Annotated in this window: 109 protein-coding genes and 5 pseudogenes; 61 read left to right on the top strand and 53 right to left on the bottom strand. The window is 67.0% G+C overall.

All coding sequences use genetic code 11. The features are described from left to right. Positions 1-404, bottom strand: a 404-nt coding sequence (locus tag Pka01_RS36660) for an SMI1/KNR4 family protein (RefSeq protein WP_203887588.1), incomplete at its 3' end; no start/stop codon positions are given. A gap of 607 nt (positions 405-1,011) precedes the next feature. After that, positions 1,012-1,431: a VOC family protein gene (locus Pka01_RS36655; RefSeq protein WP_203887587.1), complete on the bottom strand. Its 420-nt coding sequence runs from the start codon at positions 1,429-1,431 to the stop codon at positions 1,012-1,014. An 833-nt stretch (positions 1,432-2,264) separates the two neighbouring features. Here Pka01_RS36655 and Pka01_RS36650 point away from each other — a divergent pair. Next, positions 2,265-2,834 (top strand): TetR/AcrR family transcriptional regulator, encoded by a 570-nt coding sequence (locus tag Pka01_RS36650; protein WP_203887586.1) that lies wholly within the window; start codon positions 2,265-2,267, stop codon positions 2,832-2,834. Between the two features lie 79 nt (positions 2,835-2,913). Further along, positions 2,914-4,092 (top strand): GDSL-type esterase/lipase family protein, encoded by a 1,179-nt coding sequence (locus tag Pka01_RS36645; RefSeq protein ID WP_203887585.1) that lies wholly within the window; start codon positions 2,914-2,916, stop codon positions 4,090-4,092. Between the two features lie 429 nt (positions 4,093-4,521). Here the strand turns inward: Pka01_RS36645 and Pka01_RS41700 are convergent. The 3 genes and pseudogenes from Pka01_RS41700 to Pka01_RS36630 all read right to left on the bottom strand — a co-directional run. Next, positions 4,522-4,725: pseudogene (locus tag Pka01_RS41700) on the bottom strand (tyrosine-type recombinase/integrase); the annotation flags it as partial. Positions 4,726-4,755: 30 nt separating this feature from the next. Continuing rightward, on the bottom strand, positions 4,756-5,502 hold the full coding sequence (locus Pka01_RS36635) for an SDR family NAD(P)-dependent oxidoreductase (protein WP_203887584.1): 747 nt from the start codon (positions 5,500-5,502) through the stop codon (positions 4,756-4,758). A 100-nt stretch (positions 5,503-5,602) separates the two neighbouring features. Further along, entirely contained in the window at positions 5,603-6,511 is a 909-nt protein-coding gene (locus tag Pka01_RS36630; RefSeq protein ID WP_203887583.1) for an alpha/beta hydrolase, read from the bottom strand. Positions 6,512-6,993: 482 nt separating this feature from the next. On the opposite strand from Pka01_RS36630, the gene Pka01_RS36625 reads away from it, so the two are divergent. Next, positions 6,994-7,515 carry a MarR family winged helix-turn-helix transcriptional regulator gene (locus Pka01_RS36625; protein ID WP_203887582.1) on the top strand — a complete coding sequence of 174 codons (522 nt, stop codon included), beginning with the start codon at positions 6,994-6,996 and terminating at the stop codon, positions 7,513-7,515. Positions 7,516-7,625: 110 nt separating this feature from the next. On the opposite strand, the gene Pka01_RS36620 is transcribed toward Pka01_RS36625, so the two are convergent. Continuing rightward, positions 7,626-8,282 carry a TetR/AcrR family transcriptional regulator gene (locus tag Pka01_RS36620; protein WP_203887581.1) on the bottom strand — a complete coding sequence of 219 codons (657 nt, stop codon included), beginning with the start codon at positions 8,280-8,282 and terminating at the stop codon, positions 7,626-7,628. 51 nt (positions 8,283-8,333) lie between these two features. Between Pka01_RS36620 and Pka01_RS36615 the strand changes: the two genes are divergently transcribed. From Pka01_RS36615 to Pka01_RS36595, 5 genes and pseudogenes are all read left to right on the top strand, one after another. Beyond that, complete coding sequence (locus Pka01_RS36615) at positions 8,334-9,374, top strand: aldo/keto reductase family protein (protein WP_275414536.1); 1,041 nt, start codon at positions 8,334-8,336, stop codon at positions 9,372-9,374. Between the two features lie 40 nt (positions 9,375-9,414). Continuing rightward, positions 9,415-10,245: an SDR family NAD(P)-dependent oxidoreductase gene (locus Pka01_RS36610; RefSeq protein ID WP_203887579.1), complete on the top strand. Its 831-nt coding sequence runs from the start codon at positions 9,415-9,417 to the stop codon at positions 10,243-10,245. 198 nt (positions 10,246-10,443) lie between these two features. Further along, positions 10,444-10,911, top strand: a pseudogene (locus Pka01_RS36605) (transposase); the annotation flags it as partial. Between the two features lie 542 nt (positions 10,912-11,453). Next, a complete protein-coding gene (locus tag Pka01_RS36600; protein ID WP_203887578.1) occupies positions 11,454-12,005 on the top strand; it encodes an HAD family hydrolase in 552 nt (183 codons plus the stop codon). Between the two features lie 153 nt (positions 12,006-12,158). Beyond that, positions 12,159-12,626 carry a YkgB family protein gene (locus Pka01_RS36595; protein WP_203887577.1) on the top strand — a complete coding sequence of 156 codons (468 nt, stop codon included), beginning with the start codon at positions 12,159-12,161 and terminating at the stop codon, positions 12,624-12,626. A gap of 8 nt (positions 12,627-12,634) precedes the next feature. On the opposite strand, the gene Pka01_RS36590 is transcribed toward Pka01_RS36595, so the two are convergent. From Pka01_RS36590 to Pka01_RS36570, 5 genes are all read right to left on the bottom strand, one after another. Then, positions 12,635-12,856 (bottom strand): hypothetical protein, encoded by a 222-nt coding sequence (locus tag Pka01_RS36590; protein WP_203887576.1) that lies wholly within the window; start codon positions 12,854-12,856, stop codon positions 12,635-12,637. After that, entirely contained in the window at positions 12,853-13,515 is a 663-nt protein-coding gene (locus tag Pka01_RS36585) for a sigma-70 family RNA polymerase sigma factor (RefSeq protein WP_203887575.1), read from the bottom strand. Before Pka01_RS36585 ends, Pka01_RS36590 begins: the two co-directional genes overlap by 4 nt. 216 nt (positions 13,516-13,731) lie before the next feature. Continuing rightward, a complete protein-coding gene (locus Pka01_RS36580; RefSeq protein ID WP_203887574.1) occupies positions 13,732-14,850 on the bottom strand; it encodes a lactonase family protein in 1,119 nt (372 codons plus the stop codon). Positions 14,851-14,933: 83 nt separating this feature from the next. Then, complete coding sequence (locus Pka01_RS36575; RefSeq protein ID WP_203887573.1) at positions 14,934-15,455, bottom strand: hypothetical protein; 522 nt, start codon at positions 15,453-15,455, stop codon at positions 14,934-14,936. Positions 15,456-15,466: 11 nt separating this feature from the next. After that, positions 15,467-16,804, bottom strand: a complete 1,338-nt coding sequence (locus tag Pka01_RS36570) for a molybdopterin-dependent oxidoreductase (RefSeq protein WP_203887572.1) — start codon at positions 16,802-16,804, stop codon at positions 15,467-15,469. Between the two features lie 170 nt (positions 16,805-16,974). Between Pka01_RS36570 and Pka01_RS36565 the strand changes: the two genes are divergently transcribed. Beyond that, entirely contained in the window at positions 16,975-17,652 is a 678-nt protein-coding gene (locus Pka01_RS36565; RefSeq protein WP_203887571.1) for a glycosyltransferase family 2 protein, read from the top strand. A gap of 54 nt (positions 17,653-17,706) precedes the next feature. Here Pka01_RS36565 and Pka01_RS36560 read toward each other — a convergent pair whose 3' ends face one another. Continuing rightward, positions 17,707-18,180 carry a peroxiredoxin family protein gene (locus Pka01_RS36560; RefSeq protein ID WP_203887570.1) on the bottom strand — a complete coding sequence of 158 codons (474 nt, stop codon included), beginning with the start codon at positions 18,178-18,180 and terminating at the stop codon, positions 17,707-17,709. A gap of 224 nt (positions 18,181-18,404) precedes the next feature. Here Pka01_RS36560 and Pka01_RS36555 point away from each other — a divergent pair, with 224 nt between their 5' ends. Then, the gene (locus Pka01_RS36555; RefSeq protein ID WP_203887569.1) at positions 18,405-19,397 is read left to right on the top strand and encodes an NAD-dependent epimerase/dehydratase family protein; all 993 of its coding nucleotides are present in this window, start codon (positions 18,405-18,407) and stop codon (positions 19,395-19,397) included. An 18-nt stretch (positions 19,398-19,415) separates the two neighbouring features. Here Pka01_RS36555 and Pka01_RS36550 read toward each other — a convergent pair whose 3' ends face one another. Further along, positions 19,416-20,762: a hypothetical protein gene (locus Pka01_RS36550; RefSeq protein ID WP_203887568.1), complete on the bottom strand. Its 1,347-nt coding sequence runs from the start codon at positions 20,760-20,762 to the stop codon at positions 19,416-19,418. A 92-nt stretch (positions 20,763-20,854) separates the two neighbouring features. On the opposite strand from Pka01_RS36550, the gene Pka01_RS36545 reads away from it, so the two are divergent. Together Pka01_RS36545 and Pka01_RS36540 are read left to right on the top strand one after the other, a co-directional pair. Continuing rightward, positions 20,855-21,574, top strand: a complete 720-nt coding sequence (locus Pka01_RS36545) for a TIGR04282 family arsenosugar biosynthesis glycosyltransferase (protein ID WP_239115990.1) — start codon at positions 20,855-20,857, stop codon at positions 21,572-21,574. Continuing rightward, on the top strand, positions 21,571-22,182 hold the full coding sequence (locus Pka01_RS36540) for a class I SAM-dependent methyltransferase (RefSeq protein WP_203887567.1): 612 nt from the start codon (positions 21,571-21,573) through the stop codon (positions 22,180-22,182). The genes Pka01_RS36545 and Pka01_RS36540 overlap by 4 nt, the downstream gene beginning before the upstream one ends. A 43-nt stretch (positions 22,183-22,225) precedes the next feature. Here Pka01_RS36540 and nhaA read toward each other — a convergent pair whose 3' ends face one another. After that, on the bottom strand, positions 22,226-23,479 hold the full coding sequence (gene nhaA / locus Pka01_RS36535; RefSeq protein ID WP_203887566.1) for a Na+/H+ antiporter NhaA: 1,254 nt from the start codon (positions 23,477-23,479) through the stop codon (positions 22,226-22,228). A 306-nt stretch (positions 23,480-23,785) separates the two neighbouring features. On the opposite strand from nhaA, the gene Pka01_RS36530 reads away from it, so the two are divergent. Further along, positions 23,786-24,304 (top strand): Rv1733c family protein, encoded by a 519-nt coding sequence (locus tag Pka01_RS36530; protein ID WP_203887565.1) that lies wholly within the window; start codon positions 23,786-23,788, stop codon positions 24,302-24,304. 46 nt (positions 24,305-24,350) lie between these two features. Here the strand turns inward: Pka01_RS36530 and Pka01_RS36525 are convergent, their stop codons facing one another. From Pka01_RS36525 to Pka01_RS36510, 4 genes are all read right to left on the bottom strand, one after another. Continuing rightward, entirely contained in the window at positions 24,351-25,643 is a 1,293-nt protein-coding gene (locus Pka01_RS36525) for an ArsB/NhaD family transporter (RefSeq protein WP_203887564.1), read from the bottom strand. After that, on the bottom strand, positions 25,640-26,137 hold the full coding sequence (locus Pka01_RS36520; RefSeq protein ID WP_239115988.1) for a CBS domain-containing protein: 498 nt from the start codon (positions 26,135-26,137) through the stop codon (positions 25,640-25,642). The genes Pka01_RS36525 and Pka01_RS36520 overlap by 4 nt, the downstream gene beginning before the upstream one ends. A 71-nt stretch (positions 26,138-26,208) precedes the next feature. Then, positions 26,209-27,081 (bottom strand): alpha/beta hydrolase, encoded by an 873-nt coding sequence (locus Pka01_RS36515; protein WP_203887563.1) that lies wholly within the window; start codon positions 27,079-27,081, stop codon positions 26,209-26,211. A 108-nt stretch (positions 27,082-27,189) separates the two neighbouring features. Further along, positions 27,190-27,768: a class I SAM-dependent methyltransferase gene (locus Pka01_RS36510; protein ID WP_275414537.1), complete on the bottom strand. Its 579-nt coding sequence runs from the start codon at positions 27,766-27,768 to the stop codon at positions 27,190-27,192. An 18-nt stretch (positions 27,769-27,786) separates the two neighbouring features. Between Pka01_RS36510 and Pka01_RS36505 the strand changes: the two genes are divergently transcribed. Continuing rightward, positions 27,787-27,945 (top strand): hypothetical protein, encoded by a 159-nt coding sequence (locus tag Pka01_RS36505; RefSeq protein ID WP_203887561.1) that lies wholly within the window; start codon positions 27,787-27,789, stop codon positions 27,943-27,945. A gap of 47 nt (positions 27,946-27,992) precedes the next feature. Here the strand turns inward: Pka01_RS36505 and Pka01_RS36500 are convergent, their stop codons facing one another. Further along, a complete protein-coding gene (locus Pka01_RS36500) occupies positions 27,993-28,322 on the bottom strand; it encodes a hypothetical protein (RefSeq protein ID WP_203887560.1) in 330 nt (109 codons plus the stop codon). 99 nt (positions 28,323-28,421) lie between these two features. Here Pka01_RS36500 and Pka01_RS36495 point away from each other — a divergent pair, with 99 nt between their 5' ends. The 3 genes from Pka01_RS36495 to Pka01_RS41040 all read left to right on the top strand — a co-directional run bounded on the left by Pka01_RS36495 (position 28,422) and on the right by Pka01_RS41040 (position 30,876). After that, on the top strand, positions 28,422-29,390 hold the full coding sequence (locus Pka01_RS36495) for an RNA polymerase subunit sigma-70 (RefSeq protein ID WP_203887559.1): 969 nt from the start codon (positions 28,422-28,424) through the stop codon (positions 29,388-29,390). 109 nt (positions 29,391-29,499) lie between these two features. Further along, entirely contained in the window at positions 29,500-30,444 is a 945-nt protein-coding gene (locus Pka01_RS36490) for a TIGR03086 family metal-binding protein (protein ID WP_203887558.1), read from the top strand. A gap of 180 nt (positions 30,445-30,624) precedes the next feature. Next, positions 30,625-30,876, top strand: coding sequence for an ATP-binding protein (locus tag Pka01_RS41040; protein WP_345338220.1), 252 nt, complete (start codon positions 30,625-30,627; stop codon positions 30,874-30,876). Here the strand turns inward: Pka01_RS41040 and Pka01_RS36480 are convergent. Continuing rightward, positions 30,873-31,280, bottom strand: a complete 408-nt coding sequence (locus Pka01_RS36480) for a DUF417 family protein (RefSeq protein ID WP_203887557.1) — start codon at positions 31,278-31,280, stop codon at positions 30,873-30,875. The genes Pka01_RS41040 and Pka01_RS36480 overlap by 4 nt on opposite strands. A 417-nt stretch (positions 31,281-31,697) precedes the next feature. On the opposite strand from Pka01_RS36480, the gene Pka01_RS36475 reads away from it, so the two are divergent. The 3 genes from Pka01_RS36475 to Pka01_RS36465 all read left to right on the top strand — a co-directional run bounded on the left by Pka01_RS36475 (position 31,698) and on the right by Pka01_RS36465 (position 33,156). Then, positions 31,698-32,123: an ester cyclase gene (locus Pka01_RS36475; protein ID WP_203887556.1), complete on the top strand. Its 426-nt coding sequence runs from the start codon at positions 31,698-31,700 to the stop codon at positions 32,121-32,123. A 370-nt stretch (positions 32,124-32,493) separates the two neighbouring features. Further along, entirely contained in the window at positions 32,494-32,862 is a 369-nt protein-coding gene (locus Pka01_RS36470) for a hypothetical protein (protein ID WP_203887555.1), read from the top strand. A gap of 57 nt (positions 32,863-32,919) precedes the next feature. Further along, positions 32,920-33,156, top strand: coding sequence for a tetratricopeptide repeat protein (locus tag Pka01_RS36465; RefSeq protein WP_239115983.1), 237 nt, complete (start codon positions 32,920-32,922; stop codon positions 33,154-33,156). A gap of 670 nt (positions 33,157-33,826) precedes the next feature. Here the strand turns inward: Pka01_RS36465 and Pka01_RS36460 are convergent. Continuing rightward, positions 33,827-34,579 (bottom strand): hypothetical protein, encoded by a 753-nt coding sequence (locus Pka01_RS36460; RefSeq protein ID WP_203887553.1) that lies wholly within the window; start codon positions 34,577-34,579, stop codon positions 33,827-33,829. Between the two features lie 251 nt (positions 34,580-34,830). Between Pka01_RS36460 and Pka01_RS36455 the strand changes: the two genes are divergently transcribed. Together Pka01_RS36455 and Pka01_RS41415 are read left to right on the top strand one after the other, a co-directional pair. Further along, entirely contained in the window at positions 34,831-35,730 is a 900-nt protein-coding gene (locus Pka01_RS36455; protein ID WP_203887552.1) for a helix-turn-helix transcriptional regulator, read from the top strand. Positions 35,731-35,904: 174 nt separating this feature from the next. Beyond that, positions 35,905-36,027, top strand: a complete 123-nt coding sequence (locus Pka01_RS41415; RefSeq protein ID WP_275414535.1) for a hypothetical protein — start codon at positions 35,905-35,907, stop codon at positions 36,025-36,027. Positions 36,028-36,566: 539 nt separating this feature from the next. Here the strand turns inward: Pka01_RS41415 and Pka01_RS36450 are convergent. Then, entirely contained in the window at positions 36,567-37,154 is a 588-nt protein-coding gene (locus Pka01_RS36450; protein ID WP_203887551.1) for a uracil-DNA glycosylase family protein, read from the bottom strand. Between the two features lie 127 nt (positions 37,155-37,281). Then, positions 37,282-37,926 (bottom strand): RNA polymerase sigma factor, encoded by a 645-nt coding sequence (locus Pka01_RS36445; RefSeq protein ID WP_203887550.1) that lies wholly within the window; start codon positions 37,924-37,926, stop codon positions 37,282-37,284. Positions 37,927-38,217: 291 nt separating this feature from the next. Here Pka01_RS36445 and Pka01_RS36440 point away from each other — a divergent pair, with 291 nt between their 5' ends. The 9 genes and pseudogenes from Pka01_RS36440 (at position 38,218) to Pka01_RS36405 (ending at position 44,121) form a co-directional block, all read left to right on the top strand. Beyond that, positions 38,218-38,814 carry a sulfite oxidase-like oxidoreductase gene (locus Pka01_RS36440; protein ID WP_203887549.1) on the top strand — a complete coding sequence of 199 codons (597 nt, stop codon included), beginning with the start codon at positions 38,218-38,220 and terminating at the stop codon, positions 38,812-38,814. Beyond that, on the top strand, positions 38,807-39,628 hold the full coding sequence (locus Pka01_RS36435) for an FAD-binding oxidoreductase (protein WP_203887548.1): 822 nt from the start codon (positions 38,807-38,809) through the stop codon (positions 39,626-39,628). The genes Pka01_RS36440 and Pka01_RS36435 overlap by 8 nt, the downstream gene beginning before the upstream one ends. Then, the gene (locus Pka01_RS41695; protein ID WP_373318231.1) at positions 39,625-39,945 is read left to right on the top strand and encodes a DUF6510 family protein; all 321 of its coding nucleotides are present in this window, start codon (positions 39,625-39,627) and stop codon (positions 39,943-39,945) included. The genes Pka01_RS36435 and Pka01_RS41695 overlap by 4 nt, the downstream gene beginning before the upstream one ends. A gap of 241 nt (positions 39,946-40,186) precedes the next feature. Beyond that, positions 40,187-40,627, top strand: coding sequence for a thioredoxin family protein (locus Pka01_RS36430; RefSeq protein WP_425571058.1), 441 nt, complete (start codon positions 40,187-40,189; stop codon positions 40,625-40,627). 25 nt (positions 40,628-40,652) lie between these two features. Next, positions 40,653-40,793, top strand: a pseudogene (locus Pka01_RS41035) (helix-turn-helix domain-containing protein); the annotation flags it as partial. Between the two features lie 149 nt (positions 40,794-40,942). Continuing rightward, complete coding sequence (locus Pka01_RS36420) at positions 40,943-41,842, top strand: NADP-dependent oxidoreductase (protein WP_239115978.1); 900 nt, start codon at positions 40,943-40,945, stop codon at positions 41,840-41,842. Between the two features lie 525 nt (positions 41,843-42,367). Beyond that, positions 42,368-42,700 (top strand): TraR/DksA family transcriptional regulator, encoded by a 333-nt coding sequence (locus Pka01_RS36415; protein ID WP_203887545.1) that lies wholly within the window; start codon positions 42,368-42,370, stop codon positions 42,698-42,700. A gap of 101 nt (positions 42,701-42,801) precedes the next feature. Further along, complete coding sequence (locus Pka01_RS36410; protein WP_203887544.1) at positions 42,802-42,963, top strand: hypothetical protein; 162 nt, start codon at positions 42,802-42,804, stop codon at positions 42,961-42,963. Positions 42,964-42,996: 33 nt separating this feature from the next. After that, complete coding sequence (locus Pka01_RS36405; RefSeq protein WP_203887543.1) at positions 42,997-44,121, top strand: aminotransferase class V-fold PLP-dependent enzyme; 1,125 nt, start codon at positions 42,997-42,999, stop codon at positions 44,119-44,121. Between the two features lie 29 nt (positions 44,122-44,150). Here the strand turns inward: Pka01_RS36405 and Pka01_RS41030 are convergent, their stop codons facing one another. After that, on the bottom strand, positions 44,151-44,435 hold the full coding sequence (locus tag Pka01_RS41030) for a hypothetical protein (RefSeq protein WP_239115975.1): 285 nt from the start codon (positions 44,433-44,435) through the stop codon (positions 44,151-44,153). A 68-nt stretch (positions 44,436-44,503) separates the two neighbouring features. Next, a pseudogene (locus tag Pka01_RS41690) lies at positions 44,504-44,731 on the bottom strand (Na+/H+ antiporter NhaA); the annotation flags it as partial. 148 nt (positions 44,732-44,879) lie between these two features. Here Pka01_RS41690 and Pka01_RS36395 point away from each other — a divergent pair. Next, a complete protein-coding gene (locus Pka01_RS36395) occupies positions 44,880-45,347 on the top strand; it encodes an SRPBCC family protein (protein WP_203887541.1) in 468 nt (155 codons plus the stop codon). Positions 45,348-45,454: 107 nt separating this feature from the next. On the opposite strand, the gene msrA is transcribed toward Pka01_RS36395, so the two are convergent. Continuing rightward, positions 45,455-46,009: a peptide-methionine (S)-S-oxide reductase MsrA gene (gene msrA / locus Pka01_RS36390; protein WP_203887540.1), complete on the bottom strand. Its 555-nt coding sequence runs from the start codon at positions 46,007-46,009 to the stop codon at positions 45,455-45,457. Continuing rightward, on the bottom strand, positions 46,006-46,167 hold the full coding sequence (locus Pka01_RS36385; RefSeq protein ID WP_203887539.1) for a hypothetical protein: 162 nt from the start codon (positions 46,165-46,167) through the stop codon (positions 46,006-46,008). Before Pka01_RS36385 ends, msrA begins: the two co-directional genes overlap by 4 nt. 323 nt (positions 46,168-46,490) lie before the next feature. On the opposite strand from Pka01_RS36385, the gene Pka01_RS36380 reads away from it, so the two are divergent. The 4 genes from Pka01_RS36380 to Pka01_RS36370 all read left to right on the top strand — a co-directional run bounded on the left by Pka01_RS36380 (position 46,491) and on the right by Pka01_RS36370 (position 48,686). Then, positions 46,491-46,730 (top strand): hypothetical protein, encoded by a 240-nt coding sequence (locus tag Pka01_RS36380; RefSeq protein WP_203887591.1) that lies wholly within the window; start codon positions 46,491-46,493, stop codon positions 46,728-46,730. A gap of 180 nt (positions 46,731-46,910) precedes the next feature. Next, positions 46,911-47,042 carry a hypothetical protein gene (locus Pka01_RS41410; RefSeq protein WP_275414534.1) on the top strand — a complete coding sequence of 44 codons (132 nt, stop codon included), beginning with the start codon at positions 46,911-46,913 and terminating at the stop codon, positions 47,040-47,042. Then, positions 47,039-47,425, top strand: a complete 387-nt coding sequence (locus Pka01_RS36375) for a hypothetical protein (protein WP_203887538.1) — start codon at positions 47,039-47,041, stop codon at positions 47,423-47,425. Before Pka01_RS41410 ends, Pka01_RS36375 begins: the two co-directional genes overlap by 4 nt. A 748-nt stretch (positions 47,426-48,173) precedes the next feature. Then, a complete protein-coding gene (locus Pka01_RS36370; protein WP_275414533.1) occupies positions 48,174-48,686 on the top strand; it encodes a YkgB family protein in 513 nt (170 codons plus the stop codon). A 129-nt stretch (positions 48,687-48,815) separates the two neighbouring features. On the opposite strand, the gene Pka01_RS36365 is transcribed toward Pka01_RS36370, so the two are convergent. Beyond that, a complete protein-coding gene (locus Pka01_RS36365) occupies positions 48,816-49,280 on the bottom strand; it encodes a hypothetical protein (protein ID WP_203887536.1) in 465 nt (154 codons plus the stop codon). A gap of 201 nt (positions 49,281-49,481) precedes the next feature. Continuing rightward, positions 49,482-49,826, bottom strand: coding sequence for a hypothetical protein (locus Pka01_RS36360; protein ID WP_203887535.1), 345 nt, complete (start codon positions 49,824-49,826; stop codon positions 49,482-49,484). Between the two features lie 1,011 nt (positions 49,827-50,837). Between Pka01_RS36360 and Pka01_RS36355 the strand changes: the two genes are divergently transcribed. The 3 genes from Pka01_RS36355 to Pka01_RS36345 all read left to right on the top strand — a co-directional run bounded on the left by Pka01_RS36355 (position 50,838) and on the right by Pka01_RS36345 (position 54,004). After that, positions 50,838-51,170, top strand: coding sequence for a 2'-5' RNA ligase family protein (locus tag Pka01_RS36355; RefSeq protein WP_203887534.1), 333 nt, complete (start codon positions 50,838-50,840; stop codon positions 51,168-51,170). A 325-nt stretch (positions 51,171-51,495) separates the two neighbouring features. Beyond that, complete coding sequence (locus Pka01_RS36350) at positions 51,496-51,681, top strand: hypothetical protein (RefSeq protein ID WP_203887533.1); 186 nt, start codon at positions 51,496-51,498, stop codon at positions 51,679-51,681. Between the two features lie 871 nt (positions 51,682-52,552). After that, complete coding sequence (locus Pka01_RS36345; RefSeq protein ID WP_203887532.1) at positions 52,553-54,004, top strand: serine/threonine-protein kinase; 1,452 nt, start codon at positions 52,553-52,555, stop codon at positions 54,002-54,004. A 256-nt stretch (positions 54,005-54,260) separates the two neighbouring features. Here the strand turns inward: Pka01_RS36345 and Pka01_RS41020 are convergent. After that, positions 54,261-54,468 (bottom strand): annotated as a pseudogene (locus Pka01_RS41020) (SDR family oxidoreductase); the annotation flags it as partial. A gap of 174 nt (positions 54,469-54,642) precedes the next feature. Here Pka01_RS41020 and Pka01_RS36340 point away from each other — a divergent pair. From Pka01_RS36340 to Pka01_RS36325, 4 genes are all read left to right on the top strand, one after another. Beyond that, on the top strand, positions 54,643-55,485 hold the full coding sequence (locus tag Pka01_RS36340) for an alpha/beta fold hydrolase (RefSeq protein ID WP_203887531.1): 843 nt from the start codon (positions 54,643-54,645) through the stop codon (positions 55,483-55,485). A gap of 395 nt (positions 55,486-55,880) precedes the next feature. Continuing rightward, on the top strand, positions 55,881-56,837 hold the full coding sequence (locus Pka01_RS36335) for a branched-chain amino acid ABC transporter permease (protein ID WP_203887530.1): 957 nt from the start codon (positions 55,881-55,883) through the stop codon (positions 56,835-56,837). Next, the gene (locus Pka01_RS36330) at positions 56,834-58,564 is read left to right on the top strand and encodes a branched-chain amino acid ABC transporter ATP-binding protein/permease (protein ID WP_203887529.1); all 1,731 of its coding nucleotides are present in this window, start codon (positions 56,834-56,836) and stop codon (positions 58,562-58,564) included. The genes Pka01_RS36335 and Pka01_RS36330 overlap by 4 nt, the downstream gene beginning before the upstream one ends. A gap of 19 nt (positions 58,565-58,583) precedes the next feature. Next, on the top strand, positions 58,584-59,312 hold the full coding sequence (locus Pka01_RS36325) for an ABC transporter ATP-binding protein (RefSeq protein WP_239115971.1): 729 nt from the start codon (positions 58,584-58,586) through the stop codon (positions 59,310-59,312). A gap of 52 nt (positions 59,313-59,364) precedes the next feature. Here Pka01_RS36325 and Pka01_RS36320 read toward each other — a convergent pair whose 3' ends face one another. After that, positions 59,365-60,579, bottom strand: coding sequence for an ABC transporter substrate-binding protein (locus tag Pka01_RS36320; RefSeq protein ID WP_203887527.1), 1,215 nt, complete (start codon positions 60,577-60,579; stop codon positions 59,365-59,367). 133 nt (positions 60,580-60,712) lie between these two features. Here Pka01_RS36320 and Pka01_RS36315 point away from each other — a divergent pair, with 133 nt between their 5' ends. Both Pka01_RS36315 and Pka01_RS36310 read left to right on the top strand, forming a co-directional pair. Next, positions 60,713-61,204 carry a hypothetical protein gene (locus tag Pka01_RS36315; RefSeq protein WP_203887526.1) on the top strand — a complete coding sequence of 164 codons (492 nt, stop codon included), beginning with the start codon at positions 60,713-60,715 and terminating at the stop codon, positions 61,202-61,204. 258 nt (positions 61,205-61,462) lie between these two features. Continuing rightward, on the top strand, positions 61,463-63,853 hold the full coding sequence (locus Pka01_RS36310; protein ID WP_203887525.1) for a WD40/YVTN/BNR-like repeat-containing protein: 2,391 nt from the start codon (positions 61,463-61,465) through the stop codon (positions 63,851-63,853). 667 nt (positions 63,854-64,520) lie between these two features. Here Pka01_RS36310 and Pka01_RS36305 read toward each other — a convergent pair. After that, on the bottom strand, positions 64,521-64,964 hold the full coding sequence (locus Pka01_RS36305; protein WP_203887524.1) for a YkvA family protein: 444 nt from the start codon (positions 64,962-64,964) through the stop codon (positions 64,521-64,523). Between the two features lie 3 nt (positions 64,965-64,967). Then, a complete protein-coding gene (locus Pka01_RS36300) occupies positions 64,968-65,579 on the bottom strand; it encodes a Chromate resistance protein ChrB (RefSeq protein WP_203887523.1) in 612 nt (203 codons plus the stop codon). A 27-nt stretch (positions 65,580-65,606) separates the two neighbouring features. Here Pka01_RS36300 and Pka01_RS36295 point away from each other — a divergent pair, with 27 nt between their 5' ends. The 4 genes from Pka01_RS36295 to Pka01_RS36280 all read left to right on the top strand — a co-directional run bounded on the left by Pka01_RS36295 (position 65,607) and on the right by Pka01_RS36280 (position 69,855). After that, a complete protein-coding gene (locus tag Pka01_RS36295; protein ID WP_203887522.1) occupies positions 65,607-66,836 on the top strand; it encodes a sensor histidine kinase in 1,230 nt (409 codons plus the stop codon). Between the two features lie 2 nt (positions 66,837-66,838). Continuing rightward, the gene (locus Pka01_RS36290; RefSeq protein WP_203887590.1) at positions 66,839-67,507 is read left to right on the top strand and encodes a response regulator; all 669 of its coding nucleotides are present in this window, start codon (positions 66,839-66,841) and stop codon (positions 67,505-67,507) included. 197 nt (positions 67,508-67,704) lie between these two features. Beyond that, positions 67,705-68,457, top strand: coding sequence for a hypothetical protein (locus Pka01_RS36285; RefSeq protein WP_203887521.1), 753 nt, complete (start codon positions 67,705-67,707; stop codon positions 68,455-68,457). Positions 68,458-68,610: 153 nt separating this feature from the next. Then, positions 68,611-69,855 carry an MFS transporter gene (locus tag Pka01_RS36280; protein ID WP_203887520.1) on the top strand — a complete coding sequence of 415 codons (1,245 nt, stop codon included), beginning with the start codon at positions 68,611-68,613 and terminating at the stop codon, positions 69,853-69,855. On the opposite strand, the gene Pka01_RS36275 is transcribed toward Pka01_RS36280, so the two are convergent. Beyond that, a complete protein-coding gene (locus Pka01_RS36275; protein WP_203887519.1) occupies positions 69,833-70,165 on the bottom strand; it encodes a YnfA family protein in 333 nt (110 codons plus the stop codon). The genes Pka01_RS36280 and Pka01_RS36275 overlap by 23 nt on opposite strands. A gap of 328 nt (positions 70,166-70,493) precedes the next feature. On the opposite strand from Pka01_RS36275, the gene Pka01_RS36270 reads away from it, so the two are divergent. The 7 genes from Pka01_RS36270 to Pka01_RS36240 all read left to right on the top strand — a co-directional run bounded on the left by Pka01_RS36270 (position 70,494) and on the right by Pka01_RS36240 (position 76,232). Further along, complete coding sequence (locus tag Pka01_RS36270; protein ID WP_203887518.1) at positions 70,494-70,814, top strand: ArsR/SmtB family transcription factor; 321 nt, start codon at positions 70,494-70,496, stop codon at positions 70,812-70,814. A 1-nt stretch (position 70,815) separates the two neighbouring features. Then, positions 70,816-71,238, top strand: coding sequence for a VOC family protein (locus tag Pka01_RS36265; RefSeq protein WP_203887517.1), 423 nt, complete (start codon positions 70,816-70,818; stop codon positions 71,236-71,238). A gap of 546 nt (positions 71,239-71,784) precedes the next feature. Next, a complete protein-coding gene (locus tag Pka01_RS36260) occupies positions 71,785-73,185 on the top strand; it encodes an FAD-dependent oxidoreductase (protein WP_203887516.1) in 1,401 nt (466 codons plus the stop codon). 26 nt (positions 73,186-73,211) lie between these two features. Further along, positions 73,212-73,487, top strand: a complete 276-nt coding sequence (locus Pka01_RS36255; RefSeq protein WP_203887515.1) for a hypothetical protein — start codon at positions 73,212-73,214, stop codon at positions 73,485-73,487. Then, positions 73,484-74,734 (top strand): MFS transporter, encoded by a 1,251-nt coding sequence (locus tag Pka01_RS36250; RefSeq protein ID WP_239115968.1) that lies wholly within the window; start codon positions 73,484-73,486, stop codon positions 74,732-74,734. Before Pka01_RS36255 ends, Pka01_RS36250 begins: the two co-directional genes overlap by 4 nt. Before the next feature lie 12 nt (positions 74,735-74,746). Continuing rightward, entirely contained in the window at positions 74,747-75,094 is a 348-nt protein-coding gene (locus Pka01_RS36245; RefSeq protein ID WP_203887514.1) for an ArsR/SmtB family transcription factor, read from the top strand. A gap of 37 nt (positions 75,095-75,131) precedes the next feature. Next, entirely contained in the window at positions 75,132-76,232 is a 1,101-nt protein-coding gene (locus tag Pka01_RS36240) for an ArsO family NAD(P)H-dependent flavin-containing monooxygenase (protein WP_373318230.1), read from the top strand. Here the strand turns inward: Pka01_RS36240 and Pka01_RS36235 are convergent. The 6 genes from Pka01_RS36235 to Pka01_RS36210 all read right to left on the bottom strand — a co-directional run bounded on the left by Pka01_RS36235 (position 76,195) and on the right by Pka01_RS36210 (position 81,387). Then, positions 76,195-77,616 (bottom strand): FAD-dependent oxidoreductase, encoded by a 1,422-nt coding sequence (locus tag Pka01_RS36235; protein WP_203887512.1) that lies wholly within the window; start codon positions 77,614-77,616, stop codon positions 76,195-76,197. The two genes, Pka01_RS36240 and Pka01_RS36235, sit on opposite strands and share 38 nt — an antisense overlap. 4 nt (positions 77,617-77,620) lie before the next feature. Beyond that, the gene (locus Pka01_RS36230) at positions 77,621-78,025 is read right to left on the bottom strand and encodes an arsenate reductase ArsC (protein ID WP_203887511.1); all 405 of its coding nucleotides are present in this window, start codon (positions 78,023-78,025) and stop codon (positions 77,621-77,623) included. A gap of 28 nt (positions 78,026-78,053) precedes the next feature. Then, on the bottom strand, positions 78,054-78,704 hold the full coding sequence (locus tag Pka01_RS36225; protein WP_203887510.1) for an arsenate reductase ArsC: 651 nt from the start codon (positions 78,702-78,704) through the stop codon (positions 78,054-78,056). 12 nt (positions 78,705-78,716) lie between these two features. Next, entirely contained in the window at positions 78,717-79,475 is a 759-nt protein-coding gene (locus Pka01_RS36220) for an MIP/aquaporin family protein (protein WP_203887509.1), read from the bottom strand. Between the two features lie 80 nt (positions 79,476-79,555). Continuing rightward, positions 79,556-80,236 (bottom strand): arsenate reductase/protein-tyrosine-phosphatase family protein, encoded by a 681-nt coding sequence (locus tag Pka01_RS36215; protein WP_203887508.1) that lies wholly within the window; start codon positions 80,234-80,236, stop codon positions 79,556-79,558. A gap of 161 nt (positions 80,237-80,397) precedes the next feature. Beyond that, positions 80,398-81,387 carry a helix-turn-helix transcriptional regulator gene (locus Pka01_RS36210; RefSeq protein WP_203887507.1) on the bottom strand — a complete coding sequence of 330 codons (990 nt, stop codon included), beginning with the start codon at positions 81,385-81,387 and terminating at the stop codon, positions 80,398-80,400. Positions 81,388-81,478: 91 nt separating this feature from the next. Between Pka01_RS36210 and Pka01_RS36205 the strand changes: the two genes are divergently transcribed. Together Pka01_RS36205 and Pka01_RS36200 are read left to right on the top strand one after the other, a co-directional pair. After that, positions 81,479-81,877 carry a VOC family protein gene (locus tag Pka01_RS36205; protein ID WP_203887506.1) on the top strand — a complete coding sequence of 133 codons (399 nt, stop codon included), beginning with the start codon at positions 81,479-81,481 and terminating at the stop codon, positions 81,875-81,877. Between the two features lie 383 nt (positions 81,878-82,260). After that, positions 82,261-82,683, top strand: a complete 423-nt coding sequence (locus Pka01_RS36200) for a hypothetical protein (RefSeq protein ID WP_203887505.1) — start codon at positions 82,261-82,263, stop codon at positions 82,681-82,683. Positions 82,684-82,901: 218 nt separating this feature from the next. Here Pka01_RS36200 and Pka01_RS36195 read toward each other — a convergent pair whose 3' ends face one another. Together Pka01_RS36195 and Pka01_RS36190 are read right to left on the bottom strand one after the other, a co-directional pair. Beyond that, entirely contained in the window at positions 82,902-83,540 is a 639-nt protein-coding gene (locus Pka01_RS36195; RefSeq protein WP_203887504.1) for an HD domain-containing protein, read from the bottom strand. A gap of 36 nt (positions 83,541-83,576) precedes the next feature. Beyond that, on the bottom strand, positions 83,577-84,605 hold the full coding sequence (locus Pka01_RS36190) for a sulfite oxidase (protein ID WP_203887503.1): 1,029 nt from the start codon (positions 84,603-84,605) through the stop codon (positions 83,577-83,579). A 242-nt stretch (positions 84,606-84,847) separates the two neighbouring features. Between Pka01_RS36190 and Pka01_RS36185 the strand changes: the two genes are divergently transcribed. Further along, complete coding sequence (locus tag Pka01_RS36185; RefSeq protein WP_203887502.1) at positions 84,848-85,192, top strand: YidH family protein; 345 nt, start codon at positions 84,848-84,850, stop codon at positions 85,190-85,192. Between the two features lie 238 nt (positions 85,193-85,430). Here Pka01_RS36185 and Pka01_RS36180 read toward each other — a convergent pair whose 3' ends face one another. The 4 genes from Pka01_RS36180 to Pka01_RS36165 all read right to left on the bottom strand — a co-directional run bounded on the left by Pka01_RS36180 (position 85,431) and on the right by Pka01_RS36165 (position 87,168). After that, positions 85,431-85,583: a hypothetical protein gene (locus Pka01_RS36180; RefSeq protein ID WP_239115994.1), complete on the bottom strand. Its 153-nt coding sequence runs from the start codon at positions 85,581-85,583 to the stop codon at positions 85,431-85,433. Between the two features lie 87 nt (positions 85,584-85,670). Beyond that, complete coding sequence (locus Pka01_RS36175) at positions 85,671-86,165, bottom strand: hypothetical protein (protein ID WP_203887500.1); 495 nt, start codon at positions 86,163-86,165, stop codon at positions 85,671-85,673. A 27-nt stretch (positions 86,166-86,192) separates the two neighbouring features. Beyond that, positions 86,193-86,549, bottom strand: coding sequence for a hypothetical protein (locus Pka01_RS36170; RefSeq protein ID WP_203887499.1), 357 nt, complete (start codon positions 86,547-86,549; stop codon positions 86,193-86,195). Positions 86,550-87,006: 457 nt separating this feature from the next. Then, entirely contained in the window at positions 87,007-87,168 is a 162-nt protein-coding gene (locus Pka01_RS36165) for a hypothetical protein (protein WP_203887498.1), read from the bottom strand. Between the two features lie 100 nt (positions 87,169-87,268). Between Pka01_RS36165 and Pka01_RS36160 the strand changes: the two genes are divergently transcribed. Both Pka01_RS36160 and Pka01_RS41685 read left to right on the top strand, forming a co-directional pair. Beyond that, positions 87,269-87,976 carry a hypothetical protein gene (locus Pka01_RS36160; protein ID WP_203887497.1) on the top strand — a complete coding sequence of 236 codons (708 nt, stop codon included), beginning with the start codon at positions 87,269-87,271 and terminating at the stop codon, positions 87,974-87,976. Beyond that, on the top strand, positions 87,977-88,339 hold the full coding sequence (locus Pka01_RS41685) for a polymorphic toxin type 27 domain-containing protein (protein ID WP_203887496.1): 363 nt from the start codon (positions 87,977-87,979) through the stop codon (positions 88,337-88,339). Here Pka01_RS41685 and Pka01_RS36150 read toward each other — a convergent pair. The 7 genes from Pka01_RS36150 to Pka01_RS36120 form a co-directional block, all read right to left on the bottom strand. Next, entirely contained in the window at positions 88,239-89,009 is a 771-nt protein-coding gene (locus tag Pka01_RS36150; RefSeq protein WP_203887495.1) for a DUF4179 domain-containing protein, read from the bottom strand. The genes Pka01_RS41685 and Pka01_RS36150 overlap by 101 nt on opposite strands. Before the next feature lie 71 nt (positions 89,010-89,080). Then, entirely contained in the window at positions 89,081-89,854 is a 774-nt protein-coding gene (locus Pka01_RS36145) for a hypothetical protein (protein ID WP_203887494.1), read from the bottom strand. Next, the gene (locus tag Pka01_RS36140) at positions 89,851-90,642 is read right to left on the bottom strand and encodes an ABC transporter permease (protein ID WP_203887493.1); all 792 of its coding nucleotides are present in this window, start codon (positions 90,640-90,642) and stop codon (positions 89,851-89,853) included. The genes Pka01_RS36145 and Pka01_RS36140 overlap by 4 nt, the downstream gene beginning before the upstream one ends. Beyond that, positions 90,636-91,349 (bottom strand): ABC transporter ATP-binding protein, encoded by a 714-nt coding sequence (locus Pka01_RS36135; RefSeq protein ID WP_203887492.1) that lies wholly within the window; start codon positions 91,347-91,349, stop codon positions 90,636-90,638. The genes Pka01_RS36140 and Pka01_RS36135 overlap by 7 nt, the downstream gene beginning before the upstream one ends. An 83-nt stretch (positions 91,350-91,432) precedes the next feature. Then, on the bottom strand, positions 91,433-92,095 hold the full coding sequence (locus tag Pka01_RS36130) for a response regulator (RefSeq protein WP_203887491.1): 663 nt from the start codon (positions 92,093-92,095) through the stop codon (positions 91,433-91,435). After that, a complete protein-coding gene (locus Pka01_RS36125; protein ID WP_203887490.1) occupies positions 92,092-93,228 on the bottom strand; it encodes a sensor histidine kinase in 1,137 nt (378 codons plus the stop codon). Before Pka01_RS36125 ends, Pka01_RS36130 begins: the two co-directional genes overlap by 4 nt. 288 nt (positions 93,229-93,516) lie before the next feature. After that, positions 93,517-94,138: alpha/beta fold hydrolase (locus Pka01_RS36120; RefSeq protein WP_203887489.1), on the bottom strand; the 622-nt coding region annotated here is incomplete at its 5' end.

The following is a 94,138-nucleotide window of genomic DNA, read 5'->3' as shown; positions in this document are numbered from 1 at the left end:
GGTCTCGGACGCAGATCGATGATGTGGGCGTTGCCGTCAGCACTCGCCGCCCAGGGAACCCACAGCGGATGCCACCACGGCTCGTCCTCCCAAGGCGGCACCACAAAACCATCATTGTTCGACGCAGTCTCCATGCAGATCCGCCAGTGCTCCGCGATACCCGACGCGGACAGCGGTGACGACTCCGGCAACAAGCTGGTCCAATCGCTCAGTCCGTCATTGCACTTCAACGACTCACTCAGCTCAACGGGGAACCGCATGCCCACCACCTGCTGCGCAGACTCCAACGCTTCTGCGGTCACCGGAGGATTGAGCAGCTCTAAAGTGGCCGGCGCATGCGCTTCCAGCCAGTCGTCAATTCGGCGCCACGACAACGACACTGAACGCAAGGTGCCCTCACCCATGCGGACATGTTGGCCTACACCTCAGACACGGCCAAACGCTCCCCGAACACCGCGTGATTGCCGTGCCAGATGCGTGCCAGATTGAACGGCGATCAGCGGGGACTCACGGGAAGTCACGGAGACTCAACCAGCGCTGAGCTGCACCCCCTGTTTCCCAGCTCAGAGAGGGTAAATCACTAGCCGATTCCCAAGCTGACAGCGCGGGTTCGATTCCCGTCACCCGCTCCAAGCGAGAAGGCCCTGGTCAGAGGATGATTCCCGACCCGGGCCTTGATCTTTGTTGGGCTTGTTCCTCACTCGCGTGCCAGATAAGTTGATCTTGGTTCCAATGAGTGGCGGATCATCGTCGTCGTCCTCCGCGCCGAGTCCCTGCTTGACGATCTCACCCGTTGCGTCAGCGATGGCACGATCTCTGTCCTTGGCGGCGTGCAGATAGACGGTGGCCGCTTTCGTGCTGGAGTAGGGCGACCAGCACGCATGGAAGGTCACCGGGATAGCCCCGTGCCCGCCAGCAGGTGGTCCCCTCGCCTACATCTCGCCTCCGCTGTTCTCGATCAATCCAGCGCGACAGCGCTCGACCTCTGTACCTCCACCAACCCGTGACCAGTCAGCCGTTCCGGATGTCGTGTTTCCTGAGCGGGGATCTGTCGCCGACAAGCCACAGATGGCCGAACGGGTCGATGAAGCCGCCCTGCCGGTGAACGCCCCATGGCGCCTCGTGGTCGCGAATCTCGTCAACACTGCCGTCCGCTCCGGCCGCAACGGCGCGCTCGATGAAGCTGTCGGGATCATCCACGAAGACCTCGACGCGTACCGTTCTGGAGCCGAGGACGGCAGGGGTGTCCCATTTGTTGTTCGTAGGTTCACCGAGAAAGAATGGGGCGCCCTCGACGGTCAGTCCCACCACGCCGCCAAGGTTCCACAACTCGTTGGCCCCGAGCGCCTGGGCATACCATCGCGCCGCGGCTGAGGCGTCAGGCACGGCGAGCATCAGCGAAATCACGGGAGGGTGGTCGTCGGCTGCCATCGGGTGTCCTGCCTTGTCTGTAAGGCGCCCTGATCACGCCAGTTGAGTCTGACACGATTCGATCCACCCGTGCACAAGGATGCCGAGTCCGACGAGCCGGCCACGACCGCACCCGCAGACGCCGTACTACTCTTCGACGGCGTCTTCGTGCTCGGCACACGAGAAGCGTTCGGCGTGCCCGTTGCGTGCCCGTACGGTCGGCAAGCAGCGGGGACTCACGGTCACTCGACCGGCATACGCGCAGGTCACCGTTTCCCCAGGTCAACCGGCATGATGTCGAAAGACTTCCCAAGCTGACAGCGCGGGTTCGATTCCCGTCACCCGCTCCAACGACGAAGGCCCAGGTCAGAGGATGATTCCCGGTCCGGGCCTTGATCTTTTTCGGCGCCATTTCGATCTTCCGTGCCCGATCCGCTCTCCCGTTTTGCGTCGAAGCGACTCTGGGGCACGCGTCTCAGGCAGTTCAGTTACAACCCCCGAAAGATTGGGTTCTCTTGCTTGTTCCTTGTCGGGGCGTCACTGGAGACAGCACAGTGATGGTCAATGTCAGCTTGGTGCGTCGGCCGTTTTCAGACGTGAAGAACGTTCAGGAGCGATTGAACGCGCGTGCGGCTGCGGCGGCGTGGTGACCAGGACCCAGGGCTGCCCGTCGCGGGGCCCGGGGCCGGGGGGCCCGGGGGCATATCCGTTTTTTCCCGTCTCCCGGTAGGTGCGGCGGTGCCAGGCGCGCGTGATCCGCGTCACGGCTCTCCCCTGAAGCGGTCCATCGATTTGCCTACAGGGTTTAGGTAGACGCATACTTCGTGTAGGGAAATCGATAGTAGGTGATGGTTGTGGTTCGGGCTGGACTGAGCCCGGAGCGGCTGACGCTCGCCGGTGCGGAACTTGCCGATGAAGCCGGTTTCGACCAAGTGACTCTGTCGGCGCTCGCCCGGCGCTTCGACGTGAAGGTTGCGAGCCTGTACTCGCACCTGAAGAACTCCCAGGAGCTCAAAACCCGGATCGCGCTGCTTGCACTGGAGGAACTCGCCGACCAGGTCGCCCATGCCGTGGCCGGACGTGCGGGCAAAGACGCCCTGATGGCCTTCGCGAACGCCTACCGGGACTACGCCCGCGCGCACCCCGGCCGGTACGAAGCAGCCCGGTTCCGGCTCGACCCGCAGACGGCCGCAGCCAGTGCCGGCGTCCGGCACGCGCAGATGACACGGGCGATTTTGCGCGGCTACAACCTCACGGAGCCGGACCAGACGCACGCGGTCCGCATGCTCGGCAGCGTCTTCCATGGTTACGCCAACCTGGAGGCAGCCGGTGGCTTCAGCCACACGGACGTCGCCTCACAGGAATCCTGGGTGTGGACCCTGGACTCCCTCGACGCCGCATTGCGGAACCGGGCCACCCCCTGACCAGCGGCACGCACCCTTCGAACGGTCCCCGCGTACTGACCCGATTCCCCCACCCACCCAGAACCAAAGGCTTGAGGCAATGAGCACCGATCACAACTGGATCACCACCCCCATCACCGCCGACTTCCTGCGCGGGCACCTCGAGGTGGAAGAAACCGCGCACGGTCTGCTGCCGCACCGGCTGCCCGCCTGGGCGCGCCGCCAGATCCCCGACGACCGGCTGGCCGTGGCCGAGGCCCAGCCCTCCGGCGTCCGACTGGCTTTCCGCACCCGCGCCACCACCATCGAACTGGACACGCTGCCCACCAAGCGGGTCTACCTGGGCTTCCCGCCTCCGCCGGACGGCGTGTACGACCTCCTGGTCGACGGCCGGCTCACCGCCCAGGCCACCGTGGACGGCGGAAACCTCAGCACGATCATTGACATGCAGACCCAGACCGCGGAGTTCACCGAGGGACCGGCGGGCACCGCCCACTTCACCGACCTCCCCGAGGGCGAGAAGAACATCGAGATCTGGCTTCCGCACGCGGAGATCACCGAGGTGATCGCCCTGCACACCGACGCCCCCGTCGAGCCGGCCCCGGACAACGGACGCCGGGTGTGGCTGCACCACGGCAGCTCCATCAGCCACGGCTCGAACGCCGCCTTCCCGAGCACCATCTGGCCCGCCCTGGCCGCGGCCGCGGGCGGCGTGGAACTGATCAACCTCGGATTCGGCGGCAGCGCACTGGTGGACCCGTTCACCGCGCGTGCGATGCGCGACACCCCCGCCGACCTGATCAGCGTCAAGCTCGGCATCAACGTCGTCAACAGCGACGCCATGCGCCTGCGCGCCTTCGCCCCCGCCGTCCACGGCTTCCTCGACACCATCCGCGAGGGCCACCCGACGACACCCCTGCTCCTCGTGTCGCCGGTCCTGTGCCCGACCCACGAAAACACCCCCGGCCCCCTGATGCCGGACCTCGAAAGCGGAACCCTCCAGTTCAAGGCCACCGGCGATCCGGCCGAAACCGCCGCCGGACGGCTGACGCTCACGATCATCCGTGAGGTACTCGCCAACGTCGTCAAGCAGCGAGCCACCGAGGACCCGAACCTCCACTACCTTGACGGACTCGACCTCTACGGCGAGAGCGACCACGCCAAGTTCCCGCTGCCGGACGGGATCCACCCCAGCCCCGAAGGGCATCGCCGCATCGGCGAGAACTTCGCCAAGCTCGTGTTCGCGAACAACGGCCCCTTCACCACCAAGACCGGCTGACCCCGTACAGCCCCGGCCGACGAGGAGACCGTGCCCGTCGGCTCCCCCCACATCGGCGAGCATGGCGGAGAGGTCGAACACCGGCTGCGCCTCGCGTTCGACAGCGACGACCTCGAAGTTCACTCGCGGCTTCGAAGCTGGCGGATCTGGGAGCGGCTCGAGCGCGACCGCTACGTGCACCAGTCCGCCGCACACGCCACCGACGCCGAGATGCTCATCCGCATGGCCGAGACGTTCGGCTTGCCGTTCCGCAGGGCGTCCCGTAGGGCGGCCGCAGGAGCCGAGTTCAACGCGCCGCTTGTCGAAGTGGTCTCGGAAGTCGGACCACTCCTCGGCGGTGGGTTCGCGGTATTCCTCCACCGGGCACATGGACCGGCGCTGTGCGAGGAACTGCTGGTAGCGGGTGATGACGTCTTCTTCGAAGACGGCGACGTAGCCGCGGGTGGTCCGGATATCGAGGTGCCCGAGCACAGCGGCACCGATGTGGATCGGCAGACCATTGTTGACCAGCTCGGTGGCGAAGAGTCGACGGGAGTCGCGGGGTGCGAACTTCACGTTCTCGAACTCGGGTCGAGTGGCCGCGAGTTCCTCGCAGGCGCGGCGGATGACACGCCAGACAGTGGTCGAGGACAGGGTGCTCGTCGGGGACGAACTATCCCACTCTCATACGACCGTACGGCCACCGTTCACATCGAGCACGGCACCGGTAATGAAGCGGGCCTGATCGCTGACGAGGAACGCGATGGCCGCGGCGATGTCTTCCGGATCCGCAACGAATCCCAGCGGGGCCTGCGCCGCGAGCTGCTCCAGCGCCTCCCCCAAGGCCTCGGATCCCGGGGTACGGGTTGGGCCGGGGCTCACGGAGTTCACGCGCACCCCGGCGGGACCGAACTCAGCCGCCCAGCTCTTGGTCAGCAGGTCCAAGGCCGCCTTGCTCGCTCCGTACACCGACAGCCCCGGAAGCGCGACTTCGGCGGCGAGCGTGGACACATTGACGATCGCGCCCCCGCCACGTGCCGCCATCGCCGGTGCGATGTTCGCGACCAAATAGAACGGGACCTTCAGGTTAGTGGCCAGCACCGCATCGAAAGTCGACTCCTCGGTGCCCGCCGTAGGCCCACCGGATCCGATCGCCGCGTTGTTCACCAGAATGTTTAGGACGCCACCAGCAGACTCGGCGACCTTGGTCGCCTTGGCCGCGAGTTCCGCCGCGGACTGGGCATCACGTAGCTCGGCACCGACGAACTCGGCCCCTCCTCCTTCGGCGCGGATCCGCTTCACAACTTCCATGCCTCGGTCAGCGTCGCGGCCGGAAACCACGACGCGGACGCCGTCACGGGCGAGCTTGAGCGCAGTGGCACGACCGATTCCACTTGTCGAGCCGGTAATGAGGGCAGTCTTGGTCTCCATCGGATATCTCCTCAGATGAATGAGTTCAGGCGGGGCGGATGGGGTTCGGCTGAGTTGACGCGGTTGTGTGCAGGGGGTGGGGCCGCGTCGCCAGCTCCGATCACAAGCTCTGCAGGAAGGCGACACGATCGGCGAACGCATGTCGTGCCAGCCCGGAGCCGGGCGCGAACTGGTCGAAGCCGTGGATCGCGCCGGGGCGGACTGACAGATGTACGGCCACGCCGTGTTCCATGAGCCGCTCGGCGTAGGTCACGGTCTCTGCGCAGAAGAGATCCAACTGCCCAACCTCGAGGTAGGCCGACGGCATGTCATGGAGCGAGTCCGCACGAGCGACCGAAGCCGAAGCAGGCACCTCGTCCGTGCCGTACCTCTCGCCGAGATATGCCTGCCAGCCGGTGATGTTGTCGGCGACCGACCAGGCGAGGAACGGCTCAATAGCTGAGTCGGCGATCGCCGTGCGGTCGTCGAGCATCGGGTACACGAGGATTTGCGCGGCCAAAGGGCCGATCTGACGGTCGCGGCATACCAGCGCCGTTGCGGCCGCAAGGCCGCCCCCGGCGGAGTCACCCATGATTGCGACGCGCGCTCCGGGCGCATGTTCCGCAGCATGCCTGATCGCCCACTCGACCGCTGCGACGCAGTCGTCGACGGCTCCCGGGAACGGTGATTCGGGCGCGAGACGGTAGTCGACTGCGATCAACGCCACCCCGGCCTCTGATGCGTATCGGCGGCAGACGTGGTCGTATCCGTCGAGGCTTCCCGCGATGAGGCCACCGCCGTGCACGTAGACGACAAGGGCATTCGGCGCATGCGTCGGCTTGTACATGCGCAGCGGGACGGCGTGCCCTCCGGATGACGGCACAGTGAAGTCGGCCGCTTCGATGCGGTCGTCCCGTGCTGCGGCGGCGGCCAGCGCGCCATAGACGGAATCGATGGTCGCCCGCCGCGTCTGCCAGTCCCCGATGGCCGCCGGCATCTGCGGAGTGGCGGCTGCGATCGCGCCGACCACCTCGAGAAGTTCGTTGTCGATGCTGAGCACTGTGATCCTCCATGTTGTGGTGAGAGTTGTTCCGGGGTCGCCCGCGGCCACAGCCGCGTGAGCGGGTCTCCGGCAGCGGCGGGCGTCGTTGTTCAGCGAGCGGCAGCTGATCGATGGCATCCGCTGACGGGCCGGGCCGGTGTGCCTGGCTTTCAGCGACGGGGCCAGCTGTGGATCCGAAGCGCAAACCGGCCTAATGATTCGAACGTCGAACAGGCCTAGGACTGGCCCATTGCCCCCGGAGACGAACAGTTCGGTGCCGCTGACGCCCGTGGAGCTTGCCTGACATGCACTTCTCCTTCTTTACGGGGCCGGTTGGCCGTCCGGCGCGGGCGACGTACCTGCGTCACGGGTTGCCGGGCGAGTACTCATGCCCCTAGCCGGGTTGCATCGGCACACTATCTGATGCGTGCGCAGGCACCTAAACCTGGGGGCATGTAGACGCTGATAGTATGGATTTCGTGAAGGCGCCCCGAACAACGTCCGCGGTCATCTCCCAGCCGGAACAGGACGGCTGGTTCGGGCTGATCTACGCCCAGGCGGCCATGCGGTCACGGATCGAGGCCGTACTGATGGAACGCCACCGGCTCTCGTTCAGTGCCTTCGAGATCCTCTGCCGCCTCAAGGATTTCGAACCCCAGCCAGTCCGCTCCCTGGCGAGTGAGCTGGTGACCGTCAGTCCTACCCGAGCGTCCCGGCTCGTGCAGGATCTGATCGACGCTGGCCATCTCGTACGCGGCGCTAACCAAGCTGATGGCCGGATTTCTTTGATCAGCCTGACCGAGGAGGGGCGCCGCTACATCCAGATCGTGGCGCGGACCTTCGAAGAATCAATTAAGCAGTTCTTCGTCGACGTCCTCGATGCGGACGACATTGCCGCGCTGGCGCGGATCTGGCGGAAGCTGGAAACAGCTGAGAACTCACCGGAAAGTCACAGAAAAGACCTCCACTCGTCCGATGTCGACAGGTCGTGACTCGCACTCATCCGCTGAGCGCCCTCGGCAGGGTCGCACCGTAGGTGTCCGCACTACGAGGGAGCTTCAGAACGACACAGCTCTGGGCGTAAAGCAGGCGTAGGTCAGCCCTAGGCTCCAAGAAGCCGGGTCAGGAACTGCTCCCGGCTGAGCGCCTCACCGGGGAGCGGACTCGGCGCATCCGCCCGCAGCCCGTCGAGCAGGATCGGCACGAAGCGGCGCCACAGTTGCGGGTCGGCCTCGCCAAAGGTCTCGATCAGGTGGGTCATCACAGACATCAGCACGCCGATGTCTGTCGCTGCAAGATCGGCGCGGATCACCCGCTGCTCGCGGCCACGCTGCAAAAGCAGCTCGATACAGCGTTCGACTCGGCTCTGCACATCGTTGGCGTCGGGCTCTGAGGTTTGCGTGCTCCTCAGAAGTTCCCCAAGAGCGCGCTTGCTCGCCTGAGGCTCGAGCACGGCCTCGAAGAAGGCCGTGAGTCCAGCGGCCGCATCCTCCATCCTCGCCGCCCTCTCCGCGGCGTCAAGCATCGCTTCCATCGTCTCGGCCAGCACTGCCTGCGCCAGAACGTACTTGTTGGGGAAGTGGCGATAGGCGGTCCCCACGCCCACGCCGGCTCGTCGCGCCACATCGTCCAGCGTCGGCATCATGCCGGCCGCGTCGAACAGCTCGGCACCGGCCGCGATCAATGCCGCACGGTTCCGCGTCGCGTCCTTGCGCCGTGCCCGCTGATCAGCCGACTGGTTCGTCGCGTTCTCATCCATGCGGCTCCTCACCTCACAGCATCAGACCGGAATCGGAGATCGGTCTCCGCTATGCTAGCTTCCACGTACCGGAGATACATCTCCGGTACAGACGTTCGCTTTGCTTTGAGGAGGATCGCCGTGCCTGTTGAACGGATCATCTTCGGCACCATGACGCTCGGCCATCACGGGCGCGGCGCGCGTGTTCGCGATGCGTCCACAGCTCGCTCGATGCTCGATCTGTTTCATGATCGCGCCTACCGCGAGGTCGACACCTGCTACGTGTACGGCGACGGATCCTGCGAGCAGATGCTCGGCGATCTGGATGCCCCCGACACGTTCGAGATCGCCGTCAGATACGACCCCCTCGCCACCGAACGAGGACACGAGCCGGACGTGCTCCGCGCCTGCCTGCGGGCGAGCCTTGACCGGCTTCGGGCAGAGCGCGCCGACCTGCTCTACCTCAATGTGCGCGCACAGGACACGCCATGGGAGAACACGTTGCGCACCGTTCATGAGCTCCATGACGAAGGCGCCATCGCCGAGTTCGGACTGAGCAACGTCGCCGCTGACGACATCGAGGAGACGATGGCCATCGTCGAGGACAACGGCTGGCTCCGCCCCACGGTCTACCAGGGTCTCTACAACGCCGCGACCCGTGCGGCGGAGACCGAACTGATGCCGGTCCTTCGGCGGCACGGGCTTCGTTTCCATGCCTACAACCCGCTCGCGGGCGGGGCCTTCGCTCCGTCCTTCGGCGACGAAGCCGCCGTGGACTCCGGATCGCGGTTCGACGGAAGTCATGCCCAAGGCGCGCAGTACCGCCGCCGTTACTGGAACGAGCCGTACCTGCAGGCGATGCGCACATTCAAGGCCAGTTGCGAATCGTCTGGGATCTCGCCGACCGATGCGGCCCTGCGCTGGCTCGTGCATCACTCGCACCTCGACGGCGTACACGGCGACGGGATCATCCTCGGCGCATCCCGCCTCGAACACCTCGCCCAGAACCTCGATGCGGTGCAGGACGCGCCACTGCCTCCCGAGCTACTCAGAGCGATCGACGAAGCGAGCGAGACCGCTCGCTTGGCCTGGCCGTCAGTGCGTCCAGCCTGACTCTCACAGACAACGAAAAGACACGAAGGAGATCACTGATATGTCGAACACACCAAAGACCTGGTTCATCACCGGAGCATCGCGAGGCTTGGGAGCCCAGTGGGCGGAAGCCGCGCTCTCTCGCGGCGATCGTGTTGCCGCGGCCGCCCGCTCCGCCGGCACGCTGGACTCACTCGCTGAGAACTACGGCGACCTGGCCCTTCCCCTGGAGCTCGACGTCACGGACGAGGCCGCAGTACATCGGGCGGTCGCGGCTGCCGAAGAGCGGTTCGGCGGGATCGACATCCTCGTCAACAACGCGGGGCAGGCCGTGATGGGAGCGGTAGAAGAAGTCACGGCCGCCCAGGCCCGTGAGCAGATGGAGGTCAACTACTTCGGCGCCTTCTACACGTCGCAGGCAGTCGTGCCGCACATGAGGAACCGTCGCAGCGGTCGGATCATCCAGATCTCCTCAATGGGCGGGGTCGTGGCGCTCCCAACTATGGGGACGTACCACGCGACTAAGTGGGCACTGGAGGCGTTGAGCCAAGCGTTGGCGGCGGAGGTCGCGGAGTACGGCGTGCATGTCACGCTCGTCGAGCCGCTCATGTTCCCGAGCGAGCTCGGGAACATGGCGCCACAGATGCCCGAATACGACCACGCACGCGCGCTGGTGATGGCCGGGTTCGAGGACACGGGAATCGCCCCAGGAGACCCTGCGGCGGCTGGGCGAGCAATGCTTACCCTCGCCGATGACCCCAATCCTCCGCTGAGGACTCTGTTCGGCGCGAACGGGCTTCCACTCATCCGCCCGGAGTACGCCCGCCGGATTGCCCTCTGGGAGGAGTGGGACCACCTCGCACAGCTCGCACAGGGGACCTCGCCAGCCTGAAATCCGCGAGGCCTCGAGCACCATACAGAGTCGGTGTCGAGCATCCACAGGGATGCTCGACACCGACTTGCAACCGTCCACCATCTCACCGGGCGACGGTCACAACCGCACCGAGTTTCGTGGACACTCTGATGTTCACCGGCTTTCGTAGATCCTCAGGAGAGGTCAGCATGCCGAGGAGCTAAGCCCCCCGAGTTCCGTCGTAAGGTTCTGGACCTGCTCCAGGGTGGCCGGACCGTTCAGCAGTTGGCCGCGGACCTGCAGACCAGTGACCAGACGATCTACAACTGGCGCAAGCAGGACCGCATCGACGCAGGGCTCGACCCCGGCATTACGTCTTCAGATCAGGTCGAACTGGTCGCCGCCCGGCGACGGATCGCCGAGCTGGAGGCCGAACTGGCGCGGCACGGTTCACAGCGGAGAGCGGGGCCTCCTGGCTGGCCAGCAGAATCCGCAACGGCGTCGATGGGCTGCACTCGTAACCTTTGCGGGCGGTGTCGGCGGACACCTGGATCGGTTGCGCCATCTTTCTGTCTTCGCCTGGGCACTCAGCGCCGCCGCCTGGTTGGCGCCGGCCTCTTCCGCACACAACGCCGCGGCGATGCCGTGCGTGATCGCTGCGCTGTCGTTGTGGAGATCGCCGAGGAGGATGTGAGTGGGCCATGAGATCGGCCTGGATGCGAAACAGTTCGCGCGTCTGGTGAAGCGAGCGATCCTGATCTTCTCGTGGATCAGCGTCAGGCGCGTGGCCAGGGCGGTGAGGGCCTGATTGGTCTGCGTTTCCGGATACCAAGCTGACGGGTGACCATCCGCCTCATTTCCGAGCGCCGTCGAAGCGTCGCGCGCTTGCGGTCGAGGTGTAGCGGTTACCGAATGGGTAGGCCAGGGGGAAGCCGGATCTCAAGGGGCTTACGGCCCAGGTCAGAGACATCCTGGCCGCTCCATGGATGGACACGTCTCCGCAGATCGAAGGCACCGCACAGGATGTCGGCACTGAGGTCCTTCAAGGCCCGATTTGCGACGTCGTACCAAGGGGCTCTTGTGAAGACTGAGCACACTGCGAAACCGAAACTCGTCACCCAGCATGCCGACGCCATACCCGGTTACACCCATGGCGCGGCGGAGGCTGCCGCCTCCGCCGCTGACCATGCAGGACCTGGACCGGCTCAAGGAGGTGGTGGGGCTCACCGAGGAGGACCACATACTCGATGACGACCACCCTGTCCGGCCTCTGGGAGGGCTACTTCACCCTGGGGCAGGGGCTGCTCAAGATGGTCGGCGAGATCCACGGCGTTCAGGTCTCCGACGACGACGTGGAGGAGATCAGACAGGCCATGCTGACCATGCCCGCCCATCCCGACGTGGAGCCGGGTCTGACCAAGCTCAAGAACCCGGGCTTCCGCCTGGTCACGCTGACCAACTCCCCGGCCAACCCCGGCGGGCAGAGCCCGCTGGAGCACTCCGACCTAGCGCCGTTCTTCGAGCGGCAATTCACCGTCGAGACCGTTCGCGCTTACAAGCCCGCCCCGCAGGTCTATCACCTGGTCGCCCAGGAACTGGCGGTGCCGCCATCGACGTGTTTCATGGTCGCCTGCCATGTCTGGGACACCGTGGGCGCTCAAAGCGCCGGCTACACCGCGGGCCTGATCACCCGGCCGGGCAACGCACCTCTGCCTATCGCCTCGTTGCCCCAGCCCAACCTTGTCGCACCGGACCTACCCGGCCTGGCCGACCAGCTCATCCGGCGATGGCGCTCGTAGGCCACGCACGGATGCGCTGGGACCACGTGCCCGTCGCCGGCGGCGAGCCCGGGAGACGGCCTGTCAGCAGTTGCCCTGGCCTCGCATCGCAGAATTTAGTGATCACATAGGCCAGTGAGTCGCCCGAAACCCATTGCGAAGGGGGATCGCAGCATGGGACCACGAGACACCACAATCCAGAACCTGCAAACCGCGGGAGCCGCGACGCTCCGATTCGGACTGGTCCTCAACCTGCTCTTGATCGGACGGCTCAAATTCGAGGACTACGAGGTGGACAACATCCGCCCCATGATCGTATCCAGCCCACCATTCGCGCGCCTTGCCACCAGGTACGGCGAGCGGCGGCTGGCCCGGCTCATCGGCATCAGCGAAATCCTGTTCGGATCCCTGATCGCGGCTAGGCCGTTCGCCCCCAGAGCCTCCGCCTTCGGCAGTCTGGCCGCTGCGGGGATGTTCGCCGTCACGCTCAGCTTCCTGGCCACCACACCAGAGGCGTGGCAGGAAAAGCGCAGGGAACCGAAGCTGTCTCTTGTCGGCCAGTTCCTGGTCAAGGACATCGTGTTGCTGGGCGCCGCCGTGGTCACGGCAGCAGAGGCGTTGCGGGAGGGCTGGCGCTCGTAAGCCAACGTTCAGTCGTGAGGGTCATTCAACGCGGCCAGCAGGCCCTCGAGGTCTTCCGCGCATGGGCCGCATGCACGCAGGTGTGCCGCCACGCCCGGATATCGCGCCTCAGGATCAGCGCCGGCCTGCACCAGGTCGGCGTACACGTGCATGATTTCCATCGCCTCGCCGCATCCCACGTCCTCAGGATCGGTCTGCAGGAAACGTTCGAGTTGTGACCACTCGCTCATGAACGCCTCGCGTAGTGATTCAGATACCCCCGGGCGGCCAGAGAGGCGGCCAGTTTGCGCCGGGCGTCGAAGAGGGTCTTGTAGATGGCGTTGCGGTTGGAGTCCATCTCGGCCACCAGGGCGTCGAGAGGGATTCCGTTGAGCACGATCGCGATGAACACTCGCCGTTGGTGAGGGGTCAGGTCGTCGTCCACCGCACGGTGCAGGGCGACGATCAGATCGTGCCACTCCGCCTGGTGGGCCGGATCGAACCCCATCCGGTCAGGCAGCCGCTCCCAGTCTTCGGTGTCCAGCCGCACGTCCGGTTTACGCCAATAATGGCGGCCGATCTTGCCGGACACCTCGAAGATCACGAATTTGTACGCCCAGGTGGTGAAGCGGCTTTCCCCGCGGAACTGCTCAAGTTTGCCGGTCAGAGCCATCATGGCGTCGGCGGCGGCTTGATGGGCCAGGTCGTCGAGTTCAGGGCCGCTGATGCTCAGCCGGGGTGCCCGCCTGCTCACCTCGCCACGTGCGACGCGAAGCAACATCTCGTGCAACCGCAGGAGCGCGCGCTCGCGCCCCGCACCCCCGCCAGCGAGCGCCCTCACCCATTCGGCGGATTCAGGATCGAGTGTCGCCGTCGTGTCGCCGTGAGCGGCGGGTTCGACAGATCCCATTCCTAAAACCTATCAAGGGGCCAGTTGACCGCCCTGGGGCGGTGACGATCGCCGACCGGCGCGGACGAGCCCGCGCACGATCGACCGGGAGCTATGACGGGGTGGCCGTGGCGGACGCCCGACTCAGCAACGGGCGCCCACCACGGGGTTGGTGAGGCATTCTCGAGGGTCGTGGTCACGTTCCGCGAGTGTGCCTGATCACTGGAGCGACGCCGTTCAGAGTGCCACGATCCCCTCGCCGCCGATGGCTCCTGGCACGGTCACGGTGCCGACCCGGGTGAGGGAACCGCCGGAGTTCACGCGGAAGGCGTCGACGTTCCCGTCCTTGCCGGTCTGCACGTAGAGGTAGCGGCCGTTGGAGGAGGCGGCGGCGTCCACGGTGCCCGCGTCGGTCGCGGTGGTGCCGAGCGCCTTCACCGAACCCGTGCCGGTGTCCCGGTACCCGGAGAGGGTGCCGCTGCCCGCGTTGGAGACGTACAGCCACGGGCCGGTCTTCACGATCCAGCAGGTCGCCGCCTGACCGGTGAGGAGCTGCTGGATCCGGGTCGCGTTGCCCGTGCGGCCGATCGTGTAGGTCGCGACGGCATTGGGCCCCGCCTGGGCGACGACCATCCGGCCGCCGTCGTCGAAGGTGAAGGCGAACGGGGCGGTCCCGTTCTCGGTCGTGGTGACCGGCTTGGGGGAGGGGACGCCGAGGGGGTTCACGCCGAACACCTTGATGGCGTCGCCGTTGGCCTTGGTGACGACCACGACGCGGTCGCCGCCAGGAGTGAAACCGACCTGGCCGGGGGTTCCGGCGGCCGGATCGAGGCCGAGCCCGCGGTTCCAGGAGGGAACCCGCACCACACGGTCGCCGACGCGCCGGTAGCCCTGGATCGATCCGCCGCCCAGGGCGTTCAGCACGTAGACGAGGTCTCCGTGCACGGCGACGCTGACGGGGAACCTTCCGCCCGAGGACACGACCTGGGTGCGGGTGAGCCGGTCGCCGTGGACGGCGAAGACGGTGATGGTGTCGCTGCCCGCGTTGACCGCGTACAGCAGGCCGTGACGCCGGTCGTAGGTCAAGGAGCCCTGGGAGGCAAGGTGGTCGACGACGGTGCCGTCGAGTACGCCGCCGAGGCCGCCGGTCGCGAAGGCTCCCGCGCGGGTGAGAGAGCCGTCAGATCTGCGGTCGTACGCGACGACCGTGTTGCCCTGCGGGTTGTCGGTCTGCACGAACACCGGGTGGGCGGACTCGTTGCCGGACCGGGCCGATGCGAAGGCCGGAGAGGTGATCGCGGCGGCCGCGGTGACGGCGACGCCGGCCAGGCTGAGGACACGGACGGTGGTCTTCATGGTCTCCTCATTCAAGGAAGGGTAAAGACGAACGGTCCGTTAGCGGCCCCGTGGCCCGAGAGGCTTACCGGCGAGGCGCCGAATCAACGACGTGTTCTCCGGTTCGTAAGATTTGCCCGCCGGTGCTCGCGGCGCGACGCCCTGCGCACCCGCACGGCATAGGACAGCGCCGAACCCGCGAACAACACGCCGGTCACCAGCAGCCAGTGGCCCAGGTAGGGAGAGGTGTCGAGCCCTACCGCCTTCCGGTATTCGTGCTGGGAGCCACGCAGGATCAACGGGAACCAGACGAGCAACAGCAGCCCCGACAACCCCAGAGGCACACGCACGTAATTGGTCCACCGCGGCCATCCGGCGCCGCCCGCCGGCAAGCGGCGGGAGACCGAGCGCGTGGCCACGTCGGCGACGGCGTAGAGCGGGAGCAGCACGAGGTCATGGAAGATCGCGGCACCGACGAACCAGATGAGGAAACCGACCCAGACGCCTGCGACCACGACCCGGCTCGCCGCGTATCCGGCCAGCGCGAAGCAGGCGATCAGCGCGAGCAGGTGCAACGGGTCGGCGCCGTAGTGCGCGGCCGCCCACCGGTGGAGATCACGCCACATCCGTCCTCCCCTCACGCCGTCACCGGGCCGAACTCGAGCATGCGGACCCACTTGGTGTTGTGGACGCCGGGCGCGTTCGGGACGATGATCCGCGCCGGGTATCCGTGGTCGAGGGACAGGTCGGCCCCGCCCACACGGAGAGCCAGCAGCGAGCGGGGATCGGCAACCTGCCTCGCGCTGAGCGTGACCCGGCTGAACACCCCGCCCCTCTGCAATGATCGGACGACGACCTGTGTGTCACCGGGAGCCGCCCCGGCCATTCGGGCCAGGTCGGCCAGGCGCACACCGGTCCATTCCCGCTGGGTGGACCAGCCCTCGACGCACGCGATGGGCAGGGCGTAGGTGTACAGCGGCATCGCCAGCAGGTCGGCTCGCGACAGCCGTACCGGGTGCGGGCCCATGACCTCCAAACGCCAGGCGTCGCCGGTCTGCGCCGTGACGATGCCGACGGAGGCCGCGGTCTTGTTGACCTGGAAGTCGTTCGGGCCTGTGCCGTAGACCCGGCCGTGGGGAGCCAGCAGGGCGGTGCGGCGGAGCCATCCGTCGATGCTCTGCCCGACCGACAGCGCGAAGACCGTGAGCGCTCCGCCGCCGGCGAAGGCGAGCAGGCCGCGCCGCGAGATGGTCGGCGGCGCGGGGGCGGGACTGACCAGCCCGCTCGTGTCGGGCGGCTCGGGCCGCGTGTCCGCAAGGTTGGTGCGCAGGTCGCGCAGGCCGCGCGTGCGTAGCGTGCTCACGACGCGGGGCATCTTGAGGGCGACGTGGACGGCCAGTGCCCCGAGGAAGATCCATGCGCCGTAGAGATGGGCCGGATAGAACGAGAAGGGAAAGACGTAGAACAGCTGGATGTTGAGGATGCCGGTGACGAACTCGAACACCGCGCCCCCGACGAGCAGCAGCAGGCTGGCGCGCTCCAGCGCCTGGGCGGCGGACCGCACGGGCGGCCAGGCGAAGAGCTTGGGGATGACCGACCACAACTTCGCCAGCAGCACCGGAAAGAGCGTCAGCCCCAGGACGACGTGAGTGCCCTGGGTCAGCCGATAGAGCCATGGCGGGTTCGTGGGCCAGTCGAACAGGTAGAAGCCCAGCAGCCCCTTGCCTGGAGTCAGGTCGTTGAGCGGCAACCAGGGGTTGTATGCGGCGTACGACAGTAGCCCGGTGATCGCCACAATGGGCACGCCTACCAGCAAGATCAGCCCGAGCACTGACGTGAGCCAGGGACCGCGGATCGGGCTGCGCCAGAACTCCGGCCGGAAAGGACCGGGCGGTGGGTCTTCCGGCAGGGTCGGAATGCGCGGACGCCACGACCGGGATCGCCGTCCCTCAGTGGGTGCGTTCTCGCGTGTCATCTTTCAACTCCTGACCCAATATGTCATTGGAAGCGTAAGTAATGCTCATAAATGCTTTTAAGGTAATTAATGTGCATTTCTGCGAAGCCTAGGGCGGCGCCGTGAATCTGGGAACGCATGTCACCGGCTCGTAAGGAAGTCATTCCCTGCGCCGTCCTACGGTCGGGACCATGGACATCGATGTGGTGCTGCCTTGCCTCGACGAAGAGGCCGCCCTGCCGTGGGTGCTGGAGCGCATGCCAGACGGGTTTCACCCGATCGTCGTCGACAACGGCTCGACGGACCGGACCCCCGAGGTCGCGGCCTCGTTCGGGGCCCGTGTCGTGCATGAACCGCGGCGCGGGTTCGGCGCCGCCTGCCACGCAGGGCTGACGGCCGCGAGCTCCGACCTCGTGTGCTTCATGGACGGCGACGCCTCGCTGGATCCCCGGCAGCTGCCCCGGGTCGCCGACCCCGTCATGGCCGGTGAGGCCGACCTTGTGCTGGGCCGCCGCGTGGCCCGGTCCCACTCGGCCTGGCCCCTGCACGCCCGGCTCGGCAACGCGGTGCTGGCCGGGCGCCTGCGCCGCCGTACGGGAGCGCCGTTGCGGGACCTCGGACCAATGCGGGCGGCCCGCCGCCTCGACCTGCTCGCGCTGCACCTCGCCGACCGCCGGTTCGGCTATCCGCTGGAAATGGTCCTGCGCGCCGCCGCCTCCGGATGGCGCATCGCCGAGACCGACGTGGACTACCTACCGCGCACGGGGCGATCGAAGGTAACCGGGACGGTGCGCGGCACCATACGGGCCGCCGGGGACATGCGCCGGGTCATGGCGGAACAGAACCGGATGGCGGCCGACCGCTCGTGACCCCAGCCGCCGCGGGGTCGCGTGCCCGCGGCGGCGGAGACGAGTCGGGCAGCGTCAGTGCTCGCGTACGTAGCGGATGAGGCCGATGACGTCTTCGGGCACGAGTCGGCCGATGGCACCGCTCGAATACACGCTGACGATCACCTTGCCGTCGGGGTCGAGCACGAACCCCGTCGACTGGAGGAATTCCGGATCGGGGTTGACGAAGGCCCCCACGGCCTCCGCCACCTTCCGGGCGTCGGCGCCGTACCCGACGGGGAACGTGAGGTGGTGCTTGTCGATGGTCGCCTGCGTGGTGGCCTCGTCGTCGACGGAGAAGGCCACCACACGCGCCCCGACCTCGGTGAGCGCGTCCAGGTTGCGCTGGAACGCCCGCAGCTGGCCGTTGCAGTAGGGGCACCACGAACCCCGGTAGACCAGAACTACGCCGAAGTCGCCGGACAGGGCATCGGGCACGGTGATCTCGCCGCCTCCGGGCAGGGAGACGGTCAGCGCCGGGAAACGGTCGCCGGGGTTCAGGACGGTCATCAGGACTCCTCATGGTCATGCCACACGCGATCGAGACACCCGCATGGCAAGGAAACGGGCTACGAGGGGCTCCAGCTCTGGCTGCAGCTCCTACATGCTTGGCGACCGCTGAGCCTGGGTTCTTACCTTGATCACGCCAAGGGACGGCTGCGAAGGTCTTACGTGACGCGAACACCGCGTCCGGACGCGCCGTCACAGGCGGATGACGGATCTACGGTGGGCGAGTGAAGGTCCTGCTCACCGGCTCGGCCGGATTCATCGGAAGCCACGTGTCCGAGACGCTCGCCGCGGCCGGTCACGAAGTCATCGGGTTCGACGCGCGGGCGGGTGACGATGTGCGTGATCAGTCGGCGCTCGACCGGGTGCTGCCAGGAACGGAGGCGGTGGTCCACCAGGCGGCCAAGGTCGGGCTGGGGGTCGACGTGGCCGATCTGCCGGACTACAGCTCGATCAACGTGTACGGCACGGCCGTGCTCCTCGCCGCGATGGCCAGGCACGGTGTCGGCCGTCTCGTGCTGGCCTCCTCGATGGTGGTGTACGGCGAAGGCGCCTACTCCTGCCCTGAACATGGGGCCGTCCGCCCCGGGCCCCGCCTCGAAGCCGACCTGGTGCGAGGGCTCTTCGAGCCGCGCTGCCCGCTGTGCGGGTCACCGCTCGCGCCCGAGACCATCGGTGAGGACGCGCCCACGGATCCGCGCAACGCCTATGCCACGACCAAGCTGGCGCAGGAGCACCTGTCCGCCAACTGGGCGAGGGAGACCGGCGGGACCGCCGTCGCCCTGCGCTACCACAACGTCTACGGCCCGCGGATGCCCAAGGACACGCCGTACGCCGGGGTAGCGGCCATCTTCCGGTCGGCCCTGGAGGCGGGGCGCGCTCCTCGCGTCTTCGAAGACGGCGGGCAGCGGCGCGACTTCGTGCACGTCCGCGACGTCGCCGTGGCCAACCTCGCCGCCCTCGAGGCGACCGGCGGGCGGGCGGGAACCCTGACCGCCTACAACATCGCCAGCGGCCGCCCCCACACCGTTGGGGAGATGGCCGCCGAGCTGGCGGGACAGCGGGGCGGCCCCGCTCCGGTCGTCACCGGTGAGTACCGCCTCGGCGACGTACGGCACATCGTCGCCTCACCGGCCAGAGCGGCCGCGGAGCTCGGATTCCGGGCGGCGATCACGTTCGCCGACGGGATGAAGGAGTTCGCCACCGCCCCGTTGGGGTGACCCGGCCGACGGGCGTGATCACCAGGGGGAGGCGACCAGGCCCTGCAGGAGCAGGCCGGTGACCACCTGCGCCGCCAGCCACCGCCGGTCCCCTGCATGACCGCCTGCACGGCCGCCCGCGAAGCCGCCCGCGACGGACACCCACACCGCGAACGGCACCCAGATCCGCTCGACCTCGCCCCTGGTGACGCCGCTGACGTCCAGCGCGGCCACCGCCACCAGGGTCGCGGCCACGACGGTCCGGACCCGCGCAGGAATCGGCCCCACCAGACCCGCCGTCGCGGCGGGACCCGTCACCAGTGCGAGCACGGCGATGTTCGCGAACAGGAAATACAGGTACGGCCGGGCGGCACCGGGGTCCGCGGCCCACTGGGCATGCGTGGCGAGCACGCCGTCCGGCCAGAAGAACCCGCCCGCGGCGAACGCGGCGGTCACGGACCCTGCCCCCGCGAGGATCGCCGCTACGGTGAGCCGCGAAGGCCGGACCATTACGGCCACCACGACCGGGATGAGCAGATAGGGCACCAGCCCATAGCTCAGGTATGGCAGTGAACCGAGCAGAACGCCGGCTCCCGCCCCGCTCAGGAGACGGCTCCAGCGCTTTCGCCCGAGCACGAGCAGGGCCACCCCCCAGGCCCCGACTCCGGCGAAGAAGGCATCCATGCTGGTGGCGATCCAGACGGACGCGGGCGTGAGAGCCAGATAGGGGAGTGCTCGGCGGGCCGCGTCCTCCCCGCCCAGCCGGCGAACGGTCAGCGTTATCGCCACCGCCGCCGAACAGCCGACCAGCACGACCAGCAGGGCGGCCCACAGCGGTCCGGGCAGCCCGAGCGCCTGCAACGCCCACACCACCAGGACGGGCAGCGGAGGATGCCCGCGCACGTGCGTCGGATATCCCGGCAGATGCTCGGTGAAACCGGCCAGCCACCCCGAAGGGTCGTCGCCGACGGCCGGCAGCACGGCCAGGTACTCCTCCTTGTGGGTGAACGGCGCGGCCAGCCCGTCGCCCGAGACGGCGAGCAGCACCGTCCAGGCGAGAGCCGTGCCGTACCCGAGGGCGATGGCCCTGCCGAAACGCAGCCTCGCGAGCGCACCGGGCAGCATCCATGCAGCGGCCAGGCCGAACACGGCAGCAGGGAGCAGACGGAAAGTCGGCACCCGGAAGTGCGCGTGCAACGGGGGAAGGTGATCGATCCGGAGGATGCCCAGGTGGTGGAGCAGACCACCTACTGCGAAGGACAAGGCGATGAGCACCGCCCATCCGATGAGTGCCCGCCGCACGCGTTCGCGGCGCGAGGAGTCACCGGCCCCCTGGCCCCCGGGCCCTCCCGGAGCGTCCCCAACTGCCCAATCTCGGGTGATCACCCCCCCACAGTAGGCTTGAACTGCGGGTATGCCCGGTTCACATCAGCACTTCGTAAGGTTTTCGCGGCGGCCGCGCCCCTAATGTCGGAGCCATGAAGATCGTGGCTGCGACAGGTCCCCGGGCCGCCGGGCCGACCGGAACAGGCGGGGCCGGCATGATCGACGCACAGATCGTGGTCATCGCGAAGGAGCCGGTGGCGGGCCGGGCCAAGACGCGTCTGACACCGCCGTACAGCCCCGCGCAGGCGGCGCAGTTGGCGGCCTCGGCGCTGGAGGACACGCTTCGCGCCGTCGCCCAGGTCCCGGTGCGGCATCGGGTGCTCGCCCTCGACGGGCTGCCCGGCTCATGGCTGCCGCCAGGCTTCGTAGTGATCTCCCAGCGCCACGGTGGGCTGGACGAGCGGATCGCCGGGGCGATGGCCGACGCCCACCGGCTCCACCCCGTCCCCGTGATGCTCATCGGCATGGACACGCCACAGGTGACTCCCGAACTGCTGACATCGTCGATGGAGACCCTCGCCGAGCACGATGCGGTCTACGGCCCGGCGGCCGACGGCGGCTTCTGGCTGTACGGCCGGCGCGTCCCCGATCCGGCCACCATGCTCGGCGTGCCCATGTCCCGTCCCGACACCGGAACCGTGCTCCTGCATCGGCTCAGGCGAGAGTGCCGGAGCGTCGGTCTCGCGCCCGAACTCGTGGATGTGGACACCGCCGCGGACGCCGCGCTCGTGGCCGCCGAAGCACCATGGTCCAGGTTCGCCGCCATGCTTGAGGCCATGGCCCTGCCGGCCACGGCGGGCGCCGAGCGATGATCGGCGAGCTCTACACCGAATCACTCGCCGGCGCAGCCGTCGAGATCGAGCACGTCGACGGCACTCGTGCGCCGCTGGAGGCCACCCGGTGGCGGGAACCGATCGCCGGTGACGAGGAACTCCTCACCCGATGCGCCGGGCCGACGCTGGATGTCGGCTCGGGCCCAGGACGGCTCACCGTTGCGCTCACCCGCAGGGGCGTGCCTGCGCTGGGAATCGACATCACCCCCCACGCCGTGCACCTGACCCGGAGAGCAGGTGCGCAGGCGCTGGTCCGCGACGTTTTCGGCCACGTACCGGGAAGCGGAAGGTGGGCGACCGTCCTCCTGGCAGACGGCAATATCGGCATCGGCGGCGACCCTCTGACCCTGCTCAAGCGGGTGCGGGAACTGCTGCGCCCGGGAGGCTGGGTCCTTGCCGACGTCGCTCCGCCCGGCACGGCCAGCAAGGTCGACCGAGTACGGCTGCGCCACGGCGACGAACTGGGCGAATGGTTCGGCTGGGCCACAGTGTCGGCGGCCGACATCGCCAGGCTGGGGGTGTCGGCCGGCTTCACGTGTGTGGACCACTGGACGCGGTCGGGACGGTGGTTCGCGCGACTGCGATGACCCGTGGGCTGGCGCGCCCCGGACCCTGCCACAGGAGGCTGTCTCAGCCGTGGTCCACGTGGGGGTTCTCCTGTTCGTAGAGGCGCCGGTAAACGGCATTCCTGCGGCGCAGCAGCAGAGCGGCCAGTACAGCCGAGATCAAAGAGGCGATGAGGACGGCAGCTTTGACGTGGTCGCCGGTTTCTCCGTCGGCAAAGGCGAGTTCGCCGATGAGGAGCGCGACGGTGAAGCCGATGCCGGCCAGGGTGGCAACGCCGAAGACGTCGCCCCACGCGAGATCAGGATTCAAGTGCGCGCGGGTGAAGCGGGCGGTCAAATAGGCGCCCAGGAAGATTCCGACGGTCTTCCCGATCACCAGGCCGAGGACCACGCCGAGCGGTTCGGGTTGGGTGAACACCTTGCTCAGGGCGTCGCCGGAGATGCCGACCCCGGCGGCGAACAGAGCGAACATCGGCACGGCGATGCCGGCGGATATCGGGCGCAGCACATCCTCGGTGCGTTCGCCGGGCGAGTGGGTTTCGTCATCGTCGCGAGTGGTGCGCAGGAGCAGGCCCATGGCGACGCCGGCGACGGTGGCGTGGACGCCTCCGATCGCGGTCAGCGCCCAGATCACCAGGCCCAGCGGCAGGTACCACCACCAGCCCCGCACCCGAGCGCGCTGGAGGACATAGAAGAGGACGAGCCCGGAGAGGGCTCCGCCCAATGCCCACAGGTTCAGGGCGGAGGTGAAGAAGATCGCGATGATCAGGATCGCGCCGAGATCGTCGACGACCGCCAGGGTGAGCAGGAAGGCCCGCAGAGCGGTCGGCAGGTGAGTGGAGATCACGGCCAGGACCGCGAGGGCGAAGGCGATGTCGGTGGCCATCGGCACGGCCCAGCCATCCAGCTCGCCTCCGCCGAGCTGGGCGGTGAGGAGATACAGGGCGGCCGGGACGGCCATCCCGCACACGGCCGCCACAACCGGCAGGACGGCCGTGGCCGGTCGGCGCAACTCCCCGACGAGCAGCTCGCGCTTCAGCTCGATCCCCGCCACGAGGAAGAACACAGTGAGCAACCCGTCTGCGGTCCAGTGGCCGATCGACCAGTCCAGGCCGAGGGCGGGAACGCCGAAGTGGAAGTCGCGTATCGCTTCGTAGGCCCCGCGCAGTGGGCTGTTCGCCCACACGAGTGCCACCACCGCGGCGATGAGGAGGATGAGGCCGCCCACTGTCTCGGTGCGCAGGGCGTCGGCGACGGCTCGCCGCTCGGGCAGCGGCAGCAGGCCAAGGAAGACGGAGCCGGGACGCGAAACAACCATGAAGGAATCTCCGAGATCGACGAACGGGCACGTAGCCCCTGACACGCCGACCAGGCTTCCCGGCACACCTCGCGTCACTTTGACGCTTTATTGACACCCTAATCGAGGGCCGCTCTGGGCGCGCATGTCGCCGGGGAGGGTGTGAACCGGCTGTGGCCTGCTGCGGTGCATCGGACCGGGTAGCGCAGCCGAGCGACATGCACCACGGGTCTTGATACGTTGGCTACGGCGTGCCGGGGGTCCTGTCGAGGTCGATCATCTGGAGGCGCGGATGCGATCGTTTTCCAGGCACCATCATTCGTGATCATGAGCGGCTCGCCGACCGATCATTGGCCACTCCGGATCGCCCTGTGCCTGATGGTGACGATCGGTGGCATCGTGGGCCAGTTCGTCCATCTGGACCTGGTCGCGCGGGTGGAGCGAGAGAGTGCGGAGCGTCTCCTCACACAGGTCACGTTGATCGAGGAATTGCCGTCGGAGGTCCGTGGTTCGCGAGAACGGGTTTTCCACGCACGGTGGATCATGAGGGACGGCACCGAACGTCGGGGTCCTGTTTCGGCGCCTGATGACGCGACACCCGGTTCCACGGTTGACGTGTGGGTGCATCGGGAGAGCGGTGCGATCGTCGCGGCACCCATGACCCGGCATGAGGCGCTTACCCGAGCAGGTGTTGCCGTACTGCTGACCCTGGTCGGCTGTGGATCCGTCATCGTCGTGGCGCGACGCCTATGGGTGCTCTGGGCTAGCCGCCACCATGTGCGGACGTTGGAATCCGACTGGCGGCGTGTCGAATCCGACTGGAGGCGGCGCTACCGCTCAGATTGAAGAGCCTCGAGCGTGCCCTTGAGTGCCTGGGCGGCGGCTTCGCTCATCAGAGGAGATAGCGAAGCCAGAGATATGGGGTCACCAGTGCGATCGTGACGGGAGTGACGATCAGCCCGTACTTGGTGAACTCCCAGAAGCTGATCGGCTGGCGGTTGCGCGCGGCGATGCCGAGAATGACGACGTTCGCGGCGGCGCCGATGGCGGTGGCGTTGCCGCCCAGGTCGGCGCCGTAGGCCAGTGCCCACCACAGGACTTGGGCGTGCTCGTTGCCGCCATGGGCCTGAACCAGGTCGGCGGTGATCGGGCTCATCGTCGCCACGTATGGAATGTTGTCCACGATGGCCGACAGCCCGGCTGAGGCCCACAGCAGCGCCATGGTGGCGAGGCCGAGCTCTCCTCGGGTGGCGTCGACGGCCATTTGGGAGACCTGGCCGATGACGCCGGTCTCGACCAATGCGCCGACCATGATGAACAGGCCGGCGAAGAACACGAGGGTCGGCCATTCGACCTCGGCGATCGCCTGCTCGGTGGTCACCTTCGTGAGCGCGACGAGGATGCCTGCTCCCAGGATCGCCACGACGGAGGGCTCGTAGTGCAGCACGGGATGCAGGACGAAGGCAGCCAGGACCAGCCCCAGTACGGCCAGGCTCTGCCAGAGCAACCGCCGGTCGGCGATGGCTTCCCTTTCGTTGAGCTGCATGATCTCCGCCGCACGTTTCGGGTCGTAGTGGAACGACTTGCGGAACATGATCCGGCAGAGGCCGAGGAAGACCACGAGTATGAGGACGATCATCGGCGCCATGTGGACGAGGAAGTCGTTGAACGTCAGTCCGCCCCGGCTGGCGATGATGATGTTCGGCGGATCGCCGACGAGGGTCGCCGCACCGCCGATGTTGGACGCCATGGCCTCCGCGATCACGTACGGCGCCACGGGGAGCGCCAGACGGGAGCACACGAGGAATGTGACAGGGGCGATGAGCAGGACCGTTGTGACGTTGTCCAGCAGCGCAGACGCGCCGGCGGTGATGACGATCAATAGGACCATCAGCCGATACGGTTTCCCCCGCGCCCGTTTGGCCGCCCAGATCGCCAGATATTCGAACACGCCGGTCTGCTTCAGCACCCCGACGATGATCATCATGCCGAGGAGCAGGAAGACGACGTTCCAGTCGATGCCGGTGTGGTCGGAGAAGAACGCGGCCTTGCTGTCGGTGGCCTGGATCAGCAGCATGATCGCCGCTCCGCCGAGCGCAGCCGCGACGCGGTGGATCCGCTCTGAGGCGATCAGAGCGTAGGCACCGAGGAAGACGACCAGGGAGAGCCAGGCCAGAGCGGTCACGGGCCGGTGACCCGGTCCATCAGCACTGCGAGGGTGACGGCCCCGAGGAAGCGTCCGTCGTCGACGACGGCGACCAGCGGACTACGGGTGCGGGCCATCAGTGCCGCCACTTCCAGAATCGTCGCGTCGGGATCGGTCACCGGTAGTTCTCGTGGACTCGGTGGCAGCGCCTCTCGGACGGTGCGGTCGCCCAGTTCGTCGAGGAATCGATCAGCGTGCGCCTCGTCAACGACTCGTGCCAGTGCGGGGTCGTCCTGGCAGTATCCGGGGACCGCCAGGCGTAGCACCTGCGTGCCCGGGAGAACGCTGCACGGCAGGCCGTCGCCGTTCAACACGATCAGGCCGGCCAGGTCCCGCTCCGCCATGAGGCGCGCTGCCTCACGCACAGGCGTGTCCAAGGTAACGGTGGGGAACTCGGTGAGGATGTCGCGAGCGCGCATGACCCGGCCCTTCATGATCGACGACAGACTTGCCGACCAGACTTCCCGGCGCACCGCTGCTCACTTTACAACGATCTGTTTCGGTTCTGATCGGATGCTAGGTGGCGAGGAAGTCGCGGATCTTGTCAGTGATCGAGGGGTAGTCGTCTGAGAACCAGATGAAATGGCTCAAGGCCTGGCTCTCGACGAGTTCGGCGCCTGTGAGGTTGTCGCGCAGGGATTCGGCGTGAGCAAAGGGGCACTGCTCCGTCGTTGCGACTTGCGATGACCAAGGCAGGCTGGGTGACGTGCGAGGACAGGTCCGGTGTGTCAAGCAGGTCGTTGAGAAAGCCCCGCCCGGAACGCATATGAGAGAACAGCGCGATCAACGCCGTACGGTCTGCTGTGTGTAGGGCGGCCAGGACCTGACTGACCGGTCTCGTCGACAAATCGCGCAGCAACAACCGGAGGCCGGTCGACGGAGTGGCGCGCATAAGCGTCCGTACCAGGCCCCAGGTCATTCTTTCGGTGGCAGCGGTGAAGATCACGCCGGCGCCAATGCGTGTACGGCGGTCGGGCCAAGGAAGAAAACTCACAGCGCTTTCCAGAATGAGCCGACGCACCAGTTCGGGATGCCGAGCGGCCATGGTGACGGCACTGCGTCCCCCCGCCGAGATGCCCACCACCGCGGCGACCTGGTCAATGCCCAGGTGCCGGCATAACTCGTGAGTGAGGTCGGCGAACGAGCTCATGGATGTGGCCGTGCGCAGCGGTGTTCGGCCGTACCCCGGGCGCGACGGCACCAGCACGCTGTATCCGAGATCGGCGAAGACGTCCTCACCGATCGCCAGTCCGGCGCGCATGTGCCCACCGTGGAAAACGACGACCGCCGGGCCGTCCCGCCGCTCCAGCCGATACTCCACCGGCCCCGCTGTCAGTTCGGCGAGCGCCGTCGGCCGGTTCACGGCCACCACCGATGATGATCCTGGCATCTCGTCCGCTCCGTCGAAGGAGTACACGGCTGATCGCATTCTCGATGGCTCTGAGCATTCACGCCACGGCCAGTCGCCTGAGTACGCGGTGTCGCCCGCCATGGATGCGTTGAAGAGATGTTCTACGCCGGAAGATCACATGGTCGTCAGATGGGGGGTTCGGGCGACGCCGAGCACGTGGTTCACCCCGTGGAAGGAGAGCTGGGACACATGGTCGACGACGAAGCCGGCACTTTCGATGGCGGTCAGTGTGTCACGGCCCGGGTGGCAGCCGCCGCGCATCTGTGACCAAAGGGGCGCCACGAGGCGTTCGGCCGCTGCGGCGAGCACGTTGGTCGACCGCACATGCTCGTAGAAGCGTAGTTCGCCGCCCGGCTTGAGGACCCGCCTGAGCTCCGCCAGGGATTTCTCGAGGTCAGGTGAGGTGCACAGGACCAGCGAGCAAACGACCGCGTCATACGCGCCGTTCGGCGAGGGGATGCGGGTGAGGTCGCCCGCGACCGTGCGTACGGGGACCGGCCCCTTCTTGCAGGCCATCAGGACTGTTTGGAGAAGGAACGGATCGGTCTCCGCGACGGCGATCTCGTGGACTGAGTCCGGGTAACAGGTGAACTTGACGCCGTCGCCTGCCCCCACCTCCAGCACTGACCCGCTAAGACGATCTGTCAGCCGCCGGCGCACTTCCGTGGGGCGGACAGACGACCCACGGGCCATGCAGACGGGACGCGGGTGATGGAACTGTTCCATGCCGCGACCGCACCACTGTCGGGCATCACCGGCCTGCTGCACCGAAATCTGCGTCATGAGGCAAATATGAGCCGGTCGCTCATCGATCGCCGGTTCCTTGATGTGATCCTGACGGCAGTACCCGGTATCAGTACGGGCCATTGATACGGGAGGCCGCATGTCTACGAACGGCCCGCCGCAGTGCCAGAAATCTAGTCCTCGCGCCCGGCGGAGACCGCGGCGTGGGCGCGGGCCTCGGTCAGGAGATCGCTCCAGAGTCGCGTGTCGGGATCGGTAAGGGCGACCCACTCGCGAAAGACCTTGCCGGCTGGGGCGAAGGGGCGGCCGATGCCGTCTCGAAGGAGTTGGGCGACGCGCTGCTCAGACAGTTTGACGATCAGCGCTTGGTTGCGCCGGTCGACTGAGGCGAAGAAGCGGCCATCGCGGCGCAGACAGGGCAGTCCCATCATGGTCGAGCGGACGATCGCGGGATCCGTGAGCATCGGCTCGGCCAGGTCCCAGAACAGCTCTTCAGCCGACATCGAAGCTCCTTCGGCCAGCGGTGGGCGACACCCCCTTAGATACGTGCTGGAGAGTGAATTCATCGATCCATGTCGGCGCGGGTGGTTAGGCTCGCCGTCGTGAGCACGCTGGAGGACACCGGCGCCGAGCACGCGCGTCTGCTGGCCGCCGCACAGGGCGGTGATCACGCCGCCTTCGAGGCACTGATCGCGCCGCATCGGCGAGCGCTTCACCTGCACTGTTACCGCATGCTGGGTTCGCTCGACCAAGCCGAGGACGCGGTGCAGGAGGCGCTGCTGCGGGCCTGGCGCGGGCTGGGCGGCTATGAGGGCCGGGCACCGCTGTCGCACTGGCTGCACAAGATCGCGACGATGGCGTGCCTGCGGGCCGTCGAGCGCCGCGAGCGCCTCCCGATCACGGTCGCGGAGGTCGCTCACTTGCAGCCCTATCCCGACGCGATGCTCGACGAACTCGATCCCGCCCTGCTCGCCGAGCGGCGCGAGGAGGTCGCGCTGGCGTTCATCGCGGCGTTGCAGCTGCTGCCGCCCACGCAGCGGGCCGTGGTCATCCTGCGCGAGGTGTTGTGCTGGAGCGCCTCCGAGGTCGCCACGCTGCTGGAGCTCAGCGTCCCGGCCGTCAACAGCTCGCTCCAACGCGGCCGGGCCGCTCTGCGCGCACAGACCGGCCGGCCGGAGCGACCCCTGATCGACTACGAGCAGCAGTTGCTACGCAGGTTCGTCCAGTCCTGGCAGCGGCGCGACCTCGACGCTTTGGCCGCCCTCCTGCGCGAGGACGTGATCCTCCGGATGCCGCCGGAGCAGGTCGAGATCATCGGCCGGGCGGCGGCGCTTGAGTTCTTCGCCACGCAGCCCGCCGGCGGGCGGCTGGACCTCATCCGGCTGATCGAGGTCGCGTCCAACGGCCAGCCCGCGCTGGCGGCGTACCTGCCGGACCGCACCGGTGTCTGCCTCGGCTACGGGATCATGGTGATGTCCTTGACCTGCCAGGGGGTGGCGGAGATCGTCGGGTTCCCCGATTCGGGCCTGTTCCGCTGGTTCGACCTGCCACTGGAGACGGGCGAGCGCTGAGCCTGTGCGACTCGCACTGTCTCGTTGTGCCGCGGCGATGAGTAGGGGCGGTGGCCCGGATCTGTCAGGGGTGAACGGTCGCGCCGCGACCCGCATTCAGGAGAACCCCGTGGATCCTCGCACCATCGCCACGCTCTACTACCAGGCTTGGCAGCATCGGGCCGGAGACATGAGTCAGGTGCCGCTCGCCGACGATTTCGCCTTCACCGGCCCCGTTGCCAGCTTCACCGACAGCGCCGGCTATCGCGTCATGGCCCGCCAGGCCGGCGCCGCGGTACGCGATTTCCGGGTCCGGCACCAGTTCACCGACGGCGATCTGGTCTGTTCCATCATCGACTGGGAGATGGACCCGCTGACCGGCACCCTGACCGCCGCCGAACTCCTCCGCATCCGCGACGGAAAGATCATCTCTGGCGAGCTCATTTACGACGCCGAAGACCTGCGCCGCGCCATGGCTACCGTTCGGTCACCTGCCATCGCGACCCTGCTGGAACGCAGTTACACCCATGTCGCCCACGTACTGGGCCTGATCGGCCCACAAGGCTGGACGGCGGCCAGTACCTGCGAGAAATGGAGCGTTCGCCAGACGGCCAACCACCTTGCCGGTGCCCTGGTGCTGCTCACCCGCACTGCCGAAGGCGAACAGGTGGACTCGGCCGAACTCGACGCCCAGCGCCAAGCCGACACCGACCACCTCGGCGCCGACCCCACCAAAGCCTTCCGCGCAATCGCCGACCGGTCGGTGGCGGCCTTCACCGCCCACGACACGCTGGAACGCACTTACGCCTTCATGGGAACCACCGTGCCCGGCTCCGTCCTTGCTTCAATCAGCCTGCACGAGTCGCTGATCCACGGCTGGGACATCGCCACCGGTGCCCACCTGCCCTATCCGGTCGACGACGACATCGTGGACAGGGTGTGGCAGTACGCCGAAGCCGGCGTCACTGACGCCCAGCGTCGCGCCGGCCAGTTCGCCGACGCGATCCCTGTACTGGCCGCGGCCCCGCCGCTGGTCCGGTTGCTGGCCCATGTCGGACGGCACGCACAGCCCTGACGCTCGGTATCGCTATGTGATCTCCAGCGGGGCGGGTTCATGCTGGGAGATCGGCTGCGCCTGGGCCGCCTGGTCACCAACCTTCTGGACAACGCCGATGGGCATGCCGAGGGCATGATCACGATCAAGGTATGACAGGGAGAGCGCGAGGGCCCTCGTTTCCCGCACGGCGTCGCCGTCCTGGAGGTGGTCGACGACGGATCGGGCATCGAGCCGGACAAGCGCGAGTTGGTGTTCCAGCGGTTCGCCCGGCTGGACGCCGCCCGTCGCAGGGACGCCGGGGGCACGGGGTTGGGCCTGCCGATCGCCCGCCAGATCGCCGAGGCGTGCGGAGGTACGCTGCGGATCGAAGACAGTGGCCGCGGCGCCTGCTTCGTCCTACGCCTGCCGCGCTACCACGAGGACCCTCTCGCAAACAGTGACCAGTGCTAGACGTGCGACGAGGTGTTGCTCGCAAGCCTTGGCCAGCCCGCCTCGATCGAATCCCCCAGGGTCCAGAGTGCGACTCCTATCAGCACCAAGTCCTTGAGGAGGAACTCTCCCGGCTGAGCCGACAATACCGGGAATCCGTGGACGAAATCGGCGATCACTCCGGGGGTGGTGAATAGGAAACTGATGGTTCCCAGGAACAGCGCAATCGCGAGGGTGCTTCCCAGAGCGGAGATCCTCGGCCAGAGCGGGTGGATCGCAATGAGGATCGCGGCGATGATTTCCGTGGTGCCCAGCGCGTTCGCGACGTCTTGGAGCTGAGGAACTCGTAAGGCCAGCTCAGTAGTGGGCTGTGTTGGATCAGCACCCTGCTTTCCATCTTGACGTACTTGCCCGCACCGATCCATGCCAGGACGACCACGAGGCCGTATCGGCTCACCAGGTGGCCAACCTCGTGATCCGGCCCCCGTCGAGGGTTGTCTCTGTGGTTCTCGTCATTTGCCGGCCGCTCATTTCCCCTCCATCAGCGGCCGGCCGGAGTACGAACCTGGGCGCCGCAGGCTGAGTCCTCGATGCGCAGAGTTCCCCGGTGGGCGTGGGCGATGTCGCGGGAGACCGCAAGCCGAGTCCGCTGCCGGACGTCGCGGCACGGGCACCACCTGACGGCCGCGTAGCCCTATCCCGCGCAGCCTCGCGCTCGCGCCTGATCGCCGCACGGCGATATTGGACGATTCGGTCCACTTAAGCTATGTTTGTCGAAGTTTGTCAAGTCGGGATGTCAAGCACGAGGAGCTGCTGAAGCACGCGGCGAGGGGGCGGTTGAAATGTCCACTGCTTACGACGTCAGAGACGAGCTGTTTCGAGCGTTCAACGACCACGACCTGGGTCAGCTGAGCCAGTACTACAGTCCAAGCGCCGTCCTGGTCGGCCCAGAAGGCGTGGCGGAAGGACTAGAGCAGATCGTCACCGTCTACGAACACCTGCTCACGGCACTCCCCGACGCCCGCCTGACACCCTGGTACAAGGCGACTTTCAGCGATCCCGCGGTCACCGAATGGATGCTCACCGGCACCCATATGGGGCCCCTACTTCTCCCCTGTGGGCGTTACCTGGAAGGGTCCCGCCGTCATATCGCCGTCCGCGGTTGCTGCGTGGCTCACGTCGAGGACGACAAGGTCATCACGCACCAGCAGTATTACGATCAGCTGGAGTTATGCAGCCAGGTTGGCTTCCCGCGCGTATCGAAGTGATCTACGCGGGAAAAGCCAGACCGCCAGGCTCCACATCCTTCCGGTCGACCCCAAGGGGTTGCCATTCAAACCAGACGGAACAGGCGTTGAGGAGCTGACGGAGAACATTGAGAGGTGTATGGCCTGGTCAGGGCCGGGCCGGAGTGGCTCATGCGGGTCATCAGCTGCTTAAGGGGCGCCGTTGTCGCCGCGAGTGTGTTATCTGGTTCATGCTCGTACCCGGATGATGAGTAGACGCCACCGCTGGATCATTCAGGTGTGCTGGAACTGAAGATCATGCGGTGGCCGCTATGGCCGGAATGACGATTCTGGGCCAAAGTACTCTGTTGTTGATCTAGAACGTGGTGGCGACGTCAGGACGGGGGCGACGATGAGCGCCGATGACCGGATCGAACGGGCCAGGACGCTCTATGAACAGGCAGTGTTCGGCGGCGACTCCAGCGTGCTGACCAACGCAGAACGGGGCCTGGACGCGGTGGAGGCCGATGTCGCGTTGGCCCGTGGGCGGATCCTGCATGCGCGGTTTCTCAACGAGCGCGTCGGCGTCGGCTCGTCACCCGTCGAGGACCCGGCTGAACTGCCGCTGTTCGAGCGCGCGATCGAGCTGTACCGGGCGCTGGGCGACGCGCGCGGCGAGGCCGAGGCATTGTTCTGGATCGGCTGCCTCCATCAGGTCATCCGGCGTGACAACGAGACCGCGGTTCCGGAACTGGAGCAGTCCTGTCGGCTGGCGGCGTAGGTCGGCGACAAGCCGACCCGGTCCGAGGCCCTGCGGCACTTGGGCATCGCAGCACACATGGCCGGTCGGCTGGATGAAGCGCGCGAGCGACTGGAGGAGTCCTCACGGCTGCGCCGTGAGGTCGGGGCCCTGCCGGGTGTGGCCGCCAACATGGTCGGGCTGGCCTACATCGCCGCTGCCCAGGACCGCCGGGCGGACGCGCTCGCGACACTCGACGAGGCGCACGCCATCGCACAGGCGCACGGCGCCCATGCCATCGTGCGGCAAATCGAGCAGGCGAGAACGGAGATCTGAGCGCGCGATCACGCCAGGCGCCTCGATCACCAAGGCGAGCCGATCCTGGCCGTCGATGTAGGACGTATCCAAGTCGCTATATCGCTTAGCTGTCATCGGCCCAGTTCGAGACAACCATGAGCATGCGCGATGCGACGTACTCCGTGGTTTCGCCCATGCCTCCGGCTGCGACTGCAGTGATCCGTTCGGCGCTTGTCGGCCAGTCGGCCAGGGCGGAAGACCCGCCCGCGGTGGCCCACGTCAGGCTGGAACAGACCATGTCACGGCATCCGACAGGGCCGGCGGGTCGGTCACCCAGACGATCGAGCGGGCCGTCCAGCCGTAGCGCGCGTGGTTCTGATGGCTCGAGGAGGAGTTCCCGACCCTGCCGTGGCCACCGCGCCCGCGCTGCAGCGAGCCGATCGTCGTCGAGGCCAAACTCGCCGAGCGGCCGGGCAAGCTCGTGCCTTGCCCAGTCGACGACATCCTGCCGCTGCCCGCGATGTGGCCCGTACGGCTGTCGCCGACAGCTGGCACGAGCTCGCGCTCTTTCCATCACGCTGACCGCCGCTGAACGGCGGCGTCCACGTTCGCTCCACGTAACAAGACCACGCACCCTCGCCTAGGCCATCGACGTTCATTCGCCCCAGAACACGTGGGTGACAGCGGAGATCGCGACATACCTCCGAACCTATTCACTCGGCAGCAGGTACCGCCACGACAGCACGAACACGCCCGACTGCGTCTTGAAGATCGGGAGCCCGCCGTCCGGGATCGGCGGCGCGGCCTTGACCAGCGCCGGGACTTCCGCGCCCGATAGGTCCTTCTGCCACACGGGGTCGACCTGCCCCGACGGCTCCGGCACGCCCGCCGGCCAGGGCGTCTTCTTGCCCTCGGCGGTCGGCACCGACTCGGCGGCCAGGCGGACTCGGTCGGCGGTGTACTTCTCGTTCTTCTTGGTCGCCTTGACCGCCAGATCGTCGAGCAGATTCTTGGCGTCGACGAGTCCATGGGGGTAGAAGTCGGCAACCTGTTCGAGTGCCTCGGCGCGGACCTCGATCATCTTGCCGTCGTCACCGGCCACGCTCAGCACGGTCGCCGGGATGTCGGTCACCATCGGCGCGCCCGGCTTCGGCGAAGCGGTGGGCGGCTGGCCGGTCAGAAACTTCTTCATCGCGTCGACGGTCTGCGTGACCTCGGCCTTGGTGATGGTCATCTGGTACGCCGCGTCGGCGATCACCAAGCCGTCGCTGTACACGACGACCCGCGGGGCACGCAGCACGTTCATGCTGGCGGTGACGAACCCGCCTTCCGCCCGGAGGACCGCGACCGGCGTGGCCGCGGCGTTCCGCTCCGGTTCAGCCGTCGTCGCGGTCGCCTCGCCGCGGCCACAGGCCGTGGCCAGTGACAACAGGGCCACCAGCAGGGTGGTTCTCAGTCTCATGCCCCAGAGACGTAGGGCCGGTCGCGATGGTTCAGGAAGGGGCTGACGTCGCAGGATTCAGGTCTGATCACGGACACGGCCCGGGCGTGGCCCGAGCCGATAAAGCGCAGGAATCCGATGTGCCATGCGAGCAGGATAGGCAACCAAGACGCGATGGGGGCCTGCGGGAAGCCTGGAAGTCGCGGGAGCCGGCCTGATATCGCTCACGCAGTTTGCATTGCTTTGACGCCCTATTTCTTACCCTTCGGGGTATGGGCAGTCACTTGGGTGAGTTTCTTCGCGCTCGGCGCCAACTCACGACTCCTGACCAGGTGGGGTTGATGCAGGTCGACGACCGGCGCCGAACACCAGGGTTGCGCCGACATGAGGTTGCGATCATGGCGGCCGTGAGTGTCGACTACTACGTCAGGCTCGAACAGGGCCGGGAGCTTCGGCCGTCGAGTCAGGTGCTTGACGCGCTGGCTAAGGTCTTTCAACTGGATCCCGAGGCTACTGAGCATCTTCACCATCTCGCGCACATGGGAACAGGTGGGCGCGGATGTCCTGAGCCGACAGAGCGGGTTCATCCGAACGTGTTGCGACTCCTGAACAGCTGGGGCGATAAACCGGCTTTGGTGATGAATCACCTCATGGATGTTCTCGCTCAGAACTCGTTGTACGCCGCCCTCCACGAGGGTTTGGAGCACACCGACAACATCATGCGCCTTGCCTTCCTCGACCCTGCAGTGCGTGAGTTATGGGTCGACTGGGAAGCACAAGCCAGACTCAGGGTGGCTCATCTGCGCGCCGCGTCAGGAGCGAACTGCCCAGAATTACTCGATCTGGTGGACGAACTAGCGGGTGTAAGTGAGGACTTTCGGCGAATGTGGGCCCATTGCGACGTCCATACGGATGGTGATGATTCCATACGTGTCCACCATCCCACGGTGGGAGATCTGACCCTGCGCTATCAGGGGTTAAGCCTCGAATGCGCTCCCGGCCAGAGACTTGTCGTGTTCCAAGCCGATCCTGACAGCCCGTCGGAACGGGCGCTGGGCAGGCTGCGTTACGCGATGCCGGGTGACGGGTCCAGTGAGCGGATCGCCTGCGGTGCTACTTCGCGGCCCCCAAGGGTTAGCTGGAAGTCGGCACCGGCCTGGACGAGGACGTAGATCACGATGATGACGACCGCGATCACGCCACCCTGGCGAACACGGCCATTGGGCCTGGGATTCGGGCAACTAACAAAGGAACCTCCAAGGTTCAACGCGAAATGACCGCCGAACCTGCTGCAGGAGAGCTGTGAACAGGGCTCCGAGGTCGCCGCAGAGGACCTCGCCCTCGAGGTGGTCGCAGCGCTGCAGGGCGGATATCTGCTCGCCGAGACCAGGCAGGACGAACAGCCCTTCGTGCTCGCCCTCGACATGGCGCTGGGCTGGGTCGAGGCTCACGCGATGGCGGACCGCTAGAAACGATCAGCGACAGGTCGTCCGGGTCAAGGGAATCCCGATGTCTTCGCGGCGCGATGAGATCGACCCGATCTCTCGACGGCCGCGTTATGACGGCCCACGTCCAGCCTGCCGGGGCAGTCAGTCGACCAGCGGGTGATCCCCCATCTCCTGCTCGCGGTGCTCTGGAGTCGGGTGCCCGAGGCGACCCTGTCTCACGAGACCGCACGGGACGCCTACGGCATCAGCGACGTCAACCCCAACCGCATCCGGGTCACCGTCGGCAGGCAGCGACGGTTCCGACGTACTGGCGGCGACGACTATGTCATCCACTACGAAGACCTCGAACCAGCCCAGATCGGATGGTGCAGGAGATCCCAACCGTCACCCCGCCACGGCGATCACCCAGTGCCTCGCCTACGGCACCCCGACCTGCCTGCTGCGCCAGGCCATCGAGCGCGGCCACGCACAGGGCTAACTGAAGACCGCCGAGCACTCGGCGCTCTTCGACCGCACAGGTCTGAGACGGCCCCGTTGGACTCGCCGTCTTGGGCCGCCCATTACGTCAGGGCCGCTCGCACGCACTGACGCAGCTGGGGGAGGACCTCTGCCTCATACCAGGGGTTCTTCGCCAGCCATCGAAAGTTGAGCGGGGACGGATGCACCAACGGCAGGACTGCCGGGAGATAGTCCGCGAACCGTCGAACTGTCGCCGTGAGCGACTCGCGAGTGCCTAGGTAGTGCTGTTGCGCATAGCTGCCGATGAGCAGTGTCAGCTGAATGTGGGGCATCGCCTGGAGGATCCGCGGGTGCCATCGGGCTGCGAAGCCTTGGCGGGGAGGAAGGTCACCGTGTGGCCCCTTGCCGGGGTAGTAGAAGTCCATCGGCACGAGAGCGAAGCGTGATGGGTCGCGGAACGTTGACTCGTCGACTCCGAGCCAGTCGATGAGACGGGCTCCACTTGCGTCGTTCCACGGGATGCCCGACTCCTGTGCCTTGCGTCCGGGCGCCTGTCCCACAATCGCTATGCGCGCCGCGGCGTCGGCAACGTATATCGGCTGGTAGTTCGCCGCTGCAGCCCAGGCATTGTCGGGATCCGCGGTGATCTCGGAGCGAAGACGCTCAAGGTCCGATGCTGTTCCCGACATGTTCCTCCTCGGGTCGGATGGTGCTTTGCTCGCTCAGACGATCTGCATCTGGAGAGCAAGGCCGGGTGCGTGTGGCTGCGCTTCTGACGGGAGGGGGCCGCCCCCGGCGTCGCCGCCAGATGGGCTCTCACCGGGGCACACCCTGCGCCGTTGACTCGGCACCATGCAGGTACTCGTCGAGACGGCCACGGACGCGTGCCAAGGCGGCCGTTGCCGAAAGCTCGTCGAGTCCGAGTGCCTGCGCGGACCCGGCCAGAGCGTAGCCCTGTAGATCGACGAGCGCGAGAAGCTCGCCGAGTGGCTCGGGCAGTTCGCCGAGTGCCTTGTCGAGCAGGTCGTATACCTCTCCGGTCTCGTCGACTTCCTCCGGGCCCAGGATCTGTGCGCCGCCGCCCCACTGGTTCGGGCTGTCGACCCACCCGTCGATCCTGTCTTCGCCTGGGTAGAGATCTGGGTAGAAGAGCTCGGGCTCATCGGCGTTTGCGGGGTCAAGCAGTTCGGCACGTGTGAGGAGAGCACTTCGCAAGGCTTCAGCGCCCGTCGCCGGGGACTCTTCTGCCACCGGCATCGCGTCGTCGGCCAGGTCGTTCTGGACGCCGCCACGACCAGAGTGCCGTTTAAGGAGCTCGCGGGTCGTGTCGATCTGTGAGACATACGACGCGCAGTCCCGGCAGTTAGCCAGATGGGCGGCCAACGAATCCTGAAGGTGTTCAGGTGCCAGTCCGAGATCGCCGCCGAATCGCACCACGTCGGAACATCTGCCATCAGCCATGGAGGTCACCTTCCCGGTTCGCCTGGTCGCACCAGAAAAGGTCGGTCAGGGCGTTGATCGACGGCCCGTTCCTCTCGGCCACCTCGGCGGAGTCTGGTCTATATAGTCCAAGGTCCGCAATTCCAGCACGCTCGCGCGGTGCGCGCGACGGGCTGGTGTGCTTTGACACCGATTACAGCGGAACCCTAAGTTGGACGAAATGGTCCACCGCACGGTCGCTGCCGCCATCGACCCGACCGTGAGAGGAGACGCCCACCACTAGAGACCGCTGGGTCTGGAAGAGAGCGCAGGGTGACAATCTCGCGTGGCTTCTTCGGCCATCACGACCCGCGTGCCGTCGATCTGCCGCCCGGCCAGCATCTGACCCACGGATTCCCCGTGCTGACGGCTGGGCCGACGCAGCTGATCTCGACGGAGAAATGGAGCTTCACAATCACGCCTGAGAGCGGCAAGCCGAGGCGGTGGAGTTGGGACGAGATGATGGCGTTGCCCTCCGAGGAGATCAACGTCGATATCCACTGCGTGACCCGGTGGACGAAACTCGGGACCCAGTGGCGGGGCATCGCGCTCGACACCTTCTTCGAGGACATCGAGACCTACGACGAATACGCGATGGTGCATTCGTACGGGGGCTACACCACGAATCTCCCGTTGGAGGACCTGGTCGGGGGCAAGGCCTGGATCGTGTACGAGTACGAGGGAGAGCCGCTTCACGTCGAGCACGGTGGTCCGGCCAGGCTACTGGTGCCGCATCTCTACTTCTGGAAGTCCGCGAAGTGGGTGAACGGCATCACGATGCAGCGCTTCGACGAGCCGGGCTTCTGGGAAAGCTTCGGCTATCACAACTACGGGGACCCGTGGCGCGAGGAGCGGCACGCCGGTGACTGACACAAACACGACCGAGGGACCGGCCGACAGCTCAGTAGAAGCCACTCCGCCAGCAGGGAATCACTGGCGCAAGGCAACGCTCGTCGGTCTGCACTCGCAGTCCTGGCATTCCCGGACACTTGCTCTACGCGTCCCCGGCTGGACGGGACATCTGCCCGGTCAGCACGTAGACGTACGTCTCACAGCCGCGGACGGCTACTCGGCCCAACGGAGCTACTCGTTGGCTGAGCCTGCCACGCCCGACTGCGTCGCGGTCACCGTCGACCTCCTACCCCACGGCGAGGTCTCGCCGTACCTGGTGGAGATCATGGAGATCGGTGACGAGCTCGACGTGCGCGGGCCCATCGGTGGATGGTTCGTCTGGGAGCCGGGTGACCCATCCATCGGGGACGGCCCGGTACTCCTGATCGCCGGCGGATCAGGGGTGGTGCCGCTGGTCACCATGCTGCGAGCCCGGAAGCGAGCGGGGGACTCGACGCCGACGATGCTCGTGTATTCGCTTCGCGGGCCTCGCGACCTCATGTACGGGCCTGAACTGGAAGAGATGTCGGCCGATCTGTTCGCGCCAGGGTCCGCCGAAGTGCGCCTCGTCTACACGCGCAAGGTCCCCGACGGGCACCCCCGCCCCGCCTCACACCTCGCGGTCGAGGACATCCAACCTCCGTCCGCGTGGCGGAAGCCTTTGGCGGCCCGGGTCTACGTGTGCGGCTCATCTGGCTTCGTTGACCACGCCACACGCCTGCTCCGCGAGGCGGGATACCCCGACGATCGCATACGCACGGAACGATTTGGACCAACAGGAGTTGATCGATGACCTCGGATCTCTCGTTCCCGGCCGCGCCCGACGGCGGCGCCGAGTCAGGCGCGGTTTTGGACGGCAACGCCGCTGCCGGCGAGTTTGCCGGGATCCTCGCAAGCGACCCGACCACCGTCACTGTCCGCTGCGGTAGCTGCGGCGTCGCACAAGCATTTGGACAGCTGCAGGCCTACATGGGCGGACCGGGAACTGTGCTGCGCTGTCGCGAGTGTGAGGCGATGGTCGCCCGAGTGGCCCGGACACCACGGGGCACGTGGCTCGACATCTCGGGCTCCAGCTCGTGGTTGCTTCTGCCCACCCCAGGTCCCGCCTAACCGCGACCGCCGGCTGGCCAACGCGATCCGACCATCCAACGACAGATGCGACAGACGAACTTCCAAGATCTCGCCCAGGGGACCTCGCGCCGCCTGCGAAGGCCGCGATCTTCTTGACCGTGACGGTCAACGGTGGCTGCGAAGAAGAACGCCACGGGTCGAAAGACCGTCCAAGCCCGCAGTACCACTAGGCGTGTGACGCGGATCCCGGTGCCACCCTCGAACGGCAGGTGTCGTCTCGGTGAGACCCGGCCGGGTCGAGGTTCTGCGCACCGCAGATTTCCAAGGCCAAAACGGAGGCGAGACCAAGATGGAAACTCAGGCGATCACGGTGACCGACGACTCGTTCGAGACGTTGGTGCTGGCGGCAGATTCCCCTGTCGTCGTCGACTTCTGGGCTGTGTGGTGCGGTCCGTGCCGGATGGTCTCGCCGATTCTCGATGAGATCGCCGCGGAGCATGCGGACAAGCTCACTGTCGCCAAGCTCAACGTCGACGAGAACCCCAAGACCGCGGCACGCTACAAGCGTCATGGCCATCCCAACCATCGCCGTATTCCACAATGGCAGCCTCGCGAAGACAATCGTCGGCGCCCACCCAAAGGCCGAGCTCGAGCGTCAGCTCGCCGACTACATCAGCGGCTCCTAGATGTACTTGGCCAGCGGGTTGGTGACACGTCGTAGTTGATGGTTGATCAATAAGAAGCCCTCCAAGGAACTGGGCATCTCCCGTCAATGCGCGCACCGGTGGGTGCGCCGTTATGACGAGCAAGGCTGGCCGGGTCTGCGCGAGCGTTCCTCACGCCCGCATCGGGTGGCCAACCGCACTCCCGCCCTGGTTGAGGCCCGTGTGCCGGCCTCGACCTGCGTGGTAAGACGTCGAGATCGGGAGGCACCAACACCGGTGAACCGAAAATGTCATACCGGCGAGGATTGGATACAGGGAGGTGCTGAATGAAGGCGATTGTGGTGACGGACCGGGCCGCGGGGACGGCGGGGATGAAGCTGGTGGAGCGGCCCGATCCGGATGTGCCGAGGCTCGCCAGTCTTGAGGGCGCGAACTACGGCGATGTCGTTGTGGAGGTTCATGCGTCGGGATTTACCGGGAATGAGTTGGAGTGGCCCTCGACCTGGATCGATCGCCTTGGCCGTGACCGGACGCCTTCGATTCCCGGACACGAGGTGGCCGGAGTGGTCACCGCCCTCAGCTATGGAGCGGCGGGGCTGTCGGTGGGGGAGCGGGTGTTCGGCCTCACGGACTGGACTCGCGATGGCACGCTCGCGGAGTATGTCGTCGTCGAGGCACGCAACCTCGCGCCGTTGCCGGGCGACGTTGACTTCACGGTGGGCGCGGGTGTCGCGATGACGGGCCTGACCGCGTGGCAAGGCCTGTTCGAGCATGGCCGCCTCCGAGCCGGGCAGAGCGTCCTCGTGCACGGTGCGGCCGGCGCAGTCGGTTCGATGGCGACGCAGCTCGCACGCGAGGCGGGCGCCTACGTCATCGGTACCGGACGCGCTGCTCACCGTCAGACGGCGTTCGACTTCGGGGCGCAGGAGTTCGTCGACCTCGAGAACGGCGCCCTGGAAGGCGTCGGCAGAGTCGATCTGGTTTTCGATGTCTTCGGCGGCGACATCGGAAGGCGGTCCGCGGGTCTTGTTCGAGCCGGAGGAACACTGGTGACCGTCGCCGGCCCGCCCGAGGCACGGCCGGCCGACGGCCTGGCGATCGACTTCGTTGTCGTGTCCGATCGTGCCCAATTGGGGGAGATCGCCCAGCGGGTGCGTGACGGACGACTGCGGACGAACATCGGCCAAGTCGCGACCCTCGACGATGCCGTCGCCGCCTTCAACCCGACCGAGCGGATCCAGGGAAAGACGGTCATCCGCGTTCGTCCGTGAGGTCGCCGCGGTGACCTCCCAGGAAGCTGCGGAGGAACTCCAGCCGCGCGACCATATCGTGAAGCCGCAATCTTCCGAGGGATCTCCTGATGGGTGAATGGTCTCAGCCACGGGTCTTCGCGCGCGCCGACTCGGCGGACGCACGATCGGAGTAGCCGGGGTGTCGCGCGTCGAGATCGGCATAGGTAGTCGTTCGCGAGAGGTAGTCGAGTACGAAGGGGCAGATTGCGGTGATCGTGCCCTCGCGGGCGCGGATCTCGTCGAGTACTCGCCGTCACAGCGAGCCAGTGACAGCAGACGAAAGAGATGCGGCCCCCCGGGCACTAATCGAAAGAGTGCCAGGGGCACACATGATCTGGGCCAGCCGACAGCTAGGCCCAGAGCGGTCGAGCACTACGTCGGAGGTGAGGGCGAGGCCGATGAGCGCGGTACCACACACGTGGTGTCGAACGCCCCCGCAAGATCGGCCAGCTGAGGTCTCGCCGCCGACGCTGATCACCAATCGTCACCACCAGGGAGTTTCAGATGGACCCAGCCCGCGCACATGAGTTGATCGAGGGTGAACGTGAACGCATCAAGGAACTTCTCACGTACTCAGCCGCTGAGCGGGCGGCTGACCTGGAGGCGGCCGCTGATGCGAGGACCTCGGTCTCCGATTCAGCGAGCCCGCTCGCCCAAGAGCTTCTTGACGATGCTGTAGCCGAGCAACTCAGCGCACGGTTGGCTGCACTCGATCGGGCCAGCGAGCGCCTGCGGGCCGGTATCTACGGGGTTTCGTTGCGCAGCGGTCGGCCGATCCCCGACGAGCGGCTTGAGGCTGACCCTGCGGCCGAGCTTCTCGTTGATGAGGTTGGGTAGGACGGCGTCGCTGAGAGGTGCCGGTCTTGACCTCGTGCAGTGCAAACCCACCAACCGCCCCCCAGGCTACTCAGCGTAGGGCTCGTGAAAGGAGCGTATCTATGCCTGAGGCACTTCAAGAACTACGGGTCGGCAACGACGAGGTCGTCGACGCTGATCACATGTCCGCTGCACTGACTGCCGGGACGCTTGTGTTCGGCGAGGGTGCAACCCAGGTCTTCACCTCGGACGGGCACACTACCTACAGGCCTGTGGTTCCCTGAGATTGGTGGTTGTGGCAGGAGAGGACTAGCCGCGTGGACCCAGTGATGGTGGAAGCGTTCGGGCTTGACCGTTCGGTCGTGCACCTGAACCACGGCGCCTTCGGTCTCGCACCAACAGTGGTCCGAGCAGCAGCCACCGCCTGGCGCGAGCACGCCGAGCGCAACCCGCACCGCTTCAACCGGGTCGAGGTCCCGAGCCTCATCGCCGAAGCTCGCACCCAGGCAGCTGACTATCTCGGCGTCGCGCCCAGTGAGGTGGGCTGGGTCCGTAACGTCTCAGAGGGTGTGTCGGCAGTGCTTGGTTCGATCGACCTCGCGCCGGGTGACGAGCTGGTGATGAGCCGACACGGCTACGGCGCGGTGCGCATGGCGCTGGAGCACTGGGCCCAACGACGCGGCGCCAGCGTGCGCGAGGCGGTCTTTCCGGTGGGGGCCACGGACAATGAGGTCGTCGAGGCATATGTTGCCGCATGCTCAGCGCGCACCAGGCTCGTCGTCGTCGACCAGATCACTTCTCCAACGGCGAGCGTCCTTCCGGTCGCGATGGTTGTGGCAGCCGTCGACCCCCCGGTTCTCGTCGATGCTGCCCACGTACCGGGGTCGCTGCCCACCAAGGTGGGCGATCTCGGTGCGACCTGGTGGGTGGGGAACCTGCACAAATGGGCATACACCCCGCGCGGTGCTGGTCTCCTGTGGCGCTCCGCCTTGGCGCCCGCGACGTGGCCAAGCGTGCTCTCCTGGCAGGTCGAAGACGGCTATGCGGAGTCGTTCGATTACCCCGGGACGTGGGACTACGCAGCTTGGTTAGCCGTCCCCGATGGCCTGGCCTTCTGGAAACAACTTGGCGGCTGGGAGCAGGTCAGCAGGCTCACCTCCCTCGTGACCGAAGGTCAACGTCATCTCGCCAGCGCGCTCGGCACCTCCCTTGAAGACCTGCCGGCCACTCCGGCACCGACCATGAGACTCGTGCGACTGCCCGAGGGCCTCCTTCAGGGGCCAGAAGACGCGAAACGCCTCTACGAACGGCTCAGCGTGGAACACCGAATCGAGGTGGGGCCGATTCTCTTCGAGGAGGTCGGCTATCTCCGCGTGGCGGCAGCGCCGTACAACACGAGGGATGACTACGACAGACTCGCTGACGCCCTCCGGACGATATGAACCAGCACGTTCACGACGCAGACCGTCTATCAGGGACCGGCCCGAGTGTCAGCGCGGCCCATCCCATCGCAGCGAAGAGGTCGCGCCGCGTGGTGGCCCGCCGTCTGGCCATCCGCCCGCTCCCCAGAACGCTCGAATTGCGCCGGAGGCGGCCGGAAGCCGAGGAAGAGGCTGCTCTCCTCCTCGAGGTCTCCCCGGCTCGGCCCGTAGGCCGAGGTGGCCAGCTCCACAGCGAGTCCCAGGATGATCGGGTCGACCCCGCTCTCGAGCAGGCCGACCCAGGCGACCGCGGGGAGCAGCACCGGCACGAGCACAGGGCTTGACCCAACCGCCGGACCACGATCACGGCGGCCAGCGCGACGAGGGCGAAGAACAGCAGGCGGAGGTTCACGTGGTCGGCGTACGCGAGGGTGACGACCAGCAGCGGAACCGCATCGTCGACGACGAAGACGGTCACCAGGAAGACGCGGAGGCTGTCCGGGTAGGCCGCCGCCGACCAGGCTGAGCAGCCCCAGGGCGAGGGCGGTGTCGTCGAGGTGACCACGCCCCAGGCGCCGGCACCGTCGTGACCTCGAAGGATCACCAGACACAGCAGCGCGGGCACGAGCATGCCCGCCAGGCCCGCGGCGCGAGGCGTAGCCGACTCGCCCTTAGCGAGGGGGCGCCCTTCGTTTGCCCTCGTTCGTGTCAGTCTTTCCCCGCGTCGTGGGCATTGGGGACGGGCCAGCTCCCGTGCTTGGAGTCGGCAAACTAGGCGCATGACTACCTCGCTGACGTACTCCGACTCCATCTTCATCACTGCGACACCTGAAGACGTGTATGCGGTCGTCTCCGACGTCACGCGTACCGGCGAGTGGTCGCCGATCTGCCAGGAGTGTTGGTGGGACGAGGGCGACGGGCCGCGAGCCGGCGCCCAATTTACCGGGCGCAACGTCACACCTGACCGGACGTGGGAGGCCCGGTGCGAGGTCATCTCGGCCGTGGAGGGAGCCGAGTTCGGCTGGTCTGTGAACGGTGGCAAGGTGAAGTGGCTCTACTCCATGAGGGACGTTGAGGGTGGGACAGAGCTGACGGAGTCTTGGGAGTTCACGCCAGCCGGGCAGGCGTTCTTCGTCGAGAAGTACGGCGACGACGCGCCGACTGAGATCGCCACTCGCGCCGAGGCAGCCCATGTGGGCATTCCTGCCACGCTGGCTGCCATCAAACGGATCATCGAACAGGGCTGAAGCCGTGCCCAGCCTGGGATAGGACGCCGCCGCCTGGTATTGGCGGCGGAACGGGGTGCGGGCGCGCTCATCGCTTCAGCGGTGAGCGCGCCCTCGGCGTAGCGCAGTCAGCTAGAGGTCGCAGCGCGCCTGGGCAGCACCCAGTCTGGGCGCGGGAAGTGGCACGTGTACCCGTTCGGGTAGGTGATGAGGTAGTCCTGGTGCTCGGGTTCGGCCTCCCAGAACGGTCCGGCCGGCTCGATCGTCGTCACTGCCTTACCCGGCCACAGCCCCGACGCATCGACGTCCGCGATCGTGTCCCGTGCGACCTGCTGCTGCTCGGGCGTCAAGGGGAAGATCGCCGAGCGGTAGCTCGTGCCGCGGTCGTTGCCCTGACGGTTCAACGTCGACGGGTCGTGGATCTGGAAGAAGAACGCCAGGATGTCACGGTAGGTCGTCTGCGTCGGGTCGAAGACGACCTCGACGGCCTCGGCGTGGCCGGGGTGGTTGCGGTACGTGGCGTGATCGTTTTCGCCACCGGTGTATCCGACCCGCGTGTCCAGCACGCCGGACTGCCGGCGGATGAGGTCCTCCATGCCCCAGAAGCACCCGCCGGCCAGGACGGCAGTTTCGGTGCCCGGGGTGCGGGTGATCTGTCCGGTGTCGTGGATCCCGCTAGTCATGATGTGCGCTCCTCTGTGCTGGTGGTGTCGGTCGTCTCGAACAGGGAGCGGTACTCGTTGCGGAACGCAGGCTCCGTCCCGTCCTCCTGAGTGACGCGGAACTGGCTGTCGGTGAGGCGGCTCAGCGCCTCCGGGGTCTTGCTGTACTCGTGCGACACGATTTCTCCTCCTTCGGCACCGCTGGCTGTGGCGCCGCTGGAGACAACACCGCACAGAACCGATTTGGTCCCGGGGTTCATGACGGTGCGTTGTAGCGGCGATCTCAGGTGATGATCGTGGCGGATCAAAGCCACCGATCGGGGGGCGTTGGCCGGCTTGGATGGGTCGGGCCAAAGCTCGTATAGGCCGCAAAAACGAGAGCGGCTCGTTATCGCGCTCGTTCCTCGACGCCCGCGCGCAACGCGATCAGAGTGGTAAGACGCCGAAGTCTGGTGTACTAACGCGGAAGCGGAGCTAGTACGACCCTGCCACCGGCAGGTTCATCAGCGTCGACCCGATCATCGACCCGCATGATCCCCAGCAGATGAACGGCTACGCCTGCGCCAACAACAACCCGGGCACCTTCACCGACCCCGATGGCAAGTTCTGCGGCAGCCTGCTGGGAATCATTCTTGCGATCGTGCGCGCCGTCACCGCACTGCTGAACCAAGGCGGCGGTGACACCGTGGTGGCGGTGGCGGCCACGGCGACGTCTTCGCCACCTTCGCGGACGGCGCGCTGACGCAATGGAACAGCGACAAGGGCAAGGACCGACACCGGCGAAAAGGTCGTGCGTACGGGCATCCGCGGAGCGGCCATCGCTGGTGGAGCATATGTGGTCGGCTTGGCTTTCGCGCCCGCCTGTAGCCCGGGCGTAGCACTCGCCGCATTATGCGGCGCCGCCGGCACGTACGTTGGCGGTATGGTCGGCGGCGTCGTGGGAGACACGGCAATTCAGGTCTATGGCCGTGCGCGCGAACCGGTGGTGAACGTCGTCAAAGTCGATCGGCTCGGACATCAAGAAGGGATGGAACAGTATCTTTGGGTGAGATGAGCGGTTACACACACGCGCCAGTATGGGCGGTACTCGTCTGCGCCGTCGTCGCAATCATCGGCTTCTTCAACCACACCCGGTTCATTCGCGCCGGCGCACACAGCTTCTGGGCAGAAAGGTACTTCAACAAGAACCTCCCCAAAGAGATACGCAACATGCCGTTCGCCCAGCTCCCCGGGGCCATCGCCATGACGTTGGCGACGGTGATGCTCTGCTACACCTGGATTTCCGGCAACGAGGTCTTGGATCTGCTCGTAGCCCCTGTCGCGATCGGGATGTTCGTTTTCCTGGGAGTCGCCGTCAAACGGACCTACTGGCCTCCGCAGAAGGCTAAGCCACAGTGGCTCTGCGACGAAGAGGAACGCTTGTCCGAGCGGAAATGATGAGGGCTCGGGCCATTCCCCTATTTGGCGCTCAGGTGCCAAGGGGTTGATTGGCACCGGATTGCCCGTCGACGAATCGAGCCGCGTGCGGCGAACCTTCCGGTAGATCTCTCCGTTAATGCGCTGGACCAGCGCGGCAGGTGGGCAGGCATCGCATTGCGGGAACGGATCCTTGTGTTTAGACCAGCCGCTCTTCGGGTTGTCCTCGATCCACAGGTGCGCCCCACAAGTCGTCGTCGCGACGTTGCCACTCGTTGATGTAGGAATGGTGGCCATCGCGAGCTAGGCTGATCATTGCTGAGCGTAGCCGTACGCAGTGGGGCAAGGCGCGGGAGCAGCGGCCTTCCACATTGAGGCGAGGTGCGGAGTCGGCGACCGCATGACGTGACCCCGCACTCATCTTCGGGTATAACGGGCGATTCTTGCCCATGCCTGTCGCGTGCCCGTCAGTGCGGTGACTGACGGCGAGCCACGACAAGCCTGAGCGAGACGATTAGGCGCGTGACCAGCGTCGCAGCAGGCTAGACGATCGCATACCGAAACCTCCCAAACTGGCTGCCTGGCTGGGCATACATGCTCGATGTGGCTTCTACAGGCGGCCGGCTCGTATGAAGTCTAGACATTCGTCCTGCGCGATACCGTGGTTCACCCATCGGCTTCAGACCGCTCCGATGCGTTCTTCCGGTATGGCCAACGCATCAAGCGCTATAGTGCGATCGAAATTCATTTGACAGGGAGTGACTAGTCGATGATTCCTCCTCCAGGAGATCGTCCCATAATCGAACGGTACGTATTGCTCGCCGGCAGCCTTATCCTCCGATACGGACTCGTGGTGGTCGTCGCTTGGATCGGCGCCCTGAAATACACTGAATCAGAGGCTGTGCGTATTCAACAGTACATTACACACAGTCCGTTCATGAGCTGGATTGCCGACGCCCTCAACGTCCGGGCATTGTCCAATGTCCTGGGTACCGTTGAGATCATCGCGGCTCTTCTGGTCGCCCTCGGGCCATGGCTTCCGCATTTCTCCGCTGTAGGCAGCGCCCTGGCTTCTTTGCTGTTCCTCGCCACATTGAGTTTCCTGTTCACCACCCCTGGCGTTGGCGATCCAACCGCCGGAGGGTTTCCGGCACTTTCGCCTTTGGGACAATTTCTGCTCAAGGACTTGGTGCTGCTAGGTGCGTCCCTATGGACGTTGGGCGAATCTATTGCTGCGGCCCGACTGGGAAGATCGGCACGGGCACCTGGGCGGCCCGCTTGACCTACGCGGAGCGTTCCCGGGTTGACTATGGCTAACCCCGCGCCTTCGCGCCGTGTGAGGGTGATCTGATCGTTTACATGAAGACGAGCGATGCGCTGGCATCGCGCATGCTGAGCAACCGTGCAGGGTTCACACCGAAAAGTCTCCCTGCTGGCTGGCGCGGTCAGGGAAGCCCTTACGGGCAGACCACGGGCACAGGCGCGCAGCAGTATGAAAATGACCAGGCCAGTACGCTGCGTGCTGCACACTTTCCCACAAGTAGGCGTTCTTGCAGTGCTGGCAGCGACACTTGCCCGCGGAGTAGGCGCTGAGTGTGCCGTGCCGATAACGCCGCCCGGCCGCGTTTGGCTCGGTGAGGCCGAGGTGCTCCACTGGCTCCGGCTTCGCCTGCGGCGCGGGCTCCTCCGTCTGGTAGATGAAAAGGAGGTCGTCGCGCTCCAGCTGGCTGTCCTCGATGTGCTGCTTGAGTTTCGCGGCGATCTGCGGGCTGAGCTTGAAGCGGCGGTATTCCTTGTCCTTGGGGTACTCCTTGATCAGGAACCGCTTGCCCTCCGGGTGATGCTTGGCGTTGATCTCGACGACCGTACGGCTCACAGTGACGATGCGGCTGATGAGTTCGAGGTCCTTGACACGGAGTTCGGTGAGTTCGGGTCAGGGGGTCGCAGGTTCAAATCCTGTCGTCCCGACTCTGTTTCGGCAGGTCGGAAGCCTGATCATCTTCTAGATGATCGGGCTTTTTCGCTTGTCTGACCGTCATCTGACCGTGAGCCGGAGCCTGCCGGACCGTTCTGACCGCTACCCCTCAATGCTGGACGCGACCAGGCGATTCGCGCTCTGCGGTGCATTGGAAGCGTAGATGTTCAAATGAGTTTCCAGATCAGAGGTCCAATATTGCGAATCTACAACGTAAAGGGCGGTGCCGATCACGGTGGGTAGGAGAGCCGCCAGCGTCCGATCAAGGCTGAGGATCTTGTGGAGGATACTGAGGTTGTAGGCCCGGAGGGTCTGTGCCGACGTCTTGGGTGTGTAGTTGATGTAGTCGAGGGCGAGCACGACTGGGCCACGCTGGATGCTGCTGATGCCGCTCGGCCTCACCCCCGCCGTCGACCCGGATCCCGAGTTCAAGCGGACGAAGGTCATCCCGGCCGCGTCCTGTAGGACGGCGCGCCGGGCGCACCCCCAACGCGTTGCTCTGTTTGATCCGGTCTTGCCCAGGTTGACGGTGTCCGTTGATGCGGATGCGGGGATCTGCGTGACGAGCGCGCGCCATTCCGGGGGGAGGCGGGCGCTCCTAGGAAGGAAAGGCTGCAGAACGGCCCCGCCCTCATCAAGGGCAGCGCGGGGGCCGACGCATGACGCCCGCTCACCCTTATGGGTGGGCGGGCGTCTTCTTCGTTTTGGGCGGGCGCGGCACCTTTACCCTCCCTGCTGGACAAATCGGGCATTCTCAACTCATGGTCATCTTGGAGCAGAAAAGCGACCACATGTGGGCGAGTCGGAGCATTCGGCAAAAATGGCAGGGTATCGCTGGTGAGGTAGCTGGTTACGTCAAGAAAGGTCAGCGATGCGAAACCTCACGCGCATGGGCGCCGTTGCCGTCGCGGCGGCGTTCCTATCAATTGCAGCGCAGTCCGCTGCTTCCGCCCAGAACGAGCCCCCCGCGAAAAAGCCCATGAAGCGGGCGGCTCAGTTCTTCCCGAATGAGGATAGGAACTTCGCGCAGCGAACCAAGCGGGACGTTACTTCGCTCACAGTTGTGGCGCCCAACGCGGGGAACCGGACTGTTCCCACGCTCAGAGGGGTCCCTTTCCTGCCTCAGTCGTTCCCGTTCCCGCAGAACATTGGTTCACAAATCCAAGGGAACGACGCGGTACCGTCGTTCCAGTTCCCGCAGAACATTGCTTCACAAATCCAAGGCGGGTTCTAGCACCACCTGCCCTTGCGGTGCCGCGTGCGGTCGTGGCCGCGTTCAGCTCGTCGCTCTGAGCCGAGTTGTTTACAACACCGCCGCCCGCCCATCCTTCGTGGATGGGCGGGCGTTTTCGTCATGTCCGGGGTCAGGCCGGCGGCCGGACGCCGTGCGCGACCACCGACGCTGCGCGGTCCGGTCTGCTTCTACGCCAGATGTAGGTGCCCGCGTCGGGGGGCTTGATGTTCCGGAGCGCCGCCTGGGATGGCGACGCGGAAGCACGATCCGCCGAGGCTCTGACTCCGATCCTTGAAGCGGCCCAGGTGGCCACGCGCACAGCAACCGGCCGGGACGGCCTTCTTGCGCACGAGCGATGGATCCCGCATGTCACGGTGGCATACAGCACTGCCGTGCAGCCAGCCGCCGAGATCATCGAGGCGCTGGGCCGTCACCTTCCGGAACGCGAAGTCACCATCAACAGCGTCAGCCTGGTCGTACAAGATGGCCCGGAAAACCTATGGGATTGGCGCACAGTGGCGGAGATCCCGCTCGGGGCCGGGATCGGCGAATCGTAAGAACCAGGTCCCATGCAAACGGGCCAGTACATGCGTGCGAGGACGTCCGCGTCTGGCAGTAGCAGGTGCACGACCACGGGTGGGACATCGTGGTCGACGGGAAGTTCGGCAAGCAGTTCGAGGGCGTGTGCAAGCTCGCCGGGCGCTAGCGGGCGAAGCACACTAACCTTCGACCGCGCTAATCCAATGGCCCTCTGCTGTCTGGATCAATCTCATGGGGAACTAGTCTAAACGTATGGTACGCGCCTGGGGCACTCCGGAGAGTGCCCCAGGCGCACGGAAAGTCGAGTCCCGCATGATACAAATTGGTGTGCTTGGCAGGATCGTGGAAGTCGATGAGGCTGGGAGGTTTGTCTTCATCAAGGAACTGCCCGATGAGCCTCCGAGCTATCTGGTTCTTACGGCTGCTGATGAAGAATTTAAAGTGCCGGGCGGAGACGAATGGGTAGAAGACTATGCATCGCTGATTGCCTTCTTCCAAGAGGGTCGGTGGGTAGTGGAGTGGCGATGATTTAGATGATGGAAAGGTTCAACGTCGACCGTGCGATGTGGCTGAATATTCGGCAATTCAGACGCCCTCAGGCGACGCTTGCAGAAACTGCAGCAGATCGTGCGCCGAGGGAGGTGCTCGGGCGGTAGTTCGGCCCATTGCATTGCTACATCGAGACCACTATGCGGCCGAGGCTCCTTCTGATTCGAGATCATTCGGCAGCTCCACCGCCTCCGTGTAGTACTGGGTTTGGCTCGGCACGGGCCGACTGGTCTCGGCCACCCGCTGGCCTGCCCGCCGCAGCCCTGGGCCTGCACCTCCACCCCAGACCTCGCCAAGGAATCCCAAGGTGGGATCTGACGCCTGACCAGCATGTCTTTAGGCCGGGCCGTCTCTCCGACACCGCCTTAACCTCACCGCGGAACTTGTTCGCTTTCGCGGCCTCACCCTGGGCGAGGACCTGAGTGATGTCATGGGCGACGGCCTGTGCTGGACAGTGCTCGGAAGGATTCCGGCAGGACACAAGCCGTCGCAGTCATGAGCAGCCCTTGATCAAGCCGCGCCGCGGGCGGCGTCGAAGCGGGCGATGATGTCGTTCCAGTTGATCAGGCTCCACAACTGCTCGACGTAGTCCGGCCGCAGGTCGTTGCGCACACCTGGCTGCACATGTTCAGTGCTCCGGAGGGCATGCGAGTGATTCGGATGGAGGGATCGCCTCAAGTGCCCAAGATCGGCCTGGTGGTCGCCGAGCGAGCCGCAGAGCAATCGACCCAGCCGGGACCGTCAGGTCCGAGCATGCGCTCGCGGCGTGATCACCAGCGCGAAGCGCCACTCCTCGGCATGGCGGGTAGGTTTGCTCGGAATTGCACGTATTTGATCTATCGGTGGAGATATGCCGGATATGGCGTCGTCGTTGCTGGTTGGCCGGTATCAACTCGGTGAGCTGATTGGCCGCGGCGGGATGGGTGAGGTGTGGCAGGGCCGGGACCTGCGGTCCGGCCGACCGGTGGCAGTCAAGATGTTGACGCCGCAGGTGGCCCAGATGATGGAGGCGCGTGAGCGGTTCGCCCGCGAGATGCGGGCTGCCGCCCGCATCGTGCACCCCAACGTGGTGACCGTTCTGGACGTGGGCGAGCATGAGGGGCAGCCGTTCCTCGTGATGGAGTTGCTCAGCGGTCGCAGCCTGGCCGCTGATCTGGCCGAGCGGGGCCGGTACGGCATCGTCGAAGCGTGCCATCTGCTGGGCCAGGCGGCGGCGGGCTTGGACGCCGCCCATCGTGCGGGTGTGGTTCACCGCGACGTCAAACCGGCGAATCTGCACCGGACCGGGCAGGGTGTGCTCAAGGTGGTCGACTTCGGGGTGGCGCACTTGGCGACCGAGGCGGCCCGGCTGACCGCTGTCGGCACCGTGGTAGGCACTGCGGCGTATCTGTCACCTGAGCAGATCGTTGGCCATGGCGGGCAGCCGGCCTCCGACCTGTACGCACTCGGCTGCGTCGGCTACGAGCTGTTGTGCGGGCACCCGCCTTTCGTCGGATCGGCGCCGCAACTGGTGTACAAGCACCTCCATGAGCCACCTGTATCACCCAGTCGTTATCGGGAGGACGTCCCCGCAGAGTTGGAAGGCCTGATCCTGGCCTTGCTGGCCAAGGATCCCGCCGCCAGGCCTGCCGGTGCCGGAGCCGCCCTACAGATCTTGAGCGCGTTCACCCAGCCGCCAGCACGCACCGCCTGGCCCACAGGCTCACCGGTGCCACCTGTCCTGCGGCCGGGAGGCGCCCGCGCCGGGGATACCGCGCTGCTCAATACGCCAGACAGTGGGCCACGCCAAGCACCGTCAGAAGGACGACGCCTGGTCGTACCGGTCGCCGCGGCGCTGACGGCGATCACCGCTGCCGTGGTCGGTGTGTCGTTGCTCGCGAACTCAGGACAGCCGTCCGCCGGGCCTGCACCATCAGGGATGTCGTCCATAGCCGCCTCCGAGGAGCCCACGACGACTCCGTCCACAGCGACCAGCGCGATGCTCACTCCTTCGCCACTTCCGGCCCAGAGCGGAGCCGACGGCTGGCTCGCCGATTTCGATCGCGCCTTGCTGGCCCAACAGGCGCAGGGCGGTATCGACCCCGACCTGGCCCGGAAAGTCCACGAGCAGATCACCAAGATGGCGGGCAACCTCTCGGAAGACAAGGGCAGGGGGAAGGGCAAGGGCAACCAGGCGCAGAAGCAGATGCGGGGGCTGGTCCGTGATCTGTTTGAGGCGCAGCGGCAGGGGAAGCTCGCCGCCGATGGCCCGTTGAGTACGTTCCTGGATCGCTCCGGCCTCAGCGACGAGCATGACAACTAGTGGCTCGCCGACTCCTGGACCTGCTCGACAGTCATGGTGGAATGGGTCGGTCTTCTCAAGAAAGAACCTCGGCGCACGAGCGCGAACGTACACGGGCTCAGGGCGCCTTCTTCCGGAAGCCGGGCAGATGGTCGGCCAGCTTGGCGACGCGTTCGAACTTGGACCGGGCGGCCGTCCGCGTAGGTGTAGGAGAACGAGCGCCCTCGGCGACGCCGGAGGATTCCGGGTTCGGCGGGATCGCTGGGTCGCAGTTCACTCATGTCAGCCCGGGAGCGTCTCCGCCGCCGATGGGGGCCAGCACCTCGCCCGTGTAGTACGACGAGAGCCGCTCGGAGGCGAAGAACACGTACGACGGAGCGATCTCATCCGGGTCGGCGGCGCCTCATCGGCACCTGTTTGCCGAACTGTTCGACCTTCTCTGCCGGGAAGGTGGCCGGGATGAGCGGCGTCCACACCGGCCCCGGGCGCTTCATATGTGAGCGATGAGTTTGGGCGGGGGATCGGGTCTACCCTGACATGACTCAAATCATCGTGGACATCTCGGTCTCCCTCGACGGCTTCGTGACCGGGCCTGACCCCGGCCCAGACAACGGTCTGGGCGTCGGCGGTACCAGCTGGTGATGCGAAAGGAGCTCGAGATGCGGATCAACGTCAACAAGGCCGAACTTTGCGTCGAGACCTTCGGTGACCCGGGCGACCCGCCGGTGCTGCTCATCGGCGTCACCATGCTGAGCTGGCCGGACGAGCTGTGCGCGGCGTTGGCCGGGCGCCATGTGGTGCGTTATGACCTGCGAGATGCCGGCCAGTCGACGTTCGTCGATCCGGACGCGCCCGCGTACGACCTGCGTGATCTGGTCACCGACGCGGCGGAGCTGCTGGTGGCGCTGGAGCTGGCGGGGACGCACGTGGTCGGGCTCGGCGTCGGCGGCTTCGTCGCGCAACTGCTCGCGCTGGACCATCCTGACCAGGTCACGTCGCTGACGCTGATCTCCACCCGGCCGGTCGCTCCTGGTCCGGTGGATCCCGACCTGCCCGACCACGCGCCGGAGATGATGGCGGAGCTGTTCGGCCGTCCGGAGCCGGACTGGACCGATCGCGACAGCGTCATCGACTACATGACCGCCAGCGCTAGGCTGATGTCCGGCTCGCGAGGATTCGACGAGACGGACGCACGTACGAGTGCCGGGTTGGTCTTCGACAGGGCGGGGCGGACGGCGAAGGCGCAGCGTGCCAGCCACCTGGGCAGCATGTTCACCGCCATCGACTGCCAGCCGCGGTGGCGTGAGCGGTTGGGCAAGATTGCCGTGCCAACGCTGGTGGTGCATGGCGACGAGGATCCGTTCTTCCCGCACGGGAACGGCGTGGCGCTGGCCGAGGAGGTCCCCGGCGCCGCACTGCTCACGCTGCGCGGCATCGGCCAGGGTCTGCCGCGGACAACCTGGCCGGTGGTGGTGGATGCACTCCTGCGCCACACATCCTGATAGGTACAGGATGTAAGCCCCAAATCCATGCCTCCGGCGGGGGCACTCCGGCCTCCAGGATGATCGCCATTCTCCTCGGCTCGCCGTGTTAACCGCGTCAACCTCCGCCGCGAGTTCTTCCACACCACACACCCGCAGAAGTGCGAACACTTCTGGAGAAGATCGCCGGTCAGCACCTGCTGGAGTACCGCGACATACCGGAGGCGTTGGAATGGCGCCAATCGTTGCACGGCGCTTCATCTCCAGCCTGACGTGCCTCAGAGCGGAGCTGCGACTGCGGTTCCTAGAGCACCGGTCACCGGGCTATAAGATCCCCCTCCAAAGGCTGACGAAGGGTGCGTCGACATCTCCTGTTATCACTCATCTGGCTCGCCGATCACTGAGGATGGCGCTCGGTGAGCGGAGGGGTGGCCTTGCAGGCGTTCCTGAGCGGATTGGCCCTGGGTACGGCCTACGGCTTGATTGCGATGGGGTTCAGCCTCGTCTACCGGCTCACCGGCGTGATCTCTTTCGCGCACGGCGATCTCGTGGTGGGCGGCGTGTTCATCGGTGTGCTGGTGGTGCTCGGGTCCATACCGGTGGCGGCGGCCCTGGACGTCGTGCACTCCGTCGGGCTGGCGGTGCTGATCGTCGCCGCGGGAGCGGCACTGTCGGCGGGCGTCTACCTCGTCGCCGTACGGCCCTTCCTGCCGGGAGTCGGGCACCGGTCCACCCGCGGGGACGTCTTGGGCTGGGTGGCGAGTGGCCTGGCCGCCGGCCTGCTGATCCGGGAGGTTCTCGGGCTGGTGCTCACGCAGGACGCCTACGCGGTCCCGGATCCGTTGCGCCTGGGCAGCCTGACGCCTTCAGGGGTGCTGCAACTGCCCGGGGGAGGGACGGTGGCGGTGCGCACTCTCGGGGTCATAGGGATCGGGTTGGCCGTGGGGATCCTGGTCGAGCGGCTGCTCGTGCTAACCCCTGTCGGCACGGCGATGAAGGCGGTCAGTGAGGACCCCACCGCCGCCGCGCTGCTCGGGCTCCCGGTGCGGCGGCTGGTGCTCGTCGCTTTCGTGGTAGCCGGCGCGCTGGCGGGTCTGGCCGGGCTTCTGATCTCCCCAGACCGTTCGCTCGGTGTCGACGACGGCGTCGTCCTCGGCCTCAAGGCGATGGCGGCCGCACTGGTGGGCGGCCTGGGATCGGTGCGTGGCGCGCTGGCCGGAGGGCTGGCGCTCGGCGTGATCGAGTCGTTCGTCGTCGCATCGAGCGTTCTCGGCCCCCACTACGCCGACGTGGTACCGCTGGCCATCCTGCTGATCGTGCTCGCCCTCGGACGGCGGGGCCTGCGATCGCCGCTGCGTGAGGACCCGGAATGACGGTCGAGCTGGCACACCATCTGTACCTGTTGATCGCGGTGCTGGGGCTCGCGCTGTCCGTCTCGTACGGAGGGCAACCCGTCCTGTGCCAAGGCGCGTTCCTGGCCGTGGGCGGTTTCGGTGTTGTGCATCTGGAACGCGCCGGATTGCCACTCGCAGCGGCCACGTTCGCCGCCGCCGCGATCGCGGCGTGCGCCGGCTACCTGGTCGGCCTGCTCACGGCTCGTCTGCGCGGCGCGGCGGTCGCGTTGTCGACATGGGCGTTCGCCTGGCTCGTGTACGCGTTGCTCGATGCGTTTCCCGCGGTGTCCGGTGGGAGCCAGGGGCTGGTTCGCCCGACACCGGCCCGCCTGAACTCACCGTTCTTCGGCGTGACCGTCACTCTCACCCCGTGGGCGCACGTCGCCGTGGCGGGAACGCTGTGCCTGCTGTCGCTGGCCGCTGTGGCCCGGCTGACCCGGGGGCCGGCCGGCCTGGACTGGGCGGCCCTTCGCGAGGCTCCCGCGCTGGCCACGTCCCTCGGGGTGCCGGTGCTTCGCCGCAGGGCTGCTCTATTCGCCACGACCGCGGCTCTCGCGGCGGTGTCCGGCGCAGGCATCACCGTGCTGCTCGGGGTAGCGGCCCCATCCGACGTCTCGCCATTGCTGTCCCTCCAGTTGTTCGTGGCGGCGCTGATCGGGGGTACGGCACGGCTGTGGGGGCCGGTGCTCGGCCTGCTCGTGATCGCCATGATTCCACCGCTGGGCGACGCACTTGCCGGCGCGGTGGGTCTGCCGGCCGAGGCGTCCGGTGGCGTCCTCACCGCCCTGGCGCTGGTCGCGGTTCCGTTCCTCCGCGAGCCGATCGAACGGCTGGCGGCCCAGTGGCCCGAGCGGGCGGAGCGCCCGCGTGAACCGGCGGAACATTCCGGGGAATCCGCCACCCCCACCGCTTCCCGGGAGGGGGTGATGTTGTCCGCCCAGGGGCTGGATGTCGGTATCGGGGAGACGGACATCCTCACGGGAGTGGACTTGGAGGTGCGAGCCGGAGAGGTCCACGCGCTTATCGGCCCCAACGGCAGCGGCAAGACGACGGCCTTACGCGCCCTCGCAGGCGCTCTGCGTCCCAAGGGCGGCCGGATTCTGCTGGAGGAGACCGACGTCACCGGGGCCGGCCAGTTCGAGATGGTCAGGAGGGGAGTGACCCGGACGTTCCAGCGCACCGTCGGTCTGGAGCGGCTCTCTCCTCACCGTCAGGTGCTGCTCGGGGTGCGCGGAGGAACGCCGGTACCGTTCGCCGCCGTCCGGCACCTTTTCGGAAGTGCGTCGATGCAGGACCACGCAGCCATCGCCGACCGCGAGGCATGGAGGGCGCTGCATGTCACGGAACTCGCCCAGCGCGCGTTCGACCGCCCGGGGACGCTCGGCGCCGGCGAACAGCGTCTCCTGCAGGTGGCCCGGGCCGTCGCGACCGGGGCGCACGTACTCCTGCTCGACGAACCGGCCGTCGGCATGACCGGGCCGGAACGAGCCGCCCTGGCCCGTGTCCTGCGTCGCCTCGCGGCAGGCGGCGTGGCCGTCCTGCTGGTCGAACATGACCTGGCGCTGGTGTACGGCGTCGCCGACAGGATCACCGTCCTGGACCGCGGCCGGGTGCTGGCGAGCGGAACCCCCGAGTCGACGGCCGCCGATCCCGCGGTACGCCGGATCTACCTCGGCGATGCCGATCCGTCGTCCACCCACGCCTGACGTGCTGAGAGGAGACCGCGTGGCGCTGCTCGACGTTCGCGGACTGTGCGCCCGCCACGGCGCTGTACCGGTGCTGGACGACGTGTGCTTTCACGTCGAGCGCGGCGAGATCGTCGCGTTGCTCGGCGGCAACGGCGCGGGTAAGACGACCGTCGCCCGTGCGGTGTCGGGCCTGCATCGGCCGAGTTCGGGCGAGGTGATGTTCGACGGCCGGGACATCACCAGGTGTGACCCTCGGCGGATCGTCCAGGGGGGACTGAGTCACGTGCCCGACGGCAGACGCGTCTTCCCCAGTCTCACCGTCGAGGAGAACCTGACCCTCGGCGCATATCTCGACAGCCGCAGGAAGAACGTCGTAGCCGAGCGCCGAGAGGACGTCTATCGGACCTTTCCGCGGCTGGCAGAGCGGCGCGCGCAGCGCGCCGGCAGCCTGTCCGGCGGAGAGCAGCAGATGCTCGTCATCGGCCGCGGCCTCATGTCGGACCCCTCGCTGCTGGTCCTCGACGAACCGTCGGCTGGTCTGGCTCCTGCGTCGATCGCCGCGCTCGCCGAGGACATCGCCGCCATCCGGGCCGCGGGCACAGCCGTTCTGCTCATCGAGCAACACCTTCAGCTGGCTTTGCGTCTCGCCGATCGGCTCGTCGTGCTGCAGGAAGGTCACGTGGTCCTCAGCGGGTCCACCGCGGCGGTCGCGGCCGACCCGCGGATCGGCCGGATGTACTTCGGCGACGGCAACCCCCTGCAATGAGCCGCTCCCGCTTTCCCGGAGGCCCCGATATGCGTTCCTGGGGTGACCGGCGTCAGTCCTGCAACTGGTTCACCGAGGGAATGGTGTCGGAGAGCGGGTCGTCGCCGACGGGTTCGAAGACGAAGCCGTGGAACCGGGCGAAGTACATGTCGCTGGGGTTCACCCCCTCGTGCTGGTCGGCCGCGTAGCCGCGGTAGTCGCCGTTGGCGCCGGTGATGCTGATCTTGTTCAGGGCCTCCATGAGCGGCTCGCCCGGCGCGCCGCTCTCGCTGAGCGATGCGGCGACCAGGTGAACCGCGTCGTAGGAGAACATCGGCCAGTCCGGCGGCTGCACGACCTGCTTGCCGTTTTGGCGGACACCGACCAAATCGACGCCCATCTTCGCCTCGTAGCCTGCGCGGAACTGCTCGAACGGCCCCGGCCCGACCTCGCTGGTCATCCGGAACGAGACGAAGGTGATCTGGTCGAGCCATTCCGGATGCTCGGCGAAGCGCTGGCGGACCAGCGGGTCCTCACCGGTGGGCCCGGTGTAGACGGGCACCTTCCAGCCCAGCGCGTGTACGGCCTGGATGGCCGCGATCACGTCGCTCGCGCTCGCCCACACCACGAGCTTGTCGGCGCCCGCCTGCCGCGCGGCAAGCACCTGCGTCGTCAGGTCGGGGGAGCGTGCCGGCGCCCTCTGATCCGCCGCCACCTCCACCTCGTCGATCTTGAAGGCCTGTAGCAGCGCCTCCCGGCCCTGTTCTCCGTACGTCGAGTCGTCACTGATCACGCCGACCTTGGGGCGGCTGTTCGCGATGTAGTCGGCGAGCCGGCGAGCCATCGGCTTGTTGGCCGGCGCCATGCGGAAAAGGCTCGGCCGGTGGGACGGGTCGATCAGCGCCTCGCCGCCTTCGAAGCAGATGAAGACCGGCAGATGCGCGGCATCGGTGATCGGCGCGACGGAGGCCGCGCCGGTCCCGTCAGTGAGCAGAACGGCCGCGTGGTCGTCGACCGCCTTGCGGGCGTTCGCCGCGGCCTTGGCCGGCGACCCGGCGTTGTCGAGCACAGTCAGCCTGACCCGGCGTGATCCGGACGAGGTGGTGACCCCGCCGTGCGCGTTGAGCTCGTCGATCGCGAGCCGCGCCCCTCGTTCGATGAAGGCGCCGATCCACGGCTCTGTGGACATCGGCGCGCTGACCACCACCAATAGGTCGTCGGTGGACGCCGCCCGCGACCCTCCGCCCGAGCAGGCGGAGATCAGCACAATGAGCACGGCGAGCCACATCGGCACCATCCGTGGCCTGTGGCCACGCCGGCGAACCTGGTAGCGTCGCCGCCCACGGGCGCATCCGCCCGTTTTGAGGGATTCCTGCCCGATCATGCGCAGGACCTTATCTCACCTCCCAAGGAACCATTTCATGAACATCACACGACTGATCGCTGCGGCGAGCATCGCCGTCGCCGCTGCGGCGTCACTCGCCGGTTGCGGGGACACTTCTTCGAACGCGGCCGCGCAGGAAAGCCCCGTGAGCGCGACTTCGGCGGCGGCGAGCCCTGAGGCGGCGGGCAACGGCATCCCCTGCTCGCAGGCCGGCGACCTGACCGGCAAGCCGGACCGGCAGCCGCCCGCGGACCTGCCGATGCTGCCCGGCGGGCAGGTCTACATGTCCAAGGGGCCTTTCGGCAAGACCGAGCTGTTCTTCGTCGCGAAGGACGCGGATCCCACCAACCTCGACAGTGTTCGCGACGAGGCCGCGGACGTGCTCGCCAAGGCCGGGTACAAGATCGAGCGCAAGGACCAGGAAGAAGGCTCGGAGGCCGAAGCGCACCTGTCTGGACCTCACGACGTGGCCATCCAGGTGATCCAGCTGTGCGAAGGAAAGGTCCGGGTCAAGTACACGCTGTCGTAGCAGACGAAAACGCCGGCCCGTGGCTTCCTACATTTGTCGCACGAGACCCTGACGACTCCGCCAACGGATACGTGCTGCTGGAGGCGGTGCACGGGCCGGCCTCCGTACGACGTCGACGCGTGGTACGGCACCGAGAGGGCACGCCCGCAACGTCCTGGAAGTAGTTAACCTTCGACAAACGTCTATTGACGCAATACTTCCGCTCTCTTTACCTTTTGCCCCAGTTGTCCGACTGTGGACGGGTTATTGGGAGACGGAATGATCAAGAGACGTAGGGGCCGGATGAGGCGGGCCCTGCCCGCGATCGGTACGGCAGGCGTGCTCGCGCTCGCCGTGTCGGCCTTGACATTCCAGGGGCCCGCGTTCTCGGGTCAGGCGGCCCTGTCCGCGGGAAGCCAGACGAGCGCCTCTCTGCAGCTTCCCGGCGAGGAGGAGGACGGTGGTCCCGCCGAACCGGCGGACTACCTGACGCAGAAGTTCACCTCCGGCAAGAAGGTGACGGACGCGCAGATCAAGCAGGCGGTCCAGCAGGCCAAGGCGCTCAAACCCGGTTCCGGCGCCTGGGATCTCGTCGGCCCGTCGAACATCGGAGGCCGTGTCACCGACCTGGCCGTCGACCCCGCCCATTCCGACACGTTGTATGTCGCGGCATCGGGCGGCGGCGTTTGGAAGAGCACGGACGCCGGTTCCACCTTCGAGACGGCCTGGCCGGACGACTACACGCAGACGGTGGGCGCGCTGGCGATGGGCCCCGACGGCACTCTGTGGGCCGGCACCGGCGAGGCCAACCCGTCCGGCGGCGGTCTGACCTACTTCGGCGACGGCGTCTACCGGTCGACCGACGGCGGCAAGCACTGGCAGCAGTGGGGCCTTACCGGGAGCGCGGCGGTCGGCAGGATCGCCGTCGACCCCACCAACCCGCAGACGGTCTTCGTCGCCGCCGCGGGAAACCTGTCCGGGTCCGCGAGTGAGCGCGGCATCTACCGGCTGACGAACCACGGCAAGGACTGGCAGCTCGTCCTGCCGACGCCGAACGCCACCACCGGCGGCGTCGACCTGGCGATCGACCCGACGAACCCCAAGCGGATCTTCGCATCGTTGTGGGACCACCAGCGCAACAGCGGCGCACGCCTCTACGGCGGTGTCGGCTCCGGTCTGTACCGGTCCGACGACGGCGGGGACACCTGGAAGCGGCTGGAGAACGTGACCGGCACGCATGTCTCGGACACCTCGGGCACCGGCCTGACGAGCGACGCGAGCCTCGGCCGCATCGGAGTCGCCATCGCGCCGAACGACCCGAACCGGGTGTACGTGATCTCCGGGAACACCTACGGTCCTGACAAGGGCTTCTACGTCTCGAACGACGGCGGCGACTCATTCGTGCCGGGCGGCCGTGCAGGCGGTTCGAGCGGCTTCGAGTGGTGGTTCGGGCGCCTGTGGGTCGACCCGAAGGACGAGAACCACCTGTTCAACGCCGATGTGAACCTGCGCGAGTCCAAGGACGGCGGCGCGACGTGGGCCACCTCCAGCGGACCCCACTCCGACCAGCACATCGTGCAGTGGGACCCCAACGTCCCGAACCGGGTCTACCTCGGGGACGACGGCGGCGTCTACCGCTCCGACGCCAACGGCGCCACCCGCTCGTGGATCCACGCGACGTACGAGCCGTTCAACCAGTCGTACCACCTCGCGGTGGCCATGGACGACCCGAGCCGGCTCGCGTCCGGCCTGCAGGACAACGGCAGCAACCGTACCTGGACCGCCGCCGCCGGGCCTTCGGACCTGACGCAGTGGAACTCCTACGGCGGCGGTGACGGCCACTTCGTCGTGATCGACCCGAGCGACCACAACATCTACTACGAGTGCTCCCAGGTCGGAAACTGCACCCGGCACGAGGACACGAACGGCACCACTCGCAACATCCGGTTCGGAACGCGGCACTCCGCGCGGATCACGACGGACGCCCCGGTCGTCCTCGACCCGAGCGACCCCTCGATCGTGTACTTCGGCGGCAATGTTCTCGACCGGTCGACCGACCGGGGAACGACCTGGACGCAGATCAGCCCGCCCGGGGACTACCTGACCGGCCCGGTTCCGCCGGAACAGGACGATCAGGGTTCCTACGGCGGCCTCTACTCCACGATCACCACGGTCGGTGTGGCGAAGACCGACGGCAACACGATCTACGTCGGTACCGACACCGGCCGGCTCTGGAAGACGACCGACCTCGGCGCCAACTGGACCGAGTTCACCGGCAAGGGCCTGCCCGTCCGGTGGGTGAACTCGATCGTGGTCGACCCGGCCAACGCCGACCATGTGTTCGTGGCCTACTCGGGCTACCGGGAGGGCGACTACGCGGCGAACGTCTGGGAGACGACCAACGGCGGAGCGAGCTGGAAGAACATCAGCGGAAAACTGCCGAACGCGCCGGTCGAGATGCTCGCCTACGACCAGCCGAACGACCAGCTCTACGCGGCGACCGACTTCGGCGTCTTCTACGACAAGAACGGTAAGAAGAACTGGAAGCGGGTCGGCGACGGCCTGCCCAACACGCCGGTGCTCGACATCAAGATCACCGGTGACGGCAAGACGCTCTACGCGGCGACGTTCGGCCGCAGCGTCTGGAAGATCGCGCTTCCGCAGCAGTAGCGAGTCACCCACCGACGGTCGGGGAGGGCGGGCGCATAACGGGCCCGCCCTCCCTGCGTTTGGTCGTCCAGGTCATTTCCGAAATCGGCCTGGTGCCGCGGCCAACTCGATACGGACATGCGCGTCACGAACCCTGCGGGTACCGAATAATCATCCGCAATCAACGGGGAATGGCGGGGAGCCACAGGGAACTCCCTCAGTGCGCTGATCTGCCTATTCGCTGGTCGAGAAAGATCGGCATCCGTCTTTGCAAGGAGGACGTCACGGGCGCGTGTGAGTCGACGGACTCGATGCGCGTACTCCTGTTCGGTGACGGCTGGCGTGTGGTCGTCCTCGCTCCGCCGCCCCTACCCGACGCCGCATAGTTGCTGAAGCATGCGTCGCTACCACCAACCGGCCGAGGTCGAGTTCGGCGAGGACGACCAGTAGGTGAGATTCACGGCTTGGATCCGAACCTACGCGGTGGCCGAGGAGATCGATTATTGGGAGGAACTCCTGCCCTGGTGAACGAACCAGAACCTCGGTAAGGAGCTGGAGGAGCTCACCGTTCGGCACTTCTGGGTAAGGGCCAACGGTCCTCAACGCTCCGCGGTGGTGGAGTTGGTGCAACGTGCCGGTAGATGGTTCGTCGATGGTGTCGAGGACTAGCAGCCGTGCCGTCCCGCCCTCACTGGCCGTCGGTCGCCTCATCAACCTCTCGCGCCCGTGCAGGCGTGGCAATGCCAGTTAGCCGGCAGAGGGCTGTGAATCCATTCTCCGTGCCGGGCCAGTGCTGTCGCACGGCGGGCAGACCGGCGCGACGGACGACACTGCGAAGGACGGCCGTAACGATGATCGCGTCGTCGGCGTAGCCCAGGACGGGGATGAAGTCGGGGACGAGGTCGAACGGGGTAGCCAGGTAGACCATCAACAGGGCTAGCCGGATCCGAACGCCGCGAGGCAGGCTTTTGTCTGCTGCCAGGCGGCGCAGAAGCCGCAACAGGTCCGGCAGGATTCGCAGCGCGTCCTTGAGCAGACCTGCGTCAGGTCGAATGATGACCAGTGCCGCGATCAGCAGGAGCCAACTGAACAGCAACGCGATGAGGATGCCGAGGAGGATGTCCCACCACATATGTCACTCCTTGTTCGTCGCGCCGTTGTCGACGTCCGGTGATGGGCCGGGAGTCGGGGGTTCGAACCGAGCAGCGTCAGCGTGAAGGGCAGCGGTCTCGAAGTCGGCCAATACATCCCTGCACCGCTGAACCGCCGCACGTGCCGCGGCTCCGCCGGGGGCGTCGAAGTAGTCGCGAGCCGCGATCGCCGCCAACCACTTTTCGAAGCGCTCCAGGTCGGCCTCGGATTCTTCGACCTCGGCGTATGTGGCCCGACCGCGAGTGGTCTCCATTTCGATTTCCGCCAGGAATGCCGGTGCGCGTTCGAGCACCTCGGCATACTCCACATCACGGTCGGCCCGCTGTTCATCCACCAGAGCCCCATGCTCCTGCGGATCGGTCAACCTCACGCGCAGCGCCCGCGCTTGCCCGCCTTGGTCACGAACGCGCGCGACGAGCCTGGCGATGGTTTTGGCGACATCAGGGCGGTCTGGGAGGAGACAGACCGACTGCTGCAGATACAGGGCGCCGAGCTTGCGCAACTGCCGCCACACATACACCCGCAGCGAAGCCACCTGGCCTGTAGAGACCGTGACAAGCAGCCAGTTCGGTTCTGCGCCCGCGTCACCTGTCATGTAACGAACGTAACATCATACGGTTACGTGTGCTTCTCCAATGCCGATCGCATGCTTGATGGGCCCACTGAAAGTAACGGCACGCCAAGCCGGGCGGCTTGGCGCAGGATCAAATCCGTGCCGACAAAATGCGCGAATGTCTATCCTGTGACGGTGCGTGCGGGTTCTGCGGTGGACGCGGCTACGGCGGTGATCTTCGCCACGTTCATGGCTCTGATGTCGCAATTCGCTCGGGTGACCCAGCCAGAGGCACGTCCCCCAACCGCCTTCGGGCTTGCACTCCTGGTGGTGTGCGGGTTGGCGCTTGCTCTGCGGCGACGCAATCCGCTGTTCACCTTCACGCTGGCCGTGGGTACAGCGGTGGCCTACCTGGGATGGCGATTCGCCGGCTGGCCTATCTACCTAGGCGCGTTCGCGGGTCTGCTGGCGCTGGTTTCCGGGGTTACCGCGGTGCGCGTGTGGGTTCCGTTCGCCACGGTCGGCGGGGTGGCGATGGCGGTCGCCACGGGCCCGCCGGAAGGCTGGCAGCCCGCTCCGATGATCACCATCGCGGTCGTATGGGCGGCGGTCACGGTCCTGGCCGCCCGGGCCACGCAGGTTCGCCGGAAGCTTGCCGAGGAGGAGGCCGCAGGCAGGGTGGTCGAGGAGCGGCTCAGGATCGCCCGAGAGTTGCATGACGTGCTCTCCCACAGTCTGGCCACGATCAGCCTGCAAGCCGGCGTCGGACTGCACCTGGTGGACGATCGGCCGGAACAGGCTCGTGAGGCGCTGCAGGCGATCCGTCAGGTCAGCAACGACGCGCTGGCACAAGCACGTGCTGCGTTGTCCGTTGTGCGAGGGCCGAGTGAGGAGTCGCGGCAGGCCCCGCCCGCCCTGGCAGACCTGGGGGCGCTGGTGACGTCGGTACGTGGGGCCGGCTTGGGCGTGGATTTGGCCGTCGACCTGGGGAGCCGCGCGATTCCGGACGTGATCTCTGCCACCGCTTATCGAATCGTTCAGGAGGCGTTGACCAACGTGATGCGCCACGCCGGACCCGGCGCGCGTGCTCGGACCCATGTCGGAACCGTCGACGGATGGCTGGAGATCGATGTCACGGACGACGGCATCGGCGCGGCCGTACCGGGGCGGAGCCCCGGCCATGGTTTGCATGGGCTGGCGGAACGGGCCAGGGCGGTCGGTGGCGAGTTGCAGGCCGGCCCGGCGTCCGGCGGCGGCTTCACCCTCCATGCCCGTCTACCGCTGGGGGCGGAACGGTGAGCGTGCTACGGGTGGTGCTTGCCGACGACCAGGTCATGATCCGTTCCGGGTTACGGGCGCTCTTGACGGCCGAACCCGGCCTGGAGGTCGTCGCCGAGGCAGGCGACGGACAGCAGGCGCTCGCCGCCGCTCGTGCTCATCGTCCCGATGTGATCGTGATGGACATCCGGATGCCGGTGTTGGACGGGCTGGCGGCCACCCGGGCGATCGCCGCCGATCCAGAACTGTCCGATGTACGGGTGCTGATGCTGACGACGTTCGACGAGGACGCACTCGTCTTCGAGGCGATTCGCGCGGGCGCGGCCGGGTTCCTGCTTAAAGACGCCGAGCCCGCAGAGCTGCTGCGTGGCATCCGGGTGGCCGCTGCCGGTGACGCGTTGCTCTCCCCGCAGGCCGCGCGCCGGCTGGTCGCGGCGTTCGCCGCCGCTCCCACACCGGCCGGGCCTACCGCGCGGGCGCTGGATTTGCTCACCACGCGGGAACGGGAGGTCGTCGCTCTGGTGGCCCGAGGGTTGTCCAACGAGGAGATCGCCGATCGGCTGACCATCAGCCCCGCAACCTCCCGTACCCACGTCTCACGGGCAATGATCAAACTCGCTGCCCGCGATCGCGCGCAACTTGTCGTCTTCGCCTACGAATCCGGCCTGGTCCACCCGGGCCGTACCAGCTGACCTGCGCGGCCTCTTCCCAGATACGTTCAGCGACGTACGCCGGGATCCCCGGATACCGGGGTCTACGCAGGTGAAGTGCCGCCGGGCAACCGACGACGTGCCCCATGGCCGAGCGGAAAGCTACTGGCAACACCGCAACGCCGAGTTCTCACAAACTCGTCGTTGCCACGTCGGCTGTTTCCCGGGAGGCACCAGCAATGATTCTTTCCGCGTTCGGGCGCTCGTCCCGCCCTGCGGCCATGAATGAGCACACCCTCGATTCGCCCGCCCAGGGCGAGAAGTCGTGCGAGAAAGTGCCGGGATATGAGCGGTTATGGCGGCTTGTCCTGGCGGCGGCGATCGTCGGCGGACCTCTCGGCTACGCCGTCGGCAGCATCCTCATCCCGGCCGTCCACGAAGACGGAGCGACGAGCATCGCGGCGAACGCCACCGCGGATCCGATCATCAACGCCGTACACCTGGTCGCGTACGTGATCGCCTCCTTCCTGCTCCCTCTCGGAGCGACCGGGCTCGCGTATCTCGCCTATGCCCGAGCACCGTGGCTCGCCACGATCGGGGGACTGCTCGCGGTGGTGGGCTGGCTACCGTTTTCGGCCCTGACCGCCCTGGACGACCTCACCATGGCCATGGCTGCCCTACCCGACAGCAGTTCGTACGCCATGCTGTTGGACCAGTTCGCGAACGACGCGGTGATGGGCGGCTACCTGCTCGTCTATATCGTCGGACATCTGGTGGCCTACGTGGTGCTCGCCATCGCGCTGCGCCGAGCCGGAGTCATCCCAAGATGGGCGGCCTGGTCGATGATCGCCAGCAGCCCGCTGACAGTCGCCGTCTTTGTGTTGCCGGGCCGTCCCCTTGTTCTGGGTGATGTCGCACTGACCCTGCTCATGATCGGCAGCATCCCCGCGGCCCGAGCCATGGCCACTCGCAACCGTCTCTCCAACCCATGACAGCGAACGTGCGCGCGACTCCGCGCACTCAACAAAACTGCGCCTGGACCATCCCAGGCGCGGCCCGGTCTGTCCGCTCCAAGGCCCCGGCCGGCGGCAGCTCGGGCCGCCGACTACTCAGGCCCGCCAGATCCACTACGGCACAATTGCCCGGTGGCCGAACTCTCTGCACACGAGCCGGACAGCCCCGAGCAACGATGGATGAGCCCCGGAGTTGCCGGAATCGGATCGGCCAGCTTTCTCGCCGATGTCGGCCACGAAGTGCCCACGGCATTGCTGCCCAGCTTGCTCACCTCCACCCTGGGAGCGCCCGCCGCAGCACTCGGTCTCATCGAAGGCATCGCTGATGGACTCGCAGGGGTCGGCAGACTAGCCGGCGGAGCACTCGCTGACGACCCGCAACGACGCCGATCTGTGGCTGTCGGCGGATATACCACCACCGCGGTTCTGTCCGCCCTGCTGGGAGTGGCCGCCAATGTTTGGCAAGCCGGAGCCCTACGCGCCGGGGCGTGGTTCGCCCGAGGTCTGCGTGTCCCCGCCCGCAACGCCCTGCTAGCCGACCTCGTACCTGCCAATGCGTACGGCCGGGCCTACGGATTCGAGCGGGCGATGGACAACCTTGGCGCCATCGGCGGACCCATGCTCGCCCTGGGCCTGGTCGCCATCTTCAGCGTCCGGACCGCGATCCTCATCTCCGTCATCCCCGGCATCCTCGCCGCGCTGGCCATCGTCTACGCCATCCGACGAGCCGCCCAGCCGGCCGTACGCGAACGCATCCCCATCCGGTTACAGATCCGTCCCGTCCTTCAGGGAGACCTGGGCCGTCTGGTCGGAGCAATCACCGCGTTCGAAGTCGGCAACGTCGCTGCGACTCTGCTCATCCTGCGTGCCACCCAACAGCTCACCCCCGCCCACGGAACGCAGACAGCAACCAGCATCGCCCTGGGCCTGTACATCGCCTACAACGTCGCGGCGACCCTGGCATCTGTTCCCGCCGGCCACACCTCCGACCGCCTCGGCGCGCGCGGCCCCATACTGGTCATGGCCGCAGGTGTCGCCCTGTTCGGCATCGCTTATGCCGCCCTGGCTTTCGACACCACCAGCTACTTGCTGTTGGCTCTGCCGTTCCTCGCCGCAGGACTGGCCATTGGCTGCGTCGAGACCGCCGAACATGCAGCCGTCGCAGCCCTAGCCCCCGCCGCTCTGCGCGGGTCAGCCTTCGGGTTGCTGGCCGCCGTTCAATCCCTGGGCAACTTCGCCGCCAGCGCGATTGCGGGTCTGTTGTGGACCTTCATCTCGCCCAACGCCGCATGGACCTACTTGGCAGCCTGGATGGCCGTTGCCCTGCTCGGCATGCTGCTCACCGGCAGACGTGCTAACCGCGTGGCGCGTACATGATGACCAGGACGCCGAGTACGCAGATAACCGCGCCGATGACGTCCCACCGGTCCGGCTGGAACTTGTCGAACACCATGCCCCACACCAGTGAGCCCGCGACGAATACGCCCCCGTAGGCCGCAAGAATGCGGCCGAAGTTGGGATCAGGTTGGAAGGTGGCGACGAACCCATACAGGCCGAGCGCGATGATCCCCGCTCCGACCCACAACAGCCCGCGGTGTTCCCTCACTCCCTGCCAAACAAGCCATGCTCCGCCGATCTCAGCTATTGCGGCTAGCACGAACAGCAGAAGTGAACGCGCAACAGTCACGGCTGCGACTGTAGAGGACGACTGTTGTCATGCTGCTCGGCACCCTTCTGACAGCCGCGGCTAGCCCCGCCACCACAAGCTGTGGCCGGCTTTCGGGTACGCAACACCCACGCCAGTCCCCAAGCGAGCACGGCCAGTCCGGCGAGCACCGCAGCCACGATCGGCATGATGCTTGTGACTGCGACAGCCCCAGCGCCTCCGAGGATCGGCGGTGAGTTGGGCTTATCGGATGCGGGAGGCGCTCGCTGTGCTCTCCTACCGCCTTTGACTATATTCAGCATGTACGCTGAATATTGACAACCTGAACATTCAGCGAGATGGGTGGGAGATGGTCGACGAGTCCGGCCGCGACGAGGATGCGTATGAGGCGGTGTTCAGTGCGCTGGCACACCCGGCGCGCCGACGGGTGCTGCTCACCATCTACTTCAACGGCGGATCGATGGCCGCCGGCGAGATCGCCGCGGTGTTCTCACACGCCTGGCAGACGACCACCCGCCACCTGCAGATCCTCGAGGCCGCCGGCCTGCTCAGCAGCGCACGCGACGGCCGCATGCGCATCTACCACCTCGAACGCAAGCGCCTGGACCTCGTACGCGACTGGCTTGCGCATTTCTCCATCACGCCCGACCCCGCGAAGGAGACCCCCTGACATGGCAGCCGCCACCACACCGGTTAACCGGCCCGACACTCCTCGGCTCTTCCGCCTCAGCGTCGAGGTCGGCGACCTCGACCGGGCCATCGCCTTCTACAGCGAACTGTTCGGCATCGAAGGCCACCGGCAGGCCGGAGCCCGCTCCTACTTCGACTGCGGGCACGTCACCCTGTCAGTCATGGACGTCTCGGCCAATGGGACGCCGCACACCGCGGCAAAGGCCCTGTACTTCACCGTCGAGGATCTCGAAGCCGTCTTCGCCCGCGCCAAGGTCCTCGGCTGCCTGTCCACGGAACTCGTACACGACCAGAGCGCCGGGGCCATCGTCGTCCGTCCGTGGGGCGAGCGGTCGTTCTACGCCGATGATCCCTGGGGCAACCCGCTGTGCTTCGTCGAGCGCGGCACCGTATACGCGGGCTGACTTCCGCGGCCATCTCCTTCGAGCGTCCGCCCATGGGTAGCGACACGTAGAGACGGACAACACGATGGCCAAGAGTTTGATGATCATGAAGTTGTCTGCACTCTGTGCTCATCGGGAGGGACTCGCTCAGTCGGCAACCTCCAGCCATTTGGCGACCCTCAAAGAGGGTGGCGTGCTGACCTCGCGCCGCGAATGGAAGACCGTGTACTACCGGGCAGATCCGACGGGCATCGGCCGAGCCTTGGACGAGTTGCAGGGCTGCCTGCGCTCATGTTGCCCGCCCCAGGCGTCCAGCGACTAGGCGATCGGTGGGCCTACCTCATGCGAGGTCATTGCGCTCAGCCCTCGCCGGTTACTACAGGAACCTGCGCCCTCATGGACAGTCCGGCGCCCACTGATTAGATGCGCATCTAATTTGACATTTCCCTAATCAATCAAGGAGACTGCTGACGGCTACTTCGATAAACGTCTATTCAGGGTTGTGTGGTGGCGGGCTCTGTCCCTCCGCCAGCCTCTGAAGACCAACGCACCAGTAGGAGATGACCCATGAGCGGTGCATGCTGCGGCCCGGCTGACGTCGAGATCGAGCAGTTCGCGTCCCAGGCGGACGCGAGTGCCTTTCCCGTGGTGGTGATCGGAGCCGGTCCCGTCGGACTGGCCGCCGCCGCACATCTGGCCGAGCGCGGGCTGGACTTCCTCGTCCTTGAAGCTGGGTCCCAGGTGGGCGCGTCAGTCGCGCAGTGGGCTCACGTACGGGTCTTCAGTCCATGGCGGTACAACATCGACGACGCGGCTCGCCGGCTGCTGGAAGTCCAAGGTTGGTCCGCGCCGGATCCCGACTGGCTGCCGACGGGCGCCGAGCTGATTGAGGACTACCTGTCCCCGCTGGCCAAGGTGCTCGGCCCTCGGGTACGTGTTGGCGCGAGGGTGACCGCGATCAGCCGTCTGGGCTATGACCGCGTCCGCACCACAGGCCGGGAGAACGTGCCCTTCCTGATTCGCCTCGACAGTGGCGAGGAGGTGCAGGCGCGGGCGATCGTCGATGCCTCCGGCACGTATATGACCCCGAACGTGCTCGGCGCCAGTGGTCTGCCCGCATACGGGGAGGACGACGCGATCGTCGACCACGCGCTGCCCGATGTGCTCGGCACAGACCGTGATCGTTACGCGGGCAAGCACACCATGGTCGTGGGCGCCGGCCACTCCGCCGCGACGACGCTGCTCGGCCTGGCGAAGCTGACCGAAGAAGCCCCGGGCACCCGTATCACCTGGGCGATCCGTGCGGGCAATGCCACGCGCACCTACGGCGGCGGCGCTGCGGACGCGCTGCCGGCACGCGGCGCGCTCGGCACCCATCTGCGCCTACTCGTGGAGGACGGCACCATCGAATTGCTGACCGGCTTCTACACCCACCGCGTCAACGTCACCGGCGAAGCGGTCGAGGTGATCAGCAGAGATCCCTACGGTGCCGAGCAGGCCGTGACCGTGGATCGGATCGTGGCCGCCACCGGTTATCGCCCCGACCATTCCATCGCGTCCGAACTGCGCCTGGACCTCGACCCGATCCTGGGATCCACCCGGCAGCTCGCCCCGCTGATCGACCCGAACCAGCATTCCTGCGGCACCGTGCCCGCTCACGGCGTCGACGAACTGTCCCACCCGGAAAGCGGCTACTACGCCGTCGGCGTCAAGAGCTACGGCCGTGCGCCGACGTTCCTGATGGCCGCGGGTTATGAGCAGGTCCGCTCCGTGGTCGCCGCGCTGGCCGGCGATTGGGCGGCGGCTCGCGAGGTGCAACTCGATCTGCCGGAGACCGGAGTCTGTTCCTCCGACCTCGCGGAAGCGCAGGAGAGGCGGGTCGGGCTGGCCACCGGCATCAGTGGGGGTCTCCTGGCCACGCCGCTGCCTCTGGTCAGTGTCGATGCCGGTGGCAGCTGCTGCGGCTGACTCGTACCACTCGAAGGGACCTTGCGATGTCGGAGGGATATCCCACCGCCGCGCAGAAGGAGGCATTGCGCCTCATCTGCCGGCACGGACAACTCGACACTGAGCACTTGGGTGAACGCCTGGTCGCTGCCAGGCGATCGAGCACCAACCCAGGTTTCACTGCGGCGATGCACCGCATGGCGGGATCGCTGGCCTGGCGTCTTCGCGCTCAGGGATTCATCGCCGAAGCGGAGCACGGCAGCGGATCGACCACCACGCAGGATGGTCGCAAGCTCATCGCCTGCACCGGTGAACGCGGGTGAACTCCACCACCCAGGCCGCCGTCCCCACTGTGCGGGGCGGCGGTCAGCCCCGTTTCAGCCGAGGACGTGAGATCGTCGCCGCCCTGGCCGTCACCCAGACCATCGGGTACGGCGTGCTCTACTACGCCTTCTCGGTGTTCCTTGCCCCAATGCAACGTGACCTTCAGGCGGGCGGCACCCAGGTGGCGGCGGCATTCACCCTCGCCGTCCTGACCACCGCACTGTGCGCTCCGCTGGCCGGACGGTGGCTCGATGCGCGCGGTGGCCGGGGACTGATGACGGCGGGATCGATACTGGGCACCCTCGCCGTCCTGGCCTGGTCGCGAGTGGACAACCTGCCACAGCTGTATGCGGTCTTCGCGGCGATCGGCGTCGCCTCGGCGATGGTGTTGTACGAGCCGGCCTTCGCCGTCCTGGTCAGCTGGTTCGACGGCCGCAGCAGGGCGAACGCGCTATTGGCGCTCACCATAGTCGCGGGGTTCGCCTCCGCGATTTTCCTCCCGTTGACCGGTCTGCTGGTCGACCGGTACGGCTGGCGCCACGCCTTGGTCCTCCTCGCCCTCTTGTACGGCATCACGGCAATTCCGCTCCACGCCACGGTGCTTCGGCGCCGCACTCAGGCATCGGGGAATGTCGCGGAATCAGCGACCGGCAGAACACAACTCGCGCGTGCGGCGTTCCGTGAGCGGCCTTTCTGGCTGTTGGCGATCACCTTTACCGCCCATGAAGCCGCCGTTGCCATAATGGCCGTCCTCTTGATCACCTATCTCGTCCATCTGGGCCACGCCCCGGCCCTCGCTGCCACGGTGGCCGGACTTCTCGGCGTGCTATCGGTGACCGGGCGGCTGGTCACGACAGGCCTCCAGCGACTGCTACCCGCCGCCGTCATAGCCGCGGCCATCTTCGTTCTGCAGGGACTCGCCGTGCTGCTCCTGCCGCTGCTCGGGCGTAGTGTCCCGGGAGCGGTCGGATGCGTGCTGCTGTTCGGCCTGGGTTTCGGCGTGGGGACCATCACGCAGCCGCACCTGCTCGCCGCCCGCTACGGCACCTCCGCTTACGCCACACTGGCCGGGCGCATCGCCTTGTTCTCCATCGCCGCCAGTGCGACCGCCCCACTCGGCGCAGTAGCTCTAGCCCACGTTGCCGGATACGGCTGGGTCATGGTTGCAGTCGCGGCGACCTGCGTACTGGCCGCATTCGCACTGCTCGCCTACCATCGCGTATCGTTTAGACAGGCATCGAATTAGGGAGACTTCGCCATGACCGCCCTCACAGGCCAGTGCTGCGCGCCCATCGCACGCGAGCCGTTATCAGAGGGCGACGCCGCTGAGTTGGCAGTGCTCCTCAAGGCGGTCGCCGACCCGGTACGGCTGCGCCTGCTGTCCATGATCGGCTCCCACGCCGGCGGCGAGGCGTGCGTGTGCGACCTGACAGACGGTTTCGACCTGACGGCCCCGACGATCTCCCACCACCTGAAGGTGCTGCGCACCGCCGGGCTCATCGGCTCCGAGCGGCGCGGCACGTGGGTCTACTACTGGGTGATCCCGTCGGCAGTGGCACGGCTCGGCGAGCTGTTCACCCCGTTGGCCGAACCCGTCAGCGCCTGATGTCGGCGGCGGACGCAGCCCCCCGCCCGGAAGGGACGTGGTGACCGCACACCAGCGGGCCCACGTAGTGGTCATCGGCGGAGGGCAGGCCGGCCTCGCGGCAGGCTTCTACCTGCGCAGGGCCGGAGCTGACTTTGTCATCCTCGACGCCCAGGACAAGCCTGGCGGCGCGTGGCGACATGCCTGGCCGTCCCTGCGGTTGTTCTCCCCGGCCCAGTACAGTTCGCTGCCCGGCTGGATGATGCCGCCCACTCCTCACGGGGGTTACCCGACCGCTGCCGACGCGGTCGGCTACCTGACCGACTACGAACAGCGTTACGACCTGCCAGTGATCCGCCCAGTGACCGTGCGTGCCGTGCGCCGGGAAGACGACGGCTTGCTCGTTGAGACTGACACCGGTACCTGGCACGGGCGATACGTGATCAGCACGACGGGCACCTGGTGGCGCCCCTACATCCCCCATTACCCCGGCAGAGGTGACATCGGCGGGCAACAACTCCACACCGCGGACTACAGCGGGCCAGAGCCTTTCCAGGGCCAAAACGTGATCATCGTCGGTGGAGGCAATTCCGCCGCCCAGATCCTCGCCGAACTGTCCACCGTCGCCAACACGACCTGGGTCACCCGGCGACCTCCCCGGCTGCTTCCCGACGCCATTGACGGAAAAGCCCTGTTCGACCTCGCCACTCGTCGCCAACATGCCCTGGCCGTCGGTGAAACCGGCACATCGATCAGCGACCTGGGGGACATCGTCGCCGTTCCCTCAGTCCGCGACGCCCGCGACCGAGGTGCGCTCAAGGCCGAGCCGATGTTCGCCCGAATCACGCGCACCGGTGTTGCCTGGCGCGATGGAACCGAACAGTCGTGCGACGCCATCTTGTGGTGCACCGGCTTCCGGCCCGCCCTCCTTCACCTGTCTCCGCTCCGCCTCCGCCGCCACAACGGCCTGGTGGCCACCGAGGGAACACGGGCACTCACCGAGCCGCGCCTCCACCTGCTGGGCTACGGCGACTGGACCGGGCCGGCCTCAGCAACCTTGATCGGAGCCAGCCGCACCGCCAGAGCAACCGTGGCCGAGATCATGGGGCATCCAACGAGATCTACAACGCGGACGACGGACGGCCCTCGCGCGGGTTGACGTGTCGTGTGGGCGACCGTACGGCTCGTGTCCACGCCTGGGTGGCGAGTTGTACCGCGTCGTAGGGGCTGCCGAGCGGTGGGGTGTAGGACAGATCGAGGTCACCGACGTCCGCGACGCTCGCCACGTAGGTGATCGCGGTTGCGAAGGTGTCGACGCGCTTGGAGATCTCCGCCCCGAGACGTCCCACCAACTGTGCGCCCAAGAGCCGGCCCGTCTTGCGATCGCCGGTGATGGCGACGTGCACGGGGGTCGAACCCGGATAGTACGCCTTGTGATCATCGAAGACGCCGGCGACGGTGAGCGGTGCGAACCCGGCGTCGCGAGCCGCGCTGTCGCGGAATCCGGTCGCGGCGACGACGGTGTCGAAGACCTTGACGACCTGGGTGGAGCAGACACCGGCGAAGGCCGCGTCACCGCCGATGGCGTTCTCTCCGGCGACGCGCCCCTGCTTGTGCGCGGTCGTGCCCAGAGGGAGGTAGACCGGGGAGTCGAGCAATCGATGATGCGTGTGCACGCAGTCGCCCGCGGCGTACACGTCCGGAACGCTCGTCCGCATGCGCTCATCGACGATGATGGCCCCGCGCACGCCCAGTCCGGCGCCGGAGGCAGCGGCAAGCGAGGTCTCGGGGCGGACGCCTGTCACCACGAGCACCACATCAGCACGCCGCGTCGAACTGTCCGAGCATGACAGGAGCACACCGCCAGGGACGTAGTCGCGGACGACTGAGCCGACTGACACGCCCGTCAGCACTTCGACGCCGTGGCCGACCAGTTCGGTTTCCACCAGCTTGGCAAGCGCTGGATCCAGCGTGTTCGGCAGGACTTGGGAGAACTGCTCGAACACGGTGACACGTAGGCCTCGGGCGGACAGCGCTTCTGCCATCTCCACCCCGATGTAGCCCGCTCCGATGATCGCCGCAGTGGCCGGACGGCGTTTGTCCAGGTCATCGGTGAGAGCGAAGGTGTCGTCCATGGAGTGCAGTACGTGCACGCCGTCAGCGGCACCCAACTGGTCGAGGCCCTGAATGGGCGGCCGGACGGGGACCGCGCCAGTGGCGATGATCAGCTTGTCGTAGCCGATCTGCCGCAGGTCGCCGTCGCTGCTTCGTGTTTGTACGACGTGGGCGGCCGGGTCTATGGAGACCGCGGTCTCGTTCAGCCGCAGACGCATACCCGTGGCCTCCAGGTCCGCCCGTGTTCGATGGGCGAGGGACCGCCAATCGGGCACGTCTCCCGAGACGTGGTACGGGATGCCGCAGATGGAGTAATTCGGGTATTCGTCGGCCACGACCACCGTGACCTCCACGTCGGGAGCCAGCTCCCGCGCGCGGAGGGCGGCCGTGACGCCGGCGTCGCTTCCCCCGATGACCAGCAGGTCCACGCGGTCAGTTCCCAGCCAGTTCCGCGATCAGCTTCTGCACGCGGTCCTGGATCTCGTCGCGAATCGGGCGCACTGCTTCGATGCCCTGACCGGCCGGGTCCTCGAGCACCCAGTCCTCATAGCGCTTGCCCGGGAAGATGGGGCAGGCGTCGCCGCAGCCCATGGTGATCACAACGTCGGATGCCTCCACGGCCTCGGTTGTGAGGATCTTCGGGGTCTCCGCGGTGATGTCGATCCCGACCTCTTTCATCGCCTCGACGGCGACGGGGTTGACGCTCTCGGCCGGGGCCGAGCCCGCGGATCGGACTTCGATGCGATCGCCGGCCAGGTGGGTGAGCCATCCGGCGGCCATTTGGGATCGTCCCGCGTTGTGGACGCAGACGAACAGGACGCTGGGCTTGTCGGTCATGGAAGTCCCTTTTCAGTGGTGCGTATGTTCAGCGGGTCGTGGAGAGGGTGAGCTCGTCCAGCAACTCGCGTACGTGGGCGTCGACCTGGTCGCGGATCGCGCGGACCTCGTCGAGCGGTTTGCCGTGCGGGTCAGGCAGGGTCCAGTCCAGGTACCGCTTACCAGGATGGATAGGGCAGGCGTCTCCGCAGCCCATGGTGACGATGACGTCGGCGGCGCGGATCACGTCGTCGGTCAGAGGCTTGGGGAACTCCGCGGAGGCGTCCAGGCCGATTTCGGCCAGCGCCTCCACCACGGTCGGTTCGATGTCGGAGGCGGGCTCAGAGCCGGCCGTCCGGACGCCGACCTTCCCGTTGGCGTGGTGCTCCAGCAGCGCGGCGGCCATCTGCGAGCGCCCGGCGTTGTGCGTGCACACGAACAGCACCTCGGGTACGGCCTTGGGGATGAACCCTTGCGCCTGTGCCAGGGCAGTCAGCCGGTCGTTCGCGAATCTCTCGGCGAGCACATGAAGGTGTGACTTCACCCTCGCAGTCCGGTAGAGCGCCACGTAGGACTCACGCAGATACCGGATGATCGTCTCCGTCGAGAAGTTGCCGACGAAACGCACGGCCAGTCGCTCGGCTACGCGTTCGAGCACCTTGTCGGTCTCGGGGGAGTAGACGTTGTCCGGCTCGTCCATGGGGGGTTCCTCTCAGGTGAGGCTGTGGTCGGTGATCTGGCCATTTGCCGAGGTTTCCGGCGACGAGCTTTGTGCGGATGGTGGCTGTTGCGTGGCGGGTGTCTGGCCCATGAGCCCGGCGACCAGCAGCAGGCCCACGATGCCTCCGACCAGTTGGGCGGCCAGGAAACCTGGCACGGAGGAGGGTGCGATGCCCGCGAAGGAGTCGGAGAAGATCCGGCCGATCGTGACTGCGGGGTTGGCGAAGCTGGTGGAGGAGGTGAACCAGTAGGCCGCTCCGATGTAGGAGGCCACCACGACCGGCGCGTACGCGGCACGACCTGCCCGCACCAGACAGAAGATGACCACAATCAGGCCGGCTGTCGCGACGATCTCGCCTATCCAAAGATGCGGTGCGGAACGATCGGTGGTTGCCCAGGAGACCGCGGGCTTGGCGAACATGGCGTTGGCGAGGATCGATCCGCCGATGCCCCCGGCTACCTGGGCGACGATGTAGATCGCCACGTTCTTCGGCGGGAGACCAGAGGCATCTCGCCTGCCGTGCCACCAGTCGGCTAGAGACACCACGGGGTTGAAATGGGCACCCGAGATCGGGCCAAGCACGGCGATCAGCACACCCAGCCCGAAGACTGTCGCGGTCGAGTTCTCCAGCAACTGCAGACCGATGTTCCCGGGGGACAGGGTCTGGGCCATGATTCCGGAACCGACGACGATGGCCACCAGGAGCGCGGTGCCGAGGAATTCGGCGAGCGCGCGACGCGGAAGGTTCATCGGCCCACCTGGGAAGCGGCAGGCTGGGTGGGCTGTCGGTCGGCTGACAGACCGTGGCGAACACGGGGCCGGGGCACGGCTTACTCCTTCGGGAGGTGGACTGCGGGGGCGAGCCGGTCGATCCGGTCGGCGATGTCGGCGAAGGCCCGTTCAAAGGCGTCGTCGGTTCCGCTGCGGACCGGGTCAGGGACCGACCAGTGCAAATGGTCGCCGCCGCCCAGGTCCTCGTGCGCGGAGTCGCAGACCGCGACGACCAGGTCGTCCGGTCGTACGACCGCGTCCAGATGAGCGGTGTGTGCCTTGTCCAGCGTCAGACCGTGATGGCGGGCGACGCCGACCGCTTGCGGGTGGACGCGTTCAGCCGGCTGTGTGCCGGCCGAGGCGACAGGAACTGAGCTCTTGCGGACCCAGAGCGCGGCGGCGAGCTGGGATCGGGCGGAGTTGTGGGTACAGACGAACACCACGCGCGGAGCCTGCCGGTAAGTCGAGGGCAGCAGTTCAGCCAGGGTCCTCGGAACCAGCCGAAGGTAGGTGCGCCGCCGGTCACCCTCCGACCGCTGGCGCTCCACCACCCCGGCCTCCTGAAGGATCTTCACGTGGTGGGCGAGCAGATTGGTCGGCAAGCCCAGGAGCCGGCCGATCTCTCCCGGAGAAGCGTCCCCAAGAGCCAGTCTGTCCACGATCGACAACCGGCTCGGGTCGCCGAGCGCCGCATGCACTCGCGCCCTGGCATCCAGATTGCATACCGAGTCAGTGTTCATTGACTCAATATTCGTGGAGCTATGGGTTCGCGTCAATGGCTGGGAGGTTGCCGGCGGATGAAGGGTTTGTGCGTGAGTGCGTCTGGCCGACGAGCGCGAACTGTGGCCAGCGGTGTGCGCTGTGCCTAGTTGTGCCATCTCATGACATTGGTTCCTCGCTGTCAGGCTTGGCGGGCGTGGGACGCGAGGCGTTGGGCGAGCGCGATGACGAGGTTGCGCAGTTCATCGGGGCGCTCGATGACGAACGGACGGTCGAGTGAGGCGAGTAGCGGAGGCAACCAGTCGAGCCGCTCCGCCCGTAGCTGGACGCGCAGCCAACGCTCGGTCGCCCGGTCCTTGTCTGCCGTGGGCGCGTGCTCCTCCAGGCTCGCGACGCTGGCGGGGAGGTGGGCGCGGATCTGCTCAACTGTCCCGTGGATCCGCAAAGTCACCTCGTGCCGGTACTCAGCCGTGGCGAACCCTGACAACACGCGCTGTGCCGGATCGGGACCCACGGGCGCCTCGAATGAGCCGGGCAGGGTCCGTGCGTCTGTGATGCGATCGAGCCGGAAGGTTCGGTCCTCGCCGATCTCGGGGTCCGTGCCCGTGACGTACCACCGGCCCGAATGGGCGACGATCCCGTACGCGTGCAGCGTGCGTTCGCTGCGCCGGCCGTCCCGGTCGGTGTATCTGATCGAGACCGGTCGGCGGTGGTGTACCGCATCGGCGATGGTGAGCAGGACCCCGGCGTCCGGGGTGGCGAACTCGCCGGCCTGATCCGTGAAGGCGAGGGATTCCAGGAGCGTGTCGAGCCGGCGGGCGATGTGCTTGGGCAGCACCCGCCGGATCTTGGCCGAGGCCGTCTCGCTCGCGGTGTGACCTGCCGTTATTACCCCTGCTCGCCGGCCGGCGACCAGGCCGAGCATCACGGCCAGCGCCTCGTCGTCGCTGAGCATGAGCGGAGGCAAACGGTACCCGGGGGCGAGCCGGTACCCGCCGTAGCGGCCGCGCACCGACTCCACGGGTACGTCAAGGTCGATCAGTTGGTCCACATACCGCCGCACGGTGCGCCCATCAACGGCGAGTCGGTCGGCGAGTTCGGCCACCGTCCGAGTGCCGCCCGACTGCAGCAACTCCAGGAGTGTCAGCACGCGGCCGGTAGGTCGAGGCATGTGCACAACCTACGCGAATACAGGACCGATTCTGTCCACTATTTCTCCTAGTCTGCGACGTGCAGCGATTCCATCTGCCAAGGAGATCACCATGGACTTCGTCTCGATCCGCATCATTACCAGCGACGTTGCACGTCTCGTCGAGTTCTACGAGCGAGCCACAGGCGTGCAGGCGATGTGGGCCACCGAGGATTTCGCCGAACTCAAGACCCCCAACGCCACCCTCGCGATCGCTGGTACCCGCACCATCCCGCTGTTCGCCCCGGGCTCTGCCCGTCCAGCGGACAACCAGAGCGTGATCACTGAGTTCCTCGTCGACGACGTGGACCGCATTCACCAGAACCTGACCGGCTTCGTCACCGACTTCGTCACCGAGCCCACCACGATGCCCTGGGGCAACCGGTCGCTGCTGTTCCGTGACCCCGACGGCAACCTCGTCAACTTCTTCACCCCCGTCACCCCGGCAGCCATCGAAAAGTTCGCACGTTGACGCCACGCACAGCTGCTCACGCGGGAGCCCTGAGATCCCAGGGCTCCCGATGAACGCGTCCGGCAAGTCCAGGAGAGCCGACAGCAGGGGGCACTCGACACCTTCCCTCAGCAGCTGACCATCGAGGACCTCGTGGAACCAATGTCCTGAGACACCACACCTAGGTCGCGGACCCGTGGAGGGAGGTCATGCGTCACACCTCACCGCTATCCACTCGAACGGGCGTTCTAATCGGTATGAAGAGCTGGGGCCGCAAGCTCATCCTTTGCGACTGCGGGGGTTTGGGACCCGCATGTCCAGGAAGGGGTTACAGGAATCCAAGGCCGTACCTGGAACGATACGTATCACTTGAACCGAAGCTCCAACTCGTTAGAGGAGGAGTCATGACCGAGCCCACACCGCGCGCTCGCAAGCCGAGGGTGGCGAGGAGCGGGAAGCGCGAGCCCGAGAAGCAGAAGGCCGGAGGACCGGTCGTGAAGCACGACGGTCAAAGGCGCGGCCTCACGCTGGACCTGCCGATGCTCCACTTCAATGTCCACCCGCCGAACCGTCAGCAGGTCGGAAATGTGGTCGGCACCGTGGCGGGCACCGTGGCGGGCACCACCCGGTGGGTTCTGCAACCGGATCACCTCGTTTACTGCGGCGCTCTCGGTGCTCTGGCCGCGTTCGAGGTGATCGAATGGCCGGTGGCGGCAGCCATGGGGGTCAGCCTGATCATTGCTGAGCGTAGCCGTACGCAGTGGGGCAAGGCACGGGAGCGCCGGCCTTCCTCATTAAGGCGAGGTGCGGAGCCGGTGACCGCGTGATGTGACCCCGTACCGACACCTGTCGCCGCCGAGTGAGTGTCAAACTGGGTGACTTCCGGGGATGCCTAGCCTCGCTCTTCGGTGCACGTTTGCGCCATCATCGCCAAGGTCGCAAGTGTCAGAACCATGGATGCGGGACCTCGTCCAAGGTGGTGACGAGGAGCGCCCTGTCTCACCACGCTGCTCCCTGTGGGTATTTGATCACTTCGATGTTCCGATCAGCTCGGCCAGGCCGAACCCATGACGCGCTCGACCATGCTGACGTGACGGAAACCGGGAATGAAGTGCACCAATACGTCCGCGCTTATGGTGCCGTAGGTGGTGTCCGGGCGGTCTCTGGTTCCCTCGAGAAGGGCTTGCAGGAACCCGTTCTTGAAGTCGCCGTGCGGATGAACAGCGGTGATCTCGTCCACCAGGCCACGATCCAGCTTGTCCAAGCCCACGCCCTGCACGTCGGTCAGCACGCCGTGGTGCGTGGCGGCGATCTCCGGGCCCATCCGGCTGGGAATCCCCGGCGTGCTGTGCAGCGCGATCGCCTCCCAGACCACGTCGGCGGCCGTGGCCGGAAAACCGCGGTCGAGCAGGAACTTGCGTGCGTGGTCGGCGCCATCGAGTTCGAAGCGCTGCTCCACGTCGGAGAAGGGCGTCAGCAGGCCGAGGTCGTGGAAAATGGCGGACAGGTAGAGCAGCTCCGGGTCCGGCCGCAGACCGACCTCGCGAGCGTGAAGCGCGGCGAAGAAGAAGACGCGCCGGGAGTGATGGAAGATGAGGGGGCTGGTCATCTCCCGGATGTGGCGGGTGGCCTCGGCGACCGCCGCCGTCTCGGGAACCTCCACCCCTGCGATGATTTCGGTCATGAGTTCGCCCGCCTGTTCTCCGAGCCCTGATAGGCCTCAGGTCGTGGATTCGACTCGGATGGGGTGGGCCAGCACCGGGTGGTAGCAGTAGCCCAGGTCATTCCATGGGACGGTGTCAGGCTGGGTATGGCCCTGGTCGTCGGTGGCGCGTACCCGGATGGTGTGATCGCCGGGTTCGGGATCCCAACTGAACTGCCAGCGTACCCACGCGCCCGGTATCTTCGGCGGAGCCAGGGACGCCTCCTGCCAGGAACCCTCGTCGATGCGGTATTCGACCGCCGTGACCTGATTCTCTCCCGCGAACGCACGCCCCCGGATGACTTGCGGTACCGGCCGCAGCCGTGCCGGCCAGGACAGTTCCACCAGGCTCGCCACCGGTATGCCGGTGATCGGCATACCGAGTGAGGGCGCCTGCGGAGGGTAGTCCGGACCGATCAGTACGTAGTCTTCGGTGTTCCACGGAACGTACAGCGGATGTTCGGAGACTTCGATCCGGCCCACCCACTTGATGCTGGCGGCACCGAGCCATCCGGACACCACGACCCGAGCCGGGTACCCATGATCGAGCGGCAGCGTCTCGCCGTTCATGGCCAGCGCGAGCAGGGTGTCGTCGGCAAGCGCCTTGGTCAGCGGCATGGGCCGGCGGGCCTGGATCTCGTCGAGCGCTTCCGGCATGACCTCGCGGGCTCTTGGGGTGATCCCCGCCGGTTCGAGCAGGTCGCGCAACCGGATGCCGGTCCATTCGGCAGTGCTGATCGCGCCGCGGCCCCACTGGGTTCCCTCGAACTTGCGTCCGTACTCCTCGCCGAACAGCACACGGCGGTTACCGGCGCACTCGATCGTTCGGACCATTGAGATAAGCGGAAAGTGATCCCACAAATCGGCGTAGGTGTAGGTGATCGGCTCGCGTACCCCACTTCCTTCGATCCGGAGCGACCAGCTCGCCGCGTCCAGATGGGGGGTCGGTGCGTGGCTGCGAAGGAAGAAGCGGTCGATCGGGGTGATGTAGCCAGGCGTGCGGTCCGGCCGAATCCCGTAGTCCAGACCGGTCCCGGCGTCCTCCATGAGCTCGGGGGGAGTCGGCTTGACGACTTTTCGTTCTCTGACCCCGTCCGGTGAGGGATGATCAGGCTCGCTTCCGCGTAGGGGACCACTCAAGGTGCATCGCCTCCCACGACTGGCTTGAGCCTCTTCCCGAGGCCCCCACCTGGCATGACCTCTTGTATCATCGTGCCCTAGCGGATTACGGCTTGCCCTGAACGGGTCGCAAAGAGGGCCCAATCGGTCGGACGGGGAGTGCCTAACCGGTGAACGAGTCGTCCATCTCAGCCGGCGATCTCCGGGTTCGCGAGCACTTGGCCAACGAGCGCACTTACCTCGCCTGGATGCGGACGTGCTTGGCCATGATGGCCTTCGGTCTGGGAGCGGCGAAGTTCGGCTCACACAACGAGGTCTACGCATTTGCCGCAGGCGGTGTGCTCGTATGCGCGGCAATCGCTGGCTTTGGCTACGCCACCATCCGCTACCGTGCGTTGAATCAGGAAATCACGCGGGGCCGCGTCATCATCGGAGCCAGCACTCACGGGCCAGTCGCTGCAGCCATGGTCCTCGTGCTCGCAGCCTTCATCGCACTGGTACTGCTCGTTCGCTGATACATCATCCAGCACTGTCTGCGACGGTCCGTTTCGACGGCGTGGATGACGGCAACGCTGACGGCAACGTCCACCAACGCAGCCACACGTTGGGCACCGTCGGCACCCCTCCACTCACAACTCCGGCGGGTGAGCAGGGCGAACGCTACGCCAGAAAGGCGGACGGTCGGGGCGCTAACGACGTTGCGGCTTTCCGTCTCGATCAGGCGACCGAAACGGTCAATGTGGCGCTGCTTGATCAGCGCCGGGAGCGTGAGCGGGTTCGGGCGAGAGCGTCGAGGGCGGTGTCGTCGGCGTCGGGGAGGGTGTGAAGGTATTTCTCTGTCGTGGAGATGCTGCCGTGGCCGAGGCGTTCTTTGAGGACTTGGAGGTCGGCGCCGCCAGCCAGCAGCCAGGAGGCGTGTGCGTGGCGAAGATCGTGCATTTTGACCTTGAATTCCAGGCCTGAGGCGGGGCGCGCACCCAGGCAGGGCGACGGTCACCCGCTGGTCGATGCCGATCCGCCCTCCGGGCCGAGGAACCGCTGCTGCCCCATGACGAACTGGCGCCCCCGCCTGCCGGCGGTGGTCGGCAGGCAGCACAGGACGGCGTTGTAGACGGTGACGGCGTCGACCCGCGGGACCCGGGCCGCCGCCTCAAACTCCTCACACGACGGCGGGCACCCCCGCTCGTCGACCGTGGGGGCGCACCGCAGCGGCGTCACCACCAACTCCGCCGCGGTCGTCGACACCTGCGGGCAGCCCCGCAGACCACGGACCGTCTGGTCTTTGGTCGGGAACGTCGACGACGGATACATGCGGGCCACCGACACGGTGAGCTGCCCGCCCGCGGCGTCGTTCGAGCACGGGTCGCTGCAGCCGTCCCACGCCACGGCGCCGGCGACGACGCAGGACCTGTATGGACACCCCGGCTGCCCCTCCACCTCCTCGGCGGTCACTTCGAGGGCGTGGCAGACGCACGCCAGCAACGACATGGTCAGGTCGTGCAGCGGGCAGCGGATTCAGGGCCATATCTGCACCCGCGGCCTCCGGAAGTCGGGGCTGTACACGCGGGACGGCGAATGCAGCCGATCCGGATCCACGGTCTGCAGCCACAGGTCGACGACGGGAAGCCCGGTCCGCCCCTCCGCGAAGATCGTCGTCGGGTCGGCCATCTCGACCCGCACCCGCTGGCGGATGACCTTCGTGACGTTGCCGGGCAGGCGGCAGGTGTCGCAGCCCTTCGTCCCGGGCGGCAGGCACGCCAGCACCAGCTGGCACGTCAGCTCACTTACGGCGGCCAGGGCGGCTTCGTCCAGGGGCAGGCCGTACCGGTAGGTGGCGGCGAACGTGCCCGGCTGCCCGACCGGTGCGGCCACGTCCTGGCACGTCGGCCAGCACTCCCCATCGGTCCGCACAAGCGTGCCGGGACGTCGACCCGGTACGCCTCCGGCACCAGCGCCGTCCCGTCCACGGTGACCTCGACGATGTCGTGCACCGGCCCGGGCAGGTAGACCTGCACAGCTCGCCGCACGAGCGTCCGACAGGCACCCGCAGATCGAGGCGTTGCGCCACGCCCCGTCGGCGCCGATGTGCGGGACCCACGGCCCCGCGCTGCCCGAGTTGACGTAGTTGAGCGGCGCCGAGTCCAGGCAGGCCCGCCGGCATGGCCGGACGGTGATCGGGCACGAGGGCCCCGGCGCCGCCCGGACAGCGCCCACAGCACCTGGGTGGCGACCTTCCGCCAGCGTTCGATGACGGCGGGGTCGAGGTCGTCGGCCAGGGTGCAACAGAGGTCGACCGGCCACGGCTCACACGGGGAGACCTGCAACGACATCACGGCCTCCCGTTCTTCTCGTACCGGCAGGGGCGGGGGAAGCGGCGGCGGATGAACGTCCCGACCTGCCCCTTGGCGAACGAGTCCGGCATGGTCGACAGGAACACCGACGTGCGCGGGAACCTGGGCCCCCGGTTCAGGACCTCCCCGAGCGCGTACACCAGGTCGGGGGTATGGGAGGTGCGGCCGGTCGCGGGTGCACCAGCGCGGTCAGAAACGCCAGCGCGGAGCGCGAACATTTTGCAGCCACCCCTGCCTGGCGTGCTGCTGTACAACAGCGGTATGAAGCGTTCTCTCGTCCTGGTTTTGGCCGCTGCGCTGTTAACCCCTGGTTGCGCCGACGGCGGCTGTGATCTGTCCAAGCCCTCCCCGGAGCCATCGGCGATCGCAGGGAAGGAACGGCCCATCAAGATTCAGCCCGGTCGATTTGCCGGGCTGTCTGGGGATGAGATCAATGCGGCCGTGCCGGTCCCTGGTGGCCATCCCTCCTACACCGAACAGGTGCTTGTCGGCCTGCGTCACAAGACGCTGGCCATGGCGGGCGCTATAGGCGAGACCGATGCCGGCCGGTGCGACGAAGACGTCGTCGGGCGCGTCGGGTTCACCACCCGCTGCACCGTGACCTACGAGGGGGTCGAGGTCCCGTGGGTTGTGGAGATCACGGGCACCGAACAGGCGGTAATGCCCGGCGGCCTGGATTACACGTACACCTCGCAGCCGCTGGCAAGCGTGCATACGGCCCGTTCGGTCTACGAGGGGTTCGCCTTCCAGTTGGCGGGAATGCGGGACAAGTATGAGGGGCGATGCGACCAGATCCCGGCCCTCTTCACTGCCAAGCCCGGCCAGGACACTGAGTACCGTTGCCAGCTGATCAATGCGTTTTGCGAGAACGACGGTTACGGGTTCGAATGGGTCGACAGGCGCGTCCACATCGACGAAAAGGGTGGCGTGACCTTCGCGGGTGTGTGAGTGGCCCGTTTGTTGTTAGAACATGCGTTCGAGCGGGTACGGGTCGGGCATGGCGCACGACCTCCCCCCGCAGGTACGCGATCTGGCCCGGGAAGCTCTGTCGTCCTCGTCGTTCATCTTGCATGGATAGCGACGACGAGGAGGCCCGAGATCCTGCTGAAGCGGGCCGATGACAACGACGTGCTCAACAGCTGGGAGCTGGCGGCGGACAACGCCAACGGCCTCGGAGCTGCGTGGGAGCTGACGGACCTCAGGCGGGCGGTCAAGGTTGGATCGCGTCGATGGGATTCGATCGACTTCCGGGGCGGGGTGGCTGGTAGGGGATGTGCGGGAAGGCCTGTCCTGTTGACAGCCGTTCGATGAGGGTTCGTACGGCCGCGTTCCCACCGTTCGTGCTCGCCCAGCGACTCACCTGGCAGGCGGCTTCGGCGTACAGCCGGGGATCCCCTGACGCCGCGCGCAGCCAGTCCTCGATCGTGGCCGGGAGGGGGCGGTGGGAGTCGGCCAGGCAGCGGTCGCCGGTCGGCGCGAGGTAGCGGGGATCTTCGCTGACCAGGACGGCCAGACCTTCGTCGAACCACTGCGGGACGTCGGCACCGTCGAGGCGGGCGTGCAGTTCCACGTGGGTCAGTTCGTGCGCGGCGATCACGGGATCGGCACCGCGCGGCGACAGCATCACCGCTCGGTCCAGTACGGCGACGCCGCGTTCGTGGCCTCCGCCGATCCTGCGGTAGCAGTTTTCGGACAGGCACACGAGGATGTCCGGAGAGCTTTCCCGTCCTCCAAAGAAGGTGCGTATCCGCTGGTCGGCCTGCGCGACCGTCGCGATCACGTGCCGGCGTCGCGCTGGTGACAGGCCCGGTTCGGCGTACAGGCCGGGCTGCAGCCGCTGCAGGCCGTAGCAGCCAGGGCAGGTGGTGGCCGCGATGGACGGGAAGGCGATCGCTGTCAGCACCGCGGCGGCGGTGAGGAGGATCGCGGCGACGGCGACCGCGATCCACCGGCGTCTCCCTTGCCGTCGGATCAAGGGCACGTGTTCCTCCCAGGTGGTAGTCGGCGGTCGGATGACACGGGGCTGCCATCGGGCCGGAGAACGGTTGGCGGCTAGCTTTCTGCGCGTACGAAAACTGTCCAAGCGGCGGCGACCGACGCGGCCGCCCAGGCAGCCAACACGAGTAACCCGGCGCGCGGGCCCAGTGCTGTGGCAGGATCGACGGGTAGCTTGAGCAGGCTCAAGGCTGCCTCGTGCGGCAGGAACCGCACCACCTGCGGCAGGATGCTCCGCAAGGCCGGTGAGATGAGAAACGGTGCGATGAAGAGCACGGCTAGGGGAGTGATGGCCGACTTCGCGATGACCGCGAAACCATGGCCGATGAGGCTGAGCAGGAGATAAGCGGCTATGAGCGCCAGGAAACCCACGAAGGCTCCCCGCTCCCAGGCGTGAACCGCCGCGGAGTGCTGCAGGACGTAGCCCGGCAGGACGGCTGGTATCGACGCGACAAGGCTGAGCGTGGCGCTGACGGTGAGTTTGGCGGCGAACAGGCGGTTGCGGTCGGGGGCGGCGGCGAGGCTGACGCGCAGTTGACCGCCGCGGTACTCGCTTCCGGCCGCGAAGACCGCGATCGAGACGAACGCGTAGGCCGGTGCGAGCAGGAGGGTGCCGAGCCGGGCGACGGGGATGGGACCGCCTGGCCCGGCGATACGGACGGCATCGGTGGCCGCGATGATTCCGAGCAGGGTGCCGGCGCCGGACGCGACGGCCATGGCGAACCAGGCGGCGGGGAGAGTGATGATCTTTATGCGTTCGGCGGCCAGGATGTCGCCGAATCGGACGGCCGCCACCGGCCGGGGCTTGCGAGTGGGTGCCGGAGCGCTCATCGCACGTCCCTCTTGCCGAGCGTGATCTCCGCGGCGACGGCGGTCGCGACGGCCCATCCGACAAGGACGAGCAGGCCGTGTTCCCGGCCGGCCGTAAGTTCGTTTAGTCCGGGATCGAGTATGAGGTTCCTGGCCGCGCTGAGCGGGAACAGCGCGTCCAGATCCGGCGCGGACCCGGCCAGGACCTGCGTCATCGTGACGGCGATCAGTGCCACGGTGACGATGATGCCGGTCAGGGTGTGACGCGCGACCGTCGTGATGGCGGACCCGGTGAGGCAGAACAGGACCGCGAAGGCGATGAACCGGATATGCACGAGGAGGGCCTCGCCGCTGACGAGCAGTCCGGGGTTCCAGCCTTTGACGGCGACGTACATGAACGCGGTGCTGATCCCCGCGATGAGGATCGCGACGACGAGCACGTACAGCGCCGTGGCGAGCAGCTTCGCGGTCAGCAGGCGAACGGTGCGCGGCATGGCGAGCACGGTCACGCCGAGCTGTCGCGAGCGGAACTCCTGACCCGCGATCACGGCGGCGAGCACGGGCAGAAACAGGCCCATCTGCAGCGAACCTCCGGCCAGGAGACCGAGGATCGCCTCATTCGCCGGCTGGGGCTCCCCGATGAAGACCTCGATGATGCCATCGGGGGTGATGTTCGCCACCGCATCGGCGAAGAGCCCGGTGGTCTGGAGCTGCACCAGCACGTGCAGGGCGAGGATGGCGCCGGTGACGATCAACGCCCCGGGCAGTGTGCGGATCTTGGTCAGTTCCGCCCGGGTCGCGTTCACCATCGCGGTCCGATCCGGTCGCCGGTGAGGGCGAAGAACGCGGTCTCCAGCGTGGCATGGCCGGCCGTGACCTCGGCCAGCGAGCCCTGGCTGACGACACGACCGCGGTTGATGATCACCACAGCATCGGCGGTGCCGGCCATTTCCGTCATGAGATGACTCGACAACAGCACAGTACGGCCTGCGGCCGCGTAATCCCGGAGAAAGGTACGGACCCAGCGGATGCCGTCCGGGTCCAGTCCGTTCACGGGTTCGTCAAGGATGAGGACCTCCGGCTCGCCGAGCAACGCCGCCGCGATCCCCAGCCGCTGCTTCATGCCGAGCGAGTACTTCTTCACCCGTCTCCTCGCCGCCTCTCCCAGGCCGACGAGGTCGAGTACCTCCCGCACCCGTCCGCGGGAGATACGGTTCGACTGAGCGATCCACGACAGGTGATCGATCGCGCGGCGCTCGGGCACCGGCCCCGCGCCGTCGAGCAAGGCGCCGACCGTGCGCAGCGGATGCCGCAAGTCTCGGTAGCGCTTCCCGCCGATCAGCGCCTGCCCGCTGGTGGCAGCGTCCAGGCCGAGCAGGATGCGCAGCGTGCTGGACTTACCGGCCCCGTTCGGGCCGAGGAACCCCGTGACGTGCCCGGGTTCCGCGGTGAACGTGATGTCGTCGACCGCCCTGTTGTTCCGATAGTGCTTACTGAGCCCTTTGATCTCGATCACCAGGCACCCTGTCCGTCTCGCTGAAGATTTCCTCCAGCCTGCGGTGCCGAGGCGCCGGGCCGCGTCCCCCGAAAGTGGACACCTCAGCGGGACTCGTACAGCAGTCCTGCTTCATGGGCGAGGACGGCCAGTTGGGTGCGGTCGTTCACGTCGAGCTTGGCGAACGTGCGCTTGAGATAGGTGCGTACGGTCTCCAGGCTCAGGAAGAGTTCGTCGGCGATCTCTTGGTTCGAATGCCCACGCGCGACCAGCCGGATCACCTGCACCTCCCGCTCGGAGAGCCGTACGTCCGCGAACGCGTGCCGATGCCGCGATCGCCTCGGGGCGAACTGGCGCATCAACCTCGCGGTGACCTCGGGCGCGAGCATGGCATTGCCGACGTGGACCGCGCGAACCGCGTGGAGCACCTCCTGCGGCGACGCGTTCTTCAGCAGGAACCCCGAAGCGCCCAAGGTCAGGGCCTCGTGAACGTACTCGTCGAGGTCGAAAGTGGTCAGCACGATCACCCGGGTGTCCGTCGCCTCCCCGAGGACGCGACGGGCCACCTCCAGCCCGCTGCCGCCCGGCATCTGCACATCGAGCAAGGCCACGTCGGGCTCCAGCGCGCGGATCAGCCGCAGCGCCTCCTCGCCGTCACCCGCCTCCCCTGCGACGCGGAAACCCTCGGTGCGGTCGAACAGCTTCCGATACACGGCACGGAACCGGCCGTCATCGTCGGCCAGGAACACGCTGACAGGCGTCGTCATCCCGCACGTCCCAGCGGCAGGCGGGCCTCCACCTCGAAGCCTCGGCGGGGCATGTTCCGCCAGGCCACGGTGCCGCCGGCCAGCCGCGCCCGCTCCCGCATCCCCCTCAACCCGAACCCGGACACGCCCTCCTCCTCCGTCCCGGGGCCGTCGTCGCGCACACGCACGACGAGCATCTCGCCGTCCGGATGGAGTTCCACGGTGCAGGCGGCACCCGCCGCGTGCCGTACCACGTTGCTCAACGCCTCCTGAACGATTCGGAACGCCACCACTGCCACGGCCTCGTCCACCTGACTGGGCGCCGCGATCCGCGCATCGACGCGCACTCCCGCGGCACGCATGGCGCCGACCAGCGCGGGCAGCTGCGAGATGCCCGGCTCAAGCGCGGCTGTGTCCGCGCGGTCCGCCCGGAGCGAGCAGACAAGTGACTGTACGTCCTCCAACGCCGACCTCGCGTGCCCCTCGATGCCGGCGAGCGCGTCACGCAGCTCCTGCTCGCGGGCGTTCGACAGGCCCCGCGTCACCCCGGCCTCGGCGCTGATCAGCGCGAGCGCGTGCCCCACGACGTCATGCACGTCCCGGGCGACATCGAGTTGCACGCGGACGGCGTGCTCGGCCGCCCGGGCACGTTCGGTCTCCGCGACGGACTCGAGCTGCCTCCCAACGGCGACTCCCAGCAACCACGACCCGCTCAACGCGGCGGCCGCGATCACCAGACGCTGCCCGGAGCCGCCCAGGCTCCCTTGCGGGACGCCTGTCACGGCTGCCAGGACCGCGACGGTACCGGCGACGACGAGCATGAACCATCGAACCCGCGACGCGTGCGTCAGTGCTAGCGCGTACGAGCACCAGGCGGTGGCGAGCATCGGATCCTGGCACACCCCCAGCAGGCTCGCCGCCACGGTCGCGGCGCCGGCGGCCGGCGCCGCGAACACCGGTAACCGCCAGCGCAGCAGCACCGCCGCCGCCGTGACCGCGGCCAGGACCAGTCCGGCGGCCGAGCGCCACGTGCCGGCCACATCGGTGATCGGAGGAAGCCAGAACACCCCGACGTTCACCGACGCCGCCGCCGCATCCACGAGCAGCCGCCGTAGCCCCACCGCCGTGCCTCCCTCGCCGGAAGCTCGCCCCATCAACCCATCCCTTCCAGGGCGACCAGCACGTCAGCCGGCTCACGACAGGGCGTCGTAGTGGTGCTCGTCGAGTCGCGGCCGCAGGTTCTGATCACGGGTGGAAACCGGCGGCAGGCCATGACGCCTAGCAGCCACACCTGTGCTCCCGTCCGGTAACGCGTACCATCCTGGACAGACTAGCGAGCAGGCGTGTCCGGACGGCGAAGCAACCCAAGACCCAGCTGCATGCGGATCACGCGTGCTTCATGCTGATCTGCTTGAGCACGGGCTGCGGACCTGTCGCAGCAATCAGTGACCTCGTTCCCGGCCGAGGAAGCACGACAGGAGTCGCACGAAGTCGTGCGGATGCTCGAGCGCCGGCACGTGCCCGCATCGGCCGAGCACGTGCAGACGGACATCGGCCAGGTGTTCGAGCAGGGGCAGGGCTGCCGTCCCGAGCGGGGTGACTCGGTCCTCGGCGCCGTGGACGAGCAGCACGGGCGCGCGGACCCCTGCCAGCGTTTGCGCCGAGAGGGTGAGCTCGTCGGCCCAACGTGCCCTAGGCGGAGGGAACAACGATGCGAATGCGGCCGCCCCCGCTCGCATCGCAGCTGCACGGGCAGCGACGGCCGACTCGGTCACGAGCGCTTGGTCGAGGACGAGGCGACTCAACATGTCTCGTGCCCCGAGCGGGCCGGCGGGGGCGGCCCAGACCGCGTCGAGCTCGGCGGACAGCGGCGCCCCGGGGGCGCCCATCGTCGAGACCGCCACGACACGGGTGACCTGCTGGGGACGCGCGGCCGCCAACGCCAGCGCCACGGCACCGCCCATGGAGTGGCCCACCACGGCGTAGTGCTCGACACCGAGAGCATCCATCAGGCCCGCGGCCTGCTCCGTCCACAGCCGGAGCCCACCCCTGGAGCCCGCCGGG

The sequence above is a fragment of the Planotetraspora kaengkrachanensis genome, from assembly GCF_016862895.1.
In the GTDB taxonomy this organism is placed as follows: Bacteria; Actinomycetota; Actinomycetes; order Streptosporangiales; family Streptosporangiaceae; genus Planotetraspora; species Planotetraspora kaengkrachanensis.
The sequence above is the reverse complement of the archived record's forward strand: the minus strand, read 5'-3'. Positions and strand labels throughout refer to the sequence as shown.

Bases quoted from the DNA above. Each gene is read 5' to 3' on its own strand.
- Pka01_RS36655 (WP_203887587.1), bottom strand. From the start codon at position 1,431: ATGGCAGCCGACGACCACCCTCCCGTGATTTCGCTGATGCTCGCCGTG.
- Pka01_RS36645 (WP_203887585.1), top strand. From the start codon at position 2,914: ATGAGCACCGATCACAACTGGATCACCACCCCCATCACCGCCGACTTC.
- Pka01_RS36635 (WP_203887584.1), bottom strand. From the start codon at position 5,502: ATGGAGACCAAGACTGCCCTCATTACCGGCTCGACAAGTGGAATCGGT.
- Pka01_RS36625 (WP_203887582.1), top strand. From the start codon at position 6,994: ATGGATTTCGTGAAGGCGCCCCGAACAACGTCCGCGGTCATCTCCCAG.
- Pka01_RS36620 (WP_203887581.1), bottom strand. From the start codon at position 8,282: ATGGATGAGAACGCGACGAACCAGTCGGCTGATCAGCGGGCACGGCGC.
- Pka01_RS36615 (WP_275414536.1), top strand. From the start codon at position 8,334: ATGCTAGCTTCCACGTACCGGAGATACATCTCCGGTACAGACGTTCGC.
- Pka01_RS36610 (WP_203887579.1), top strand. From the start codon at position 9,415: ATGTCGAACACACCAAAGACCTGGTTCATCACCGGAGCATCGCGAGGC.
- Pka01_RS36600 (WP_203887578.1), top strand. From the start codon at position 11,454: ATGACGACCACCCTGTCCGGCCTCTGGGAGGGCTACTTCACCCTGGGG.
- Pka01_RS36595 (WP_203887577.1), top strand. From the start codon at position 12,159: ATGGGACCACGAGACACCACAATCCAGAACCTGCAAACCGCGGGAGCC.
- Pka01_RS36590 (WP_203887576.1), bottom strand. From the start codon at position 12,856: ATGAGCGAGTGGTCACAACTCGAACGTTTCCTGCAGACCGATCCTGAG.
- Pka01_RS36585 (WP_203887575.1), bottom strand. From the start codon at position 13,515: ATGGGATCTGTCGAACCCGCCGCTCACGGCGACACGACGGCGACACTC.
- Pka01_RS36580 (WP_203887574.1), bottom strand. From the start codon at position 14,850: ATGAAGACCACCGTCCGTGTCCTCAGCCTGGCCGGCGTCGCCGTCACC.
- Pka01_RS36575 (WP_203887573.1), bottom strand. From the start codon at position 15,455: ATGTGGCGTGATCTCCACCGGTGGGCGGCCGCGCACTACGGCGCCGAC.
- Pka01_RS36570 (WP_203887572.1), bottom strand. From the start codon at position 16,804: ATGACACGCGAGAACGCACCCACTGAGGGACGGCGATCCCGGTCGTGG.
- Pka01_RS36565 (WP_203887571.1), top strand. From the start codon at position 16,975: ATGGACATCGATGTGGTGCTGCCTTGCCTCGACGAAGAGGCCGCCCTG.
- Pka01_RS36560 (WP_203887570.1), bottom strand. From the start codon at position 18,180: ATGACCGTCCTGAACCCCGGCGACCGTTTCCCGGCGCTGACCGTCTCC.
- Pka01_RS36545 (WP_239115990.1), top strand. From the start codon at position 20,855: ATGAAGATCGTGGCTGCGACAGGTCCCCGGGCCGCCGGGCCGACCGGA.
- Pka01_RS36540 (WP_203887567.1), top strand. From the start codon at position 21,571: ATGATCGGCGAGCTCTACACCGAATCACTCGCCGGCGCAGCCGTCGAG.
- nhaA (WP_203887566.1), bottom strand. From the start codon at position 23,479: ATGGTTGTTTCGCGTCCCGGCTCCGTCTTCCTTGGCCTGCTGCCGCTG.
- Pka01_RS36530 (WP_203887565.1), top strand. From the start codon at position 23,786: ATGAGCGGCTCGCCGACCGATCATTGGCCACTCCGGATCGCCCTGTGC.
- Pka01_RS36510 (WP_275414537.1), bottom strand. From the start codon at position 27,768: ATGGCCCGTGGGTCGTCTGTCCGCCCCACGGAAGTGCGCCGGCGGCTG.
- Pka01_RS36505 (WP_203887561.1), top strand. From the start codon at position 27,787: ATGGAACTGTTCCATGCCGCGACCGCACCACTGTCGGGCATCACCGGC.
- Pka01_RS36500 (WP_203887560.1), bottom strand. From the start codon at position 28,322: ATGTCGGCTGAAGAGCTGTTCTGGGACCTGGCCGAGCCGATGCTCACG.
- Pka01_RS36480 (WP_203887557.1), bottom strand. From the start codon at position 31,280: ATGGATCGGTGCGGGCAAGTACGTCAAGATGGAAAGCAGGGTGCTGAT.
- Pka01_RS36475 (WP_203887556.1), top strand. From the start codon at position 31,698: ATGTCCACTGCTTACGACGTCAGAGACGAGCTGTTTCGAGCGTTCAAC.
- Pka01_RS36470 (WP_203887555.1), top strand. From the start codon at position 32,494: ATGAGCGCCGATGACCGGATCGAACGGGCCAGGACGCTCTATGAACAG.
- Pka01_RS36465 (WP_239115983.1), top strand. From the start codon at position 32,920: ATGGCCGGTCGGCTGGATGAAGCGCGCGAGCGACTGGAGGAGTCCTCA.
- Pka01_RS36460 (WP_203887553.1), bottom strand. From the start codon at position 34,579: ATGAGACTGAGAACCACCCTGCTGGTGGCCCTGTTGTCACTGGCCACG.
- Pka01_RS36455 (WP_203887552.1), top strand. From the start codon at position 34,831: ATGGGCAGTCACTTGGGTGAGTTTCTTCGCGCTCGGCGCCAACTCACG.
- Pka01_RS36450 (WP_203887551.1), bottom strand. From the start codon at position 37,154: ATGTCGGGAACAGCATCGGACCTTGAGCGTCTTCGCTCCGAGATCACC.
- Pka01_RS36445 (WP_203887550.1), bottom strand. From the start codon at position 37,926: ATGGCTGATGGCAGATGTTCCGACGTGGTGCGATTCGGCGGCGATCTC.
- Pka01_RS41695 (WP_373318231.1), top strand. From the start codon at position 39,625: ATGACCTCGGATCTCTCGTTCCCGGCCGCGCCCGACGGCGGCGCCGAG.
- Pka01_RS36420 (WP_239115978.1), top strand. From the start codon at position 40,943: ATGAAGCTGGTGGAGCGGCCCGATCCGGATGTGCCGAGGCTCGCCAGT.
- Pka01_RS36415 (WP_203887545.1), top strand. From the start codon at position 42,368: ATGGACCCAGCCCGCGCACATGAGTTGATCGAGGGTGAACGTGAACGC.
- Pka01_RS36410 (WP_203887544.1), top strand. From the start codon at position 42,802: ATGCCTGAGGCACTTCAAGAACTACGGGTCGGCAACGACGAGGTCGTC.
- Pka01_RS36395 (WP_203887541.1), top strand. From the start codon at position 44,880: ATGACTACCTCGCTGACGTACTCCGACTCCATCTTCATCACTGCGACA.
- msrA (WP_203887540.1), bottom strand. From the start codon at position 46,009: ATGACTAGCGGGATCCACGACACCGGACAGATCACCCGCACCCCGGGC.
- Pka01_RS41410 (WP_275414534.1), top strand. From the start codon at position 46,911: ATGGTCGGCGGCGTCGTGGGAGACACGGCAATTCAGGTCTATGGCCGT.
- Pka01_RS36375 (WP_203887538.1), top strand. From the start codon at position 47,039: ATGAGCGGTTACACACACGCGCCAGTATGGGCGGTACTCGTCTGCGCC.
- Pka01_RS36370 (WP_275414533.1), top strand. From the start codon at position 48,174: ATGATTCCTCCTCCAGGAGATCGTCCCATAATCGAACGGTACGTATTG.
- Pka01_RS36360 (WP_203887535.1), bottom strand. From the start codon at position 49,826: ATGACCTTCGTCCGCTTGAACTCGGGATCCGGGTCGACGGCGGGGGTG.
- Pka01_RS36355 (WP_203887534.1), top strand. From the start codon at position 50,838: ATGTTCCGGAGCGCCGCCTGGGATGGCGACGCGGAAGCACGATCCGCC.
- Pka01_RS36345 (WP_203887532.1), top strand. From the start codon at position 52,553: ATGCCGGATATGGCGTCGTCGTTGCTGGTTGGCCGGTATCAACTCGGT.
- Pka01_RS36340 (WP_203887531.1), top strand. From the start codon at position 54,643: ATGCGGATCAACGTCAACAAGGCCGAACTTTGCGTCGAGACCTTCGGT.
- Pka01_RS36330 (WP_203887529.1), top strand. From the start codon at position 56,834: ATGACGGTCGAGCTGGCACACCATCTGTACCTGTTGATCGCGGTGCTG.
- Pka01_RS36320 (WP_203887527.1), bottom strand. From the start codon at position 60,579: ATGTGGCTCGCCGTGCTCATTGTGCTGATCTCCGCCTGCTCGGGCGGA.
- Pka01_RS36315 (WP_203887526.1), top strand. From the start codon at position 60,713: ATGAACATCACACGACTGATCGCTGCGGCGAGCATCGCCGTCGCCGCT.
- Pka01_RS36310 (WP_203887525.1), top strand. From the start codon at position 61,463: ATGATCAAGAGACGTAGGGGCCGGATGAGGCGGGCCCTGCCCGCGATC.
- Pka01_RS36305 (WP_203887524.1), bottom strand. From the start codon at position 64,964: ATGTGGTGGGACATCCTCCTCGGCATCCTCATCGCGTTGCTGTTCAGT.
- Pka01_RS36300 (WP_203887523.1), bottom strand. From the start codon at position 65,579: ATGACAGGTGACGCGGGCGCAGAACCGAACTGGCTGCTTGTCACGGTC.
- Pka01_RS36285 (WP_203887521.1), top strand. From the start codon at position 67,705: ATGATTCTTTCCGCGTTCGGGCGCTCGTCCCGCCCTGCGGCCATGAAT.
- Pka01_RS36270 (WP_203887518.1), top strand. From the start codon at position 70,494: ATGGTCGACGAGTCCGGCCGCGACGAGGATGCGTATGAGGCGGTGTTC.
- Pka01_RS36265 (WP_203887517.1), top strand. From the start codon at position 70,816: ATGGCAGCCGCCACCACACCGGTTAACCGGCCCGACACTCCTCGGCTC.
- Pka01_RS36260 (WP_203887516.1), top strand. From the start codon at position 71,785: ATGAGCGGTGCATGCTGCGGCCCGGCTGACGTCGAGATCGAGCAGTTC.
- Pka01_RS36255 (WP_203887515.1), top strand. From the start codon at position 73,212: ATGTCGGAGGGATATCCCACCGCCGCGCAGAAGGAGGCATTGCGCCTC.
- Pka01_RS36245 (WP_203887514.1), top strand. From the start codon at position 74,747: ATGACCGCCCTCACAGGCCAGTGCTGCGCGCCCATCGCACGCGAGCCG.
- Pka01_RS36230 (WP_203887511.1), bottom strand. From the start codon at position 78,025: ATGACCGACAAGCCCAGCGTCCTGTTCGTCTGCGTCCACAACGCGGGA.
- Pka01_RS36225 (WP_203887510.1), bottom strand. From the start codon at position 78,704: ATGGACGAGCCGGACAACGTCTACTCCCCCGAGACCGACAAGGTGCTC.
- Pka01_RS36220 (WP_203887509.1), bottom strand. From the start codon at position 79,475: ATGAACCTTCCGCGTCGCGCGCTCGCCGAATTCCTCGGCACCGCGCTC.
- Pka01_RS36215 (WP_203887508.1), bottom strand. From the start codon at position 80,236: ATGAACACTGACTCGGTATGCAATCTGGATGCCAGGGCGCGAGTGCAT.
- Pka01_RS36210 (WP_203887507.1), bottom strand. From the start codon at position 81,387: ATGCCTCGACCTACCGGCCGCGTGCTGACACTCCTGGAGTTGCTGCAG.
- Pka01_RS36205 (WP_203887506.1), top strand. From the start codon at position 81,479: ATGGACTTCGTCTCGATCCGCATCATTACCAGCGACGTTGCACGTCTC.
- Pka01_RS36200 (WP_203887505.1), top strand. From the start codon at position 82,261: ATGACCGAGCCCACACCGCGCGCTCGCAAGCCGAGGGTGGCGAGGAGC.
- Pka01_RS36195 (WP_203887504.1), bottom strand. From the start codon at position 83,540: ATGACCGAAATCATCGCAGGGGTGGAGGTTCCCGAGACGGCGGCGGTC.
- Pka01_RS36190 (WP_203887503.1), bottom strand. From the start codon at position 84,605: ATGGAGGACGCCGGGACCGGTCTGGACTACGGGATTCGGCCGGACCGC.
- Pka01_RS36175 (WP_203887500.1), bottom strand. From the start codon at position 86,165: ATGTCGTTGCTGGCGTGCGTCTGCCACGCCCTCGAAGTGACCGCCGAG.
- Pka01_RS36145 (WP_203887494.1), bottom strand. From the start codon at position 89,854: ATGAGCGCTCCGGCACCCACTCGCAAGCCCCGGCCGGTGGCGGCCGTC.
- Pka01_RS36140 (WP_203887493.1), bottom strand. From the start codon at position 90,642: ATGGTGAACGCGACCCGGGCGGAACTGACCAAGATCCGCACACTGCCC.
- Pka01_RS36130 (WP_203887491.1), bottom strand. From the start codon at position 92,095: ATGACGACGCCTGTCAGCGTGTTCCTGGCCGACGATGACGGCCGGTTC.
- Pka01_RS36125 (WP_203887490.1), bottom strand. From the start codon at position 93,228: ATGGGGCGAGCTTCCGGCGAGGGAGGCACGGCGGTGGGGCTACGGCGG.